Source organism: Streptomyces lancefieldiae, assembly GCF_031845825.1.
GTDB classification, from domain to species: domain Bacteria; phylum Actinomycetota; class Actinomycetes; order Streptomycetales; family Streptomycetaceae; genus Streptomyces; species Streptomyces lancefieldiae.
Map to the genome: position 1 here is coordinate 172,421 of NZ_JAVRFH010000001.1, position 104,621 is coordinate 277,041.

163 protein-coding genes and 3 pseudogenes (2 of these 166 running past the window's edge) are annotated in these 104,621 nt (G+C 69.4%); 139 read left to right on the forward strand and 27 right to left on the reverse strand.

Annotation, left to right across the window (positions count from 1 at the left end; translation table 11 throughout):
• On the reverse strand, nt 1-144 hold the 5' portion of the coding sequence (locus RM812_RS00655) for a hypothetical protein (RefSeq protein WP_311570350.1). The gene continues 51 nt to the left of window position 1, outside the view; the window shows 144 of its 195 coding nt (coding positions 1-144); it begins with the start codon at nt 142-144; its stop codon lies beyond the left edge, outside the window.
• 167 nt (nt 145-311) lie between these two features.
• Here RM812_RS00655 and mmpA point away from each other — a divergent pair, with 167 nt between their 5' ends.
• On the forward strand, nt 312-461 hold the full coding sequence (gene mmpA / locus RM812_RS00660) for a morphogenic membrane protein MmpA (RefSeq protein WP_311570351.1): 150 nt from the start codon (nt 312-314) through the stop codon (nt 459-461).
• An 8-nt stretch (nt 462-469) separates the two neighbouring features.
• On the opposite strand, the gene RM812_RS00665 is transcribed toward mmpA, so the two are convergent.
• Nucleotides 470-1,648 (reverse strand): saccharopine dehydrogenase family protein, encoded by a 1,179-nt coding sequence (locus RM812_RS00665; RefSeq protein WP_311570617.1) that lies wholly within the window; start codon nt 1,646-1,648, stop codon nt 470-472.
• 257 nt (nt 1,649-1,905) lie between these two features.
• On the opposite strand from RM812_RS00665, the gene RM812_RS00670 reads away from it, so the two are divergent.
• The 3 genes from RM812_RS00670 to RM812_RS00680 are packed head-to-tail and all read left to right on the forward strand — an operon-like array spanning nt 1,906 to nt 6,679.
• Nucleotides 1,906-3,213 (forward strand): CoA transferase, encoded by a 1,308-nt coding sequence (locus RM812_RS00670; protein WP_311570352.1) that lies wholly within the window; start codon nt 1,906-1,908, stop codon nt 3,211-3,213.
• Nucleotides 3,214-3,224: 11 nt separating this feature from the next.
• Nucleotides 3,225-4,439 carry an acetyl-CoA C-acetyltransferase gene (locus RM812_RS00675; protein ID WP_311570353.1) on the forward strand — a complete coding sequence of 405 codons (1,215 nt, stop codon included), beginning with the start codon at nt 3,225-3,227 and terminating at the stop codon, nt 4,437-4,439.
• 44 nt (nt 4,440-4,483) lie between these two features.
• Entirely contained in the window at nt 4,484-6,679 is a 2,196-nt protein-coding gene (locus tag RM812_RS00680; protein ID WP_311570354.1) for a 3-hydroxyacyl-CoA dehydrogenase NAD-binding domain-containing protein, read from the forward strand.
• 9 nt (nt 6,680-6,688) lie between these two features.
• Here the strand turns inward: RM812_RS00680 and RM812_RS00685 are convergent, their stop codons facing one another.
• Nucleotides 6,689-7,405, reverse strand: a complete 717-nt coding sequence (locus tag RM812_RS00685; protein WP_311570355.1) for a MerR family transcriptional regulator — start codon at nt 7,403-7,405, stop codon at nt 6,689-6,691.
• A gap of 256 nt (nt 7,406-7,661) precedes the next feature.
• Between RM812_RS00685 and RM812_RS00690 the strand changes: the two genes are divergently transcribed.
• Together RM812_RS00690 and RM812_RS00695 are read left to right on the forward strand one after the other, a co-directional pair.
• Nucleotides 7,662-9,131 carry an amino acid permease gene (locus RM812_RS00690; protein ID WP_311570356.1) on the forward strand — a complete coding sequence of 490 codons (1,470 nt, stop codon included), beginning with the start codon at nt 7,662-7,664 and terminating at the stop codon, nt 9,129-9,131.
• Between the two features lie 132 nt (nt 9,132-9,263).
• Complete coding sequence (locus RM812_RS00695; RefSeq protein WP_311570357.1) at nt 9,264-9,749, forward strand: macro domain-containing protein; 486 nt, start codon at nt 9,264-9,266, stop codon at nt 9,747-9,749.
• Between the two features lie 8 nt (nt 9,750-9,757).
• Here the strand turns inward: RM812_RS00695 and RM812_RS00700 are convergent.
• The 3 genes and pseudogenes from RM812_RS00700 to RM812_RS00710 all read right to left on the reverse strand — a co-directional run.
• Nucleotides 9,758-10,774 (reverse strand): annotated as a pseudogene (locus RM812_RS00700) (M1 family metallopeptidase); the annotation flags it as partial.
• 92 nt (nt 10,775-10,866) lie between these two features.
• On the reverse strand, nt 10,867-12,162 hold the full coding sequence (locus tag RM812_RS00705; RefSeq protein ID WP_311570358.1) for a tyrosine-type recombinase/integrase: 1,296 nt from the start codon (nt 12,160-12,162) through the stop codon (nt 10,867-10,869).
• A gap of 434 nt (nt 12,163-12,596) precedes the next feature.
• Nucleotides 12,597-13,025 carry a hypothetical protein gene (locus tag RM812_RS00710; protein WP_311570359.1) on the reverse strand — a complete coding sequence of 143 codons (429 nt, stop codon included), beginning with the start codon at nt 13,023-13,025 and terminating at the stop codon, nt 12,597-12,599.
• 223 nt (nt 13,026-13,248) lie between these two features.
• Here RM812_RS00710 and RM812_RS00715 point away from each other — a divergent pair, with 223 nt between their 5' ends.
• The 23 genes from RM812_RS00715 (at nt 13,249) to RM812_RS00825 (ending at nt 24,107) form a co-directional block, all read left to right on the forward strand.
• A complete protein-coding gene (locus RM812_RS00715; protein WP_311570360.1) occupies nt 13,249-13,437 on the forward strand; it encodes a helix-turn-helix transcriptional regulator in 189 nt (62 codons plus the stop codon).
• 1 nt (nt 13,438) lies between these two features.
• Nucleotides 13,439-13,705: a helix-turn-helix domain-containing protein gene (locus RM812_RS00720; protein WP_311570361.1), complete on the forward strand. Its 267-nt coding sequence runs from the start codon at nt 13,439-13,441 to the stop codon at nt 13,703-13,705.
• Between the two features lie 95 nt (nt 13,706-13,800).
• On the forward strand, nt 13,801-14,295 hold the full coding sequence (locus RM812_RS00725; RefSeq protein ID WP_311570362.1) for a hypothetical protein: 495 nt from the start codon (nt 13,801-13,803) through the stop codon (nt 14,293-14,295).
• Nucleotides 14,292-14,861, forward strand: coding sequence for a hypothetical protein (locus RM812_RS00730; protein WP_311570363.1), 570 nt, complete (start codon nt 14,292-14,294; stop codon nt 14,859-14,861). The genes RM812_RS00725 and RM812_RS00730 overlap by 4 nt, the downstream gene beginning before the upstream one ends.
• A complete protein-coding gene (locus tag RM812_RS00735; protein ID WP_311570364.1) occupies nt 14,858-15,589 on the forward strand; it encodes a hypothetical protein in 732 nt (243 codons plus the stop codon). Before RM812_RS00730 ends, RM812_RS00735 begins: the two co-directional genes overlap by 4 nt.
• A complete protein-coding gene (locus RM812_RS00740; RefSeq protein WP_311570365.1) occupies nt 15,586-16,152 on the forward strand; it encodes a hypothetical protein in 567 nt (188 codons plus the stop codon). Before RM812_RS00735 ends, RM812_RS00740 begins: the two co-directional genes overlap by 4 nt.
• Nucleotides 16,149-16,439 carry a hypothetical protein gene (locus RM812_RS00745; RefSeq protein WP_311570366.1) on the forward strand — a complete coding sequence of 97 codons (291 nt, stop codon included), beginning with the start codon at nt 16,149-16,151 and terminating at the stop codon, nt 16,437-16,439. The genes RM812_RS00740 and RM812_RS00745 overlap by 4 nt, the downstream gene beginning before the upstream one ends.
• Nucleotides 16,439-16,657 (forward strand): hypothetical protein, encoded by a 219-nt coding sequence (locus RM812_RS00750; protein ID WP_311570367.1) that lies wholly within the window; start codon nt 16,439-16,441, stop codon nt 16,655-16,657. Before RM812_RS00745 ends, RM812_RS00750 begins: the two co-directional genes overlap by 1 nt.
• Nucleotides 16,654-17,067, forward strand: coding sequence for a hypothetical protein (locus RM812_RS00755; protein ID WP_311570368.1), 414 nt, complete (start codon nt 16,654-16,656; stop codon nt 17,065-17,067). The genes RM812_RS00750 and RM812_RS00755 overlap by 4 nt, the downstream gene beginning before the upstream one ends.
• Nucleotides 17,064-17,312 carry a hypothetical protein gene (locus tag RM812_RS00760; protein ID WP_311570369.1) on the forward strand — a complete coding sequence of 83 codons (249 nt, stop codon included), beginning with the start codon at nt 17,064-17,066 and terminating at the stop codon, nt 17,310-17,312. Before RM812_RS00755 ends, RM812_RS00760 begins: the two co-directional genes overlap by 4 nt.
• Before the next feature lie 14 nt (nt 17,313-17,326).
• Nucleotides 17,327-17,617, forward strand: a complete 291-nt coding sequence (locus tag RM812_RS00765) for a DUF6197 family protein (protein ID WP_311570370.1) — start codon at nt 17,327-17,329, stop codon at nt 17,615-17,617.
• On the forward strand, nt 17,614-17,829 hold the full coding sequence (locus RM812_RS00770) for a hypothetical protein (RefSeq protein WP_311570371.1): 216 nt from the start codon (nt 17,614-17,616) through the stop codon (nt 17,827-17,829). The genes RM812_RS00765 and RM812_RS00770 overlap by 4 nt, the downstream gene beginning before the upstream one ends.
• 97 nt (nt 17,830-17,926) lie before the next feature.
• Nucleotides 17,927-18,370 (forward strand): hypothetical protein, encoded by a 444-nt coding sequence (locus RM812_RS00775; protein WP_311570372.1) that lies wholly within the window; start codon nt 17,927-17,929, stop codon nt 18,368-18,370.
• Between the two features lie 76 nt (nt 18,371-18,446).
• Nucleotides 18,447-18,638, forward strand: a complete 192-nt coding sequence (locus RM812_RS00780; protein WP_311570373.1) for a hypothetical protein — start codon at nt 18,447-18,449, stop codon at nt 18,636-18,638.
• 72 nt (nt 18,639-18,710) lie between these two features.
• Nucleotides 18,711-19,763, forward strand: coding sequence for a hypothetical protein (locus RM812_RS00785; RefSeq protein WP_311570374.1), 1,053 nt, complete (start codon nt 18,711-18,713; stop codon nt 19,761-19,763).
• A complete protein-coding gene (locus RM812_RS00790) occupies nt 19,763-19,915 on the forward strand; it encodes a hypothetical protein (protein WP_311570375.1) in 153 nt (50 codons plus the stop codon). Before RM812_RS00785 ends, RM812_RS00790 begins: the two co-directional genes overlap by 1 nt.
• 126 nt (nt 19,916-20,041) lie before the next feature.
• A complete protein-coding gene (locus RM812_RS00795) occupies nt 20,042-20,389 on the forward strand; it encodes a hypothetical protein (RefSeq protein ID WP_311570376.1) in 348 nt (115 codons plus the stop codon).
• The gene (locus RM812_RS00800) at nt 20,386-21,228 is read left to right on the forward strand and encodes a PD-(D/E)XK nuclease-like domain-containing protein (RefSeq protein WP_311570377.1); all 843 of its coding nucleotides are present in this window, start codon (nt 20,386-20,388) and stop codon (nt 21,226-21,228) included. The genes RM812_RS00795 and RM812_RS00800 overlap by 4 nt, the downstream gene beginning before the upstream one ends.
• A gap of 11 nt (nt 21,229-21,239) precedes the next feature.
• Nucleotides 21,240-22,205: an AAA family ATPase gene (locus tag RM812_RS00805; RefSeq protein ID WP_311570378.1), complete on the forward strand. Its 966-nt coding sequence runs from the start codon at nt 21,240-21,242 to the stop codon at nt 22,203-22,205.
• 79 nt (nt 22,206-22,284) lie between these two features.
• Nucleotides 22,285-22,620 carry a hypothetical protein gene (locus tag RM812_RS00810; RefSeq protein ID WP_311570379.1) on the forward strand — a complete coding sequence of 112 codons (336 nt, stop codon included), beginning with the start codon at nt 22,285-22,287 and terminating at the stop codon, nt 22,618-22,620.
• A 106-nt stretch (nt 22,621-22,726) separates the two neighbouring features.
• Nucleotides 22,727-22,963, forward strand: a complete 237-nt coding sequence (locus RM812_RS00815) for a hypothetical protein (RefSeq protein WP_311570380.1) — start codon at nt 22,727-22,729, stop codon at nt 22,961-22,963.
• The gene (locus RM812_RS00820) at nt 22,960-23,808 is read left to right on the forward strand and encodes a hypothetical protein (protein ID WP_311570381.1); all 849 of its coding nucleotides are present in this window, start codon (nt 22,960-22,962) and stop codon (nt 23,806-23,808) included. Before RM812_RS00815 ends, RM812_RS00820 begins: the two co-directional genes overlap by 4 nt.
• On the forward strand, nt 23,805-24,107 hold the full coding sequence (locus RM812_RS00825; protein WP_311570382.1) for a hypothetical protein: 303 nt from the start codon (nt 23,805-23,807) through the stop codon (nt 24,105-24,107). The genes RM812_RS00820 and RM812_RS00825 overlap by 4 nt, the downstream gene beginning before the upstream one ends.
• A gap of 213 nt (nt 24,108-24,320) precedes the next feature.
• On the opposite strand, the gene RM812_RS00830 is transcribed toward RM812_RS00825, so the two are convergent.
• A complete protein-coding gene (locus RM812_RS00830; protein ID WP_311570383.1) occupies nt 24,321-24,521 on the reverse strand; it encodes a hypothetical protein in 201 nt (66 codons plus the stop codon).
• An 85-nt stretch (nt 24,522-24,606) separates the two neighbouring features.
• Here RM812_RS00830 and RM812_RS00835 point away from each other — a divergent pair, with 85 nt between their 5' ends.
• The 28 genes and pseudogenes from RM812_RS00835 (at nt 24,607) to RM812_RS00965 (ending at nt 38,453) form a co-directional block, all read left to right on the forward strand.
• Entirely contained in the window at nt 24,607-24,987 is a 381-nt protein-coding gene (locus RM812_RS00835) for a GIY-YIG nuclease family protein (protein ID WP_311570384.1), read from the forward strand.
• Between the two features lie 78 nt (nt 24,988-25,065).
• On the forward strand, nt 25,066-26,211 hold the full coding sequence (locus tag RM812_RS00840) for a hypothetical protein (protein WP_311570385.1): 1,146 nt from the start codon (nt 25,066-25,068) through the stop codon (nt 26,209-26,211).
• Nucleotides 26,208-26,963 (forward strand): zinc finger domain-containing protein, encoded by a 756-nt coding sequence (locus RM812_RS00845; RefSeq protein WP_311570386.1) that lies wholly within the window; start codon nt 26,208-26,210, stop codon nt 26,961-26,963. The genes RM812_RS00840 and RM812_RS00845 overlap by 4 nt, the downstream gene beginning before the upstream one ends.
• Nucleotides 26,960-27,292, forward strand: a complete 333-nt coding sequence (locus RM812_RS00850) for a hypothetical protein (protein WP_311570387.1) — start codon at nt 26,960-26,962, stop codon at nt 27,290-27,292. Before RM812_RS00845 ends, RM812_RS00850 begins: the two co-directional genes overlap by 4 nt.
• Nucleotides 27,289-27,525 carry a hypothetical protein gene (locus RM812_RS00855; protein WP_311570388.1) on the forward strand — a complete coding sequence of 79 codons (237 nt, stop codon included), beginning with the start codon at nt 27,289-27,291 and terminating at the stop codon, nt 27,523-27,525. The genes RM812_RS00850 and RM812_RS00855 overlap by 4 nt, the downstream gene beginning before the upstream one ends.
• Nucleotides 27,522-27,830 carry a zinc finger domain-containing protein gene (locus RM812_RS00860; protein ID WP_311570389.1) on the forward strand — a complete coding sequence of 103 codons (309 nt, stop codon included), beginning with the start codon at nt 27,522-27,524 and terminating at the stop codon, nt 27,828-27,830. The genes RM812_RS00855 and RM812_RS00860 overlap by 4 nt, the downstream gene beginning before the upstream one ends.
• Nucleotides 27,827-28,105, forward strand: coding sequence for a helix-turn-helix domain-containing protein (locus RM812_RS00865; protein WP_311570390.1), 279 nt, complete (start codon nt 27,827-27,829; stop codon nt 28,103-28,105). Before RM812_RS00860 ends, RM812_RS00865 begins: the two co-directional genes overlap by 4 nt.
• Nucleotides 28,105-29,835 carry a DNA cytosine methyltransferase gene (locus RM812_RS00870; protein WP_311570391.1) on the forward strand — a complete coding sequence of 577 codons (1,731 nt, stop codon included), beginning with the start codon at nt 28,105-28,107 and terminating at the stop codon, nt 29,833-29,835. The genes RM812_RS00865 and RM812_RS00870 overlap by 1 nt, the downstream gene beginning before the upstream one ends.
• Complete coding sequence (locus tag RM812_RS00875) at nt 29,835-30,032, forward strand: hypothetical protein (RefSeq protein WP_311570392.1); 198 nt, start codon at nt 29,835-29,837, stop codon at nt 30,030-30,032. Before RM812_RS00870 ends, RM812_RS00875 begins: the two co-directional genes overlap by 1 nt.
• 26 nt (nt 30,033-30,058) lie before the next feature.
• Nucleotides 30,059-30,508, forward strand: a complete 450-nt coding sequence (locus RM812_RS00880) for a hypothetical protein (RefSeq protein WP_311570393.1) — start codon at nt 30,059-30,061, stop codon at nt 30,506-30,508.
• On the forward strand, nt 30,501-30,740 hold the full coding sequence (locus RM812_RS00885) for a hypothetical protein (protein WP_311570394.1): 240 nt from the start codon (nt 30,501-30,503) through the stop codon (nt 30,738-30,740). The genes RM812_RS00880 and RM812_RS00885 overlap by 8 nt, the downstream gene beginning before the upstream one ends.
• Nucleotides 30,741-30,763: 23 nt before the next feature.
• Nucleotides 30,764-31,042 carry a hypothetical protein gene (locus RM812_RS00890; RefSeq protein ID WP_311570395.1) on the forward strand — a complete coding sequence of 93 codons (279 nt, stop codon included), beginning with the start codon at nt 30,764-30,766 and terminating at the stop codon, nt 31,040-31,042.
• Nucleotides 31,043-31,121: 79 nt separating this feature from the next.
• On the forward strand, nt 31,122-31,424 hold the full coding sequence (locus RM812_RS00895) for a hypothetical protein (protein ID WP_311570396.1): 303 nt from the start codon (nt 31,122-31,124) through the stop codon (nt 31,422-31,424).
• A gap of 55 nt (nt 31,425-31,479) precedes the next feature.
• The gene (locus RM812_RS00900; RefSeq protein ID WP_311570397.1) at nt 31,480-31,872 is read left to right on the forward strand and encodes a hypothetical protein; all 393 of its coding nucleotides are present in this window, start codon (nt 31,480-31,482) and stop codon (nt 31,870-31,872) included.
• Nucleotides 31,873-31,961: 89 nt separating this feature from the next.
• A complete protein-coding gene (locus RM812_RS00905; protein ID WP_311570398.1) occupies nt 31,962-32,498 on the forward strand; it encodes a VUT family protein in 537 nt (178 codons plus the stop codon).
• A complete protein-coding gene (locus RM812_RS00910) occupies nt 32,467-33,093 on the forward strand; it encodes a hypothetical protein (RefSeq protein ID WP_311570399.1) in 627 nt (208 codons plus the stop codon). The genes RM812_RS00905 and RM812_RS00910 overlap by 32 nt, the downstream gene beginning before the upstream one ends.
• Before the next feature lie 85 nt (nt 33,094-33,178).
• Nucleotides 33,179-34,183, forward strand: coding sequence for a hypothetical protein (locus tag RM812_RS00915; RefSeq protein ID WP_311570400.1), 1,005 nt, complete (start codon nt 33,179-33,181; stop codon nt 34,181-34,183).
• The gene (locus tag RM812_RS00920) at nt 34,180-34,413 is read left to right on the forward strand and encodes a hypothetical protein (RefSeq protein ID WP_311570401.1); all 234 of its coding nucleotides are present in this window, start codon (nt 34,180-34,182) and stop codon (nt 34,411-34,413) included. Before RM812_RS00915 ends, RM812_RS00920 begins: the two co-directional genes overlap by 4 nt.
• Nucleotides 34,414-34,539: 126 nt before the next feature.
• Nucleotides 34,540-34,950 carry a hypothetical protein gene (locus RM812_RS00925; RefSeq protein WP_311570402.1) on the forward strand — a complete coding sequence of 137 codons (411 nt, stop codon included), beginning with the start codon at nt 34,540-34,542 and terminating at the stop codon, nt 34,948-34,950.
• Nucleotides 34,947-35,120: a hypothetical protein gene (locus RM812_RS00930; RefSeq protein ID WP_311570403.1), complete on the forward strand. Its 174-nt coding sequence runs from the start codon at nt 34,947-34,949 to the stop codon at nt 35,118-35,120. Before RM812_RS00925 ends, RM812_RS00930 begins: the two co-directional genes overlap by 4 nt.
• 45 nt (nt 35,121-35,165) lie before the next feature.
• Nucleotides 35,166-35,450, forward strand: a complete 285-nt coding sequence (locus RM812_RS00935; protein ID WP_311570404.1) for a hypothetical protein — start codon at nt 35,166-35,168, stop codon at nt 35,448-35,450.
• Nucleotides 35,447-35,863 carry a hypothetical protein gene (locus RM812_RS00940; protein WP_311570405.1) on the forward strand — a complete coding sequence of 139 codons (417 nt, stop codon included), beginning with the start codon at nt 35,447-35,449 and terminating at the stop codon, nt 35,861-35,863. Before RM812_RS00935 ends, RM812_RS00940 begins: the two co-directional genes overlap by 4 nt.
• A 57-nt stretch (nt 35,864-35,920) precedes the next feature.
• Complete coding sequence (locus RM812_RS00945; protein ID WP_311570406.1) at nt 35,921-36,283, forward strand: HIT family protein; 363 nt, start codon at nt 35,921-35,923, stop codon at nt 36,281-36,283.
• 196 nt (nt 36,284-36,479) lie between these two features.
• The gene (locus tag RM812_RS00950) at nt 36,480-36,836 is read left to right on the forward strand and encodes a LuxR C-terminal-related transcriptional regulator (protein WP_311570407.1); all 357 of its coding nucleotides are present in this window, start codon (nt 36,480-36,482) and stop codon (nt 36,834-36,836) included.
• Nucleotides 36,833-37,222 carry an SLOG family protein gene (locus tag RM812_RS00955; RefSeq protein WP_311570408.1) on the forward strand — a complete coding sequence of 130 codons (390 nt, stop codon included), beginning with the start codon at nt 36,833-36,835 and terminating at the stop codon, nt 37,220-37,222. The genes RM812_RS00950 and RM812_RS00955 overlap by 4 nt, the downstream gene beginning before the upstream one ends.
• Nucleotides 37,219-37,395: pseudogene (locus RM812_RS42980) on the forward strand (helix-turn-helix domain-containing protein); the annotation flags it as partial. The gene RM812_RS00955 and the pseudogene RM812_RS42980, both read left to right, overlap by 4 nt.
• A 56-nt stretch (nt 37,396-37,451) precedes the next feature.
• Nucleotides 37,452-37,886, forward strand: coding sequence for a hypothetical protein (locus tag RM812_RS00960; RefSeq protein ID WP_311570409.1), 435 nt, complete (start codon nt 37,452-37,454; stop codon nt 37,884-37,886).
• A 132-nt stretch (nt 37,887-38,018) separates the two neighbouring features.
• Complete coding sequence (locus RM812_RS00965) at nt 38,019-38,453, forward strand: hypothetical protein (protein WP_311570410.1); 435 nt, start codon at nt 38,019-38,021, stop codon at nt 38,451-38,453.
• Between the two features lie 95 nt (nt 38,454-38,548).
• On the opposite strand, the gene RM812_RS00970 is transcribed toward RM812_RS00965, so the two are convergent.
• Entirely contained in the window at nt 38,549-38,875 is a 327-nt protein-coding gene (locus RM812_RS00970; protein WP_311570411.1) for a hypothetical protein, read from the reverse strand.
• 280 nt (nt 38,876-39,155) lie between these two features.
• Here RM812_RS00970 and RM812_RS00975 point away from each other — a divergent pair, with 280 nt between their 5' ends.
• From RM812_RS00975 to RM812_RS00990, 4 genes are all read left to right on the forward strand, one after another.
• Nucleotides 39,156-39,809 carry an HNH endonuclease family protein gene (locus tag RM812_RS00975; protein ID WP_311570412.1) on the forward strand — a complete coding sequence of 218 codons (654 nt, stop codon included), beginning with the start codon at nt 39,156-39,158 and terminating at the stop codon, nt 39,807-39,809.
• 196 nt (nt 39,810-40,005) lie between these two features.
• A complete protein-coding gene (locus tag RM812_RS00980) occupies nt 40,006-40,290 on the forward strand; it encodes a hypothetical protein (RefSeq protein ID WP_311570413.1) in 285 nt (94 codons plus the stop codon).
• A 127-nt stretch (nt 40,291-40,417) separates the two neighbouring features.
• Entirely contained in the window at nt 40,418-40,660 is a 243-nt protein-coding gene (locus RM812_RS00985; protein ID WP_311570414.1) for a hypothetical protein, read from the forward strand.
• Between the two features lie 73 nt (nt 40,661-40,733).
• Nucleotides 40,734-41,213 carry a DUF4429 domain-containing protein gene (locus RM812_RS00990; RefSeq protein ID WP_311570415.1) on the forward strand — a complete coding sequence of 160 codons (480 nt, stop codon included), beginning with the start codon at nt 40,734-40,736 and terminating at the stop codon, nt 41,211-41,213.
• A gap of 52 nt (nt 41,214-41,265) precedes the next feature.
• On the opposite strand, the gene RM812_RS00995 is transcribed toward RM812_RS00990, so the two are convergent.
• From RM812_RS00995 to RM812_RS01010, 4 genes are all read right to left on the reverse strand, one after another.
• Entirely contained in the window at nt 41,266-41,517 is a 252-nt protein-coding gene (locus RM812_RS00995; protein WP_311570416.1) for a hypothetical protein, read from the reverse strand.
• 231 nt (nt 41,518-41,748) lie between these two features.
• Entirely contained in the window at nt 41,749-42,162 is a 414-nt protein-coding gene (locus RM812_RS01000; protein WP_311570417.1) for an NUDIX hydrolase, read from the reverse strand.
• Nucleotides 42,159-42,797 carry an NUDIX domain-containing protein gene (locus tag RM812_RS01005; RefSeq protein WP_311570418.1) on the reverse strand — a complete coding sequence of 213 codons (639 nt, stop codon included), beginning with the start codon at nt 42,795-42,797 and terminating at the stop codon, nt 42,159-42,161. Before RM812_RS01005 ends, RM812_RS01000 begins: the two co-directional genes overlap by 4 nt.
• Before the next feature lie 171 nt (nt 42,798-42,968).
• Nucleotides 42,969-43,175, reverse strand: a complete 207-nt coding sequence (locus RM812_RS01010; RefSeq protein ID WP_311570419.1) for a hypothetical protein — start codon at nt 43,173-43,175, stop codon at nt 42,969-42,971.
• 195 nt (nt 43,176-43,370) lie between these two features.
• Here RM812_RS01010 and RM812_RS01015 point away from each other — a divergent pair, with 195 nt between their 5' ends.
• From RM812_RS01015 to RM812_RS01115, 21 genes are all read left to right on the forward strand, one after another.
• Nucleotides 43,371-43,829, forward strand: coding sequence for a hypothetical protein (locus RM812_RS01015; RefSeq protein ID WP_311570420.1), 459 nt, complete (start codon nt 43,371-43,373; stop codon nt 43,827-43,829).
• Complete coding sequence (locus RM812_RS01020; RefSeq protein ID WP_311570421.1) at nt 43,829-43,993, forward strand: hypothetical protein; 165 nt, start codon at nt 43,829-43,831, stop codon at nt 43,991-43,993. Before RM812_RS01015 ends, RM812_RS01020 begins: the two co-directional genes overlap by 1 nt.
• Entirely contained in the window at nt 43,990-44,121 is a 132-nt protein-coding gene (locus tag RM812_RS01025) for a hypothetical protein (protein ID WP_311570422.1), read from the forward strand. The genes RM812_RS01020 and RM812_RS01025 overlap by 4 nt, the downstream gene beginning before the upstream one ends.
• 85 nt (nt 44,122-44,206) lie before the next feature.
• Nucleotides 44,207-44,644 carry a hypothetical protein gene (locus RM812_RS01030; RefSeq protein WP_311570423.1) on the forward strand — a complete coding sequence of 146 codons (438 nt, stop codon included), beginning with the start codon at nt 44,207-44,209 and terminating at the stop codon, nt 44,642-44,644.
• 66 nt (nt 44,645-44,710) lie between these two features.
• Nucleotides 44,711-45,004, forward strand: a complete 294-nt coding sequence (locus RM812_RS01035) for a hypothetical protein (RefSeq protein WP_311570424.1) — start codon at nt 44,711-44,713, stop codon at nt 45,002-45,004.
• Nucleotides 45,005-45,046: 42 nt separating this feature from the next.
• Nucleotides 45,047-45,286 (forward strand): hypothetical protein, encoded by a 240-nt coding sequence (locus RM812_RS01040; RefSeq protein ID WP_311570425.1) that lies wholly within the window; start codon nt 45,047-45,049, stop codon nt 45,284-45,286.
• A gap of 16 nt (nt 45,287-45,302) precedes the next feature.
• The gene (locus RM812_RS01045; RefSeq protein ID WP_311570426.1) at nt 45,303-45,521 is read left to right on the forward strand and encodes a hypothetical protein; all 219 of its coding nucleotides are present in this window, start codon (nt 45,303-45,305) and stop codon (nt 45,519-45,521) included.
• Nucleotides 45,521-45,901 (forward strand): RapZ C-terminal domain-containing protein, encoded by a 381-nt coding sequence (locus RM812_RS01050; RefSeq protein ID WP_311570427.1) that lies wholly within the window; start codon nt 45,521-45,523, stop codon nt 45,899-45,901. The genes RM812_RS01045 and RM812_RS01050 overlap by 1 nt, the downstream gene beginning before the upstream one ends.
• Nucleotides 45,902-45,934: 33 nt before the next feature.
• The gene (locus RM812_RS01055) at nt 45,935-46,141 is read left to right on the forward strand and encodes a hypothetical protein (protein WP_311570428.1); all 207 of its coding nucleotides are present in this window, start codon (nt 45,935-45,937) and stop codon (nt 46,139-46,141) included.
• Nucleotides 46,142-46,236: 95 nt separating this feature from the next.
• The gene (locus RM812_RS01060; protein WP_311570429.1) at nt 46,237-46,446 is read left to right on the forward strand and encodes a hypothetical protein; all 210 of its coding nucleotides are present in this window, start codon (nt 46,237-46,239) and stop codon (nt 46,444-46,446) included.
• 17 nt (nt 46,447-46,463) lie between these two features.
• The gene (locus RM812_RS01065) at nt 46,464-46,682 is read left to right on the forward strand and encodes a hypothetical protein (protein WP_311570430.1); all 219 of its coding nucleotides are present in this window, start codon (nt 46,464-46,466) and stop codon (nt 46,680-46,682) included.
• Between the two features lie 51 nt (nt 46,683-46,733).
• Nucleotides 46,734-48,107 carry a coiled-coil domain-containing protein gene (locus RM812_RS01070; protein WP_311570431.1) on the forward strand — a complete coding sequence of 458 codons (1,374 nt, stop codon included), beginning with the start codon at nt 46,734-46,736 and terminating at the stop codon, nt 48,105-48,107.
• Nucleotides 48,108-48,130: 23 nt separating this feature from the next.
• Nucleotides 48,131-48,718 carry a hypothetical protein gene (locus RM812_RS01075; protein ID WP_311570432.1) on the forward strand — a complete coding sequence of 196 codons (588 nt, stop codon included), beginning with the start codon at nt 48,131-48,133 and terminating at the stop codon, nt 48,716-48,718.
• 63 nt (nt 48,719-48,781) lie between these two features.
• Nucleotides 48,782-51,025, forward strand: a complete 2,244-nt coding sequence (locus RM812_RS01080; RefSeq protein ID WP_311570433.1) for a hypothetical protein — start codon at nt 48,782-48,784, stop codon at nt 51,023-51,025.
• A 222-nt stretch (nt 51,026-51,247) separates the two neighbouring features.
• Nucleotides 51,248-51,652 carry a hypothetical protein gene (locus RM812_RS01085; protein ID WP_311570434.1) on the forward strand — a complete coding sequence of 135 codons (405 nt, stop codon included), beginning with the start codon at nt 51,248-51,250 and terminating at the stop codon, nt 51,650-51,652.
• A gap of 21 nt (nt 51,653-51,673) precedes the next feature.
• Nucleotides 51,674-51,862 (forward strand): hypothetical protein, encoded by a 189-nt coding sequence (locus RM812_RS01090; protein ID WP_311570435.1) that lies wholly within the window; start codon nt 51,674-51,676, stop codon nt 51,860-51,862.
• A gap of 18 nt (nt 51,863-51,880) precedes the next feature.
• A complete protein-coding gene (locus RM812_RS01095; protein ID WP_311570436.1) occupies nt 51,881-52,060 on the forward strand; it encodes a hypothetical protein in 180 nt (59 codons plus the stop codon).
• Nucleotides 52,061-52,149: 89 nt separating this feature from the next.
• Complete coding sequence (locus RM812_RS01100) at nt 52,150-52,671, forward strand: DUF6197 family protein (protein ID WP_311570437.1); 522 nt, start codon at nt 52,150-52,152, stop codon at nt 52,669-52,671.
• A 10-nt stretch (nt 52,672-52,681) separates the two neighbouring features.
• Nucleotides 52,682-52,885 (forward strand): hypothetical protein, encoded by a 204-nt coding sequence (locus RM812_RS01105; RefSeq protein ID WP_311570438.1) that lies wholly within the window; start codon nt 52,682-52,684, stop codon nt 52,883-52,885.
• On the forward strand, nt 52,882-53,190 hold the full coding sequence (locus RM812_RS01110) for a DUF7739 domain-containing protein (RefSeq protein WP_311570439.1): 309 nt from the start codon (nt 52,882-52,884) through the stop codon (nt 53,188-53,190). Before RM812_RS01105 ends, RM812_RS01110 begins: the two co-directional genes overlap by 4 nt.
• Nucleotides 53,190-53,537: a hypothetical protein gene (locus RM812_RS01115; protein WP_311570440.1), complete on the forward strand. Its 348-nt coding sequence runs from the start codon at nt 53,190-53,192 to the stop codon at nt 53,535-53,537. The genes RM812_RS01110 and RM812_RS01115 overlap by 1 nt, the downstream gene beginning before the upstream one ends.
• A 178-nt stretch (nt 53,538-53,715) precedes the next feature.
• Here RM812_RS01115 and RM812_RS01120 read toward each other — a convergent pair whose 3' ends face one another.
• Genes RM812_RS01120 through RM812_RS01130 form a run of 3 tightly spaced genes read right to left on the reverse strand, consistent with a single transcriptional unit; the run spans nt 53,716 to nt 54,546 of the window.
• Nucleotides 53,716-53,895 (reverse strand): hypothetical protein, encoded by a 180-nt coding sequence (locus RM812_RS01120; protein ID WP_311570441.1) that lies wholly within the window; start codon nt 53,893-53,895, stop codon nt 53,716-53,718.
• The gene (locus tag RM812_RS01125; protein WP_311570442.1) at nt 53,892-54,323 is read right to left on the reverse strand and encodes a DUF6221 family protein; all 432 of its coding nucleotides are present in this window, start codon (nt 54,321-54,323) and stop codon (nt 53,892-53,894) included. Before RM812_RS01125 ends, RM812_RS01120 begins: the two co-directional genes overlap by 4 nt.
• A complete protein-coding gene (locus RM812_RS01130; protein ID WP_311570443.1) occupies nt 54,316-54,546 on the reverse strand; it encodes a hypothetical protein in 231 nt (76 codons plus the stop codon). The genes RM812_RS01125 and RM812_RS01130 overlap by 8 nt, the downstream gene beginning before the upstream one ends.
• 108 nt (nt 54,547-54,654) lie before the next feature.
• Between RM812_RS01130 and RM812_RS01135 the strand changes: the two genes are divergently transcribed.
• The 39 genes from RM812_RS01135 (at nt 54,655) to RM812_RS01325 (ending at nt 85,117) form a co-directional block, all read left to right on the forward strand.
• Nucleotides 54,655-54,882: a hypothetical protein gene (locus tag RM812_RS01135; protein ID WP_311570444.1), complete on the forward strand. Its 228-nt coding sequence runs from the start codon at nt 54,655-54,657 to the stop codon at nt 54,880-54,882.
• Between the two features lie 38 nt (nt 54,883-54,920).
• Entirely contained in the window at nt 54,921-55,151 is a 231-nt protein-coding gene (locus RM812_RS01140; protein ID WP_311570445.1) for a hypothetical protein, read from the forward strand.
• Nucleotides 55,148-55,441 carry a hypothetical protein gene (locus RM812_RS01145; protein WP_311570446.1) on the forward strand — a complete coding sequence of 98 codons (294 nt, stop codon included), beginning with the start codon at nt 55,148-55,150 and terminating at the stop codon, nt 55,439-55,441. Before RM812_RS01140 ends, RM812_RS01145 begins: the two co-directional genes overlap by 4 nt.
• 124 nt (nt 55,442-55,565) lie before the next feature.
• Nucleotides 55,566-55,730, forward strand: coding sequence for a hypothetical protein (locus RM812_RS01150; protein ID WP_311570447.1), 165 nt, complete (start codon nt 55,566-55,568; stop codon nt 55,728-55,730).
• The gene (locus tag RM812_RS01155; RefSeq protein ID WP_311570448.1) at nt 55,727-56,266 is read left to right on the forward strand and encodes a hypothetical protein; all 540 of its coding nucleotides are present in this window, start codon (nt 55,727-55,729) and stop codon (nt 56,264-56,266) included. Before RM812_RS01150 ends, RM812_RS01155 begins: the two co-directional genes overlap by 4 nt.
• 140 nt (nt 56,267-56,406) lie before the next feature.
• The gene (locus RM812_RS01160; protein ID WP_311570449.1) at nt 56,407-57,168 is read left to right on the forward strand and encodes a hypothetical protein; all 762 of its coding nucleotides are present in this window, start codon (nt 56,407-56,409) and stop codon (nt 57,166-57,168) included.
• 125 nt (nt 57,169-57,293) lie between these two features.
• Nucleotides 57,294-57,524, forward strand: coding sequence for a MerR family transcriptional regulator (locus RM812_RS01165; RefSeq protein ID WP_311570450.1), 231 nt, complete (start codon nt 57,294-57,296; stop codon nt 57,522-57,524).
• A gap of 212 nt (nt 57,525-57,736) precedes the next feature.
• Nucleotides 57,737-58,120: a phage tail fiber protein gene (locus tag RM812_RS01170; protein ID WP_311570451.1), complete on the forward strand. Its 384-nt coding sequence runs from the start codon at nt 57,737-57,739 to the stop codon at nt 58,118-58,120.
• A 10-nt stretch (nt 58,121-58,130) separates the two neighbouring features.
• Complete coding sequence (locus RM812_RS01175; protein WP_311570452.1) at nt 58,131-59,243, forward strand: hypothetical protein; 1,113 nt, start codon at nt 58,131-58,133, stop codon at nt 59,241-59,243.
• Complete coding sequence (locus tag RM812_RS01180) at nt 59,240-60,871, forward strand: right-handed parallel beta-helix repeat-containing protein (protein WP_311570453.1); 1,632 nt, start codon at nt 59,240-59,242, stop codon at nt 60,869-60,871. Before RM812_RS01175 ends, RM812_RS01180 begins: the two co-directional genes overlap by 4 nt.
• 11 nt (nt 60,872-60,882) lie before the next feature.
• A complete protein-coding gene (locus tag RM812_RS01185) occupies nt 60,883-61,581 on the forward strand; it encodes a methyltransferase domain-containing protein (protein WP_311570454.1) in 699 nt (232 codons plus the stop codon).
• The gene (locus RM812_RS01190; protein ID WP_311570455.1) at nt 61,581-61,862 is read left to right on the forward strand and encodes a hypothetical protein; all 282 of its coding nucleotides are present in this window, start codon (nt 61,581-61,583) and stop codon (nt 61,860-61,862) included. Before RM812_RS01185 ends, RM812_RS01190 begins: the two co-directional genes overlap by 1 nt.
• Nucleotides 61,862-62,071: a hypothetical protein gene (locus RM812_RS01195; RefSeq protein ID WP_311570456.1), complete on the forward strand. Its 210-nt coding sequence runs from the start codon at nt 61,862-61,864 to the stop codon at nt 62,069-62,071. Before RM812_RS01190 ends, RM812_RS01195 begins: the two co-directional genes overlap by 1 nt.
• On the forward strand, nt 62,071-62,481 hold the full coding sequence (locus tag RM812_RS01200) for a hypothetical protein (protein ID WP_311570457.1): 411 nt from the start codon (nt 62,071-62,073) through the stop codon (nt 62,479-62,481). The genes RM812_RS01195 and RM812_RS01200 overlap by 1 nt, the downstream gene beginning before the upstream one ends.
• A complete protein-coding gene (locus RM812_RS01205; RefSeq protein ID WP_311570458.1) occupies nt 62,478-62,903 on the forward strand; it encodes a hypothetical protein in 426 nt (141 codons plus the stop codon). Before RM812_RS01200 ends, RM812_RS01205 begins: the two co-directional genes overlap by 4 nt.
• Nucleotides 62,904-63,255: 352 nt before the next feature.
• Nucleotides 63,256-63,471, forward strand: coding sequence for a hypothetical protein (locus RM812_RS01210; RefSeq protein ID WP_311570459.1), 216 nt, complete (start codon nt 63,256-63,258; stop codon nt 63,469-63,471).
• A 406-nt stretch (nt 63,472-63,877) separates the two neighbouring features.
• Nucleotides 63,878-64,045: a hypothetical protein gene (locus tag RM812_RS01215; RefSeq protein WP_311570460.1), complete on the forward strand. Its 168-nt coding sequence runs from the start codon at nt 63,878-63,880 to the stop codon at nt 64,043-64,045.
• A 209-nt stretch (nt 64,046-64,254) separates the two neighbouring features.
• Complete coding sequence (locus RM812_RS01220; protein ID WP_449657837.1) at nt 64,255-64,698, forward strand: phage terminase small subunit; 444 nt, start codon at nt 64,255-64,257, stop codon at nt 64,696-64,698.
• A 242-nt stretch (nt 64,699-64,940) separates the two neighbouring features.
• Complete coding sequence (locus RM812_RS01225; protein WP_311570462.1) at nt 64,941-66,686, forward strand: terminase; 1,746 nt, start codon at nt 64,941-64,943, stop codon at nt 66,684-66,686.
• Nucleotides 66,683-68,149 (forward strand): phage portal protein, encoded by a 1,467-nt coding sequence (locus RM812_RS01230; protein ID WP_311570463.1) that lies wholly within the window; start codon nt 66,683-66,685, stop codon nt 68,147-68,149. The genes RM812_RS01225 and RM812_RS01230 overlap by 4 nt, the downstream gene beginning before the upstream one ends.
• Entirely contained in the window at nt 68,130-68,903 is a 774-nt protein-coding gene (locus RM812_RS01235) for a VG15 protein (protein WP_311570464.1), read from the forward strand. Before RM812_RS01230 ends, RM812_RS01235 begins: the two co-directional genes overlap by 20 nt.
• A gap of 60 nt (nt 68,904-68,963) precedes the next feature.
• A complete protein-coding gene (locus RM812_RS01240) occupies nt 68,964-69,599 on the forward strand; it encodes a hypothetical protein (RefSeq protein WP_311570465.1) in 636 nt (211 codons plus the stop codon).
• An 11-nt stretch (nt 69,600-69,610) separates the two neighbouring features.
• On the forward strand, nt 69,611-70,567 hold the full coding sequence (locus RM812_RS01245) for a phage major capsid protein (RefSeq protein ID WP_311570466.1): 957 nt from the start codon (nt 69,611-69,613) through the stop codon (nt 70,565-70,567).
• Nucleotides 70,568-70,620: 53 nt separating this feature from the next.
• Nucleotides 70,621-71,595: a glycosyltransferase family 4 protein gene (locus RM812_RS01250; protein WP_311570467.1), complete on the forward strand. Its 975-nt coding sequence runs from the start codon at nt 70,621-70,623 to the stop codon at nt 71,593-71,595.
• Nucleotides 71,596-71,605: 10 nt separating this feature from the next.
• The gene (locus RM812_RS01255) at nt 71,606-72,019 is read left to right on the forward strand and encodes a hypothetical protein (protein ID WP_311570468.1); all 414 of its coding nucleotides are present in this window, start codon (nt 71,606-71,608) and stop codon (nt 72,017-72,019) included.
• 38 nt (nt 72,020-72,057) lie between these two features.
• Nucleotides 72,058-72,390, forward strand: a complete 333-nt coding sequence (locus tag RM812_RS01260; protein ID WP_311570469.1) for a hypothetical protein — start codon at nt 72,058-72,060, stop codon at nt 72,388-72,390.
• Between the two features lie 15 nt (nt 72,391-72,405).
• Nucleotides 72,406-72,735, forward strand: coding sequence for an HK97 gp10 family phage protein (locus RM812_RS01265; RefSeq protein ID WP_311570470.1), 330 nt, complete (start codon nt 72,406-72,408; stop codon nt 72,733-72,735).
• Entirely contained in the window at nt 72,732-73,124 is a 393-nt protein-coding gene (locus tag RM812_RS01270; RefSeq protein ID WP_311570471.1) for a hypothetical protein, read from the forward strand. Before RM812_RS01265 ends, RM812_RS01270 begins: the two co-directional genes overlap by 4 nt.
• Before the next feature lie 58 nt (nt 73,125-73,182).
• Nucleotides 73,183-73,785 carry a phage tail tube protein gene (locus RM812_RS01275; RefSeq protein ID WP_311570472.1) on the forward strand — a complete coding sequence of 201 codons (603 nt, stop codon included), beginning with the start codon at nt 73,183-73,185 and terminating at the stop codon, nt 73,783-73,785.
• 94 nt (nt 73,786-73,879) lie between these two features.
• Nucleotides 73,880-74,314, forward strand: a complete 435-nt coding sequence (locus RM812_RS01280) for a hypothetical protein (RefSeq protein ID WP_311570473.1) — start codon at nt 73,880-73,882, stop codon at nt 74,312-74,314.
• A complete protein-coding gene (locus tag RM812_RS01285) occupies nt 74,215-74,718 on the forward strand; it encodes a hypothetical protein (RefSeq protein ID WP_311570474.1) in 504 nt (167 codons plus the stop codon). The genes RM812_RS01280 and RM812_RS01285 overlap by 100 nt, the downstream gene beginning before the upstream one ends.
• Nucleotides 74,719-74,739: 21 nt before the next feature.
• A complete protein-coding gene (locus tag RM812_RS01290; protein ID WP_311570475.1) occupies nt 74,740-78,873 on the forward strand; it encodes a hypothetical protein in 4,134 nt (1,377 codons plus the stop codon).
• 10 nt (nt 78,874-78,883) lie between these two features.
• A complete protein-coding gene (locus RM812_RS01295; protein WP_311570476.1) occupies nt 78,884-81,115 on the forward strand; it encodes a hypothetical protein in 2,232 nt (743 codons plus the stop codon).
• Nucleotides 81,116-81,118: 3 nt separating this feature from the next.
• Nucleotides 81,119-82,213 (forward strand): DUF5047 domain-containing protein, encoded by a 1,095-nt coding sequence (locus RM812_RS01300; RefSeq protein ID WP_311570477.1) that lies wholly within the window; start codon nt 81,119-81,121, stop codon nt 82,211-82,213.
• Nucleotides 82,210-82,821, forward strand: a complete 612-nt coding sequence (locus tag RM812_RS01305; protein ID WP_311570478.1) for a hypothetical protein — start codon at nt 82,210-82,212, stop codon at nt 82,819-82,821. Before RM812_RS01300 ends, RM812_RS01305 begins: the two co-directional genes overlap by 4 nt.
• A 9-nt stretch (nt 82,822-82,830) precedes the next feature.
• Nucleotides 82,831-83,451, forward strand: a complete 621-nt coding sequence (locus RM812_RS01310) for a hypothetical protein (RefSeq protein WP_311570479.1) — start codon at nt 82,831-82,833, stop codon at nt 83,449-83,451.
• Between the two features lie 53 nt (nt 83,452-83,504).
• Entirely contained in the window at nt 83,505-84,428 is a 924-nt protein-coding gene (locus RM812_RS01315; protein WP_311570480.1) for a peptidoglycan recognition protein family protein, read from the forward strand.
• 20 nt (nt 84,429-84,448) lie between these two features.
• The gene (locus RM812_RS01320; RefSeq protein ID WP_311570481.1) at nt 84,449-84,811 is read left to right on the forward strand and encodes a hypothetical protein; all 363 of its coding nucleotides are present in this window, start codon (nt 84,449-84,451) and stop codon (nt 84,809-84,811) included.
• A gap of 12 nt (nt 84,812-84,823) precedes the next feature.
• Nucleotides 84,824-85,117 carry a hypothetical protein gene (locus tag RM812_RS01325; RefSeq protein ID WP_311570482.1) on the forward strand — a complete coding sequence of 98 codons (294 nt, stop codon included), beginning with the start codon at nt 84,824-84,826 and terminating at the stop codon, nt 85,115-85,117.
• Nucleotides 85,118-86,014: 897 nt separating this feature from the next.
• Here RM812_RS01325 and RM812_RS01330 read toward each other — a convergent pair.
• The gene (locus RM812_RS01330) at nt 86,015-86,479 is read right to left on the reverse strand and encodes a hypothetical protein (protein ID WP_311570483.1); all 465 of its coding nucleotides are present in this window, start codon (nt 86,477-86,479) and stop codon (nt 86,015-86,017) included.
• Between the two features lie 592 nt (nt 86,480-87,071).
• Here RM812_RS01330 and RM812_RS01335 point away from each other — a divergent pair.
• Nucleotides 87,072-88,694, forward strand: coding sequence for a TROVE domain-containing protein (locus RM812_RS01335; RefSeq protein ID WP_311570484.1), 1,623 nt, complete (start codon nt 87,072-87,074; stop codon nt 88,692-88,694).
• 60 nt (nt 88,695-88,754) lie between these two features.
• Here the strand turns inward: RM812_RS01335 and RM812_RS01340 are convergent, their stop codons facing one another.
• Nucleotides 88,755-89,054 (reverse strand): hypothetical protein, encoded by a 300-nt coding sequence (locus RM812_RS01340; RefSeq protein ID WP_311570485.1) that lies wholly within the window; start codon nt 89,052-89,054, stop codon nt 88,755-88,757.
• Nucleotides 89,055-89,057: 3 nt separating this feature from the next.
• Here RM812_RS01340 and RM812_RS01345 point away from each other — a divergent pair, with 3 nt between their 5' ends.
• Entirely contained in the window at nt 89,058-89,378 is a 321-nt protein-coding gene (locus tag RM812_RS01345; RefSeq protein WP_311570486.1) for a hypothetical protein, read from the forward strand.
• Between the two features lie 46 nt (nt 89,379-89,424).
• On the opposite strand, the gene RM812_RS01350 is transcribed toward RM812_RS01345, so the two are convergent.
• Both RM812_RS01350 and RM812_RS01355 read right to left on the reverse strand, forming a co-directional pair.
• Nucleotides 89,425-89,703 (reverse strand): hypothetical protein, encoded by a 279-nt coding sequence (locus RM812_RS01350; protein WP_311570487.1) that lies wholly within the window; start codon nt 89,701-89,703, stop codon nt 89,425-89,427.
• A gap of 101 nt (nt 89,704-89,804) precedes the next feature.
• The gene (locus RM812_RS01355; protein ID WP_311570488.1) at nt 89,805-90,023 is read right to left on the reverse strand and encodes a hypothetical protein; all 219 of its coding nucleotides are present in this window, start codon (nt 90,021-90,023) and stop codon (nt 89,805-89,807) included.
• Between the two features lie 121 nt (nt 90,024-90,144).
• Here RM812_RS01355 and RM812_RS01360 point away from each other — a divergent pair, with 121 nt between their 5' ends.
• The 5 genes from RM812_RS01360 (at nt 90,145) to RM812_RS01380 (ending at nt 92,628) form a co-directional block, all read left to right on the forward strand.
• Nucleotides 90,145-90,453 (forward strand): hypothetical protein, encoded by a 309-nt coding sequence (locus tag RM812_RS01360; protein WP_311570489.1) that lies wholly within the window; start codon nt 90,145-90,147, stop codon nt 90,451-90,453.
• 89 nt (nt 90,454-90,542) lie between these two features.
• Nucleotides 90,543-90,698, forward strand: a complete 156-nt coding sequence (locus RM812_RS01365; RefSeq protein WP_311570490.1) for a hypothetical protein — start codon at nt 90,543-90,545, stop codon at nt 90,696-90,698.
• Nucleotides 90,695-91,711, forward strand: a complete 1,017-nt coding sequence (locus tag RM812_RS01370; RefSeq protein ID WP_311570491.1) for a tyrosine-type recombinase/integrase — start codon at nt 90,695-90,697, stop codon at nt 91,709-91,711. The genes RM812_RS01365 and RM812_RS01370 overlap by 4 nt, the downstream gene beginning before the upstream one ends.
• Before the next feature lie 45 nt (nt 91,712-91,756).
• A complete protein-coding gene (locus RM812_RS01375; protein WP_311570492.1) occupies nt 91,757-92,092 on the forward strand; it encodes a hypothetical protein in 336 nt (111 codons plus the stop codon).
• A 197-nt stretch (nt 92,093-92,289) separates the two neighbouring features.
• The gene (locus tag RM812_RS01380) at nt 92,290-92,628 is read left to right on the forward strand and encodes a hypothetical protein (protein ID WP_311570493.1); all 339 of its coding nucleotides are present in this window, start codon (nt 92,290-92,292) and stop codon (nt 92,626-92,628) included.
• A 237-nt stretch (nt 92,629-92,865) separates the two neighbouring features.
• Here RM812_RS01380 and RM812_RS01385 read toward each other — a convergent pair whose 3' ends face one another.
• Together RM812_RS01385 and RM812_RS01390 are read right to left on the reverse strand one after the other, a co-directional pair.
• On the reverse strand, nt 92,866-93,051 hold the full coding sequence (locus RM812_RS01385; protein WP_311570494.1) for a hypothetical protein: 186 nt from the start codon (nt 93,049-93,051) through the stop codon (nt 92,866-92,868).
• 96 nt (nt 93,052-93,147) lie between these two features.
• Nucleotides 93,148-93,411, reverse strand: coding sequence for a hypothetical protein (locus tag RM812_RS01390; protein WP_311570495.1), 264 nt, complete (start codon nt 93,409-93,411; stop codon nt 93,148-93,150).
• Between the two features lie 120 nt (nt 93,412-93,531).
• On the opposite strand from RM812_RS01390, the gene ku reads away from it, so the two are divergent.
• Entirely contained in the window at nt 93,532-94,416 is an 885-nt protein-coding gene (gene ku / locus RM812_RS01395) for a non-homologous end joining protein Ku (protein WP_311570496.1), read from the forward strand.
• On the opposite strand, the gene RM812_RS01400 is transcribed toward ku, so the two are convergent.
• Nucleotides 94,413-94,751 (reverse strand): DUF6233 domain-containing protein, encoded by a 339-nt coding sequence (locus tag RM812_RS01400; RefSeq protein ID WP_311570497.1) that lies wholly within the window; start codon nt 94,749-94,751, stop codon nt 94,413-94,415. The genes ku and RM812_RS01400 overlap by 4 nt on opposite strands.
• Nucleotides 94,752-94,796: 45 nt before the next feature.
• Here RM812_RS01400 and RM812_RS01405 point away from each other — a divergent pair, with 45 nt between their 5' ends.
• From RM812_RS01405 to RM812_RS01425, 5 genes are all read left to right on the forward strand, one after another.
• Nucleotides 94,797-95,018: a LexA family protein gene (locus RM812_RS01405; protein ID WP_311570498.1), complete on the forward strand. Its 222-nt coding sequence runs from the start codon at nt 94,797-94,799 to the stop codon at nt 95,016-95,018.
• A complete protein-coding gene (locus RM812_RS01410) occupies nt 95,015-95,212 on the forward strand; it encodes a hypothetical protein (RefSeq protein WP_311570499.1) in 198 nt (65 codons plus the stop codon). The genes RM812_RS01405 and RM812_RS01410 overlap by 4 nt, the downstream gene beginning before the upstream one ends.
• A gap of 20 nt (nt 95,213-95,232) precedes the next feature.
• Nucleotides 95,233-95,511, forward strand: a complete 279-nt coding sequence (locus RM812_RS01415; RefSeq protein WP_311570500.1) for a hypothetical protein — start codon at nt 95,233-95,235, stop codon at nt 95,509-95,511.
• A 106-nt stretch (nt 95,512-95,617) separates the two neighbouring features.
• On the forward strand, nt 95,618-95,827 hold the full coding sequence (locus RM812_RS01420) for a hypothetical protein (RefSeq protein WP_311570501.1): 210 nt from the start codon (nt 95,618-95,620) through the stop codon (nt 95,825-95,827).
• Nucleotides 95,824-96,009, forward strand: a complete 186-nt coding sequence (locus RM812_RS01425; protein ID WP_311570502.1) for a hypothetical protein — start codon at nt 95,824-95,826, stop codon at nt 96,007-96,009. The genes RM812_RS01420 and RM812_RS01425 overlap by 4 nt, the downstream gene beginning before the upstream one ends.
• Here RM812_RS01425 and RM812_RS01430 read toward each other — a convergent pair.
• On the reverse strand, nt 96,006-96,242 hold the full coding sequence (locus RM812_RS01430; protein ID WP_311570503.1) for a hypothetical protein: 237 nt from the start codon (nt 96,240-96,242) through the stop codon (nt 96,006-96,008). The genes RM812_RS01425 and RM812_RS01430 overlap by 4 nt on opposite strands.
• Before the next feature lie 115 nt (nt 96,243-96,357).
• On the opposite strand from RM812_RS01430, the gene RM812_RS01435 reads away from it, so the two are divergent.
• Nucleotides 96,358-96,660, forward strand: a complete 303-nt coding sequence (locus tag RM812_RS01435) for a hypothetical protein (protein WP_311570504.1) — start codon at nt 96,358-96,360, stop codon at nt 96,658-96,660.
• 11 nt (nt 96,661-96,671) lie between these two features.
• On the forward strand, nt 96,672-96,845 hold the full coding sequence (locus RM812_RS01440; protein ID WP_311570505.1) for a hypothetical protein: 174 nt from the start codon (nt 96,672-96,674) through the stop codon (nt 96,843-96,845).
• A 59-nt stretch (nt 96,846-96,904) separates the two neighbouring features.
• Here RM812_RS01440 and RM812_RS01445 read toward each other — a convergent pair whose 3' ends face one another.
• From RM812_RS01445 to RM812_RS01460, 4 genes and pseudogenes are all read right to left on the reverse strand, one after another.
• A complete protein-coding gene (locus RM812_RS01445; RefSeq protein ID WP_311570506.1) occupies nt 96,905-97,084 on the reverse strand; it encodes a hypothetical protein in 180 nt (59 codons plus the stop codon).
• Nucleotides 97,085-97,118: 34 nt separating this feature from the next.
• Nucleotides 97,119-97,382 (reverse strand): GntR family transcriptional regulator, encoded by a 264-nt coding sequence (locus tag RM812_RS01450; protein WP_311570507.1) that lies wholly within the window; start codon nt 97,380-97,382, stop codon nt 97,119-97,121.
• 609 nt (nt 97,383-97,991) lie between these two features.
• A complete protein-coding gene (locus RM812_RS01455) occupies nt 97,992-98,615 on the reverse strand; it encodes a GntR family transcriptional regulator (protein WP_311570508.1) in 624 nt (207 codons plus the stop codon).
• A gap of 455 nt (nt 98,616-99,070) precedes the next feature.
• Nucleotides 99,071-99,643, reverse strand: a pseudogene (locus RM812_RS01460) (M1 family peptidase); the annotation flags it as partial.
• 175 nt (nt 99,644-99,818) lie between these two features.
• On the opposite strand from RM812_RS01460, the gene RM812_RS01465 reads away from it, so the two are divergent.
• The 3 genes from RM812_RS01465 to RM812_RS01475 all read left to right on the forward strand — a co-directional run.
• On the forward strand, nt 99,819-101,777 hold the full coding sequence (locus tag RM812_RS01465) for a Xaa-Pro dipeptidyl-peptidase (RefSeq protein WP_311570509.1): 1,959 nt from the start codon (nt 99,819-99,821) through the stop codon (nt 101,775-101,777).
• 163 nt (nt 101,778-101,940) lie between these two features.
• A complete protein-coding gene (locus tag RM812_RS01470) occupies nt 101,941-103,671 on the forward strand; it encodes a BCCT family transporter (protein ID WP_311570510.1) in 1,731 nt (576 codons plus the stop codon).
• 133 nt (nt 103,672-103,804) lie between these two features.
• Nucleotides 103,805-104,621: the 5' portion of an oxidoreductase gene (locus tag RM812_RS01475; protein WP_311570511.1), read on the forward strand. It continues 215 nt past the right edge of the window; the window shows 817 of its 1,032 coding nt (coding positions 1-817); the start codon lies at nt 103,805-103,807; its stop codon lies off the right edge, out of view.

Sequence of the window (104,621 nt, forward strand, 5' to 3'; positions counted from 1 at the left end):
GTCGTGGATCGCCGAGGCGTCGCCGGCGCGCAGCTCGTAGTGGCGCAGGTTGCCGCCCCAGTACCGCAGGATCCGCTGGAGCTCGCCCACGGGGTCCTCGGCGAGCGCGCCCTCGTCCATGGTGACTTCGAGAAGGAACTTCATGCCTTCAAGGGTTTCATTGAACTCCTTGTTGGCACTTTGCCGTGCTCGATCGCCGCCGGCGGCCTCCCGGGGCGGGGAAACCCCCCAATCGCGGGTGAGGGCCCCTGGTGCGCGTCTGAGTATCCGTACGGATGTGCCCCCGCCGTCGCGGCGGCAGGCTGGTCCGCATGACGACGCACCGTGCACCCCAGCGCCCCGCCCAGCAGCCCGTCCGGCCCGTGGAGCGGGCCGTGGTGGCGGGGCTGCTGCTCGCCGGGGTGGTGGGACTGGCCTGGATCGGTGCCATGGCCTTCACGATCGCCGCCTGGTCCGGGTAGCCGGCGCGTCAGCGGGTCGCGACCACCCGGAAGCGGATCCCGGCCGCCCGCAGGCGCTCGGTCAGCGCGTCGCCCATCGCCGCCGCCGTCGTGACCTGACCGGCGGTGGGCGGCAGGTCGTCGAGGGCGAGGGACAGCGCCGCCTCGGCGAACATCTTCGCCGTCTCGTCGTACCCGGGATCACCGCCCGCGACCTCGGTGAACACCCGGCGGCCGCCGCCCTCGCCCACGAAGCGCACCCGGAACCAGCTCTCGGCACGCTTCTGCGGGCTCGGCCCGGCGCCGGGCTCCAGCAGGGCGGACAGCCGGCGCCGCACCGGTGGGACCTGGGCCGCGGCCACCAGCGCGCCCACGGCCGCCACCCCGCCCACCGCGACGGGCAGGTGCCGGACGGCCGCGTAGTGCCGGTAGCGGAAGTCGGGGCCGTAGCGCTCCAGCGCCGTGGCGGAGCGCCGCACGATCCGCGCATCGATGGTCGGCAGCGGCAGCGCCCAGGCTCCCACCTCCCCGGCGAACCGCGGGGCGCCCGTCGGCGTCACCGCCCGGCGGCCCACCAGCCGCGGTTCGTGGCGCCGCCGGTCCCGCGCCGCCGCCCGCATCTGCCGGCCGCGCGCGAACTGACCCAGGGCGGAGGCGAACGTACCGCCCGAGAAGGACGCGTCGGCCGTCACGAAGCCGTCGACGGTCAGCGGCACGCCCTCCGGCAGTTGCCGCACCGTGAAGTACACGCCCAGGTCGTGCGGTACGGAGTCGAATCCGCAGGCGTGCACCAGCCGCGCACCGGTCTCCCGCGCCCGTGCGTCATGGCGCACGTACATCAGGTCCACGAACTCGGGTTCACCGGTCAGGTCGAGGTAGTCCGTGCCGGTGTCCGCGCAGGCGGCGACCAGGTCCTCGCCGTACCGGACGTACGGACCCACCGTGGTGGCCACCACATGCGCCCGCTCGGCGAGTTCGCGCAGCGAGGCCGGATCGGACACGTCCGCGCGCAGCACGCCGACGTCCGCCGAGCCGGGCAGCCGCTCGCGCAGCCGCCGCAGCCTCTCCTCGTCGCGGCCGGCGATCGCCCAGCGCAGCCCGTCGGGCGTGTGCGCGGCGAGGTACTCGGCGGTGAGCTCGCCGACGAAGCCCGTCGCCCCGAAGAGCACGATGTCGTACGGCCGGTCCGACCTGTTTAGCCTGCTCATGACATCCCGCCTGCTCATGACACCCCTTCGTCATCCGTTGACAACCCGTCGGCCACCCCGCCGGCGAACCCGTCGGCGGGCCGTGGGTCCACAGCGCGCGCCGTTGCCGGTGGCTGAGGCTAGCGTGAGGAGAGCCGAGCCCGACGACGAGCCCGGCCCGATTGGCCAAGCGCTTGCTCGCCGGGTCTTGTGCCCAGTGGAACACGTTCTTAGCATCACGAGTGTTACATCAGTTGTGTCACAGAGCTGGGGGCTCGATGACAGAGGCGAAGACGCCGGGTGACGGCCCGCTCAGCGGCGTGCGCGTGGTCGAACTGGCCGGCATCGGCCCCGGGCCCTTCGCGGCCATGCTCCTCGCCGACCTGGGCGCCGACGTCGTCCGGGTCGACCGCCCCGGCGGACCCGGTCTCGCGGTCGACCCCGCCCACGACGTCACCAACCGCAACAAGCGCTCGGTGATCGTCGACCTCAAGTCACCCGACGGACCGGACCGGGTCCTGGACCTCGCCGCCCGCGCCGACGTCCTGATCGAGGGCTACCGCCCGGGCGTCGCCGAGCGCCTCGGCGTCGGCCCCGCGCCCTGCCACGCCCGCAACCCCCGCCTCGTCTACGGCCGCATGACCGGGTGGGGCCAGGACGGCCCGCTCGCCCGGCGCGCCGGACACGACATCGGGTACATCGCGCTCACCGGAACCCTCGGCATGATCGGCGCCCCCGACGGACCGCCGGTCGTCCCGGCCAACCTGCTCGGCGACTACGCGGGTGGCTCCCTCTACCTGGTCGTCGGCATCCTCGCCGCCCTGCACCACGCGCGTGCGACCGGCACCGGCCAGGTCGTGGACGCCGCCATCGTGGACGGCGCCGCCCACCTCTCCGCGATGATCCACGGCATGCTCGCCGCCCGCGGCTGGCAGGACCGGCGCGGCACCAACCTCCTCGACGGCGGCTGCCCCTTCTACGGCACCTACGAGACCGCCGACGGCCGGTACGTGGCGGTCGGCGCCCTGGAGCCGCAGTTCTACGCCGAGTTCATGAAGCTCCTCGGCATCCCGGACCAGGCACCGGCCCGCGACGACCCGGCCCGCTGGGGCGAGCTGCGCGAGGCGATCGCCGCCCGCTTCAAGGCCCGCACCCGGGACGAGTGGACAGCCGCCTTCGAGGGCTCCGACGCGTGCGTGGCGCCCGTCCTGTCGCTGCGCGAGGCCCCGCACCACCCGCACCTCGCCGCCCGCGGCACCTTCACCGACCACGGCGGCATCACCCAGCCGGCCCCCGCGCCCCGTTTCTCCGCGACACCCACCGCCGTCCGCACCGGACCCGCCCGACCGGGCGCCGACCAGGAGGCCGTGACCCGCGACTGGGACCTGCCCGGCCTCCCGGCCGACGCCTCCGGCCTCCCGGCCGACGCCTCCGGCCTCCCGGCCGACGCCTCCGGCCTCCCGGCCGACGCCTCCGGCCTCCCGGCCGACGCCTCCGGCCTCCCGGCCGACGCCTCCGGCCTCCCGGCCGATGCCCCCGGCCCCCCGGCCGACGCCCTCGAACCCTCAGTGGACAACCCTCAGTGAAAGGCCTGCCAGTGACCACCGAAGCGTACGTGTACGACGCGATCCGCACCCCGCGCGGACGCGGCAAGGCGAACGGCGCCCTGCACGGCACGAAGCCCGTCGACCTGGTCGTCGGCCTCATCCACGAGATCCGCGCCCGCTTCCCGGGACTCGACCCGGCCGCCGTCGACGACATCGTGCTCGGCGTCGTCGGCCCCGTCGGCGACCAGGGCTCCGACATCGCCCGCATCGCCGCCATCGCCGCCGGACTGCCGGACACCGTGGCGGGCGTCCAGGAGAACCGCTTCTGCGCCTCCGGTCTGGAGGCCGTCAACCTGGCCGCCGCCAAGGTGCGCTCCGGCTGGGAGGACCTGGTCCTCGCGGGCGGCGTCGAGTCCATGTCCCGGGTGCCGATGGCCTCGGACGGCGGCGCCTGGTTCAACGACCCGATGACCAACCTCGCCACCAACTTCGTCCCCCAGGGCATCGGCGCCGACCTGATCGCCACCATCGAGGGCTTCTCGCGCCGCGACGTCGACGAGTACGCGGCCCTCTCCCAGGAGCGCGCGGCCACCGCCTGGAAGGAGAACCGCTTCGAGCGGTCCGTCGTGCCGGTCAGGGACCGCGGCGGCCTCACCGTCCTCGACCACGACGAGCACCTGCGCCCCGGCACCACCGCCGACTCCCTCGCGAAGCTCAAGCCCTCGTTCGCCGACATCGGCGAACTCGGCGGCTTCGACGCCGTGGCGCTGCAGAAGTACCACTGGGTCGAGAAGATCGACCACGTCCACCACGCGGGCAACTCCTCCGGCATCGTGGACGGCGCCTCCCTGGTCGCCATCGGCTCCAAGGAGGTCGGCGAACGCCACGGTATGACGCCGCGCGCCCGGATCGTCTCCGCCGCCGTCTCCGGCTCCGAGCCCACCATCATGCTCACCGGCCCCGCCCCGGCCACCCGCAAGGCCCTCGCCAAGGCCGGGCTGACCATCGACGACATCGACCTCGTCGAGATCAACGAGGCGTTCGCCGCGGTCGTCCTGCGCTTCGCCAAGGACATGGGCCTGTCCCTGGACAAGGTCAACGTCAACGGCGGCGCCATCGCCCTCGGCCACCCGCTCGGCGCCACCGGCGCGATGATCCTCGGCACGCTCGTCGACGAACTGGAGCGCCAGGACAAGCGCTACGGCCTCGCCACCCTGTGCGTGGGCGGCGGCATGGGCATCGCCACCGTCGTCGAGCGCATCTGAATCCCCGGCGGAACCCGGACCGAGACTTCTACGGAGACCCTGTCATGACCGAGAGCACCACCATCCGCTGGGAACAGGACGACACCGGCGTCGTCACCCTCGTCCTCGACGACCCCGCCCAGTCCGCGAACACCATGAACCAGGCGTTCCGCGAGTCCCTGGCGGTGATCACCGACCGTCTGGAGGCCGAGAAGGACTCGATCCGCGGCGTCGTCGTCACCTCCGCCAAGAAGACCTTCTTCGCCGGCGGCGACCTGCGCGACCTGATCCGCGTCACCCCCGAGACCGCCCAGGACCTCTTCGACGGCGGCATGGCGATCAAGCGGAACCTGCGCCGCATCGAGACCCTCGGCAAGCCCGTCGTCGCCGCCATGAACGGCGCCGCGCTCGGCGGCGGCTACGAGATCGCCCTCGCCTGCCACCACCGCGTCGCCCTCGACGCCCCCGGCTCCAAGATCGGCTGTCCCGAGGTCACCCTCGGCCTGCTCCCCGGAGGCGGCGGCGTCGTCCGCACCGTCCGGATGCTCGGCATCACCGACGCCCTGCTCAAGGTGCTCCTCCAGGGCACGCAGTACACCCCGCGCCGCGCCCAGGAGAACGGCCTGGTCGACGAGGTCGCCGACACCCGGGAGGACATGCTCGCCAAGGCCCGCGCCTTCATCGACGCCCACCCGGAGTCCGCCCAGCCCTGGGACCGGCCCGGCTACCGCATCCCCGGCGGCACCCCCGCCCACCCGAAGTTCGCGGCCAACCTGCCCGCCTTCCCCGCCAACCTGCGCAAGCAGACCAACGGCGCCCCCTACCCGGCGCCGCGGGGCATCATGGCCGCCGCCGTCGAGGGCTCCCAGGTCGACTTCGAGACCGCCCAGGTCATCGAGGCCCGCTACTTCGTGGAGCTGGCCGCGGGGCAGACCTCGAAGAACATGATCCAGGCGTTCTTCTTCGACCTCCAGGCCGTCAATTCCGGCGCCAACCGCCCGAAGGGCGTCGAGCCGCGCCAGGTCCGCAGGGTCGCCGTCCTCGGTGCCGGCATGATGGGCGCCGGCATCGCCTACTCGTGCGCCCGTGCGGGTATCGACGTCCTCCTCAAGGACGTCTCCCTGGAGGCCGCTGTCAAGGGCAAGGGCTACTCCGAGAAGCTGTGCGCCAAGGCCGTCGCCAAGGGCCGCACGACCCAGGAGAAGGCCGACGCGCTGCTCGCCCGGATCACACCCACCGCCGAGGCCGCCGACCTGGGCGGCTGCGACGCGGTCATCGAGGCCGTCTTCGAGGACACCTCCCTCAAGCACAAGGTGTTCCAGGAGATCCAGGACGTCGTCGCGCCCGACGCGCTGCTCTGCTCCAACACCTCCACGCTCCCCATCACGGCCCTCGCCGAGGGCGTCGAGCGCCAGGCCGACTTCATCGGGCTGCACTTCTTCTCGCCGGTCGACAGGATGCCGCTCGTCGAGATCATCAAGGGCGGGCGGACGGGCGACGAGGCGCTGGCCCGCGCCTTCGACCTGGTCCGGCAGATCAAGAAGACGCCGATCGTCGTCAACGACTCGCGCGGCTTCTTCACCTCCCGGGTCATCGGCCACTTCATCAACGAGGGCGTGGCGATGGTCGGCGAGGGCGTCGAGCCCGCCTCCGTCGAGCAGGCGGCGGCCCAGGCGGGCTACCCGGCCAAGGTGCTGTCCCTGATGGACGAACTGACGCTCACCCTGCCGCGCAAGATCCGGAGCGAGACCAGGCGGGCCGTGGAGGAGGCGGGCGGCACCTGGACCGCGCACCCCGCCGAGGCCGTCATCGACCGCATGGTGGACGAGTTCGAACGCCCCGGCCGCAGCGGGGGCGCCGGCTTCTACGAGTACGGGGACGACGGCAGGCGGACCCGCCTGTGGCCGGGGCTGCGGGAACACTTCACCAAGCCCGGGTACCGGATCCCGTTCCGGGACATGCAGGAGCGGATGCTCTTCTCCGAGGCGCTGGACACCGTCCGGCTGCTGGAGGAGGGCGTGCTGACCTCCGTCGCCGACGCCAACATCGGCTCGATCTTCGGCATCGGCTTCCCCGGCTGGACCGGGGGCGTCCTCCAGTACATCAACGGCTACGAGGCCTACGCCGGGGCAGGCGCCGGCCTGCCCGGCTTCGTGGCCCGCGCGCGTGAGCTCGCCGACCGCTACGGCGACCGCTTCACGCCGCCCGCGCTGCTGGTGGAGAAGGCCGACAAGGGAGAGGTCTTCACCGACGGCCGCTGAGGAGGCGCCTCAGTCCTCGCCGCCACGGTCGAGCCACTCCCGCAGCTCCTCGCGCAACGACCGCTGGAACGTGGTCAGCAGCGCCTGCACCACGAGCGGGTGCATGTGGGCGGACAGGGACCGCACGTCCCGCGCGTCGCGTTCGGCGACCGCGTCGCGCAGCAGCCGCGACAGGTCCCGGGCGGCCGCGCGGGAGTGCTCGAGGAGAGCCGTACGGGCGGCGAGGACCGTGTCGGGGGACAGGGGGACGTCGAGCAGTTCGACGCCGAGGCGCAGCAGCCCGGTGTCGACGCGGTAGGCCTCCGGCGTGTCCCCGTCGCGCGTGACGATGTCCATCGCCGCCAGCCGCTCGACCTCCTCGTCGGTCAGCGGGCGGCCCGCTCGCCGGCCCAGCTCCTCGCGCGTGACGGTCTCCACCGCCTCCGGCGCCCAGGAGGCCACCACCGCGCGGTGCAGCGCGAGGCCGTGGGCGTTCAGGTCGGGCGGCAGCCGCTTCAGGTACCGCTCGATCGCGGCCAGCGTCATGCCCTGGTGCTGCAACTCCTCGATCAGCGCCAGCCGGGCCAGGTGCTCCCCGCCGTAGTGCCCCACCCGGCGCGGGCCGATCGTCGGCGGCGGCAGCAGGCCCTTGGTGCCGTAGAAGCGGACCGTGCGCACCGTGACGCCGGCCCGCGCGGCCAGCTCGTCGATCGTGAGGGTCGGCTCCTCGGCGTCGGTCGTCGTCATGTGCAGCAGTATCGCTGTTCCACCAATGCTGTGACACCCAACGTGACACCTGCCGTGACACCTCTTGTGCATCACGTGGAGACGGCCGAGGGATCCTGTGAGAAGTCACGCTCTGTGACATGAGCCACCGCGTAGGAACGCTGCGTCGTGGGAAGGTGCTGCCTTGGTCTGTGCCGCGAAGGGTGGTGCGGGCCTAGTCACTGTACGGACGACCCGGGCGCACCCTGCCCGGGCGCACCAGAGAGTGGAACCACCCGTGAGCAAGGACGCCGTCGACACGGCACAGGTCGCCGCCCACCCCCAGGCGACCGGGACCATCCCCGCGGACGCGGGCGACGCCGGTTACAGCAAGGACCTCAAGGCCCGCCACGTCAACATGATCGCCATCGGCGGGGCGATCGGCACCGGCCTCTTCCTCGGCGCCGGCGGGCGCCTGCGCGACGCGGGCCCGGCGCTCGCGATCGCCTATCTCGTCTGCGGAGTCTTCGCCTTCTTCGTCGTCAGGGCGCTCGGCGAGCTCGTGCTCTACCGGCCCTCCTCCGGGTCCTTCGTGTCGTACGCGCGCGAGTTCCTCGGCGAGAAGGGCGCCTACGTCGCCGGCTGGATGTACTTCCTGAACTGGTCGACGACCGGAATCGCGGACATCACCGCGATCGCGCTCTACACGCACTACTGGAGCATGTTCACGAGCATCCCGCAGTGGGTGCTCGCCCTGATCGCCCTCGCGGTGGTCCTGGCCGTGAACCTCATCTCGGTCAAGATCTTCGGTGAGATGGAGTTCTGGTTCGCGATCGTCAAGGTCGCCACCCTGGTCGGCTTCATGCTGATCGGCATCTTCCTCCTGGCGACCCAGCACGACGTGGGCGGCCACACACCGGGCGTGGGCATGATCACCGACCACGGCGGCATCCTCCCGCACGGCGTGATGCCCGTCGTCCTCGTGATGCAGGGCGTGATCTTCGCGTACGCCGCCCTGGAGCTGGTGGGCGTCGCCGCCGGGGAGACCGCCGAGCCCGAGAAGGTCGTCCCGCGCGCGGTGAACTCGATCATGTGGCGCGTCGCCCTGTTCTACGTCGGCTCGGTCGTCCTGCTCGCCCTGCTGCTGCCGAGCTCGCTCTACTCCGGTGACCAGAGCCCGTTCGTCACCGTCCTGTCCAAGATCGGCGTCCCCGCGGCCGGCGACGTGATGAACCTCGTGGTCCTGACGGCCGCGATGTCGTCCCTGAACTCCGGCCTCTACTCCACCGGCCGCATCCTGCGCTCCATGGCGATGGCGGGATCCGCGCCCAGGTTCACCCGGGTGATGAGCCGCAGCCAGGTCCCCTACGGCGGCATCCTGCTGACCTGCGGCATCTGCGTCCTCGGCGTCGGTCTGAACTACCTGGTGCCGAGCCAGGCCTTCGAGATCGTGCTGAACGTCGCCTCCCTGGGCATCATCAGCACCTGGGTGATCATCATGATCTGCCACCTGGTCTTCGTCCGCCGGGCGCGCGCGGGCCTGGTCGCCCGGCCGCACTTCCGCCTGCCCGGCAGCCCGGTCACGGAGATCGCCACGATCGCCTTCCTGCTGGCCTGTCTCGGCATGATGTGGAACGACCCCGACGTCGGCCGCAAGACCCTGCTGCTCATCCCGGTGATCGCGGTCATGCTGGTCGCGGGCTGGTTCGGTGTCCGCCGCCGGGTGGCGCAGAACGCCGGGCAGGAGCCGTCCACGCTCACCAAGTAGCCCGGCCGCACCGCGGGTGCCAGGAGAGCACCTGAGGTGCCGGGAGAGCACCTGAGGTGCCGGCAAGCACGGAAGGTGCCGGGACAGCCCCAGGTCAGGCCCACTGTCAGTGGTGAGGCCTAGGGTGGCGTCATGTCGGAGATCAGGTATGTCCGCGGTGACGCCACCGTTCCGTCGGTCAAGGGCGTCAAGATGATCGCCCATGTCTGCAACGACATCGGCGGCTGGGGCAAGGGCTTCGTCCTGGCCCTGTCGCGCCGCTGGCCGGAGCCGGAGGCGGCCTACCGCGCGTGGCACCGCGACCGCGCGTCGAACGACTTCACCCTGGGCGCCGTCCAGTACGTCCGGGTCGAGCCGTACGTGTGGGTGGCCAACATGATCGGCCAGCGCGGTGTCAGAACCGGCAGCAAGGGCGCCCCCGTGCGCTACGAGGCGATCGGCACGGCCCTCGGCCTCCTCGCCGGCAAGGCCGCCGAGCTGAACGCGTCCGTGCACATGCCCCGCATAGGCTGCGGCCTGGCCGGCGGCAAGTGGTCCCGCGTCGAGCCGCTGATCACCGAGCGCCTCGCGCGGCGAGGCGTCCCCGTGACCGTCTACGACCACGGGGACGCCGCCTGACCTGCCGGTCAGTGCCTGTGCTCGTGCTCGTGCACGTTGTTCGTCGCGGCGATCTTCTGCCACGACCGGGGCCGCACGGGCGTGTCCGACACCTTGGCGAGGGACGCCGCGCGCGCCGCCGGCGCGTCCGGCTTCGACGGCTGGAACAGCCAGGTGTCGAACAGCGCGGCCAGCGGCCTGCCGGACACCTCCTCGGCGTAGCGCCGGAAGTCGGCGACCGACGCGTTGCCGTGGGCGTACCGCTGCGGCCAGCCCTTCAGGACCTCGAAGAAGGCCTCGTCGCCGATCTCGTTGCGCAGCGCCTGGACGGCCAGCGCGCCCCGGTCGTAGACCGCGGTGTGGAACTGGTTCTCCGGGCCGGGGTCACCGGGCCGCACCGTCCAGAACGGGTCGTCGGCCGGGTGCGAGGCGTACACGTAGTCGGCCAGCTCCTGCGCCGTGCCCTCGCCCTCGTGCTCGGACCACAGCCACTGGGCGTACCGCGCGAAGCCCTCGTTGATCCAGATGTCCTTCCAGCCGCGCACGGACACCAGGTCGCCGTACCACTGGTGGGCCAGCTCGTGGACGACGACGGAGACGTTCGAGCCGTTCGCGAACTGCCGCGGGCTGTAGAACGGCCGGGTCTGCGTCTCCAGCGCGTACCCGGTGTCCGTGTTCGGCACGTACCCGCCGAGCGCGTTGTAGGGGTAGGGCCCGAAGTACCCGCTCAGCCAGTCGGCGACCTCCCCGGTCCGCTCCACGCTGGCGCGCGCCGCGCCGTCGTGCGCGCCGAGGTCCTTGCTGTAGGCGTTGACGACCGGGATGCCGCTCTCGGTCGTGCCGGTGGTGAGGTCGAACCTCCCGACCGCCAGCGTGGCGAGGTAGGTGGCCTGCGGTTTGTCGGACCGCCAGTTGAACCGGGTCCAGCCGAGCCGCGAGCTCGCCGACTGGAGCGTGCCGTTGGAGACGGCCTGGGTGCCGTCCGGGACCTGCACCGACACGTCGTAGGTGGCCTTGTCGAGCGGGTGGTCGTTGCTGGGGAACCACCGAGATAGGTGCCTGAACGGTACTGGAAGGGACTCTGACCTGCGTCGCAATCGACGCCCACTCGGCGACTGGGAAAGGAGTGGGAAACCGGCTAGCTTTCCGCCCGCCGCACCTGCTCCTGTAGACGCTCCCACCGCTCCTGCAGCGTCTTCATGATGGCACGCTCCATCGCCACCGTCACGGAGCTGTAGGTGCCCTCGACGCCGGGCACCTCGTGTCCCATCCGGGATTCCACTGCGAACCTGGGGTGCCCGTCCTCGTCCAGCCACGCCTTGTGCCCATGCCGGATCAGGTACATGCGCTTACCCGCCCAGTCGGGTACGGGGGCAATCGCCGACCGCTTACCCGCGTTGATTCCGTAGCCCCTCGTCCTCGCCTCGGCACCTTTGGAGATGGGGAACCAGTAGCTCTTGGAGAACGGAGCCGCCTTCAAGTTCCCGCCCCCGACGGCCGGGAACACCCACTGGTTGGTGTGAGAGTCGAGAAGCTTCTCGAGCATGTCGGCGAGGAACGGCGGCACCACCAGGGTCCTGTACGAGTAGTACTTCGGTGGCACCTCCGCCACCGCGTTGCCCTGTTCCTGCTGCACCTGCTGCTGCACGCGGATCGCCGGCATGAGCCCTTCGCCCTTGCCGTAGCGGAGCAGGTCCTCGTCGTACCGCTCTTCATCGTCCGGGTCCGGCCGCGGATCGCTGGCCGGCCAGTTCGGGTAGCAGTACTCGCGCCGCAGCCCGAAGAGTTCTCCCGGGCGCATCCCGGTCATGGCCATCGTCCAGATCATCACGTAGCCGGTGTAGCCGCAGACGATCTCGGCGTTGCGCGCCAACTGGTCGATCGACGCGATGTCCATGTCGCGCTTGCGTTCGCGCTGCGTCTTCTTGACGTACCGGCCGCGCTTCCGCTTCCGCTCCACGGGGGAGACCTTGATGAGCCGCGGGACCGCGTCGTCGAGGATCATCCCCAGCACCGTCATCACGTTGGCGGCGCTGGCGGGGGACGGCAGCTTCCGGTGGATGTGCTTGCGGAACGCCCGGTAGGCGATGACATCGATCTCGCTGACTGCTTTTCCGTGGAAGTACGGCCGGATGTGCCGGTTGATGATCGACTTGTAGCCCTTGCGTGTCGTGTACGTGTGATCGGTCGCAGAGAACCAGTCGTCGATCCAGTCGGACATCAGCGTCGCGCCGTCACGGTTCGAGATGCCCGTGCCGTGACGCAGCTCGTACAGCTTGTCCTGACCGTGCTGGAAGGCCTCGTCCTCGTCGGTGAATCCGCCCTTGGACTCGAAGCGTTTGCGACCGTCGTCGTGATACTCGCCGGACCACCACTTCACGCGGCAAGTCCCGCCGCGCCATTCGGTGTAGACGTCCTGCGCGCGTCTGGCCATGTCGCCCCCTGCTGCTGTCGGTGCGGCGCGGTAGTCCGGCAGGCACCCCTGCCGCCGGACCTCCGCGTCGTCATGATCTCAGCCTTGCTGCCCCAGGGGGCAGTTCGGGCAGTGACCACATTCACCACCGAGGTCCCGCACCATCTCCCGCATCGAGGCCTGGACTTCGGGCCGGTCGCGGATCTGGCGTGGGACTACACAGACGATCCCTGCATCGGTACGGACCGCTGTCCCGTCGAACGTGGGCCCGTAGTCGACTATGAGCGCGTCTCTTTGCTGCATGGCTCCCCCTGTGTGTCGCCTGGAAGGGAAGCCTCCGAGGACGTGCTACGACTGTGCCACGTTTGGGACCAGTTGGGACTGAAGTGGCACGAGAGATGCGTATTACAAGTCGATAAACTCAAATGGTTGTACTTCGATCGAGTGAACTTGAGCTAAATCAGCCCCCGCTCGCGCAAGTCCCGTACTACGCGCTCACTCATCTCGCGGATCTCCTCGGCGGGAGTCCCTTTCGCCGTGGCGATCAGTGCAAGCTGCACGGTGTTGAGAGCCTCCTTGTCGACAACTTCCTGCGGCACAGGCGATTTCTGGACGCCCGGCGCGCCGGACACGTCCTCGACGGGAACGGGCTCGCCGCCCTCAAGGACCCCCAGGCAGCTGCCAGGCGCCCACTTCAGCAGGCCGTCGACTTTGACGTAGTTGGTCTCCCGGATCTCTAGCCCCTTCTCGACGCGCTGCCAGGTCCGGTTGCTCAAGCCGCCGGCCTTGGCGTTTGCGTCGTTCAGGGCGATGCCGAGCTCGGCTCGGCGGCGTCTGGCGATGGTCGCCAGCCTCTCGTAGTCGCGATTGTCGGCGCGTGACATGCGCTCATCTTCGCAGGACTGGCGGGGACCAGCCAGGACTGGCAGGCACTTAGGCCCAATCTATACCCCACGTTTACGCAGGTCACTGGGCATCTGTAGGCAGCTAGTGACCACAAGTGGCGACAGATGCCTAGACACTGTGGGCATCTATGGGTAAGTTCTCTGCATGGCACAAACCCCAACCACCTACGAGGTGGACGGGACGGCTATATGCACCAAGCGCATGTCAGCGGGGATGGAAGTCCAGCAGCTCGCCGACCTGGTCGGCATCACCGCCAACTACCTCCGGAAGGTGGAGCGCGGTGTCCGCACCCGCATGAGACCTGGCCCCTACCAGGCACTCAGAGCCGCCCTGAACGCGAACGAGTCGGAGCTCCTCGCCCCTCACATGGATCCCCCAGAAAGGAAGTGACGTGGCCACGAAGCAGTCCCCTCGAACCCCCATCGAGCCTCGGGACCTCAACGCGCCATTCTTCAACCTCCGCGAAACCGCCTGGCTGCTGCACTGCAGCTACGAGACGGTTCGCCGCGCCATCAAGGCCGGCCTGCTCCCCTGCAGCCAGCGCGTACCCGGCGGCGTGATCGTCGTGACCCGCGAGGACATGGCCGAGTACCACCGCCGCACCCGGACCTCCGCCGTGCGTACTCGCGTCCGCCGCCAGGCCCGCGTCGCCGCCTGACCGGCCAACGCAAAGAGGCCACCGCGTAACCGCCAAGCCCGCGATGACCTCGCGATCCCCATCCAGAACACGCAACGAAGGGACCGCCGAGTCCAATGATCTCACCTCAGTCCGAGACCAGGAAGGTCTCGCTCGCCGCCGAGCTGCGGAATGCCGCGGCGAAGCTCCGGAAGCACGTGAAGCACGCGACCGATGGCCCGTGGGTTACCAGCTCCGTCTGGTCGCCGCGCGCCACGTCGACGTCCGCCGTCTACTCCCACGCCCACCCGACGGGCACGGTCGAGTCCGAGGTCGTCGCCTCCGGCAAGATCCGCTCTGGCTACGGCGGGATCCGCGAGCCGTGGAACGCCGAGTACATCGCCCTCATGCAGCCCGCCGTGGGTGCCGCGCTGGCCGACTGGCTGGAGCAGGCTGCTGAGAACTACGAGACCGAGGTCGATACCCCGGAGTGCCCCAGCTGTGGCGAGGGCTGCGGTGGCCATGCGGCGGAGGACTTCTGCACGACCTGCGGCGACGAAGCGCCGTGCCTCTGCATCGTCAAGGCCCTGACCGTCGCCCGTCTCATCAACGGTGAGGAGGTGGCCCGATGAGCGTCTCCGACCTTGACCCGTTCTGGGTCGAAGCCCGCGCGAACTTCCTCGCCAAGGGCAGCACCAGCGCCGACCCGTCCGCGTGCGGCACCTGCCGCGGCAACGCGGAGGCTGGCGAGCCGGTGGAGCACGAGGGCTGCGCCCAGCGCGCCACGCTCCTCCAGGCCCCCGACCACCCGCACTACGAGATCCTCGCCGGCTTCTCGCTGGAGGAGAACGCGAAGCTCCCGGCCCGCTTCCACGTCCCCGTCTTTGACGACTGCGGCACGCCGAACGCCTGGCTGTGCGCGGTCTGCTGGGAAGAGGGCACCGTCGTGCAGTGGCCGTGCGCCACCGCCACCAAGTACGGCACCCAGGTCTTCACCCCGCAGCACACCGCCGAGACGGTGCAGAAGAAGCGGCAGACGCAGGCCACCGCCATGGCGGACGCGATCGCCAAGGCGGTCACCGCCCTCCGTGAGATGCAGGCCCTGGAGCCGGACCACGTGAAGGCCGCCGCCCTGTACGAGGTCGAGATGGGCCTGCGTCACGCCGCCGGCACCCAGAACGAGGAGGCGGCCCGATGAGCGACTACCCCGAGATCGCCGACCACGTCGCCCGTGACGTGAAGGACGGCAAACTGGTCGAGCTCCGCGAGGACGGACTGTACCGGCACGTCGAGTTCAAGGCCCTGCAGGGCTGGACCCGGATCATCCTCGTCACCTGGCCGTACAACCTGTTGGTGGCTGGCTCGCACGGCTCGTACCACTTCGAGCGGTTCGGCCCTGACACCGAGGACATGTTCAACTGGCTGCGCGGCATCCGCGTCGAGCCGGACCGGTGGGCGTCGAAGCTGGTCAACGGCGCTGACAGTGTCCGCGAGTACGACCAGGAGCGGCTGGTCGCCCAGGTCAAGGCCGAGGTCGCGGAGGCGGTGAAGGACGGTGCCCCGCGCGGCCTGCGCTCTGCGGTCCGTGAGCAGATCCTGGAGAGCGACCGACTGCACTCGCGGGACTGGGCCATGCAGATGGTCTACGACTTCGAGCACGGCGTCACCTACCGCGCCGAGTGCACCTGCGGGTCCTTCAAGGACCACGACGGCCAGGACGACGCCTACCGCTGGGAGTTCTACCGGCACCGTCCGGCAGGCGACCACACGGTCAACGTCCGCGAGATCGGCGGCTTCGCCTTCTCCGACGTCGGCGACTGGAACTTGGACAAGGTGAACTACCACTTCGCCTACCAGTGCCACGCCGCTTCCTGGGCCATCGGCCAGTACGACGCCGCCCGCAAGCATGCGGAGGTGGCCGCGTGAACGCCGACGACTTCAACCGTCAGTACCCGGTCGGCACGCTGGTCTTCGCGTACCCGGGTTTCCGTCCCGAGGATGACGCTACCGCCCGCCGGCTGGTGACCCGGACCCGTACCGCAGCCCAGGTCTCGGCCCCTGGCGACCCCGTCGTCTGGGTCGAGGGGGAGGGCTCCTACATCTGCCTGACGCACGTCGACCCGGTGTCGGAGGACGTGTGGGAGGAGGCCCGGGCGGCTGAAAAGCCGGCCGATACGCCCAAGTCGACGGGTGCACCGAAGACCGTCCGTGAGAAGGTCGCCGGCCTCCTGTGGTGGAGCGTCCCCTCCGGAACCGACGAAGAGGCCAAGGCCCAGACGAGCCAGCTTCTCGACGAGCTGGCTGCTGAGGCCCGTGCCGAGTCGGCTGCCGAGTTGGCCGCGGTCCGCGCCGAACGCGACCGGGCCCGTTCCGCCGCCTTCGCGGAGGCTGCGGATCTGGCGGTCCGGTATGGGGCGGGTGCGGTTGAGCAGGCTGTCCTCCGCGACCTCGCCACCGAACTCCGCAGCAAGGCCCGGGAGGCGTCGTGACCGCGCTGACCCTGATGGTCGAGGTCGACGGCAAGATCCGCCCCCTGTGTAACTGCACGTGGATCACGTGGGCGCCGTGTGGCTGCCCGTGTGGTGCCCTCACCGCCGCGTTCGGTGGCGAGGCGTTCGCCACGGAGGAGCAGGCGTGGCGTGAGCACTACCCGCTGAAGCGCGAGCGCGAGAAGTATCAGCGCCAGGGCTATCGCATGGAGCTCATGAGCTGGGACCGCTACCGCGCCGAGGTCGACCTCGCCGCCCGCTGCCCGCACGTGAAGGCGGCGAGCTGATGGACGCCGAGACCTTCAACCGCCTGTACCCGATCGGTACTCCGGTCCGCGCGTTCCCGGAGACGCGTGCCGAACGCCCGCGGATCACCCGCACCCGCACGTTGGCCCGGGATGTGCGGCACGGCCTGACCGTCGTCCACGTCGACGGCCTCCGCGGCGCCCTCACCCTCGCCGGAATCGACCCCCTGCCCGACAACCAGCCCGTGGAGGCGTCGTGAGCCGACCGAACACGCCAGACCGGATCAACCCGGACGGCTCCAAGACCATCACCACCAAGCGTGCCTGCAACGGCTGCGGTGACCTCATCGGCGACCTCACCGACAACGAGTTCACCGCTGCCCTGATGGGCCGCCCGCTGCCCGACGTCCGCCAGGAATGCCCCGCCTGCGCGCCGACCGCTCCACCGCCCGCCTGCATCCCGATGAAGGTCATGGCCGGAGAGGTCTACTGCCTGCTCCGCGACTGCGACCACAACATCCCGGACGACGCGGACTACTGCCGCGAGGTCCGCGAGGAGATCGTCTGCTCGACCCACTCGGAGTTCCAGGCCAGCCCCGAGGAGGACTACGAGGCGGTCACCCACGCCCAGCCCTGGCCCTGCAAGCAGCAGATGGGAGCCGCAGCATGAGCGCCAACCTGTACGGCCCGATATCTCTGAACCTCGCCGACGGCCCGGTCCGCGTCGACACGTCCCGCGGTGCTGACGGCCGCCAGCAGGCCCGTCTCATCCTCGGCGACTCCGCCGAGTCCGTCGCGATAAGCGTCACCGACTCGCCGGCCAAGACGCTCGCCCAGGTGCAGGAGGTGGTCGCGCAGGCCGTGGCCTGGCAGCAGCGGCAGCAGCTCCTCGCGGGCCTCCCGGAGGTGGCGTGATGGTGACCCTGTCCGTGACCCGCTCTCGCGTCGCCGCAGTGCTCAACGGGACCGCCGACCTGCTGGAGTCGGAAGGCTGGGACCCCGAGCGGAACTCGGTGATGTCCGCCATCGACCGGGCCGCCGGCTACGTCCCCGGTAAGGGCAGCACCGACGCCGAGCAGACCACCATCGACGCCTGGGACGCTCTCGTTACCCACCTCGGCGAGCAGCTGGTCGTGCCGTGGGAGAGGACCCCGGGCCGTACCCGGCTGCAGGTCGTATCCGCCCTCCGGGGCGCCGCAGTCAAGGTGCTGGCCTCGTGACCGCCCCGGTTCCGTCGCGCCTGTCGCCGACCGCTGGCCTGCTGAACGCGCTGGCCCGCCTGTACATCCGCCGGGCCGTCCCGTTCATCGCCATCCAGGAGAAGGCCCGCGAGGAGGCCATCAACCTCAACCACCGACTCCGCACCGCCCGCGACTTCGCCGACACCGAAGCCGCCGGCTACATCGACCGCAGCTACCTGGAGGAGCCGTGATCTGGATCGTCAACGGCCTCCTTGGTGCCGGAACCGTCTTCCTCCTCCTCTTCGGCGAGTACATCGCCGACCGTCTCACCAGCCGCAGGGAGAACCAGTGAGCCTCACGCTGATACCGCTCCGCAAAGGCCACGGCCGGCGCCGCGCCGCCGACAAGGTCACCGAGCTGCGGGACGAGAACCGCGGACTTCGCGCCCAGGTCGTCGGCGCCAGCGACGCCTACCAGCTCCTCCAGCAGCGCCTCAACGAGACCGCGGCCCGACAGGCGGAGGCCGAGGAGATCATCGTCCAGCAGCTCGCCAACCTCGACGAGCTGCGCGACGAGAACGAGCAGCTCCGCGACGAACTCGCCGCCTTGAAGGTTCGCTTCGGGCCCGAGCTGGCCGCCGAAGCCAACGCGAACGCGATCACCGTGCCGCCCGCCGTCCGCGACACCAGCGCCATTGAGGACCAGGCGACCGCGCCGATCCCGGTCATCACCCTGCAGCAGGCGTTCGGCAGCACCGACCCCGCGCACGTGCCCGCCTGCGCGCGCCCCTGACCCGCCGCCCGCCGGCATGACCACCGGGCCGGTCGGGCGGCGCCCAAGAAGGAACCCCAACCACAAGGAGATCCCAATGAGCGAGTCGTACCAGTTCACCGACAAGGACGGCGACGTCGCGGGCGTCGAGTTCATCAACGACGCGGAACAGGGCCCCGTCCTCTGGCTGCAGACCACGCCCAACGGCTGCTACATCCCCACCGCCCGGCTCGCCGAGTTCATCGACGGCCTGAAGAACACCGCCGACCAGACCGCGACCAGCGCCTGACCTCATGCAAGAACCCCGCCCGGGGATAGCGGGCGGGGTCCGGAACCCAGGATCCCACAAGGAGAGACCACCGTGTCCGTCACGATCAACGCCCACCAGTTGAAGCTGCTCCTCGACAAGACCGTCGACCACATGGGCAGCGAGTACGTGGAGCCGCTGCACGGCATCCGCCTCGACGTCGACGCGCAGTACCTGTACGCGGTCGCCTCCGACCGGTACACCATCGCCGCCGCCCGCTACCGCCTCAACCACGGCGACCAGAACCAGGAGCCGTGGGCGGCCACCATCCCCGCCGAGAACCTGCGAGCCCTCCGCGAGTGGATCCACGCCCTTCAGGGCGCTGGTCTGATCACCATCAGCACGGCAAAGGGCCGCGTGTTCTTCGAGGGCCCGCAGACCGGCCTCAGCATCGCCGTCACCGTCGGCATGGAGTTCCCCGACTGGCGTGGCCTGCTCCGGAAGCTGGTCGAGCAGGCCGCGGACAGCAACGTCTTCCCGGCCCTCGACCCCAGGAAGCTGGCCCGCTTCAACCACGGCGGCTTGATCCGGGCCCGCCTGACCGGAGACGAGAAGCCCCTGCTGATCTTCGGTGAGGACTTCCTCGGCGCACAGATGCCCGTCCGTCACGCAGGTATCTACCCGACCAAGGAGGAGACCTTCGACAGCGCCCACCAGTCATGGCTGTGGACACTCTCCGCCGGCTCCAAAAACGCCGGCCTGGACGGCGCCGCCTACGAGGAGGACCGACCCCAGTACGAGGTCACCACCGACATCCGCGAGACCGGCGAGACGCTCCTCCAGCAGACGCTCCAGTCGGGCTGGGAGATGCGCGGCAAGTCGAAGGAGAAGCCCGAGGAGTTCCTCGCCCACTGCCTGGCTGCGGTCAACGGGTGGATGGCGTTCCGCTACCTCGACGCCCTCCACAACGTCGACCCGCGCGCCGCGCAGGCAGTCGTCGCCGAGGTCGCGGACGAACTGGACTCCGGAGAGATCGGCGAGTTCGCGTGGGACGCGGCGGAGAAGGCCGGCTTCGACCCGCAGAAGTGGCACGACGACTACGAGGCCCACCTCAAGAAGCTCGCCGAGGAGCGAGAGCAGGCTGACAGCGCGGCGGACGCCGCGTGATGGCCCGCTTCCTGCTCGGCCTGATCCTCGGCGCGGCCGGCTCCGGCATCACCTGGGCGATCACCGAGAGCCCCGGCTGGACCGCAGCAATCGGCACCACGGTCGCCGTCGTCGTCTGGTTCGGCGAGTTCATCCTCGACGACCTCATCTGACCCACAACCCCATACCAGGCGGTCGCGTCGGGCCCCCGCTTCGCGACCGCCACCCGAGGCCAGCGCCCCGGACCTCCCCCGCTCTGGGGCGCTGGCCACCACCTCGCACACCCGAAAGCAGGATCTATGGCCACCACAAACCCTGGCATTCCCTCCGAAGTCGCCGCCCACGTCCTCTCCCACTTCGGCCGCGGCGGCTACCCGGCCGGCGACTGGACCGAGTCCCTCATCACCCTCATCGACCGCGCCGACATGGTCCACCGGGCCAAACTCACCACCGCGTTCCCCGCCTACGGGGCCGCGATCGCCCTCGCCAAGTACGACGAGAACGGCATCACCACCCTGCAGCGACTCGCCGGACTGACGCCGGTCACCATCCGCTGCGCCCGCTGCAACGACGAGGACGGCCCGTTCACCGACGAGCAGCTGTGCGAGCCCTGCGCTCGCCCGATGCCCCTGGACGGCGTCGCATGAACACCACCGGCGACGTCGAGACGCCGGCCGAGGTGCAGCCCGGCCTGTACGACATCGACGCCGAGCTGTACCACTCCGACCCCATCCCCGGCGGCAGCATCTCCTCTTCCGGCGCCCGCAAGCTCGTCGCGGAGTGCCCCGCCAAGTTCAAGTACTGGCTCGACAACCCACAGCCCCACAACAAGGCCCTCGAACTCGGCACCGCCGCCCACAAGCTCGTCCTCGACGACGGCCCCGAGTTGGTCCTCGTCGACGCCGAGAAGTGGAACACCGACGCCCTCCGCGCCGAGGTCGCCGCCATAAGGGCCGCGGGCGACATCCCTCTCAAGCGCGACGAGCTCGAGCAGGTCCGCGCCATGGCCGCCGCCCTCCGCCAGCACGAGGAGGCTGCAGCCCTGCTGGAGCCCGGCTCCGGCGTCGCCGAACAGTCCGCATTCTGGGAGGACAACGGCGTCTGGCGGCGGGCCCGCTTCGACTGGCTCCGCCACGACGGCCAGATCGTCGACTACAAGACTGCCCGCTCCTGCCGCCGCGAAGACCTCGAGAAGGCGTTCAACGAGCACGGCTACCACCAGCAGCAGGAGTGGTACATCGACGCCGGCGACGCCCTCAACGTGTCCGATCCGGAGAAGCCGTTCCAGTTCGTGCTGCAGGAGAAGGAACCGCCCTACCTGGTCGTCGTCACGACCTGCGACCCGATGGCCCGCGGCATCGGCCGCCACCTCAACGAGGTCGCCCTCAACACCTACGCCATCTGCCGTGAACGCGACGAATGGCCCGGCTACCTGCCCAACCCGATGACCGCTCTCCTCTCGTGGGTCGAGCGCCAGTACGCCTAGGAGCATCCCAAATGTCCCAGCTTCCTCCGCCCGTCCGCACTGGCCGCCAGCAGCCGCAAGCCGACGAGTACGACGACGGCCCGGTCGTCTTCCGTCCGGCCAGCAAGGACGGGCAGAAGGCCCGCCTGTCCATCCAGGGCCCGTCCGGGTGCGGCAAGACCTGGACTGGGCTGTCCATTGCCGGTGGCCTCGCCGAAGGCGAACGGTTCGCCGTCGTCGACACCGAACGCAACGCCGCCACCCTGTATGTCAACGACCTCCCGGTCGAGTTCGACCACTTCCCGATGCGCCGCTACAACCCGCGCGGCCTCATCAAGGCCCTGGCGGCGGCGGCCCAGGCCGGCTACCCGGTCGTCATGATCGACTCCCTCACTCACTTCTGGAAGGGCGCCGAAGGCACCCTGGACCAGGTCTCCCAGGTCGCCGACAGCAAGTACAGCGGCAATAAGTTCGCCGCCTGGAAGGACGGCGGTGAGATCCAGGACGACATGATCGAGGCCCTCATGTCCTACCCCGGGCACATCGTGGCGACGATGCGGGCGTCGGAGAAGTGGGTCTTGGAGAAGGGCAGTAAGACCCCCGTCAGCAAGGGCCTGCTCGCCGAGCAGCGCAAGGGCATCGAGTTCGAGTTCGGCGTAGCCGCCGAGATGGACGAGGCCAACCGGCTCCGCTTCATCAAGTCCCGCTGCCCCTCCTTCCGCGGCCTCGTCCTCAACCAGCCCAACGGCGCGAGCGACATCGCCAAGCCCTACCTGGACTGGCTGCGCGACGGCGGCAAGGAGATCGACGCCACCGCCTGGATCGACGCCGCCAGCGACGACACCGCCACCGCAGACAGCCTCCTCGCCCTGTACCGCGAGGTCGAAGCCGCCAGCGCCCTCGCCACCCCGCTGATGCACCCCCAGACCGGCCAGCCGACCAGCCTCGGCGCCTACATCAAGGAGCGCGGCATCGCGCTCAAGAACGCCCAGCAGTAGCCCGCACACGCCTGAGCCGGCCGCGGGCAATGCGGCCGGCTCGGAACCCCAGAACACCACACCCGGAAGGGAGCACGCCATGCCTCGCCTCACGCTCGCCGAGCAGGTAGCCGCCGAAGCCCGCGACAAGACCCTCTCCCAGCTCGTCCGTCAGGCCTCCAACTGGGACCGCAAGGTCGTCGCCCAGGCCGTCCTCATCTGGATGCGCGACCACGACACCGTGTCCGCCAACGACCTCCGTGACCAGCTGCCCGACGTGGCCAGCGGCGTCCTCCCCGGTGTCCTCCGCGGCATGTCACATAACTACCTGATCCACACCGGCGCCTACGTCCCGTCCACCGCCCCCGCCACCAAGGGCCACCGCATAGCCGTCTACCGGCGCCGCACCGCTGCAGACCAGGAGGTGGCCGCCTGATGGACGCCCTCAACCACGTAAACCTCGCCTGGGCGTACCCGTTCCTGGCCGCCTGCGGAGCCGTCGGCGCTGGTATCGGCTGGCTCCTTAACCGCGGGAGGCGACCGTGACCGTCGACCAACTCGCCACCGTCATCACCGCCTGGATGTGGGTCGACCACACGGTCACCGTCTGCGGGCCCGGGCTCACAGTCGCTGCCGGCCTGTGGGCCACGGGCCGCGCCGCCCACGGGATCGCCGACCGCATCCACCGCCGCCGCGAACTCCGCCGCATCGAGCAGTACGCCAACCACCCCGCCGCACGCCGCCTGCACACCACACCTCGGAAGGAGAACGAGTCGTGACCGCCGCCGACCGTCAGCCGCCGCACCACAAGACCATCACCTGCTATACCGACTACAAGTGCCGGCTCCCCGAGTGCGTCCAGCGCTACCGGGAATGGGGCCGTGCCCGATACCGGGCCAAGGCCAACGGCGAGCCCGGCCGCTACACCGACGCCGAACCCGTTCGCCAGCACCTGCTCAAGCTGTACGCCGCGGACATCGGCATCCACGCCATCGCCGCCTCCACGGGTCTGACCTACCTCGCCGTGCGCAGCTTCACGCACCACGAGTACGGCAACCGCCGTCCCCGCCGCAGGCGTTGCACTCCCGCGACCGCCGCGAAGATCCTCGCCGTCACCGAGGCCAACATCGTCACCGGCCGGATCGACGCCACCGGCACCGTCCGCCGACTGCAGGCACTCGTTGCCATCGGCTGGCCCCTCGAACAGATCGGCCCGCATGCAGGGCTCAGCCCCGAGAACCTGCACCAGCTGACGAAGCGCGAACGAGTGCTCTCCAGTACCGCCCGCCGAGTCGCTGAAGCCTACGAACTGCTGCGCCATAAGAAGCCGACCAGGAACGGAGTCGACAAGCGGAGCGCCACCCGAGCCCGAAACCGCGCTGCCGCCAACCGCTGGCCGACGCCCGCCTACTGGGCTGATCGCATGGACGTCATCGACGACCCCGACTTCGAGCCGCTGTACGGCGTCACCAAGCGGGAGATCGTCGCCCAGGACGCCAACGAGCTGATCCGATTCAGCGGCTTGGACCGGGCCACCGCCGCCGAGCGTCTCGGCGTGTCCAAGGCGTACATCGACCACGCGTTCCGTGACCACCCCCAGTACGCCGTGGAGGTCGCCGCGTGATCGCCAGTCGTGTCGGCCACGACCGCCGCCCCTACCTGTACGCCTCCACCACCAGCACCTACGACGAGACCGGCGATATCGACTTCATCGCCGTCGAACACGCCCTCAACGGGCGGCCGGTGCCGCTCACCGAGGCCGAGAAGATCCACGCCGCCCGGCTCCTCGACGACCGCGGACTCTCTCCCACCGCCATCGGCCGGCACGTCGGCGCCGACCTCGCCGACGTCCGCCGCTGGAAAGCCAACGGCTGGCAACCCGGCAGCCGGCGGGCCGAGAGCCAGAGGACGAACGCGGCATGAACGGAAGCACACCCATCCGCCGCGCGCCCCCGCGTTCACCAGCAGCACGAGACGCCGAGTTTGCGTCCCCGCTCACCGTGCGCAAACCAGCAGGTCAGGCGCCAAGTTGAGGCACTGAAGCCACCCGGAGAACCTGACCGAACCGGCCAGCCGAGCACACGACAAAGGCCCCGCGGAAGCGGGGCCCGGAGGAGAGGAGGGGAGATGCAGGAGCTAGGACTTCGACAGGGGAGCGATCTTCGCGACCCACTCGCGGGTGAAGCCGGTCAGCTTCGCCATGTGCGACGGCCCCTTGTTGGCCGCACGCCCCTCCACCAGCAGCGCGCGCAGCTCGGCGTCGGCGTCGTTGAAGGCCTTCTCGGCGCGGGCCCGCTTCTTAGCGGCGGCCTGAATCCTCTCGTCCAGCTCGTCCATGTTGCACATAGTGACACACCGATCTGTGGTCGCGCTATGCCACCGCGCATTGTGAACGCGGTGCGCGAACGCTATTCTCGTTCTCATGGAGCCCAAGCATTTCAGGGCGCGTCCATTCGATCGACATGCCGACTGGACGCGTTGGCTGACCGACGACGAACGAGCCTTCGGACACAGCGGCCTCTACCGCTTCTACGGAGCGAATTGCCGGCTGCTGTACGTGGGGATCAGCCGCCACATGGAGGTGCGCTGGAGTGCGCACCGCACCACGGCGAAGTGGTGGCCGCTGGCCAGGTTCGTGGCTGTGTCCTTCTTCCCTGCCGGATGCGGAGTCTGGCCGGACCTGGCGGAGAAGGCGTCGATCGCACACGAGGATCCGCCGTTCAACTCGAACCACAAGAACCCACCACGGTCGACAGCCCTGAGGTTGCACCCCTACGTGCCGCCGCCGGGCTTCGGGGACTGAAGCAAGCCGAGCCGCCTTAGAGGCCCTGGTTCCGCGCGCCCAAAACCCCTCAGACACCCATCCGAAGGACAACTACTCATGGCTCGTGGCCACGGCCGGATCCTCACCAGCGTTTGGGAGGACTCCGACTTCCTGGATCTGGACGAGAGGGAGCAGCGGCTCTACCTGTTCCTCATCTCGCAGCCGAACCTCAACCACGCCGGCCTGCTCGACCTCACCCTGCGGCGCTGGGCACGCAAGGCCCGCGGCCTCACCGTCGCCGAGCTTGAGAAGCGCATCGGCCGACTCGAGGAGACCCACTTCGTCGTCGTCGACGACGACACCGAGGAGCTCCTCATTCGGTCGTTCATCCGCAACGACGGCGTCTGGCGGATGCCCAAGGTCATGGGCGCCGCAGTGTCCGGAGCGCTCGAAATTTCCTCCCGCAAGTTGCAGCAGGCCCTCCTCGCCGAGATGGACCGCGTCCCGCTCGACGAGCTGAACGCCGACCCGACGAAGCTCCGCAACGGCACCGAGGGGCCGTCGATCCGGCAGCAGGTTGCCGACCACATCAGCACCCTCAGGAAGGCGTTCGGTACCCCCACGCCGGACCCTTCCGAAGGGGGTAACGGAACCCCTTCCGTAACCCCCTCGGGAACCCCCTCCGATACCCCTGCGCAGCCCCTTGCCGAAGGGGGTCCGAAAGCCTCTACGCGCGGGCGCGCGCCCGCGTCACGCGCGCATTCCCCTGCCCCTGCCCCTACCCCTACCCCTGTCCCCAGCCCCGTAGAAGAGGGGTCGGCTGAGGCGGACGGCCAAGTCGAGCTCGTTGTCGTCCAGGAATCCGACTTCGTCGGAGCGGCAGAAGCCGCCCCCGAGGAGAGCGAGACCGTGGGCGCCAACGTGATCGTCGCCGAGTGGCTTGAGCGGGTGAACAAGCGACCGCCGAGCAACGTCATCGGCCAAACCTCGAAGCAGATCAAGAAGCTCCTCGACGAAGGCATCGCCGCCGACGACATCCGTGCCGGCCTCGCCCGCTGGATGCGGAAGGGTTCCGCCCCCTCGTCGATCCCCAGCTTCGTCAACGAGGCGATGAACGCCGACCCGCTCCCGCAGCGCCTCGCAGCTGCCGCAGGAGCCGAGAACGTCCTTGACTTCCCCACCGGCCGCCAGTCGACCGCAGACCGCCGCGCAGGCGCCGCCTTCGACCTCGCCGCCGAACTCGCCGCAGAGGAGAACCAGTGACCCCGTCCGAAGCCGCCCAGCTACTCGGCCACTGTGCCGCCTTCGACAACCGCACCGTCGGCAAAGTCGATGCGCGCGCCTGGTCCGCCGCATTGCACGACGTGCCCTTCGACGAGGACGCCGTCGCCGCCGTCGCCGCCTTCTACGGCACGCCGCCGAAGGACCCCAGCCAGAAGCTGTGGATCCAGCCGCACAACGTCCGCACCCTCCGCACGAAGATCCGCAACGCCCGGCTGGAGAACTTCCAGTACGAGCCGCTGCCCGACGAGAGCGTCGGTGAGTACCTGGCCCGGTACCGCGGCCAAGTGCAGGCGATCGCCTCCGGCCGCATAGCCGCCCCCACCGGACGGCTGGCGCTCGAGGGCGGTCCGACCCGCCAGTTCGTGGCCGAGCTGGAGGCCCGGGGCTGGGAAGGCAACCGCGAGGTGCCCGACGAGGACGACGAGCCCGCCGCAGAGTTGATCGAAACCGTTCGCCGTACCGGCCCGCTCGGCGTGGTCTGCCCGATGTGCGCGGCCGAGATCGGGTTTCCCTGCAAGTCCAACTACGCCACGAAGAAGCACCCGCTCGGCAAGCCGCTGTCGAAGCCGCACACCGCCCGCATCCGGGCCGCGTCCGGTGAGCCGCAGCAGACGCCGGAGCAGCGGGCCGCCGAAGAAGAGCGGATCCGCGCCGCCTCCGCCCGCGCCCTCGCCCGCATCGAGGCCGACGAGAACATCCCGGACGCCGACATCGTCGAGGAGGCGTCGTGACCGCCGGCTGGGAGCCAGAGATCGACGACATCAAGGCGATGCGTTCCGAGCGCGGAGGGGCAGATCTGCGGGCGTTCATGCGGCAGCAGATCGCCGCCGGGAAGTCCCGGCGTACCGACCCGCCCAAGCCGGCCGCGGTCCCGAGCCCGCCGGGTCACCGACCCGGCGCCTGGCCGGCCGGGTCCAGTCCGCCAGGCCCGCCCCCGGAGTGGTCCCTGCCGAAGGCCGCCTGGGACGCCGCCGTCAAGCACTACCGGAACACAGAGCACTTCCCCGACCAGCCCTGCGACTGCGGCAACTGCCCGCCAAAGACCGAGGAGCCCCGATGACTCATCCGCTGCCCGTCGGAACACGGGTTCGCCACCACGGCCAGCAGTGGCCCGCCGCCCGCTCCGGCACCGCGACTGTGCGCGAGGTCCAGGGCCCGCTGTACGACGGCACCTACGAGTACCGGGTCGATGCAACCGAGGACTTCAGCCGCCGCTCGGGCCCCGACAACCCAGAGACCCAAGACACCTGGTGGTCGTCGACCGCCACGATCCCCGCCGAGGAGACCCGATGACCCCCCGCCAGCCCGCCGCCTCCATGCCCGAGTCGATCCGGCACGTCCTCCGAGCGAAGCAGCACCCGGCCCGCTCGGTCGCCTGCCCGCACTGCGGGGCCGCCGCCCACCTGCCGTGCGTGGTCCGCACCCGGAACACGGTCCTGTCGCAGCCGCATTCGCAGCGGGTCTCCGACTGGGCCCAGGCCACAGCCTGCTGCCCCGACTGCCAGGTCACTCCCGAGGTCCCGTGCCACGAGGACGGCCGCGCCCGTCGTACCGTCCACGCCCGCCGCTACCAGGAAGCCGAGGCCACCGCCGCATGAAGGTCCGTGCCGACATCGCCGCCCTGCTCCGCGAGGGACACAGCAACGCGTCCATCGCCCACCGCCTCGGCTGCCACACCTCGACCGTCGCCCGAGCCCGGCAGGCGCTCCGCATCCCGCCCGCCGACCGTCTCGGCCGTCTGTACCTCGAGGCCGTTCCCACGGGCCGGGTCAAGGAGTACCGGCCAGCTGACGGCCGTATGCCGCTCAGCCCCGCCCAACAGCGCGCCAACCGCGAACGGCTCCTCGCCGCCCTCCGAAAGGACGCCGCCTGATGTCCACCACGTCGAAGAAGCAGAAGGCCCGCACGGCCACGCACCGGCCGGCTGTCCGGCGTCGCCGCTTCCGCCACGACGACCTGGTCGCCGTGGACCTGTTCTCCGGCTTTGGCGGTCTGACCCGCGGGATTGAGATGGCCGGGTTCACGACGATCATGGCGGCGAACCACAACAGCTACAAGGTCGAGGTCCACGAGGCCAACCACCCCGATGCCGAGCACTGGATCGCCGACCTCGTCGACCCCGAAGCGGCGGACTACCACTCCGCCCGGGACCTTCCCGCCGCCGACCTCCTCGTCGCCGGCGTGAGCTGCGTCAACCACTCCCAGGCCAACACGCTCAAGGCGTACCTGACGGGCGGGACTCTGTTCGACCTGGACGACCCCGACTACGAGGCGCGGGTCACCAAGTCCGAACGGGACCGGGCCACCGCCAACTGCGTCCTGCACTACGCGCAGAAGCACCGGCCGCGGATGATCCTCGTGGAGTGCACCACCGAGCTGCAGTCCTGGGGTCCGCTTCTGCCTGGCAGCAAGAAGGTCGGCGACGGATCGACGTACCGGTGGTGGCTGAAGCAGTTCGAGCTGCTCGACTACAACCACAAGGTGCTGTTCCTGAACTCCCAGTTCTTCGACGTGCCGCAGTCCCGGAACCGCGGCTACTGGGCGTTCGTGCACAAGTCCCTGCCGATGCCGGACCTGGAGCACCGACCCGTCTCCCGCTGCCACCACTGCGACAAGGACGTCGAAGCGGTATGGACGTGGCGAACCGGAATCCCGCCGACCGGGAAGGTCGCCTACGGAGAGCAGTACGACTATCGGTGCCCCTCGTGCCGTCGCGAGGTTGTTCCGCCGATGACACCGTCGATCGCCGCCCTGGACCTGAGCGACCTCGGTACCCGCATCGGTGACCGGCCGGTGAAGACGTTCAGCGACGGCCACCGTGGTCCGTTTGCCGCGTCGACGACGGCCCGGATCGAACGGTGCCGACGTAAGTTCGCGGACTTCCCGGCGATCCTCATGCCGGCGAAGGGCGTGCACGGCTCGGAGCGGCTGCTCCTTCAGCCGCTGGCGACGCAGACCAGCCAGCAGGAGGCGGCGATCCTGTCGACCGGGCGGGCCCCGCAGGGCCTCTGGGACGAGGCGGCGATCGCGCTCGCCATCGACAACTACCAGGGCGCCGCACGCGGTGCTGGGGAACCGCTTCCCACTCAGGTCGGTTCCGAGACGCTCGCCGTGGTGTCTTCCGGCGTCATCCCGTACCGGAAGCACACTGTGCCCGCCGTGCACTCGGAACCGATGTCGACGTTCACCTCCGACCAGATTCCCGGGCTGCTGACCGCGGCCGGATGGTTCAAGCAGAACGGCTCCACCGGGACAGAGACTGCGGCTCACCCGGTGACCGATCCGCTGGGCACCATCACCGCCCGCGATACGACGGCACTGGTCACGGCCGACTGGGGGCCAGCGCTGTCGGAGCTGCCGATCGAAGAGTGCTTCTACCGCATGATGGCGGCCCACGAGATCGGTCGCGGTTGCGGCTTCGACGTCAACTTCGGCGCCTACCGCGGCACCTTCAAGGTCTGGGGTACTGCCCGCAACCAGGTTGACGGCTTCGGTAATGCCGTCTCGCCGCAGGTGGGGGCCTGGATTGGGGCGCGACTGCGGGCCGTGATCCACAGTCCGCAGGATTTCGGCACGACCGCGGACCTGGCCGAGGCCGCCTGATGTCCCGCTGCGCGGCGTGTGGCCGGCCTCTGCATCGCCCGTCGCCGTCGGGCCTCTGCCCGGTCTGCGCCCGCCGCCTCCAGCCCACCCCCGCCCGGCCCCGCACCATCCGTGCCGCCGAACCCGCCGTCGAGCACTGCGACGGCCAGACCGCCCTCGACCTGGAGCCCATGCAGCCCAGCCTCTGGGCGCTGTGACCAAGGCCCAACCCGAAGGAGAACCGATGTCCCTGCACGACGACCTGAACCGGCTCGGCTACGAGATGCTCGACCGCCGTGTCCGCGCCGCCGAAGGCTTCACCCGCAACGCCCTGGCGATGACCCCGTTCACCAACGAGACCGCCACCGAGTTCGCCCACCGCATGCGGTTCTGGGCCGAGCGCAACCACCCCGAGCTGATCATCCGGCTGGAAGACCACCAGCGACAGGAGATCCTCCCGCTCGCCGAGAACTGCGGCTGCGACCCGAACAGCGACGGCTACGAAGACGACCACTGCGAGTCTGGTGACGACCTCGAAGACCTGTGCTCCCGGCAGCATCTCGGCTTCGTCTGCGCCAGCTGCGTCAACGAGGACGGCAACGGCCCGTCCTGGCGCCCGGACCGCTATGAGTGGCCCTGCCCTGCGGTCGCCCGCCTCGATGGCATTCAGCGGATGGGGGCCGCCCGTGGCTGACTTCACCGCCGAGACGGTCACCCGCACGATCCACCGCTGGGTAGTCCCCGCCGCAGAACCCTGGGGTGCCGCCGCTGCCGAGATCGGTAAGGCCTGGGCGGTTGCCGAGCGCGCCTACCGGCAGCACCACAGCCTCGCCGACGAGCAGCCACTCCACGACGACGCATTGCGGTTCCACGTCCGCGACGACGAGGTCGTCATCGAGTTCCAGACCGAAGCCTCCACCCCGTGAACCTCAAACCCGGAAGGAACACCATGCCCGACCTGCACCTGATCATCAGCCAGCCCGAGCCCGGCGACTGGCACGGCCGGCTCGACGTCCTCGAAGCCCTGGAAGGCGCGGGCTGGGTCGGCGACGACGAGATGCCGCTCAGCATCCTGCGGCACCCGTCCGGCGCCGTCTGGGCCGTGGCCAACGAGTCCGACGACTCCGGCCTGGGCTGCCCGAACGGATCGGTCATCGAGTTCCCCGGCTCGACCCCGACCGTTGTGATCGTCGCCGCCTGCCTCGCGGCGACCCACCCCACCCCGTGAACGCGGCGACCCCGGCGTGCTCGTAACACGCCGGGGTCTGCCCCGACCCTACCCAGCCCACCCATTCCCGGAGGACTTCGTGAACGACCGACCGACCGTGATGATCGACGGCGAGGAGACACCTGTCGACGACTGCATTTGGCTGGAGCGGCATCCCTGCGGGTGCGTTGCCTCCGCCGCCGTCGCCTTCGTCCCCGACGTCTGGACGCTGGCCACCGCCGATCAGGCCGCCCGGCACTTCAGCCGCACTGAGGGGGAACGCCGCCGCGCTCTCGCCGCCGGCCTCACCGTCGAGCCGATCACCGGCGGCCGGTACCGCGACGAGTTCCAGGCCCGATGGCACTGCGGCACCCACTCCCGCCCCGCCGCCACTCCCGCCTAGAGGACCAGTGGCCCCACAACCCCCGCCGCCACGGCCCAACCTCAGGAGGAATCCGATGACCGACGACGAGCACGTGCAGCACACCTGGAACCTCGCCCACCCCGACGGCGGCGAGATGACCATCGAGCTGTGGACGGACGGCTACAGCGTCCGCGTTCACGGCGGCCCGGACGACGGTCACGACGACGACCGCGGCCTGCACGCGATCGAGGAGGAGCTGCTGCCGAAGTACCGGGCGGCCGGCTACCGGGTCGAGAGCGACTACGCGGTGAACGACCCGGAGTCCCACGACGACGAGCCGGAGGACGTCGAGCCGGACGGCCGGCCCGAGGCCTGCCCGGAGTGCGGCAGCCCCGTCGAGTACGAGGCCAACCACGTTTCGGACTTCCGTGAGGGCGAGGCGTGGCTGTGCACCGACTGCAAGTGGGGCCAGTACGTCACCGCATGACCCGCGGCCCCCGCCGACACCTCACCGCCGTACCCGACCAGACCGCCGCCTGACCGCCGCACCCGCGGCCCGAACCCAGGAGAAACCCGATGAGCACCCCACCGCGAGCCCTCGCCGCGATCACCGCGTTCGTCGCCACGATCGCCGCCGCGAACTGGGCCACCACCCACTACGGCCTCGTGCCCGTCGGCTTCGGCCTCACAGCCACCGCCGGCACCTACGCCGCCGGTGCAGCCCTCCTCCTCCGCGACGTCGTCCAGGACACCGCCGGACCGCGGTGGGTGTTCGCCGGGATCGCGGCGGGCGCAGTCCTGACCACCGTTATGTCCCCGGCCCTGGCCATCGCCTCCACGGTGGCGTTCCTCCTGGCGGAACTCCTCGACATGGCCGTGTACACGCCGCTCCGCTCCCGCGGCTGGGCCCGAGCCGCCCTCGCCTCCGGCCTCGTCGGCGCGATCGTCGACACCTACGCCTTCCTCACCCTCGCCGGCTTCCCCATCACTACGCACACCGTGGCCGGCCAGCTCGTCGGCAAAGCCCTATGGGTCACCGCCCTCCCTGTCGCTGTCGTCCTCGCCACCCGGATGGTGCGCCGTGCTGTACATCGGCACCCCGTCGGGGCCTGACGTGCGCGCCGCGATGGCCGCCGGAGACCTCGCCTGCATGACCACCCCTGCCCAAGGGAACCGCATCCCGGACGGCGCGGAGTACTTCTGCGACAACGGCAAGTTCGGCAAGGGCTGGCCCGGCGCCGACCGCTGGTACGAGTGGCTGTGCAACACCGTCGACCGGTACGGCACCGACCGGTGTCTGGGCGCGGTCGCCCCAGACGTCCCCTTCGACGCCGCCGGCACCCTCGCCGAGTCCCTGCCGTGGCTGGCCCGCATCCGCGAGCTGAGTATCCCCGCAGCGTTCGCTGCACAGGACGGCTGCGATCTGCTGGGCGTGCCGTGGGACGCGTTCGACGTTCTGTTCATCGCCGGCAGCACCGAGTGGAAGACCGGGCCCGTCGCCGAACGCCTGTCCCGGGAGGCGAAAGCCCGCGGCAAGTGGGTGCACATGGGTCGGGTCAACTCCCGGCACCGGCTGCGGATAGCCGAGTGGTTCGGCTGCGACAGCGCGGACGGCACGTACCTGGCGTTCGGCCCGGACAAGAACCTGGGGCTTCTCCGCGGCTGGCTCGACGAACTGCATCACACCCCGTCCCTCTTCGGGACGTGACCCCGGCAAGCCGACCCGGGGCGCGCCGTTACCGCGCCCCGGGCCTGGCCCTGATCATCCCACCCCGACCCGTCTTGGAGACCCGATGACCGACCAGACCACTCCGCTCCGCGACCGCATCACCGAGGCCCTCGCTAAGGCCGACGGTTGGCAGTTCAGGGACGGGAGCGACCTGTACGACCTGCCCAACGGACGGCTTATGCACTACCGGGACGGCGCCGACGCGGTGCTGGCCGTGCTGCCCGCGACCGCTGACCAGACCACCCCGCTCCGTGACCGCATCGCCGCCGCCCTGATGGACCTCGGACACCCGCAGTGGGACGCCGCCGAGGGCGCCGACGCGGTGCTGGCCGTGCTGCCCGCGACCACCAACCACGACACCGACACGAGCGCCGAGAACGCGGACGCCGACACCGTCGCGAACCGGGCCGCCCAGGTGATCAGCGCGATGGGCGCTGACATCCGCGAGCTGAAGCGCGAGCGGGACCGCTCTCGCACGGCGTGGCACAGCGCCCGCCGTCGGGCCAGCGTGCTCTCGGCTGAGATCACCCGCCGGGCCCCGCTCCTCGGTGAGTACGCCGCCCAGATCGCCAACCTCCGCACCATGTACGACGCGTCCGAGGCCCGGGTGAGCGACCTCATCGACGAGCGGGACCAGGTGCTGGAGACGCGCACCGATCGGACCGCCGTCCTCCGTGAAGCCGCCGACGCGGTGTTCGCCCTGGAGTACGACGTCATGGTCGGCGAGGAGGGCGACGAGAACATGGGCAGCATGCGGGAGGCATGGGACGTCGGCACGATCCACGCCACGCAGCTGCTGCGCCGCATGGCCGACCAGGCCGAGGTGGAGCTGCGTCGTATGGCCGACAAGACGGCAGCCACCGAGACGCAGGCCGCCGAGGTGCTGCGAGTCGTCGCCCGATGGGCTGCGAGCAGCGAAGGGCGCGACGTGCTCGTCGAGGAACTGGCCGACGCGGGCTACCGACTCCCGCACGCCTGCGGCAACTGCGAGGGCATCGACCCGGACACCTGTCTGAAGAGCCCGGATCGGCCCGCCGTCGGGGCGCGGCAGGACGGGGCGCGGCCGTGACGGATCACCGTGCGCTCGTCGCCCGCCTGGAGGTGGAGCGGGCTCGTGCTCTCGCCTCGGCCCGGCACGCGACGGCTGTGGAGACGCGGCTCGTTGCTGACGGGATCGCCTCCGGGTTCCTGCACGCTGCCGCGTTGGTGGTGCGGGAGTTCGAGGTTGCGGAGGCGGCGCAGGCCTACGCACAGCGGGCCGTCGACGGGGAGGCGGGGGAGGCGCCTTCCGCCGTGTGACCGTCGCGAGGGGCGCTGCGTGCCCGCCTCAGCGTCCCTCGCCCGTTCGGCGGCTCCGTGTCCGCCGAACCTCTCGCCAAAGCCTTACGCAGGCGCACAGAGCTTTCGATCAACAGGAGTAGCCCAGTGATCCGCGAAGACCGATTCCTCATCAGCCGCAAGCCCTACGCCGTCGACCTCGACACGCTCCACGGCAGCCGGACCGAAACCCCGCAAGGCCGCAACGAGTACTACTTCGACGGTCGTATCGAAGCGGTTTGGTTCCGTCGCCGCCGCGGCGTCACCGTCGCCTGCATCGGCGACCTGTGGGACCTCCAGTACCCCGAGCCGGCCGACGCCCGCCAGTTCCTCGAACAGCACGACGACGGGCGGCACGGCGGCACCTGCCACGGCCGGTGGGACGGCGAGTCCTACTGGGGCACCGGCACCCTCGCCGAACAGGAACGCCGCCTTGCGATCCTCCAGCCGATGCTCGCCAACTACCCGGCCATACCGCCCGGCTTCGACGGGTGGTGGACCTTCCAGGCGCCGCGATGACCGCGGACCCGTTCCCGTTCTGCGACCCGATGTGGCTCGACGAGGAGCTCGACGACACCACCACCGTCGACCCACGGCTCCGCGACCTCCGCGGCCAAGGACTCACCGCCGTGCAACTCCACACCATCACCGACGTGCAGCCCGCCACCGACCACCTCGCTGAACCCTGACCGCCTCGGCGGCCACCGGCGGATCCCGTTCGAAAGGCACTGCCCATGACCCAAGTACCCGTACCTGCGCCCAAGGTCCATGCCCAGCTCACCGACCCCGGACCCGGTGAACACCTCTGGACCATCCTCACCATGCACCGCGTCAGCGACGACATGATCCGTCGCCTCAACCGCGGCGAAACCCCCGGTCCCGAACTCCTCGACCACGAGAACCTGCTCAGCCTCGAAGGACCCGGGTGCTTCAAGTGCGAGCAGCCGTACAGCCGCTACATCGCCCACCGCAAGTGCACCGGATCCATGGATCTATTGCCGATCGGAGAAGACCGATGACCCAGCCCCGCCGCTTCCACCTCCAGCGCAACCACGATGTCACCGGCGTCTCCGGAACCGGCCGCGTCGCCGACGGCATTCTCTGGACCGACGGCACTGTCTCCGTTCGCTGGCTCGGCGACCGCCCCTCCACCGTCTTCTGGGACGACGTCGCCCACGCCGAAGCCGTCCACGGCCACGGCGGCCACACCGTCATCGTCTGGGACGACCCCGAACCCGCCTCGGCCGGAGACTGCGAGCACTGCCCCGACGGCCACACCCCCGCCGACAGAGGCTCCCAGCCCTGGCACGTCCGCGTCGGCCCCGAGCGAGACGGCGACGGCCAGCCGATACGCCTGTACGTCGAACGGTCAGCCGGCGCGCACGTCGCCGAGTCCGACGCCGAATGGATCCGCGCCCGCCTCAAGATCTGACCCTCCCCACCCGCCGCCGCCCCGGTCTGGGGCGGCGGCCATCGAAAGGCCCGCACCATGCCCGAACAGCCCTGCCCGTTCTGCGAGATCGTCGCTGGACGCGCGCCCGCCGAGATCGTCGAAGAGTGGCCCGAGGCGATCGCCCTCGTCCCGCTCAACCCCGTGGTCCGCGGCCACGTGCTCGTCATCCCTCGCACGCACGTCCGCGACTTCGTCGACGACCCGATCGTCTCCGCCGCCACCATGCGCTGCGCCGCCGAACTCGTCGCCGGTCTCGGCTCCTACAACCTGATCACCAGCAAGGGCCGGCCGGCCACCCAGTCCGTGTTCCACCTGCACCTGCACCTCGTGCCCCGCGCGGTCGACGACGGCCTCGCGCTGCCCTGGTACAGCGGGCGAGGGAAGCGGGTGCACTCGTGACCGGCCGGCCGTCGTTGCCGCACGTGCAGCCGACGCTCCGCATGTGGCGGATCCTCCGCCGCTGTTACCCCGGCCAAAGCCCCGTCGCGGTCCTCGAGCGGGCCCTGGTCATGCTCGCCACCGCAGACGGCAACCTCACCCCCGGCGGGCAGTTGAAGGCCGGGCTCGGCGGTCAGCCGGCGGGACGGAGGCAGCCGTGACCCGAGCCCTCCGCCCGACCTGGAAGCTCACCGACCTCGAGGTCGCAGTGCTCAAGCATGCAGCCGACGGCCAGACCACCGAGGCCACCGCCCGCGCCCTCGGCAAGACCGTGCCCGCCGTCCAGGACACCCGACACCGGCTCATGGGCAAGCTCGGCGCCACCTCGCTCGTGAACGCCGTCCACCTCGCCTACCAGGCCGGGATCCTTCGCCGTGAACGCCACGGCGACCACGCCGGCTTCACCGCGCACGTCCGCCGCGGCGAAGACCCCTGGGCCTGCACCCAAGGCTGCCCAGAAGGTGAACGCGCCTACCGGGCCGAACGCCGTCAGCGGAGGAGGGAAGCCGCATGAAGCCGTACCGTGTGCTCGTCACCGGCTCCCGTACCTGGCCCGCACCCGAAGCGGTGTGGTCCGCGCTCAACGACGTCCGCGACGAAGCGCTGCTCGCCGACCGTCGGTTGATCGTTGTCCACGGCGCCTGCCCCCGAGGCGCTGATGCGCAAGCGGCCAGCTGGTGCCGGATCGCCAACAGCTTCATTCACGGCGTCACCGAGGAAGCGCACCCCGCCGACTGGCAGTCCGGGGGCAAGCGGGCGGGGTTCATCCGAAACGCCCGCATGGTCAAACTCGGCGCCGACGTGGTGCTGGCGTTCATCAAGGACGGCAGCCGCGGCGCCACCCACACCGCCGACCTTGCCGACGAGGCTGGCATCCCCGTTCGAAGGTGGACCGCGTGAACGATCAGCCCGCCGAGGATCAGCTGCGCGCCCTCGTCCGCCAGGTTCTCGCCGACGCCGGCGTCCCCCAGGCCGAGGTTGCCCGCCAGCTCGGTCTGTCCACCAAGCACCTCAGCCACATGCTCACCGGCCGCGCCCACCTCACCCTCACCTGGGCGGAAGGCATCCTCGGCCTGTGCGGCATGAACCTCGCGATCAGCATCCAGCCCGATCAGCCCCGGAGTGCCGCATGGCCGACCAGCCCGCACCCCACGCCCAGGATCAAGCGATCGCTGAGGCCATCCTCGCCAGGGAAGCGGCCAGTCTTCCGCAGCAGTTCCGCGCCCGCGCCTTCAACGCCGTCGGGCCAGCCCTCCAAACCCGCGGGGAGTGGCTGCGCCTCACGTCCAGGCGGAGCGTCGCCGACGCGGTCCTCGTCGCGATCAAGCCCGAGCTGGACGCGTACCTGCGGTACGAGAGCACGATCACGTGGATGACGACCTGCACGTCCTGCGCCACCGTCCTCGACAACACCGCCCAGGACACCGAGCGCGCCGATCGTGCGGAAGCAGCCCTCGCCGAAGCCCGCCGCATCCACCACGAGACCTGCCCACTCGCCCGCGGCAACGTCGATGCCGGCTTCACCTGCTCCATGTGCGAGGCCCTCGGAGAAGAGCAGCCGTGAGCCGCTACGACGACCTGCCCCCGCGTGACGGCAGAGTCCTATGGAGACTGTCTGATCCAACTCCCTGACGGACGAACCTCCTCGGCCGTACCGTCACACCACAGACCCGCCCTAACCAGCCCAGGAGGCCGAATGACTGACAACCGCGACCCGGTCCAGGATCACCTGAACGGAATCAGCTACGGTGGCAAGATCCTCTCCCTCATCCCGGCACCTCAAGGATGGTTCGTCGGCACCCAGGTCTCGCGTTACAACCGCAAGACCCGCGAGACCGAGCACGACACCGCCAAGGTCGGCCCTCTGATCGGCTGGGCTCTGGTCGACGCAATGTTCCGGGACGGTGCCCGCTCGACCCAGGTCGAGCCGTTGTTCCTGTCCTCTTCAGGGGACGTCACGCACATGACGGAGTTCCGTTGGCGGGAAGGGGCGGGCGACGTCGACGAGGAGGGCTGGAGCATGTCTGTCGCCGTCGACGTGATCCCGGCGCCCGGAGCTCTCGAGAATGCCCCTGCCTACGGCGAACGCGGAGCGCCGGTTGCTGAACGCACCCCGCCCGCAGAGCAGTAAGTCGGTCGGGGCCCGTCCGTAGCAGGCCCCGACCGACCACAAGCCTCGCAGCCCCCGCCACCTCCGACGAGGAGGGTGGGGGCTTCAGACTGTCGTCAGGGCGTCCACTGTTCGGTGCAGGCGAGGCAGATCCGAGAGTTCTCCCACGCGGCCCGCGCCCGGTCGGCGGCCTCCACCTTCTTGTAGATGACGTAGCCCCAGCCGGCGCCCGCCACGATCGCGGCGACCCCCGGAAGGGCCGCACCCGAGATCAACATCGCGATGCCGAGGATGAACAGGCCGAGCGCAGGCAGCGCGCCCCCGCCCTCCGAGGCTGGCCGGGCGAACCGTGTTCGGTTCGGTGCGCCCGGGGCCAGGCCGTCGACGTAGAGGGACAGCAGTTGGACGTTGGATGATCCGCACTTCGGGGAGGGGCAGTTCACGGCGACCTCGACTGCTCGTGCTGGTGGGGGCAGCAGAGTCGAGGGCTACGCGGCAGTACGGCAAGCCGGTTGTGGGAGGTGTGGCCGGGGCCACAACCCGGCAGCCCCGGGGAGCACAGCCTCCTCAGGCGCGGCGAAAGCGTGACCGGGCAACTACCGAACCGCACCGATCGTCTGACCTTTCGCACCGCCGGGTGAAGTACCGCCGGTAGCCGTCGACCGCCCGCACTCCGCCCCGCTACGAAGATCCCGACCAGTCGGATCTTCGAAAGGGCGCCCCGTGCGTATCCTCGCCACCCTCGCCGCCACCGGCGCGGCACTCGCCACCCTCATCAGCCCCGCCCACGCCGACCCCGGCACCACCCACACCATCCCCGTCCGCAGCCTCCTCAACGCCCTCCCCATCGCAGATGAGACCCGCGCCGGCTACCAGCGGGAAGCGTTCAAGCACTGGGTCGACGCCGACAAAGACGGCTGCTCCACCCGCAACGAAGTGCTCCTCGAGGAAGCCGTTAACGCCCCTCAGGTGACCGGCCGCTGCACCCTGACCGGCGGCACCTGGTACAGCCCCTACGACGACACCTACGTCGACGGGGCTCGCGGACTCGACATCGACCACCTTGTCCCACTTGCCGAAAGCTGGGACTCCGGGGCAGGAGAGTGGACTGCGGCCGAACGCGAGGCCTACGCCAACGACCTCGACGACCATCGTGCGCTCATCGCCGTCACTGCCCGCTCCAACCGGTCTAAGGCCGACCAGGACCCCGCCACCTGGCAGCCTCCGGCCGAGGCCTACCGCTGCCAGTACTTCACCGACTGGGTGACGATCAAGACGCGGTGGGGGCTCGCCATCGACCCTGCCGAGCAGGCCACGCTCAGCGAGCTCGCCGACGAGTGCCCGAACACACCCGTCACCTTCGAAACCGCACGCTAACACCGTCGGACCCTTGAGAGGCGCCCCACCCTGCATGGGTGGGGCGCCTCTGCGTGTCGCAATGTGGCAGGCGCCGAGGCAGGACTGGCGCCGGATATCTGTTCGCGGATAGCCATCGCGGCTGGCGGTTTTCGGCGCGAGGTCTCGTATCAACGCTAGCCTGGAACGTAAGCCCGCTAACGTTTGGAAGGTCGAGATGAGCGAGCAACCCTGGACCATCGAGTCCATCCGGGACGCCCTCGGCAACCCGGCCCTCGCCCAGCGCTTCCTCGGCGAGATCAACAGAGCGCCGGCCCACGAGCTCCTGGCCGTCTTCGCGCGTTGGGAACGCATCGCCAAGGACACCGTCGCCGCTGTTGCTCGCGGCCGGGAGATCACCGAAGCCCAGGCCCGCGGCGAGGACCCGACCGCCGGCTGGACAGACGTCACAGATCGCGTCCTCGACGACGCCAACCGGATCCGTACCCGCGGCGCCGCGTGAGTTGATCTGCGCCACGCAGCGTCACCCATTCGCTACACTCGAGCATGCCAGGGGTGGCACGGAAGACGTGCAGGCAGACGACGTAGTCCGAGCGTCGTAACAACGGATCCGTAGGAGACCCCTGTCCGTGTACCGGCTCAAGTACGACCCCGCAGCCGAGGCCGTCCACGAAGCGATGCCCGCCGTCGCCAGCGAAGCCCTGACCCTCGCCCTCGCCGCCGCCTGCCACGATCCGATCGCCGCCACCGAGCCCTACGGCGAAGACGACGGAATCATGCGGATGCTCGTCACCGAGCACTCCTTCGCCGCGCTCCTCGTCGGCCAGACACTGAAGACAATCACCGTTCTCCAGGTCACCTACCTCGGATAACGATGCGGTAGATCAGTCAATGCTCGCCCGCCCTTGATGCACCGATGCCGCCCTCACGCATCAAGGGGGCAGCATGATCGAAGTGAAAGGCCACAACGGGCAGATCGCCTTCGACGGCCAGTACGTCACCATCACCCGCAAGGGCTTCCTCGCCCGCACCACCGTCGGCAAAGGCGAGAAGCGCATCCACATCTCGCAGATCAGCAGCGTCCAGTGGAAGCCCGCCGGCCCATTCGTCAACGGCTTCATCGCCTTCTCCGCCGCCGGAGGCAACGAACGCCGCTCCAAGTTCGGCAGCCAGACCTACACAGCCGTCAACGACGAAAACTCAGTGCTCTTCACGACCCGGCAGAAGACCGCGTTCGAGGAACTCCGCAAAGCCGTCGAGTCCGCCATCGCCACGCAGCACGTACCAGCCGCGCCCCCGATGCCGTTTGCTCCGCCCCCTGCTTCCGTCGCCGACGAGCTCACCAAACTCGCAGCACTCCGCGACCAAGGCGCCCTCACCGAGGACGAGTTCCAGCAGCAGAAGCAGCGACTCCTCGGAGGATGACAAGGCGAAGCCCCCACCCGGCAGCAGTCCGGGCGGGGGCTTCCTGCTGTGCTCAGGCGCGAGGAGCCGGGACCTCCGTCACCTCGAACGGGGCCGGCAACGGAGGCAACGGCACCCGCAGCGCCCGGCCCAACAGCGCCCGCGCCGCCAACTCCCACTCCGCGGCAGGCCGGCCAGTCGGACGCACGAAGAGCATGGAGCCGTCCGGCCGGCGGAAGGCGCCGCCAGTGAAGCCGGGCTCAGCCTCGATCTCCACCACGTCCACGCCGTGCTCGACGAGCAGCTTGTCGAGCGGGGCGTTCATGAGGCGATCTGTCGACAAAGAGGCGGGCGCTAACAGCGTTGTGCCGCTACTCTGCATGGAGGACTCCATCCTTGTCGGGGTTGAGTTACAGGTCAGCGAGTCGCCACTCGCTGGTCGAACTGGCCGGGCGGTCGCCACCGCCCGGCCGTTCGCGTTCTGGGGCTGTTCTATTCACTCACTCGTGCGAGGCGCACACCAGACGCTCCTTCGGGTGAGATTCAGGCCACATCGTCAGTGCGGCAGGACGGCGTCGAGGTACTCCTGGACGGGTCCGAACAGGCCGTAGGGCACGTACTCCTTGATCTCCGAGTGGGCGACCCAGGCGACCGCGTCCAGCTCCTCCTCGTCCGCGACCCGGGCCTCGCCCTGCACCGGCTCGCACGCCGTGTACGACATCAGCCGGCCCGTCTTCGGGTGAACCCGCTCACCGAGCAGCTTGATCGACGTGACGGCCAGGCCGGTCTCCTCGACCGTCTCCCGCACCGCTGCATCCTCCGCGGCCTCCCCGTCCTCAATTTGGCCCGCCGGGAACTGCCACATCAGCTCCCCCTCCGAGACCCGGCGGCGCACCATGAGAACCGCGCCGTCCCGGACGATGATGGCGGCGGAAATGCCGGGCTTCTCGGTCGTGGTCTCGGTCGTCATACAGTCGCCTCCAAGGCGGTCAAGATCGGCGGGAAGATCTGCTCTGCAGGAATGAAGCGGGTCAGGGCGGCGCGCGGAACCCAGGCGACGTCGACGTTCTCCAACGGGTCGCGGTTCGCCGCCTCGCCGGCCAGGTGATCGGCGAGGAAGTAAGAGGCCACCACCCCGGTCACCGGGTGGACGCGCTCGCCGAGCTGTTCGCGGATCGTGCAGTGGACGCCGGTCTCGCCGTGCGTCTCCTGCACTGCCACCGTCGACGGGTCGGCGCCCGGCTTGACCATGCCCGCGGGGAACTGCCAGCGCAGTTCGCCTTCCCCGCGCCGGCACACCAGCAGGATCTCGTCGCCCCGGGCCACGACCGCTATCGCTACCCGCAGCGCCTGCGCTTCCATGCGCGGGGCTGGCGGGCGGAGCAGGAGCGCGAACCGGTGTCGCACGTCTTCACCCGCCTCCCTGTGCGCGATGTCGAGGATCTGCTGCACCTCGGTCCGGTGAACCATCTCAGGGCTGGCATGCCATCGGCTGATGGTCCGCTCCGAGATCCCGAGGTGTTCAGCGAACGCCTCGTTCGTCATCCGCATCGCCTGCTGCAGGAGGCAGGCGGCACGGCCGGTCCAGGTGTCTACGACGTCCACAATGACGGCTCCCGTGCTCGTGGCGCTCGGGTCTGGCGGGGCGGCGACGGGCTCGTGTCACCGCGGTGTCGGGGCGGGGCTTCTATGGCGTTCCGGTGTCCTCGTCGTGACCTTCTGCCGCGCGCGCGTTGGGCGTTGGCTGGTCGGCATGAAGATGCTCGCAGAAACGGATCACGGCGACTCCGTCTTCCGCTCATCCTTGGCCGGCGGGCGGGCGGGAAGCTCGTCCGTCTCGTGTGCGAGCCAGCGCAGGAAGCCGTTGATGTGGTCGTTCATCGTTGAGCCCACCTCGCCGACGGCAGCCTTCGCCTTCTCGTACAGCTCTGGGCTGTCGGGGCGGAAGGTGCGGGCTGTCTTGAGGTGGATTCCGGCTGGCATGAAGAAAGAGTCCCACAGTGGATTGCCACGGTCCAGAGTTGACGCTACGTTAGTGGAGTGCCACTCGGACCGCTCCACCGGTTCGAAGGGGACACCTGTGCTGCTCCACCAGCACCCACAAACAAAGACGGCCCCAGCTCAGGGACTCCACTCCCTGGCCAGGGCCTAACCACCAGGTTCTGTGAAGGAGACCCTGTGGCTACCCAGATCCTACCGGCGCCCGACAGCGCCGAGAACGCGGGCACCGCCCCTCTGCCGCCGGCCGCCGTCGAGGCGATTGCCCGCCTGGAGAGCGCGTTCCTTCCGGTTCCGCTGGACGTGGTCCGTGCGGTGGCCCGCTACGAGGCGGCGGCGTTCCGCTACGACGAGCTGGCTGCGCGTCCCGCTTCCTCTCTGTCGCCCGCGGAGTTCGACGCCATTCGGCTGTCGCAGGAGACGATGACGCAGGCCTTCGTGATCCTGGCGGATGCTGGGCAGACGGGCATGCTGGCGCCTCTGGAGGTGGCCACCTCGTACCGGTACGCGGCAGCGCACTGCCGGGAGCGGGCGGAGGCCGCCGACTTCGACGGCTGTCTCGCCGCGCAGGACGAGATGCGGATGTGCCGCTGCCAGCTGGAGCAGGCCGGCCGCCTCGATTTGATCGGGGCTGCGTGATGGCCCGCGTGATCCTCGCCGACTTCCCGGCTGGTGGCCCGCGCGGGTCGTGGCCGGCGGAAGCGAAGGCCGCCGAGCTGACCGCGCAGGGCCAGCCCGCCACCGTCCGCATGGACCTCGACAGCGACCGATTCCTGGTTGTGCCGGTGCGGGAGTCGTCGTGAGTCCGGCCGAGCAGGGCGCGAACGCGAAGGCGCTGGCCGAGCAGACCCGGCAGCACATGGCGGCGGCGAAGGCCGCGGCTGCTGCCGCCGAAGCTGCCCGACAGGCCGCCGCCCAGCAGCAGAAGTAGCCCCACAGCCCGCCGCGGGGGCGGTGTCCAACCCCCGTCCCGCCCTCGCGGCGTCCTACCCACCAAGCCCCGGAGAGGAGGCATTGTGTTCGCCGACGACAACCCCCGCCTGAGCCCCCTGTGGACCGGCCGTCGCGCCCCGTTCGTCGCCTTCCAGACCGTGCTCGGCGGCCTGGCCGGCGCCTACGACCTGCGTGACGGTCGCAGCGACGACCCGATGAGTCGAATCTCCCTCTCGGTCGACGACTGGGACGGGCATCCGATCGTCGCTGCCCGCCGTATCCCGGTCGCCGCGTTCGACGACATCCTGTTCGCCGTGCAGCAGCTCCGCGACCGCCAGTTCGAGGAGAACCAGCGCCACGGCTGGACCGGGCAGCTCAACGCGGACCGTCGGGCCGCCGCCCGGGACCGCTGGGCAGCCCGCGGCACCGACATGAACGACTTCCGGGCGCGGCTGCGTGCCGAGTACGAGACGGCCGCCCGCCGGTACGAGGACGCAGCCGGCCTCTTCGACGGGCCCTGACCGGCCGCCGACACCCGCTCCACCACCCCATCCCCATCCCGGCATGACCACCCGAGGAGATCCGCCATGCCTTCTTCCACCCAGACCACCCAGTCTGCCGCTTGGCCCGCGGGTGTCATCGCCCGCTATCTGACTGATGCAGGCAAGGCGATTGGTGACCCGACCGTCACCGTGGACCTGATCGAGAAGGACGACAGGGTCCTCGCCCGCTGCACCGTCTGCCCCGACAGTGAGGCCGACTTCAGCTTCGACCCGATGTGCACCGGAGCGCGGGCAACGGGCTGGGCGACCAACCAGGCCGCCACCTGGGCCCAGGAGCACGCGGAGAAGTGCCGCGCCCTGCCCCGCCCCACCGCCTGACCATCCCCACCCCCATTCAACTGCACCCCGAAAGGCACCTCCATGTCTCCGTTCCTGTTCTCCGCCGACTACGCCCACACCGACCTGGGGCAGCGGTTCCGTGCCGCGGTCACGGTCGCCGAGGCGCTGACCATGTCGATCTCCGCGGTGTTCGCCGAGTACGCCGAGGCCCGCCGCTCCGGCGACCCCGCCCGGATGGCCGCGGTCCGCGAGTACGCGGCCGGACTGGACGCCACCCTGCTCGCCGAGCTCGACGGCTTCGACTACCCGGCCGCCGCCTGACCCGGAAGGACTCGCCATGACCGCAGCTTGGCAAACCATCAACGGCATCACCTGGACGACTACCTCCCCGGGAGACCGATGGGAGACCGACAACGGCTGGCGTCTTGAGCTCGGCGTAGTCGACGGCATCGACGGCTGGTACCTCACTGGCCCCGGCGTCGACCAGAGGTGGATGAGCATCCAGTTCGTCGAGTCGGCCCGCAACGCGAGCCGCGTCATCGAGGCCGCCGCCTGATGGCCACCGTCGAGATCGTCTCGTTCGGCTTCCTGCACGCCGACGCTCCGCAGGCCGACATCGTCCTGGACTTGCGGCGGGCGTTCCGTGACCCGCACGTCGACCCGCGTATGCGGCAGCTCACCGGCCGCGACCGGCTCGTCCGCCACACCGTCCTCCGCACCCGCGGCATCCGGCAGCTCCTCAAAGCCACCACCCGGCAGGCCCAGGCCTACGCGACCGGCCCGTCCGTCGACCGGATCGTCATCGGTTCCGGGTGTGCAGGCGGAAGGCACCGATCGGTTGTCGTCGCCGAAAAACTCGCCCGCCGGCTCCGCCGCCGCGGCCACACCGTCACCGTCACCCACCGCGACATTCGTCGCCCCGTCGTCCAGCGCTGACCAGCTGTCCACCAACAAAAGGAGTCATCCGACATGGCCGTTGCCACCCGCATCCTCACCCGGGCCGCCACCGTCACCGGTAACCCCGAGGCCACCGTCGACATCGACGACGGCTCCAGCCGCTCCACCGCCCGCTGCCGGTGCTGCCGGTGGACCAGGGGCCACGACATCCCCTACCGCAACCAGCTTGTGACGTGGGCGCAGGAGCACGCCGACCAGTGCACCGCCCTTCCCGGCTAGACCGCCTGCCCCCGAGACCGCCGGGCGCGGAGCCCCAGCCCGCGTCCGGCGCCCGCCTCGCACCGCATCCAACCCGCCCCTGAAAGGACCCCGACATGGCCTCCTTCCAGATCGTCACGGTCGACGACCAGGCCCACACCGAAGGGCGTGAGTACCCCCACTTTGCGGACCTCGGCTTCGAGTGGGCCCGCCTGAAGTCCTTCGAGCACGACGGTGACTTCCTCGCCCTCCACTTTGAGCACGACCTGACGCTGTTCATCCCCGAGAGCCGCATCAAGCACATCGCTCAGACGCCCACCGACTGATCCGGAAGGACACCGTCATGCAGAACGCCGACTACCTCCAGAAGATCAGCCGGGCCCTCGCCTCCCGCGACGGCATCTCCAAGCCCGACAGCAAGCAGCTCGCCGAGGCTGACGTGTACGCCCGCATCGCCCAGGCCCACGCCCTCACCCGGATCGCCGGCGCGCTCGAGGCCCTGGCCGCCGACACGGTCCCCGCCGGGATGACCGTCCAGCCCGCCATCCGCCACAGCGCCTGACCGCACAGCCCCGCATCCACCCCACCTCCACCTAGAAGGGACCCCCACGTCATGACTGCCAGTCCGCCGAAGGTGAACGGCCACGCCCGGCCGCCGGCCCCGCCCGTGCTGGGGGACTGGCAGCCCATAGACGCCACCCCCACCGCCCAGGACGACGCCATCACCGAGCCGACCGCCGCGACCGAGCCCGACAACGACCTGATCGCCCAGGCTCAGGCGGAAGCGATCCGCTCGAAAGCGTGGGCGGAGGCCGAGGAGCAGCGACTCGCCGCCGAGGCGAAGAAGGAAGCCGAACTGAAGCTGGCCGAGGCCGAGGCGGAGGCGATCCGGATCAAGGCCGAGGAGGACGCCCGCAAGGCGAAGATCGCCAACGACCGGGCCGAAGCCCGCTTCGAGGAGGAGCAGGCCGCCCGGCAGGCGCGTATCGCCAAGGCCAACAAGGAGCGCGAGGACGCTGAGCGTGCCGCCGCAGACGCCAACCGTCAGGCCGAGGAAGAACAGCGCGCCGAGCTCGACCAGGCCAAGGCCGTCGAGAAGTCCAGCAAGCGGTGGCGTCAGGTGGCGATGGGCTTCTACGGCCTGTGCGCCGCGGTCGCCCTCCCCGTCCAGTCGTCCGCCTTCTACAACCCGAACGCCAAGTACCTGCTCGTCGCCCCCGTGTTCATCGAGGTGATCGCCCTCGTCGCGCTCGTCGGTGCCGCCGCGGCGGTCACCGACGGCCGGCCGCAGTGGCACTACCGTCTCGTCGCCTGGGCTGGCGCCCTCACCGCCGCCACCATCAACGTCGTCCACGGCCTCGACGCCTTCGACGCGGCCACGGCCTTCGGTACGGCCCTCGCCTCCGTCGCCGGCCCCGGCATGTGGGACCTTCACGAGCACGGTCGCATCCGCAAGCGCGACGGCAAGCCGACCTGGCGCGAGCGGCGTGCGCAGCGGAAGGCCGACCGCGCCGCAGTCAAGGAACGGGCCGCCGAAGAGAAGCGGAAAGCCGTCGAGAAGGAGGCCGCCGACAAGGCTGCCGAGGAGACGGCGAAGAAGCTCGCCGAGGCCCGCGCGAGGGACTTCCCGGAGGTGTGGAAGCACGCTCTGCGGCTCGCCGCTGCACTCGGGGAGACGACCGTCACCGAGGCGGTGTGGCGACGCGCGCACCTCGACATCGAGGGCACCGACCCGGGCGAGTCCGCCGAGGTGATTCGGGCTCGCAATGTGGCCGCGAAGCGCGTCGAATCCGCCCGCACCAACACCCCCGTGAACATCCCCAGCAAGACCATGAACGCCCAGCGTGCTGCTCAAATGCCCCCCGGCCCGAACCGGGTGCTGAAGACGCGCGCAACACGTCGCCCCGGCGACACCCCGAAGTACGTCGGAGCTGCCCGCAAACAGGCTGCCATCGCCGCCAAGAACGCCCGCCCGCACGTCGGCTAACCCACCCCTGGAGAGATCAAATTATGAACGCCACCATTCGCCGCTTCGCCGTCTCGGGCAGTGCCGCCGTCGCCGTCCTCGGCGGTGCCGCCACCATCACCCTGGCCTCCCCCTCGCCGGCTTCCGCTACCGCTTCCGAGCCCGTCGTCGAGCGCGCCGTGACCGCCCCCGTCACCCTGCCCGACGGTCGCACGATCCGGATCACCGGCATGGGCGGCTACGGCCACCAGGCCACCGCCAAGCAGATCGCCGTTGTCGCCGGAATCAAGGCCGACGCCGAGCCCGGGAGCGCCGACGGCATCACCAACGGGCTCACCCCTGACAGCGGCAGCGGCGCGCAGCTCGTCAACCCGCAGCAGGTCCCGGCCGGAACCCCGCAGCAGTACCAGACCCAGGCGAGCGGCGGCACGATCGGCGTCACGGTCGCCGTCGGGGTGGGTCTGCTGATCGGCGTGATCGTCATGGTCAGGCGCGGTTCGGTGAAGGTCGTGCAGGCCATCGCGTGCATCGCCCTCGGCGTGTATCTCGCCCCCACGTTCGTCGGCCCGCTCGTCCAGCAGCTCGGCGGATCGATCGGCACCGGCCTCGGCAACGTCTGGTCGGGCTTCTAGGCCACACCCACCCGCGGGGCCTCAACCGGGGCCCCGCCCCCGACTCCGGAAAGGACCGGCCCCGTGGCCACCGAGACCGAACCCGTCGAGCAGCAGATCCCGCCCATGCCCTCCAAGCCGCCCACCGCCCCGCCCGCCGCCCGGATGAAGTCCGCCTTCAAGGAGCAACGCGGCCACGCCTCCGCCCGCACCAAGGACTGGCTCGCCGGCGGCGACCTCGACCACGTCGACATCATCCAGGCCGCCACCGAGCGGAAGAACCGCAAGCACGCCGAGAAGATCGCCCAGCAGCAGCGGATCGTCGCCGAAGCCCACGGCCGCCTCCACCACGCCAAAATGCAGGCGGAGAACGGAGAGAACGTCAGCGCCGCCACCCTGTCCAACCTGGGCGGGCGCGCCGCCCAGGAAGAGGCCAAGCTGGCCGCGCTGCAGGCCACGATCGTGCTGCCGCCCACCGACCGCGAGATCAACGCTGTCCGCAGCGGCAAGAAGATGGCGCGGGCCGCCGCGGTCGCCGGTGGAGGCGTCGCAACCCTGCCCGTCCTCGGCACCGTGCTCGAGCAGGCCGCGACCGGTCAGCCGCTGCTCCTGGCCGCCGTCAGCACCGCGGCCGGCTTCGGTTGGTATCTGATCTCCCGCCCGTTCCTGCCGCGCCAGGCTGGTGACGTCCCTTTCGCACAGACCCCGGCCAGCCTGCCCGCCACGTTCCTGGCGGACCCGACGCAGGCCGGGGGAGCAACGAGCGTCGGATCACACGTCGTCATGAACGTCGAGCAGCTCGCCGACGACGCCAAGCCGTACCCGCTCAGGAACGTGGCCAGGCCGCAGCAACTCGCTGAATGCGTCCTCCTCGCCGCCCGCGCCGAGAACGTGCCGATCGTCGAGGTTGCGGACGTGCAGCGGCAGCCCTGGGGATGGCAGTGCGTCGTCCGCGTCGACGAAGGCACCCCTGAAGCGATCATCTCCAAGTCGGGTGACCTGGAGACCAAGTTCGATCTTCCCACCAACGGTGTCCGACCCCAGCCGCTCCGGGCCCGCCGCGCCTGCGCCATCCTCCGCCTGGTCGACGGCAACCCGTTCGCCACCGCCCCCGGCCTGCCCTACCGGGCGCCCAAGTCCCTGTCGATCACCGACCGGTTCCGGATCGGCACCAGCGTCGGCGGCGACCCGCTCGAGCTGTCCCTGGCAGGCGTCATGGGCCTGTGGGTAGCGGCCTCCGGCGGCGGCAAGACCGGCATCCTCCAGGCCCTCGCCGAAGGCGTGACCGCCTGCTACGACAACATCACCATCGACTGCGACCCGCACGGCGACGGCCTCGAAGACCTCGGCGACGCCGTAAGGATCACCGCGCGGAGCAACGAGCAGATCGAAGCCGTCCTGCTGTTCTTCCTGGTCATGTCGAAGGCACGCGCCCGGCTCCGGGCGAAGCTCGGCATGGGCAAGAAGTGGAAGCCGTCCGCCACGCACCCCGCTGTCACGATCTTCATCGACGAGTTCCCGAAGCTGTCCGACCTCGCCAAGCTCCTCGCGTTCGACCTGCTCCTCGTCGGACGCAAGGAACTCATCGAAGTCCAGTACGCCTCCCAGGGCGGCACCACCCGCTACCTCGGCGAGAACATCGCCCAGATGATGGCGCTCAAGGCCGTCGGCCCGTGCAAGGTCGGCGACACTCGTGCCGTCTTCGGCGACGACTCCGTCCGCGAGGGCTACCTGCCGCACAAGTTGTCCCCGGCCACCGACACAGACCCGAAGGACGCCGGCCACATCTTCATCCAGGGCGTGCCCGGCATGGCCGACGAGCCGATCGAGTACGCCATCCACGAAGCCTCCTCCGACGTGCTGCGGAAGCTCGCCGCCGAACGGGCCGACGCCGGACTCCTCGACCCCGACCAGGACAGCCTCGACGGGATGCGCGGCGTCGACCTCCCCGAGTACGCGGAGGCGGAGTTCGACAAGAACGGGGAGCTCAAGAAGCCGGCGCCCGTCTCGCTCCTCACCTGGGAGCAGCTGCTGCGCCTGTGCAACGCCGAACCGCCCGCCGGGTCGGAGCTGACGGACGGACCGGCGCGGGCCGCGGTCGAGGACTCGGTCGCCGTCATGGAGAAGGCCAGCGTCGATCGGATGAAGACCGAGGTGCTGCTCGTAGCCCTCCAGGAGTTCGACCCCGAGTACGCGGACCTGGATGTCGACGAGTTCAAGGCCCTGATGAAGAAGGCCGGCGCTGGAGCACCGCTGACGCTCGGCCCGATTGGCGACGAGCAGAATCCGCGCGGCTTCAAGCGTGATCGACTCCGCAACCTGCTGTGACCGTTACGCGAAGTATGTACCCCTGATCAGGGCCTGCTCAGCCCTGATCAGGCCGCAAAGCCGCAGGTCACAGCCGCTCAGAGTGCTGCTCACAGCCTGCTCAGCGTCTGCTCTGAGCAGCGCCTGATCAGGCCCCTGAGCAGCCCTGACCTGCACGTTCTCTCACTGAGCAGACCTGAGCGGCAAGAGCAAACCATCACAAATCCGAAACGGAGACTGATCATGTCGAAGACCTGGAGGCCGGGCGACGAGCGGAAGTTCGCCCGCGACATCGTCCTCAACAAGCGCTACTACATCGTCTACAAGATCGCCCAGGACATGGCGCCGTGGGAGGACAAGAACCTCTACTCGGAGGTCGTCTTCACGAAGCGGCTGCCGTTCACCGGCACCCCCTGCACGAGGTACGGCGCAGCCGCCGACCACGTACTCCGCTGCTTCGGCCCGATCCACGACACGCCGCCCCGCGGCATGCGGAACATCGCCGACGCCGCCCGCTCCGTCGGTGCCCCCCTCGGCGACAACTACGAGGGCCTCCTCGACGAAGCCGAGATCCGCGGCATCGAGAAGCTCGCCGCACAGACGTCCAGCCCGCGCAACCGCCGGCCCATCGGGTCCTGGCGGCCGTAACCCCCAACCAGAAGGAGAACCGTGCCCACCACCAGCTACGGCTACGAACTCACCATCGGCGACGACACCGACCGAGACGACGTCCCCATCTGCTGCGGCGAGGACATGACAGGCAAGGACGCAGCCCGCGGCAACCGCGAGTACAGCTGCGGCTGCGGCACCAAGGTCACGATCGCCCCCAGCGGCCTCGTCTTCGACATCACCGACTGAGCTCAGAAGGAGATCACCGTGCAGTACACGCACCAGACCGTCCGTGACTTCGTCGCCGCTATGCAGCGCGGCGATCAGGCCGCCGCCGAACGGATCGCCCACGACATCTCCGAGCGCCACAAGCGTGGCACCGCCGCCAAGGGCGAACTGTCCGAACTCGCCTGGGCGAACGCCGCCACCCCGCTCGGCCGCCAGTAGCTGTGCCGGGGCGCCCCTCGAATGCCTGGAAGCGACCAGGGGCGCCCCTTCCACCCGCCACGCGCGAACGCGCAGAGAGCAGCCCCTACATGACCACGATCACCAGCCCGCCCGCAACCCGCCCGGCGCCGCCCGTTCTCGACCTCGACGCCCGGCTCGCCCTGCTCGACGCCGCGATGACCGTCCGCCTGGAGCAGGCCGCGGTCGCCTTCGAGGTGAACGTCGCGCACTTGCCCGGCGCCGACCCGATTCCGCACATCGCCGAGACCGCGCCCCTGCAGCTCACGCCGGCCGCCGCGCCGTCCCCGTACAGCTCGCCGATTGCCGACCTGCTGCACCAGGCCCGGATCCGCATCGAGACCGACGGCTGGTGCCGCGACGCCCTGTTCGACGAGTCCGGTGCTGTCTGCCCTATCCGCGCCATCCGGTTGGAAGCCGCGGGGGACCGGCGGCTAGCCGACGACGCCTGCGTGTACCTCCTCGACCGCATCCAGGCCGACTTCGCCTGGGCCGAGACCATCCCCAGCTGGAACGCCGCCCAGGCCAGTGCGGCCCCCGTACTACTCGCATTCGACCGTGCCGCCCACCACGCCCACACCCACGGACTGTAAGGAGCCCCTGATGGACTTCACCCGAACCGAACCCGACCGCGGCAGCCAAACCTGCGGCTACCAGATCCAGGTCGGCAGCTGGCACAACGACGGCCAGCGCTTCTGCACCCGCCGCAAAGCCCGCGGCAAGTACTTCTGCGACCAGCACCAGCAGGACGTCCTCGATGCCTACGGCGAGATCCGTATGGCCCCCGGCAACGCGATCGGACGGTGACCGTGGGAATCAGCATCAGCCACGGAGTGCCGTCCACCCGGTCCGCGCTCACCATCGCCAATCTCGGCAAGCATCTGGCCCACGTGCTCAGCGGCAGCGAGTGGCGGGAGGTCGCCCACCTCTTCGACGGCCGGCTGTACACCCCCGTCTACACCCCGCCCCAGCAGGCCGGCCGCATCGCCGCCCTCCTGAGGAAGGCCGCCGCCAGTCGGGCCATGGGCCCTGAGTGGGCGCAGCTCGCCCACCTTCTCGGCGGTGCGGCGGACCGGGCTGCACGGGCAGGGCAGGACTGGGTGTGGGACTGATGGCGATCTGGACAGGCACCATGCCGACAGCGAAGCTCAACGACCGTCAGATTCGGCCGTCCGAGTACCACAAGTGGGAGCACGCCCGCCGGCAGTTCGCCCGCGGGCGGGACCGGGCCACAGTCGACGCCTACAAGGCCGAACTCGTCGCCAACGGTGGCCGACTGAAGACGCCGATCCGGCTCAGCATCGACGACCGCACCCACGAAGTCGCCATCGGTGACGGACACCACCGGTGCATCGCCCTCATGGAACTCGGCATCGCCGACTTCGCCTTCACGTGGGGATGGCGGCGCACCTTCACCAATACCACCGACCACCGCCCGTTCCCGACTGGCGTCCTCTAGCTGGACACACCGAGGCCCCGACCGTCATCCGAGACGGTCGGGGCCTTGGCTGCTGGTACGGCGCGGGCCAGGCCCTCTACGCACTCATCCTCACTGTCCGCCTGGATACTCGCCCGGATTGCCATAGCAGCAGTGTGACGGGCACGGTGGGGGAGCGGGGCGGGAAACGCGGAAGCGGCTAGAGGGGACAGACCTCGTTGATCTCGGTGATCGCCTGGTTCAGCAGTTCTGCCGCCTCGGTGGTCGTGCCCGAACCGAGAGCCTTCTCGGCTTCACCGAGAAGGCGACGGGCGGTTTCGTAGTCGGCGTCATCGCCGATCGCGTCGAGCGCCTCGGCTACCGCTTCGTTGATCCTCACGGCCGCCACTCCTCCCGGTAGCCGGGCCGGTCCACGTAGGGCAGGGCGCGCGCTCGGAGGATCGGGGTCACTGCGTCCAAGGCCTCGCCGAGCGCCGGGAACGGGGCGGGCGACGGGGCGGCGGCCTCCCCAGCGAGTTTGCCGTGCCAGTAGACGCACTCGACGAGGATCTTCCACTTGGTGTCGATCTCGCGCAGTACCCGCGCCGGATCATGCGCGGCGATGTGCAGCGCATCCTCCGTCGACTCGAACACCGACGCCTCGCCGCCCCAGCGCCCGCCCGCGACAACCGTAGTGCGCCGGTCGGCCGCATAGATTGCCTCGGCGTAGGAATTGTCATCGACGGACCAAGGCCCCTCGGTTGCCGCCCGTGCGATCCGCTCGTCCTCGTCGAGCTGCGCGCGCAGCCACTGCGCCAGGTCATCCATCCTGCGCCTCTTGGGTCTTGCTGCTGATGCCGGGACCGCCGATCTGTTCGGGAGCGCGCTCAGGCTGCTTGTTGCCGGGCCAGCGCAGGTGCCAGCGGATGTACTCGCGGATGAGCCTCGCGCGGTTGCGGTCGCCGACTGCTTTGCCGAGGGCTTCCCACTCGTCGTCGGGGATGCGGATCGGGCGCATCGGGGTGTGCCGCTCGGTGTTCTGCTTGGCCATGGGGTCAGCGTAGGGCTGTATATGCATGAGTTCCACCATAGAACTTGCCGTGTATATGCACCATAGGTACGGTGTGCATATACACGAAACGTGGGAGAGGGGAACGCGATGGCCCGACACATGGACCGCATCCGCCGTGAGGCGATGGAGCAGTACGGCGACGAGCCCGCCGACGCACTGGAGGCGCTGGCCCACGTGCTGAAGGTGTACGCCGACGAGCACGACAGCCGCCTGATGGTTGAGGCGACGAACGGCATCTACGGCCAGAGGGTGCGCACCGGCCTCACCATGGGAGACCTCCGCGAGATCGCCAACCGGCTCGGCGTGCACCCGTGATCGCCCGCCCGACGTTGCCGGTCCCGGTGCCGGATGCGGTGGCCAGCCTCGCCGGCCGGCACCTCCCGGCCCGGGGCCAGGCGGCGGTCGCCGACGCTGCGGAGGCGGCCCGCCTGTACGCCGCCTGCCGCGGCCCGCAGTACGCCGAGGCCCGGCAGCTGCTGGAGATCCGACTCCGCCGCGCCAACCGGGTGCTCGCCGCCCGCAATCCGGGGCTCACCGTGCGGTGGGCCGACATCCCCACCCTGATCACGAAGGAGGAGCGATGACCACGCAGATCACCACTCGCGTCCGCTCGCACATGGTCAACCTGGGCATCGAAGGCGCCCCGGTCGTCGACAACCGGTGGGGCAGCGGATCGATCCGCCCCACGCAGGTCCAGATCACCTACTGGTACGACACCGGCACCAGGGAGCCCGACACGGTCGTCCGCCTTTTCGGAATCTGGATCCGCGAGAGCGGCGAGGAGACCGACCACAGCATCGACGTGCTGTTCGACCGAGGACACCGCAACTGGCCGACGTGGCTCGTAGAGCTGGTCAAGGAAGCCAAGCCGTGACCGCCCCGCCCGCCGACGGCCCGCTGGTTGAGCCGGGGCCTCCCGCCGGCTGGTGGGACGAAACCCCCGCCCAAGCCGCAGCCGCCGACCGACGGTACTGGATCAGCCGAGACGAGGAACGCGCATGGCCCTCTGCCGTGAGTGCAGCACCCCGATCCCCTGCCACTGCCACCTGACCCCGCCGGTCGAGACCCGGCCCGGCGTATACCTGGCCACCGAACCCCACGCCCGACAGCCCCACCACGACCAGCCCATCATCAACTGCCCACACCGGGAGGCACGCACGTGAAGCCGATACTCCTGATCGATGTTGACGGCCCCCTCAACCCGTGGGCTGCGAAGCCGTCCCGCCGTCCGGAGGGCTACCAGACCCACCGGATGCGGCCCACCGGCTGGGAGCAGCCGTGGCAGAAGCCGCTGCGGGTCTGGCTCAACCCGAGCCACGGTTCCGCCCTCCAGGCCCTGCCGTTCGATCTCGTCTGGTGCACGACCTGGGCGCACGAAGCCAACGAGTGGATCGGACCGCACATAGGCCTCCCCGACCTGCCCGTCATCGAGTGGCCCGACGGCGCCCAGCAGCCCCGGTCTGGCTGCGTCGGCGGCACGTTCTGGAAGACCCGGCACGTCGTCGACTGGGCCGCGGGGCGCCCGTTCGCGTGGATCGACGACGACTTCGAGGACATCGACCGCGAGTACGTCACCCACGAACATGACGGTCCCGCGCTCCTGCACTGGGTCAGTCCACGAGACGGGCTCCTCGACCGCGACTTCAAGGCCCTCGCCCAGTGGGCAGCCCGACTTGAGACAGACGGCGAAGCAGCCTGACCACCCCACCCTGTGGGCCCGCACCGTGCCAGGTGCGGGCCCACAGGTATGCCCGGGGTGCCATTGGCCCACGTTGTCGGCGTGATGGTGCACCATTGGCCACAGCGTCACCCTGGATCCCGTTCCATGAGGAGCCTGCCGTGCACGACCACCCCACCCAGAAGCCCTGCCCCGGCCCGTGCAACAACGCTTGGCGTCGTGCCGAAACCGTTCGCATCGACACCGGAACCGAACACCACATCAACCCCGCCTGGGGGCAGCCCATCCAATGCGACGCCTGCACCGAACGCGCCCGACAACAGCTCGCTGAACTCCCCGAACTCCTCACAGCAGTCCACCTTGAAGCCCTCTACGGAACTCGCCCCCAGAACACCGCCACCATCCACAGCCGCCCCAACGACACCCCTGCCTGGCCCGGGCAAGCCGCACGACTCCTCATAGACACCCTCCTCGGAGAGATCGAGGAACTCGCCACCGACGTTCTCGCCCTCCGCGGCATCTGGAAGCACGACAACCAGCCAGACCATGACGGCATCCGCGAAGGACACCGCATCACCAGCGCCTGCCGCATCCTCACCGCCCAACTCGACTGGATGATGCAGCACCACCCCGCGGCCGGCGAGCCACACGAGCAGGGCAACGCCAACCCGGCCGGGCAGATCCGCCACTGGCACGCCGCTGTCCAACGCTTCACCAAGCAGCATCCCCAGCGCGACGTCCGTAAGATGGCACCCTGCCCCCGCTGCAAGGGCCCCTACCTCGCCGAGTCCCGCGACCTTCGTCTCGTCGACGACCGCCCGTACATTGAGTGCCGGGACCCCGACTGCCGAAGGATCATGACCGGCGCCGAATACGACACCTACGTCAAGGCGCTGGCGGCAGTTGTCACACAGGCCGCTTGACTTTCGCCCGCATCATGCATGATCCTGAGGCCACGCGCAGCATGCCCGCACATGCTCAAGGCCTCACGGATCATTCCGTTGGGGCCTTTTCTCGTTCTCCGGCACCCTTCAAGGAGGTGGCCGCCGTGGTCGATCTGACCGCTGATCTCCAGACCACCCTCTGGACTGTCGCCGAAGCTGCCGAAGCTGCCCAGGTACGGCCCAACACGGTGAGGAACTGGAAGTACCGAGGAGTCCTCCGCCAGGCCGGCGAGGACCGCAGCGGTCGTCCCCTCTTCCGTGCCATCGACGTGATCAACGCCGAGAAGGCCACCCGCGAGAAGGCGCGCCGGGTCTACCCGGCTCACGCCGCTTGATGCTCCCTGCGTGATGGCTCCCGCAGGGTGGGCCTGGTAGCGCCGCGCGCTCGGCCCCTTGTTGTCCGCCCGGTCCACGTGGGGTGGCCGGGCGGACAACACCACAGACGGGCGGCTCCGGTCACCGCCCTGGTCCCGCCGCCCGACACCCCCCGTCCCGGCGGCGGGACCACCCATCCTTGCGCCGCGCGGCGCCCGACGAAGGAGGCCGCGTGGCCGACGCACTCACCAACACCGCCGAGAACCGGTGCCTCGACTTCATTCTCGGGCTGCCCTCCACCGCCCCCACCACCCCACTGAAGGTGGCTCTCGTCACCGCGAACGGCGACGACACCACCGCAGGCGCCGAAGTCACCGGAGGGTCCTACACGCGGCAGGACCTCACCGTCGCCGCCGCCGTCAACGGCGCCACCAGCAACAGCGCCGATCTTGTGTGGGCTGGTATGCCGGCCGCCACGGTCGTGGGTGTGGAGGTCTGGGATTCGGCCGCGGTGCCGGTCCGGCTCTGGTACGGGCCGCTGACCGAGTCCCGCACCGTCGCCGCCGGGGACGAACTCCGGCTCACCGCTGGAGCCCTGGCCCTGTCGATCACCTAGGGAGGCCCCGATGCCGTCCCTGTCTGTGCTCGTCGACAACTTCAACAGCGGCCTCCTCGGGCCCGAGTGGGGTAACTCCTACGGCGGTACCGCCATCGTCGACGGCCGGGCCCGCGTGCCCTGCACCACCGGGTACGCCGGCTGCCAGACCGCCTACTCGTGGACCATGGCCGGCGCGTCCTGGTACGTCGAGGTGCCTACCGTGCCTGCGGCGAGTACGGCTGCGGAGGCGTACTGCGGTGTGATGGTGCAGTCCCAGACCGCGGGCACCAGGGTCGGTTTCATCATCAACTCGGTCACTGGGCTGCTGCGCTGCAAGAACGAGGTCGGCTACTACGACGCCGAGTCCGTCGACATTCCCTATTCGGCCGTGGATCACCGCTGGCTGCGGATGCGGGAAGACGGCACCAACCTGTACTGGGACACCAGCCCAGACGGCGCCACGTGGACGACCCAACGCACCCTCGCCACCCCGGCCTGGATCCTCACGGAGATCGACACGTGCGCGCTCGACATGAGCGCCCACCGCGACGCCGGCACCGACGACTACGCCGAATACGACCAGTTCAACACCCTCTCCGACGGCGCCGTCTTCGTCGGCGGGGCCACACTGTCCGCGGTCAGTGACCTCACCAGCACTCTGCGGGCCAGCGCACGCGGCACGGCCAGCCTGTCCGCCGAAACAGTGCTCGCCGCGGCCCCGGTCCTCACCGCCCACGCCGCCGCCGCCCTTGCCGCGGACGCCACGCTGGTCGCGGACGCTGCCGATACGGAGATTCCGGAGGTGGCAGGGTTGGCCGCAGGGATCTTCGACCTGTGCATCGAGCAGGGCGCCACCTACATCCAAAACTTCACGGTCATCGACGTGCCCGGTTTCACTTGGGACGGGTGGACGGCGCGGTCGCAGATCCGGTCCGCTGCCGCCTCCGACCACGGTGACCTCCTCCTCGACCTCACCCCGCACCTGACGGTCATCGGGGACACGATCCGCCTCGCCATCCCCGCCGCCGTCACCGAAACCCTCACCCGCAACGGGCTCTGGGACCTCGAAGTCGCCCAGGGCGGCACCGTCGTGCGGCTGCTGCAGGGCCGGGCGAGCGTCTCGCTGGAGGTGACCCGGTGAGAATCCAGGTCACAGGCGAAGCCCTCACCGACGAAATCAACGTCACCACCGGGCAGCAGACCCGGATCGTAGAGGTGTCCGCCGGCCTCGTCTCCTCCGTCAACGGGGAGACCGGCGACATCACCGGCCTCGCCCGGGAGGACGACGTGCCAGTCCTCGCCGGTGAGGCGGCATCGGCAGCGGTCGCCGAGCATGTGGCCGCCGTCGATCCGCACGGGGATCGGGCGGCGGCTGCTGACGACGCCACCGCGAAGGTCGCCGCCCACGTCGCCGCGGCGGATCCGCACGGCGACCGGGCCTACGCCGACAGCCTCGTGCAAGTCGGCGTCACCGACTGGATCAATGTGCGGAAAGCCCCCTACAGTGCGACGGGCGACGGGACCGCTGACGACACCGCGGCGATCCAGGCCGCCATCAACGCGGCCGTGGCCACCGGCAGCGTCGTCTACATTCCGGCCGGAACCTACCGGCTCACCGCCGCTCTCACCCTCAGCGCGGACAACATCCGTATCCAGGGCGCTGGCCCGGGCGCGACGGTCCTGGAGCAGTCCAGTACGACCGCGAACGGCATCACCGGCACCGACCGCATCCGGATCTCCCTGTCCGACCTGACCCTGTCCGGTCCTGGTACCGGTACCGGCACGGGGCTGAAGCTCGGCCTGGCCGCGGCCGAGGCCACACCGTATGTACGGCTCGACAACGTGACCGTGGCCACGTGGGGTCTGGACGGCATAGACATCGACACGCCCATCGTGTCGACGTTCACGAGCGTCATCCCGGTCAGCAACGGCCGGCACGGCTTCAACATCCACTCCACCGGATCATCGACGAGCTGCGCGTTCGTCGCCTGCTACGCCAACAACAACGGGCAGGCCGGCTACAACCTCCTGCGCCTGTTCTACTCGAACCTCTCGGGGTGTGCTGCCGACAGCAACGGCTGCGGCTACCTCCTGACCAACTGCTCCGCCGTCACCCTCACCGGGTGCGGCGCGGAAGCCACCGTCGCGAAGAACGGCCAGGACGGCACCGCATACAAAATCGTGTCGTCGGAGGGGGTCAGCCTGTCCGGCTGCTCCGTCTCCAACAACGCCACCACCGCGATCTGGCTCGCCACTGCTGGCGCCGCACACCTGATCCACGGCTGCATCGAACAATCCACCGCCGGAACCCCAACAGCGTTCGTTCGAGTCGACCCCGGCGTCAGTGCAACGCTCATGTCACACGCCCACACCACCCCCAACGTGCTGCAGGGCACCGTCACCCAGATCGGCCAAGGCGGCGGACAGCTCACCGTGCCCGGCTACCTGTACGTCGACAGCAGCATCGAGACGAGCAGCAACATGCTCGCCAGTGGAGACCTCGTCGCGCTGACAGCCGGCCGAGGCCTCAACATCGCCGAAGGCACCAACGCCCGCATGGGCACCGCGACGCTCGCGGCCGGGACACGGGTCGTGACCACGACGGCCGTCACCGATGGGTCGAGGATCTTCCTCACCTGCCAGACGCCTGCTGGTACCCCCGGCTGGCTGCGCGTGTCTGCCCGCACCGCGGGGACGTCCTTCACCATCACCAGTTCGTCGACCACCGACACCAGCACCGTCGCGTGGTTGATCGTGCAGCCCGCGTAAGGAGACCCGACATGCCCACCAGTGATGCCGAGGGCGTCGACGTGATCGCCGCCTGGAACGATCCCGGCGCGCGTGCGGTCATCCATCCCACGCGCGGCATCTCCGAAGACGCCTACGAGGAGTCCGGACGTATCCAGGCGGAGATGCTCGCTGCGGAGATTCCCGCGGGCGCCAAGGTGATGGACTTCGGCTGCGGTGACGGCCGTGTCGCCATCCCGCTCCGTGACCTCGGCTATGAGGTGACCGGTGTCGACGCGTCCTCGCACACGCCCACGGCATCACGACCGAGATCCTCGCCGGCCTCGACCGGCCCCAGCCGCCCGAACCGAAGCCGTCCACCGGATCGCGCATCGTGCTCGCCGGCATCCTCGTCCCGCGCACCCACACACGCGACGTACCCGCCGCACTCCGCGGCCCCAACTGGAAACCGTGACCCCACAGGAGCCCGCGCCATGGCCCGCTACCGCAAGAAGCCCGTCGAGATCGAAGCCGTGCAGTGGACCGAGGACGTGTCCATGCGCGAGCTGATCGACTTCACCAACGGGCTCGTCAAGCTCAACGACGTCGACCGCGACTTCCACGTCTACGACCGACTCCACGACACCTGGGTCCAGTTCCAGTACGGAGACTGGATCATCAAGGGCGTGCAGGGCGAGTTCTACCCCTGCCGAGACGACGTCTTCGCCGCCACCTACAAGGCGGTGGACTGATGGCCGCCGTCGAACTGCACCTCGCCAACGAGATGCTCGACCACTTCGACGCCATCCGCCCCCACCTCAACGGCCGCGAGACCGGACGCCGGCCCAGCCCCACAGCAATGGGCATCACCATCCTCGACATGGAGATGGACGGCGCACCCGGCCAGGCGAAGACCATGGAAGTCGTCCTGCACCTCATCGACGGCCAGCCCAAGATCAGCGAGATCCACTACTGGGACAAGCACGGCATCTTCCTCGCGCCCGTCGTCCCCTTCCCCAAGGCGGTGGACTGATGGCCGCCGTACCCAGCTACCGGGAACTCGCCCAGCGCACCCTCGGCCAGGCCGCGGCCGACCTCAACGCCATGCCCCAGGGCCAAGTCGCCAGCGCCGAGATCACCGCACGCTCCGCCAAAGCCCAAGCCATCGCCACCGTCGCTGTCGCGCAGGCCCTCCTGGAGATCGGCGACGTCCTCCGCGAGAACCTGCGAGGTGACGCCTGATGGCCCGCCTGCAGATCCTCGAACTCCCCGAATGCAGCGGAGACGACAGGCCGCCGTTCGTCCTCGTCGTGGACCAGTTCGACCCGCCGCCCTACCCGAGCGAGCCCTGGCCGCCAATGTTCGACGGCGTCGCCGAGAAGATCGGCGCCCGCGCTGTCCTCGTCTTCACGGAGACCATCGACATCCCCGCCAACGACACCACGGCTTACCTCGCCCGACCCGCCGCGAAGCAGGAGCTGGTGCTCGACCTCGGCGACTACGACGTGCGCGCTGCCATCGCCGCCGACATGCAGAAGATGCGTGAGGCCAACGAGGGGGAGCCCGCCAAGCCACGCCGCGACTGGTGCTGCAGCCTCGCCTTCCAAACCCTCGGCAAGCAGCACATCGACGACTGCCCCCAGGCGCAATGAGCGGCGGCAGCTACAACTACCTCTGCGCCGCCACGGACCTCGAAGATCTCCTGTCCAAGCGGTACGCCCTCGACGAGATGTCCACCCGTCTCGCTGGCCTCGGCTACGCCCAAGACGCCGCACGAGAGACCGAGGAACTCCTGGTCCTTCTCCGTCAGTGGGAGATCCGCGCCGAGACCCGACTCCGCCGCCTCACCGACGTCTGGAAAGCCGTCGAATGGTGGGACTCCAATGACAGCGGCGAGGACCGAGTCCACCAAGCCCTCGCCAAGTACCGAGGCGACCACGATGACGCCGGAGCACCACCGTCAAAGTCCACGGCAGCGACGACGACCCACTCACCCGCGCCGAAGAAGTCGCCGTGCGCCTCTACGACGCCGCCATCGAAGGCAGCCCCACCGACCGACGCGCCGGCTTCGTAGGCTGGTCACACCCAGCGCACCACCGAACGCAGCCCCGAGGAGTAGGAGGCGGCCGTGGCCGGAGGCTGGCAGAACTCGGACCGGCGCAAGCGCCTCCCGCCCCAGTGGGCGAGGATCCGCGCCGAGATCCTGGCGCGCGACAGTACGTGCGTCCTATGCGGCGTGCGGCCCAGCACCCACTGCGATCACATCAAGGCCAAGACGGATGATCACCGACCTGAGGGACTCCAGGGAGTTTGTGGACCCTGCCATGATCAGAAGTCCAGCCGGGAAGGGAACGACGCCCAGCGCGCCAACCCTCGGCCCGGACGGCAACGTCCGCAAGAACCACACCCCGGACTGAGGTGACGCCGTGCCCCGCTGGCTCATCCAATTCCCCGGTAGCCAAGGCCGCGACGACTTCCGCATCGACGACGACCTCAACCTCACCTTCAGCGGCGACTGGGCCGTCTTCACAGACCAGCACGGCCCCAGCTACGCACTCCCCGCCGGACTTGGCGTCATCATCGAACGGGTAGACGTACCACTGGACCCCGTACACCAGGAGCCCGCGCCGCAGAAGGATTGATCCACTGTGGCCAGCAAAGGACGAGGCGGACGCGGCAACGCCGAAACCCTACGCCGATACTGGGGCCCCTCCGGCGCCGGCGGAGCACGCATCCGCTGGGGCACACCAGGAGACTGGACAAGGTGCAACCGCCTACTCAGCCGCTACATGGGCGGTCGCGCGCGGGGGTACTGCCAGATTCTCCACCGGAGGTACACCGGTTCCTACACCGGCAGCCGAGCCAACGCCGTTCGACGCCGGTGACCACCACACTGCACGTGACCCCGATCGGCGACCTGGTCGACCATGTCACCAGCACCGCTGATGCCGACCGCATGTGCGGACCTCAGGTCAGACCAGTCACTCGGGCCGACGGATCGGTCGGCTCGCTGCTGGTACACCGCTCCCTCGTCGGCAGGGAGCAGGCATGGCAGCGGTCGGTGTGGTCCAGGTCCACTGTCCCGAGTGCGACGTCGCAGTGCCGATCACGATGACCGTGAAGTCGCTGACTCGCGAAGGCGACAAGCTGATCGTCAATCTCGAGCCAGACCTGATCGACGCCATGGTCCACGTCTGGACGCACGGGGCCGGCTGAGTGGATCTCTGACTCAAGATCCAAGCCGAAACGGGCATAGGGGGCATAACCCCCTCCCCGTGATCCTTTCGGATCGGGGCCGTATAGCACCTGACATCGCCCCCGGGTTTCCTAGGCGGCCGGCTGAGCCCTGGAGGCAGGCCAAATCAAGATCACGACCGTGCCCCGGTGGCGCAGTCTCCGCACCGACCGAGACCCTGGAGGTCGACATGGGTGCACGTGGTCCTATCGGAAAGCGCTCCGAGGAGCGCATGGGCCATCGCTCGAAGGAAGAGAAGGACTCGATCACGAAGGCGCCGTCGGGGCCGCCGGAAGGGCTGCCGGATCTGCCGGATCCGAGCCCGGCGTGGGATCCGATCGCAACAGACTGGTACCTCAGCCTGCGGGAGTCGGGGCAGGCCGCGTTCTATCAGCCGTCGGACTGGGCGGTCGCCCGATACGCGGCGGAGCTGATGTCGCGAGTCCTGGACTGCTCGGAGCGCGGCCCGAACGGGCAGCTGGTAGCAGCCCTGAACTCGGTGATGTCGTCACTGCTGACGACGGAGGGAGACCGGCGCCGGGCCCGTATGGAGCTGGAGCGGAAGAAGCCTGACGGGCCGAAGTTGGCGTCGGTGAGCCCTCTGGACTCCTACCGTGACATTGCGGGGGGCTGACGTGGTCAAGTACGTCGTCTGTGCGGGCAGTCAGGCTGAGGCGCAGGCGTGGGCCCGGCTTCATGGCATCCCGCAGCAGCAGTGTTTGTACGCCGGCTCGCTGAGGCGGATCGAGGGCCTCCGGGACTTTGCTGTGGTCCGGCTGCGGGGCTTCTTTGACCGGCCGGACCGGGACGACATTGAGGCCTGCCTACTGCGCAACGAGCTGAAGCGGCGCCCCCCGTTGCACGACCGTCGCGGCGATGGAGGCTGACGAGCAGGTCCCCGATGTCGTCGAACCCTTCACGCTCGGTCCGACGTGGAAGCGTGGCGCGGACGGCAAGTTCGTGCTGCCCGAGTACACGCTGGGCTGGCAGTGCCTCGCCTGGACCAAGACGTACCTGCAGCACTACGTCGGGAAGGCCTGGCAGTACACGCCTGAGCAGGCCCGGCTGACCTTGTGGTGGTACGCCATGGATCCGGAGACGAACCGGTTCCTGTATCGGGACGGCGTGATCCAGAGGTTGAAGGGCCACGGTAAGGATCCGCTGAAGGCGACGTGGTCGGGCTTCGAGTTCGTCGGCCCCTGCCGGTTCAGCGAGGTCGCGGATGAGGGTAACGAGTGGGGCGTGCCAGCGGGGCAGCCGCTGGGGATGCAGCATCCAGCCGCTTGGGTGCAGATCGCCGCGGTGTCACAGGATCAGACACGGAACACGATGACGCTCTTCCCTTCGATCTTCACGAAGCGGGCGATTGAGGAGTACCGCATCGATCTCGGAAAGGAGATCATCTACGCGGACAAGGGGCGGGCCCGGATCGAGGCTGTGACGTCATCCCCTCGCGCTCTGGAGGGCGGCCGTCCGACGTTCACGTCGATGGGGGAGACGCACCACTGGCTGGAGTCGAACTCGGGCCACGATATGGCGGCCGTGATCGAGCGCAACGCCACCAAGTCGGCGGATGGGCAGTCTCGCACGTTGGCGGACACGAACGCGTTCGAGCCGGGCGAGGACTCGGTGGCCGAGCGCACTCGGGATGCCTACGAGGCGGCGGAAGCTGGGCGGGCGGTCGACACAGGGCTCTTCTACGACACGCTGGAAGCTCCGCCAGAGGCGAAGCTGACGGAGGCGTGGATCGAGCCGACCCTGCGAGCAGTGCGCGGGGATTCGACGTGGCTGGACATTGGCCGGCTGAAGGCGTCGATCCTGGACCCGCGGAACCCTCCATCCCGGTCGCGGCGGTTTTGGTACAACCAGATTGTCGCGGCCGAGGATGCGTGGATGGCCCGCTACGAGTGGGACGCCTGCAAGCGGGACGATCTGCACCTCGAGGACGGCGACGAGATCGTCTTGTTCTTCGACGGCTCCAAGTCGGATGACGCGACTGGCCTGTGCGCCTGCCGCATGTCGGACGGCTTCGTTACGGCCCTGGGCGTGTGGCAGAGGCCGGCGAACTGGCCGACGCCGAACACGCCGGGGTTCGTGCCGTATCGGGTGCCTCGGGACGAGGTGCACGGCGTGGTGGAGAACGCGTTCGCCCGGTTCCGGGTGCTGGCGTTCTTCGCTGACCCGGGCTCTGGTCAGGACGACGATGACGGCGAGATGTACTGGGACGCCTTCATCGATCTGTGGGGTCAGACGTGGGGCCGGAAGCTGGCTTTGCGGTCGGTGGTGTCGGGTTCGAAGGCGCACGCGGTGCGCTGGGACATGCGTGATCCCCGTAACCAGGAGACGTTCACGGAGGCCGTGAAGCGCACGCACGCCGACGTGCTGGAGCGGACTCTGACGCACGACGGGCACAAGACGCTCCGCACCCATGTGATCAACGCCCGTCGTCGGACGAACCGGTGGGGTGTGACGATCGGCAAGGAGCACCGTGAATCTGCCCGGAAGATCGACCTCGCGGTGTGCATGGTCGGGGCGCGGATGCTGCGCCGGATGATCCTCAACTCGCCGAAGCGTGCCAAGAAGAAGTCGCCGGGCAAGGGGAGGGTGGTGGTGCTGCGATGACCCTGTCCATTCCCGAGCTGCCGTTGGTGTATCTGTCGGATGAGGAGCAGGCGCTGATCAACCTGCTGCGTGCCGACATGCTGCGGGACCGGTGGGCGCTGCAGTTGCGGGATGCCTACTTCAACGGCGAGCAGTTGATCCGTGACCTAGGTATCTCGATTCCGCCGCAGCTCAAGGGTCTGCATACGGTGATCGGCTGGCCGCGGGTCGGTGTGGAGTCGTTGGAGGAGCGCCTGGATCTGGAGGCGTTCCGGTGGGCGGACGGCCGGGATTCGTCGGAGTTGACGGAGATCGCCGAGGCGAACGACTTGTTCGACGAGTCGAGCCTCGCCCACTTGGACGCTTTCGTGTACGGCCGGGAGTATCTGGCGGTCGGCTCCGGGGGCTGTGGGACGGACGAGTGCCCGCCGCTGATCACCGCAGAGTCGCCGCTGGACATGACGCTGATGTGGGATGCCCGCCTGCGCATGGGTACGGCCGCTCTCCGCGAGTGCGCGGCGGACAGTTTCATCGAGGCGGGGCCCGAGGAGCGGATGCTGGTCCTGTACCTGCCGGATCAGACGGTGATGTGCCTGCCGTCGGAGTCAGGCGGCTGGGAGGTCGTCGACCGGGACATGCACGGTCTCGGCGTCGTGCCGGTGGTGCGGCTGGCGAACCGGCAGCGGACTGCGGACCGAGTCGGCAAGTCGGAGATCACGCCTGACGTCATGTCGATCACGGATGCCGCCTGTCGGCGCCTGATGGGTATCGAGGTCGCGGCGGAGTTCTTTGGAGCGCCGCAGCGCTACATCCTGGGGGCGTCCGAGTCGGCGTTCCAGGACGCGGAGGGCAACGCCAAGTCCGCGTGGGAGACGTACATCGGTCGGATGCTCGCCCTGGAGAGGGACGAGGACGGAAACATCCCGGAGGTCGGCCAGTTCTCTGCGCACGATCCGTCTGGCCAGACGAAGATCATCGATTTGTACGCCAGGATCATGGCGTCGCAGATGTCGGTGGCTCCACATGTTCTCGGATACAGCAGCGACAACCCCGCCAGCGCGGACGCCATCCGTTTCGCCGACAACAGGCAGGTCAAGAAGGCCGAACGGCGCATCCGCCGGTTCAGCGCCGGATGGCAGCAGGCCATGCGGCTCGCCCTGTGGATCCGCGACGGCGAACCCCCGGACAAGACCCGGAAGATCGAAACGGTGTGGCGGAACCCCGCGACACCGACCGTCGCAGCCCAGGTGGACGCCACGGTCAAGCTGGTGCAGGCCGGGGTGCTGCCCGCCGACTCCGATGTCACGCTGGAGATGGCCGGGTTCACGGAGCCGCAGCGGCAGCGGATCGCCGCGGACCGGCGCCGTTCGAGCGCTGCTACCGCCGGCCGGTCGATTCTGGACCGTCTCGCCGCAGTGAACGGGCAGGAGCCGGATGGGCTGCCGGACGCCGTGGAGGTGACTGGTGGCGACGACGGTCTCTGACGGGGGCCGGGACGCCAACCGGTACCGGTCCGCTCAGCTGGGCTTGACCAGGCTACTGGTGCGGGACATCCGAGGCCTGCGACGGCTGATCATTCCGTCGCGGCTGCGTGCGTCGATGCCGGATTGGCTGGCGGCGATGCAGGCGGTCATCGACCAGTACTCGTTCGCTTCCGCAGCTTTGGGTGCCGAGTTCTATGACGCTCAGCGTGACGCAGCTGGGGTGCCGGGTGTGTTCACGACGCCGACCGCGGACCCGCCCCCGGAGGGGAAGACCGAGTCGAGCCTGCGGTGGGCAACAAAGGACGTGTGGGAACGCGACCCTGACGAGGCCACCGACGCCCAGGCCCAGCCTCTCGCCGTGCGCTTGGAGCAGGCAGCGAAGAAGGCTGAAGCTGTAGCCCAGAAGCTGGTCGCTGACACCGGTCGCAGCACCGTGACTGGGGCTGTACGCGAGGATGCGCAGGCCACGGCGTGGGCGCGGACGGCCGCGTTGGGCGCCTGCGCCTTCTGCAAGCTCATCGCCAGCCGGGGCGCCGTGTTCAAGCAGGACACCGCGCGGTTCGAGGCACACGACCGCTGCCACTGCGGCGCCATCCCCATCTTCCGTGGGCAGCGCTTCGAACTGTCCCCGCAGGCGGCCGAGTGGGCGCGGCTGTACCAGGAGTACGCCGCCGGCCACTCCGGCAGCCAGTTGGCTCGCTTCCGGCGGGCGCTGGCCGAGCACGACCCGAACCCGCTCCCCGGAGCGTTCTGACCCTGGTCGCCCTGGTGGCGGCCTTTCTCATTTCGACAGCCCCTGGAGGGCCGATTCGTCATGCCCGAAGAGATCGAGACGACTGAGCAACAGGACACCGGCACCGAGGAGACCGTCGAGGAGACGGGGTCCGCGGGGAGCGGCACCGAGCAGCAGGGCGACGTCCAGGAGACGGAGTCCGGCGACGAGGAGAAGCCGTTCGACCGGAAGCAGGCCGAGGCGAAGATCCGTAAGGTGAACCAGGAGGCCAAGAACCTCCGGCAGCGCCTGAAGGAGCTGGAACCGAAGGCCGAGGAACTGCAGCGCATCAAGGACGCGGAGAAGTCGGAGTCCGAGCGACTCAACGACCAGCTGGCGCGAGCCCAGGAGCAGGTGACTCGGACGCGTCAGCGTCTGGCTCGCACGCAGGTGCAGGCCTTGGCGATGACGTCGTTCGCAGACCCGGAGGATGCGGTCGGCGCGCTGGATCTCGACTCGTACATCGACTCTGACGGCGACATCGACGAGGCGGCCGTCAAGGCGGACCTCGAAGCGCTCTTGGAGCGCAAGCCGCACTGGGCGAAATCCCAGCCCCAGGAGGGTCCGCGGCGTCCCGTGCCGGATCGCACTCAGGCGTCTGGCGCCAACCGAAAGCAGGCCCCCAGCCCGGAGGACGAGTTCGCCGGGTGGCTGAGTTCGCGGCTCCCTAGCCGCTGAGAGAAGGAATCATGGTGGCTACGGCCCCGATCACTACGTCAGGTCTGCCCGAGGAACTCCTCCCGCGGACCATCACCGCGCCGATCTTCGAGAAGTCCGCGGAACAGTCCGCGGTCATGGCGCTTGCCCGCCGTGCGCCGCTGGCCCTGGACGCCACCACGTCGGTGCCGATCCCGCTGGACGTGCCGACCGCCGACTGGGTCGGTCAGGGACAGAAGAAGCCCCTGTCGACCGGCGGCATCGACGTGAAGCACATGACGGCGAAGAAGCTCGCCGTCCTCATTCCGGTCGCCATGGAGGTCGCCCGCACGAATACGGCGGGCCTGTACCAGCAGCTGCAGAACGACCTGCCGACGGCGTTCGCGCGGGCCTTCGACCATGCGGCGATCCACGGTAAGACGATGAAGGGCGCCACCGGCCCGTTCACCGAGTACCTGGCGATGACCTCCCAGAGTGTCGCGCTGGGTACAACGGCGCAGGGCCAGGGCGGCATCTGGGCGGACCTGGTCAAGGGCATGGACCTGGTCATCGACGAGGACTACGACTACACCGGTACGGTCGCTGACCACCGGCTGAAGCCGAAGCTGCTGCTGGCGACGGACACCACCGGGCGGCCGATCCTGGTCGACACGCAGACCCCGGGTACGAACATGGCCAGCGCTGGCACGCTGATCGGCGAGCCGCTCGCGTACTCGCGGTCGGTGTCTGGCAAGCAGCGCCGTCAGTCCGCGTCGGCGGACACGGGACTGCGGGCGCTCGGTGGTGACTGGAGCCAGGCGGCCTACGGAGTGGGCATGGACATCACCGTGCGGATCTCCAACGAGGCCACCTACGTCGACGAGGATGGCGGCGTCCACAGCGCCTTCCAGGAGAACTTGGTGTTGATCTTGGCGGAGGCGTACTACGGCTTCGTCATGGGCGACGCGGACGCGTTCGTCAAGTACACCGGCACTCCCTCGGGTTCCTGATGGGGGCGGTCCCGGCTTCCGCGCCGGGCGGGACCGCCAAGCTCCTGACGATCGTGGCTCGTGTCCACCTCATGCCGCCGGAGCACAATGCGGGTGCCGAGCACATGCTCGTCTCGATGCTCCGGCCGCTGGTGGAGCGCGGGCACGATGTGCAGGTGTGGCTGTCCCGCTACGGCAAGGCCCACAGGGAGTACGAGTACCGAGGCATCAAGGTGGTGCCGTTGGAGGCTCGACTGGACTTTCCGACTGCGGTGCGGCGGGCGGATGTGCTGATGGCGCATCTGGAGACGGTGCCGTCGACGGCGTCGCTGGCCCGCGGGTACGGCAAGCCGCTGGTGGTGGTGTGCCACAACACGCACCGTCCAACGTTCCGGGACGCGGCGGCCGGCGGGACTGCGCTGGCTGTGTACAACTCCCGGTGGATGGAGCGGGAGGCGGAGCTGTTCTTCGCCGAGTACCCGAAGTCTGTCCGGCCCGCTTCGTCACTGATCGTGCGCCCGCCGGTGTTCGCCGACGAGTACGCGACGAAGCCGGGCAAGGCCATCACGCTGATCAACTGCAATGCGGAGAAGGGCGGCAAGGTTCTCGAAGCCTTGGCCGAACGGATGCCGGACCAGCAGTTCCTCGCGGTGAAGGGCGCCTACGGCGAGCAGATCCTCCCAGATCTGCCGAACGTCGAGGTGCTCGAGCACGTCCGCGGAGAGGACATGCGGGAGCGGGTGTACGCCCGAACCCGGGTGCTGCTGATGCCGTCGTCCTACGAGTCGTGGGGCAGGGCCGGCTGCGAGGCCCTGGCGTCGGGCATTCCCGTCGTCGCGCACCCCACCGCAGGGCTGTGCGAGTCGCTGGGTGAGGCCGGGATCTTCGTCGACCGGAACGACATCGACGGCTACGAGGCGGTCCTACGGAAGCTCGCGGCGCCTGCTGAGTACCGGCTGGCGTCAAAGCGGGCAAAGGCCCGGTCTGCCGAGCTCGACCCGGCTGCTGATCTGGCGGCCTGGTGCAGCGTTGTGGAGTCTCTGGCCTGAGGAGGGCGTCATGGCATTCGTCGCTCCGACCGCCGAACAACTCGGCCTATACCTGGGGCTGAGTGAGATCGACGGTGCGCGAGCCGACCTGCTGATCACGTCGGCGACCGCGCTGTGTCAGACGATCGTGAAGCCCCTCCCGGAGGGTGCGGAGGCGGTCGTTCTGTCTGTGGCAGGCCGCGCCTATGTGAATCCGCAGCAGGTGTCTTACGAGACGATCGGCCCGATGTCGGTGCAGCGTCCGCAGGGCAGTGGCGGCCTGTATCTGACGAAGGCCGACAAGTCGGCCCTCAAGTCGCTGGCCGGCCGCGGCGGCGCGTTCACGGTGGATCCGACTCCGGCGTCGGCGGATCCGTCACCGACGTGGCCGATCGACGATGCCTGGTTCGCGGACGAGTTCGAACCGGGCTGGGGGTACAGCTGATGCCAGCCCCGTACCCGTTCGGAGAGACCGTGCGGATCATGCGCACGGGCCCTTCGCCGGGCCGTGACCCGAGGGGGCAACCGCTGCCAGGCCCGGACGAGTCGTTTGACGTGCCGGGCTGCGTGGTCACGCCGCGTGCGGAGACGCCGCAGGTTGGCGGCTCGCAGCAACAGGAGAGGGACACGGTCATCGTCGGCTGGACCGTGTACGCGCCCGCCGACCACCCCGGCATGCCGCTCCGCACTACGGACAAGGCCCGCATCCGTGGCGTTGCCTGCGACATCACCGGCGAACCCGGCGACTGGGGACGCAACCCCTTCACCGGCATCCGCGGCGTCGTCCAGTTCGCCGCCGACCGTGTCACCGGCTGACCGAGGGAGGTCGTCATGGCTGCCAGGTTCAAGGTGAAACGCAAGGGCATCGGGCAGATGCTCCGCATGCCCGGCATGGAAGTGGAGATGAAGCGTCGCGCCGAGGTCATCAAGAGCGTCGCAGTCTCCATCTCCCCGGTCGACCAGAACAGTCCTGACCCGGGCCACTACAAGGAGTCGTGGGAGACGGACAGCACGCGGCGGGGCGGCCGTCGCCGCGACCGGGCCACTGCGACCGTCCGTAACACCGCCTACTACGCCCGCTGGGTGGAGTACGGCACCGAGAAGGTGCCCGCCCACCACGTGCTGTTGCGGGCAGCGCAGAGCGGTGGGCGTAACCAGTGACCGTCGTCGTCGACATCGAAGGTGAGTTGATCCCGCGCGCTCAAGTCCGCTGGCCGGACGCCGTGGTGCGGGACGAGTTGGACAACAACCTGCTCGACGAGCTGCCGACGATCCAGATCACGCAGGTCCCGGCTGGTGAACTAGCCGCCAGCAGGCTGGCGCGCATGCTGGTCGACATCGACGTATACGCGGCCACCCGCCAGGCAGCGTTCGACCTGGCCCGCGAAACCGTCACATGGGTGGAGCGGGAGCTGCGCGGCTCAACGACCAGCACGCTGGTCATCGGTCGGGCTGGTGTCGTCACCCTGCCTGCCATACGCCCATACGAGAACACCGTCCTGCGCCGTGTCGGGGCGACCTTCGAGATCTTCTGTCACCCGGATTCCTGACCGGCTGTTCGGCCCGCGCCAGGCCCCTTCAGTACCCGCCCGTGCGCGGGCTTCACGCATGTCTGGAGACATCATGGTCAACATCACCCGCGCCGCGGACCTCCTCGAAGTGGGGGCCAACGGCGCCGGCTGGACAGCCCCGCTGGGTACGACGTCGCCGGGCGACCCGGCAATCCAGCCGCTGACCCCGTGGGCGCCGCTCGGCGCGATCAGCGACGACGGCCTGGTGCAGGGGTTCGAGGAGGACTCTCAGTCCTTCACTCCGTGGGGTCTGACGGCGCCGATCCGTACCGCGATCACGTCCAGCCTGCGCACGTTCTCGCTGACGGCGTGGGAGACGGGCCGGACGACGGTGCAGGCCCTGCAGTACCGGCTGGACGCCGCGGACCTGACGCCGACGGCCGGCCTCACCACCTTCGCGGAGACGGCCAGCCCGGTGCCGGACCGGCGGGCGTTCTGGTTCGTCGTCCTCGATGGTGACAATTTTCAGCGCGGTTTCTACTGCCCGGAGGCGGAGATCACCGAGCGGTCGGATGTGACGCACAAACAGGACGAAGTCGCCGGCTTCGAGTGGACGATCACCTGCTACCCGGACAGCGCCGGAAATACCGTCTACCACTTCGACCGGGTGCCTGAGACCGAGGCGTACACCGGGTCCTGAGCTGGTGGGCGGGCCGATCACCGTCGGCGCGGGCCCGGCCTGCCCACCTTCACCACCATGTAGCCCGCGCCCTACGAGATGAGGAGCCCGCGCCGTGGCCACCACGAGCAAGAACACCACCAGCAGGAAGCCGCGCACTGCGGCCCGTGCCGCATCCCGCCCCTCGACCAGCCGGCGGGCGGTCGAGCCGGACGTGGAGCCGGACACCGACGACGTCGAGGTGTCGGCCACCGAGGCACAGGAGATCGAAGCCGACGGGTACGTCACCGCCGAGCTGTGCGGGCAGGAGGTTCTGGTCGTACCGCCGTCGATGTGGCGGGCCTCCTGGCAGCGTGCTCTGAACGCCGGGCAGATCGACGTGTTCGCGGAGAAGATCCTGCACCCGGACGACTACGACTACTACCTCGAGGCCGACCCGACGATGGACGAGTGGATCGCGTTCGTCGAGGACGCGAGCGCCAAGTCAGGGGAGCCGCTGGGAAAGTCCAGGGCACGGTCGCGATCTGGCAGGCCCACCCGGAGGCGCTAGAAGCCGACCTCCAGGACCGGCACTACGACATCGCCGACGTCCTCACCGGGCGGCGGTCGTGGCGGTGGCTGCGTGTGCTCATCGAACATCTGCCGCCTGAGTCGCACACGATGACCGCCCTGCGGAACAACCTCACCCCGGAGGAGCTGGCCGCCCAAGCCGACAAGGGCGAGCCGGAGAAGGGCCGTTGGTCGCAGCTGGAGCTGCTGCTGGCTGCCGCCTATGACCGGTTGGGCGTCATCGAGTACGTGCTGCGGTGTGTGAACACCGACAAGAAGTCGAAGCTGCCGGACCCGCCGGAGCCGATGCGCCGCCCGGGTGCAGGCCCGCGGAAGAAGAAGGCGCAGCTCACCGACAAGTCCGCGAACACCCTGTTCCAGCTGCTGCAAGGGGGCGCCGCATAGGGCGCTGGGAGGAGGCTCCTGGTGCCTGCCATCTCCGTTGGCTCCGTCGAAGTCGATGTTCTGCCGAACGCCAGAGGCATCACGCGGCAGATGCAGCGCGCTGTCCTTCCTGCTGCTAACGAGGTCGGCGAGGAAGTCGGCCGCGTGATGGGCCGCTACATCTCGGCCGGGATCGCGGATGCGGTGCGGTCGGGTGTCACCACTGGTGGCAGGCAGGCCCAAGCGCCGGCTGCCCGACAGGGCCAGTCGACCGGCAGCACGTTCGCCCGGTCGTTCCGCGCGCAGCTGCAGGCGGGACTGGCTGCGCTGCCGGAGGTCCGTCTTCGGGCGGACTCCTCGGACGCGCAACGGGAGCTCGCGGACATTCGCACGCGGATGATGGCGCTGCAGGATTTGCGGATCGGTATCGACCTCGACTCGGCTACGGCGTCTGCGGCGATGACGCAGCTGCAGGCCCGTCTTGACCGGCTGTCGGCGTCGGACGCTGACGTGCAGATCCGAGTGGACGCGGCGGCGGCTTCGTCTCAGCTGGCCGCGTTCAATGCCCAGGTTTCGCGGCTGGATGGCCGTACTGCGAACGTCGACGTTGACACTCGGTCGGCGGCGGCGAACTTCAACCTGCTGACGACGGCTGCGCTCACGCTGGGCCCCGCGATTCTGCCGGTGCTTCCGGTGGTGGCCGCGGGCCTGGGTGCTGTCGCGGCTGCGGGTGTGGCGGCGGCTGCTGGTGTCGGCGGTATCGCCCTGGTGGCCGTACCGGCGTTCAAGCAGATCTCGACGGTATTGCAGGCCCAGAAGGCTGCCCAGGATGCGGCGGCGCAGTCGACGGCGAACGCTGGGCAGGCTGCGGCGCAGGCCGCCTCGAGGTCCATGCAGTTGGCGTCGGCGTCGGCCGCGGTGGCGTCGGCGGAGCGGAACGGGGCCCGGCAGGTCGCGCGTGCGCAGGAGCAGGTGTCTCAGGCTCGCCGCCAGGCGGCGCAGGTGGCCGCTCAGGCGTCTCAGAGGGCGCAGCAGGCCGCGCGGGCGGTGGAGGACGCCGAGGAGTCTTTGGCGGACGCTCAGCGGGATGCACGGCGTGCGCAGGAGGATTTGACGGCGGCCCGGAAGGAGGCGGCGCAGGAACTCCTTGACCTGCAGACGCAGCTGACGAATAGCCGGCTGTCGGAGCGGGACGCCGAGATCGCGCTGGCGGAGGCGACCGCGGAACGCGACGCGGTGCTGAAGTCGGCGGCGTCGACGGAACTGGATAAGCAGAAGGCGCTGCTGGCCTACGACCAGGCGGTGCAGCGGCTGAAGGAGCAGCGCGCCGAGACGAGGCAGCTCGAGGCGGACACGGCTTCGGCGAACAAGGCGGGCGTGGAGGGCTCGGACACGGTCCGGCAGGCGCAGGAGCAGCTGGCCGACGCGCAGGACACGGTCGCCGACCGGACGCAGGCTCTGCGGGACGCTCAGGCGGACCAGGCGCGTACCGCGCAGGAGAACGCTCAGCAGCTGGCGGACGCGCAGCAGCGGATCGCGGACGCGCAGCAGGGTGTCGCGGATGCGCAGGTGCAGGCTGCGGAACAGGTGGCGTCGGCGCAACGGTCCCTCGCACAGGCGCAGCAGTCGGGGGCGGCCACGGTCGACCAGGCGGCGCTCGCGCAGCAGAAGTACCGGGATGAGTTGGCGAAGCTGTCGCCAGCGGCGCGGGCCACGATGACGGCTTTCACCAGCCTGAAGTCGGCGTTCAGTGCTTGGTCGGAGAGTCTGCAGCCTGCGGTGATGCCGATCTTCACTCGTGCTCTGGACGGGTTGCGGAGGTTGCTCCCGGGCCTGACGCCAGTCGTCCTCGAAGCGGCGGCAGCGATTCAGTCGCTGATGGATAAGGCGTCGGCCGAGCTGAAGACGCCGTTCTGGCAGGGCTTCAAGGATGACCTGCAGGGTTCGGTGCGTCCCGCGATCGAGGGCCTGGGCGTCGCCTTCGGGAACGTGTTCAAGGGCATGGCGGGCATCATCGGTGCCTTCCTCCCGCACATGGACAGCATTTCCCAGAGGATGCAGGACGTGACCGGCCGGTTCGCGGACTGGGCCGGGAGTCTGAAGGGTTCCCCGGACTTTCAGCGGTTCCTTCAGTACTCGTCCGACATGGCTCCCCGGCTGGGGGAGGCCCTGCGGCAGGTTGCGGGCGCTGCGATTTCGATCTCGGCGGCGATGTCGCCGATCTCGGCGATGGTGCTGGATACGGTGGCGAAGGTTGCGGACGGCGTCGGCTGGCTGGCAGACAAGGCGCCGTGGCTGGTGCAGACGATCTACGGCATCGTCCTCGCGATGACCGCATGGCGCATTGCCATGATCCTGTGGCGCGGCACCATGGTGCTTGCCAGCGCGGCAATGGCGGCATTCAACCTGATCAGCATGGCCGGGCCCTGGGGGTGGATTGCCCTCGCTGTCGCTGGCGTGGTCGCTGTGATCGTCCTCTTGTACACCAAGTGCGAGTGGTTCCGGGACTCGGTCCAGGCTGTGTGGCAGGCGATCCAGTTGGGCGCGCAGGTGGTGGTCGACTGGTTCCGGGGCCCGTTTGCCCGGTTCTGGACTCAGACGCTGCCGCAGTTCTTTTCTGACGGCTGGGACTTGATCAAGAAGTGGGTGTTGTACCCGGTCCGGGACTTCTTCACGGTGCTGATTCCCGGGTGGGCGCAGTCGCTGCGGGACATGGTCGTGTCCCGGTGGAACGCGCTCAGCTCGGGCCTGTCGACTGTCTGGACCGGGATCAAGCAGTACGTGCTGTACCCGATCCGGGACTTCTTCACGAAGACGATCCCGGGCTGGGGCACGACCCTCAAGGACAGGATGGTTGGCGCGTTCGAGGCGGCCCGGGACGGCATCAGGACCGCTTGGGAGGCATTGAAGAAAATCGGGCGGGAGCCCATCCAGTACATCGTCGACATCGTCTACAACAAGGGCATCGTCGGCGTGTGGAACAAGGTAGCGACCGCGTTCGGTGCCGACAAGCTGGAGAAGTTCACGTTTGCCCGCGGTGGCGTCATGCCCGGCTACACCCCGGGCCGGGACGTGCACCGCTTCGTGTCCCCGACGGGCGGCGCGCTGGAACTCAGCGGCGGCGAGGCGATCATGCGGCCCGAGTTCACCCGCGCTGTCGGCTCCGGGTTCGTGCACTCCATGAACTCCATCGCCCGCTCGCAGGGTGCCGGCGGCGTCAAGGCGGCGCTGGCCCCGGTGTTCGGCGGGAACCCGTCGATGCCGACGGACACGACGCTCCGCTACGCGGACGGCGGCATTTTCGGTTGGATCGGCTCGGCCGCGAACAAGGTGGCAGGCGCCGGCTCTGCTGTCTGGAACGAGGTGAAGGAGGGCGCATCCTGGTTGAAGGACGGCCTCGAGGGGTCGGCCCGTGCCGGTGTCGAGCATGTCGTGGATCCGCTGCTGGCCAGCTTCCCGGGCATGGACACGATGTGGGGGAAGGCGGTCCGCCGCATCCCCACGAAGATCGTCGACACGTTGTTCGGGTACTCCAAGGAGTCGGATAAGAAGGGCGGCGGCGGTATCGGCGGCCCGAAGGTGCAGGCCGCGCTGAAGTGGGCGAAGACGCAGGACGGTCTGCCCTACCAGTGGGGCGGCGGCGGAAACCCCAGCTGGGACTGCTCCGGTTTCATGTCGGCGATCGAGTCGGTGCTGCGCGGGCAGAAGCCTCACCGCCGCTGGGCGACGATGGCCTTTCAGGGGAAGACCGCGCCTCCCGGCTGGGTCTACCACGGCAACAGCCCATTCAAGATCGGCATCACGAATGCGGGCGTCGGCCACACCGCTGGCACGCTGGGCAAGACCAACGTCGAGTCCAGGGGCGGTGACGGCGTGGTCGTCGGCTCCAGGGCCCGCGGCTACCGTGACCCGCTGTTCACCGACTGGTACGGGTTCATGCCCGGCAAGTTCGACAACGGCGGCATGCTCCAGCCGGGCTTCAACCTCGCCTACAACGGCACGGGCCGGCCCGAGCCGGTGTTGACGGGGTCCCAGTTCAACGCGCTGGCCCGTGGCGACGCTGACAGCCCCATCACGGTGGAGATCAACACGCTGGACCGGGCGCTCGCCGAGTTCATCGACGTCCGCGTCCACCGCAACAACCAGGAACTGATCTCCGTCATCAACGCGAGCTGAGGAGGTAACTGTGGCGATCCCCGGGAACCTCCTCAGCCCGACCACCGAAAGCGTTGACCCCAACACCTCAGGGTGGACGACCAAGCTGAACTGCACGATCAGCAAGGGAGGAGGCGGTCGAAACGGCGACGGCTGCCTCCTCGTCAAGAGCGTGGCAGCGGGGGAGACGCAGGTCCGTACCGTCTCCTCCTACGTCATCACTGCGGGCGTGGTGTATGAGGCCTTCGCGGACGCGTCGGGCGCGACCGTCCCGGAGCGCATCGGTATCCGCTGGCTCAGTGCTAGCGGGACAGAGATCAGCATCACGTGGTCGCTGGTGACGATGACGGCCTCCGCCACCTGGCACCGGATTTGTGTCGCCGGGGCGGCGCCGGGCGGTGCGACGCAGGCACAGGTGCTGCTGTCGACGATGACGCCAGCCGCACCCAATGTGATCAACTACTTCGAGAACGTCTACCTCGGACTGCCGATCAGGACGACCGGCAACCTATTCGGATTCGGCACTGAGTCGACAGAGATCGACGCCTCCGGCTGGACCTCCGAGGTCAACGCCACGATCAGCCGACAGGTACCGGTGGCGTCCTGGGCAGCAGACTGGTACTGGGCGGGCGGTCACACCCTCGCCGTCACCGCCACTGCCACCGGAAATGCGGCGGCGATCACCGTGGACAGGCCGACCATCACACCTGGCGTCGAGTACTTGGCCTACGCCTACCTGCAGCCGCCGACGCTGTCGTCGGTGGCGTGGATCGAGCTTCGCTTCTACGACAGCAATGGCAACCAGATCCATACCTCCCGGGCGACGTTGGCGCCCCCCGGCACAGGCTTCTACCGGCAGCTCCTGTCCGCTGTCGCTCCGGCGGCTGCGGCTACCTGCGGGATCGCCGCAGGACTGGACGGTGCTGCCGCCGGGCAGGTGCTCCGCCTGGAGACCGTCGTCGTCCGCGCCCTCATCCCGCTCGTCGCTGGCACGGTCATCCCCTATGCCAACAGCAGCTTCGAGCAGAGCACGGGCGGCTGGACAGTCACATCGGGTCCCGCGACTCTGGCCCGGTCCACGCCGTGGGGTGCTGCCGGCTATGCCGGGAATTACGCGCTGGCCGTCACCTCGGCGACTGCGGCGACCTCCACAGTCGGCTCCCCACCTGCCCCGGTCACCGAGGGCGTCAACTGGCGGGCCCAGGTCATCACTCGACAGGGCGCCGGCGCTTGGACGACGGTGACCGTCCGCGTCCACTGGTACGACGCCAGCAGCGCGAGCCTTGGCACGAGCACCGGCACGGCCTACGCGGTACCGGCGGGCAGCTGGTACCTGTTGACCACGGATGCGATCGCACCTGCCGGGTCGGTGCAGGCCGCGGTCGAGGTGGCCGCGGTCGCGTCGGCGGCGGCGTCGGTGATGTACGTGGACGCGGTCGCGCTGTGGCAAGTGCTGCCGCTCACGGCCGTTGAGGCGGTACCGGGTGACGGGTACGTGCGGCTCACGTTGCGGGAGCTGCCCGCCGACTATCTGATCAGCGTGTACAGGGTGACGGCCGACGGGAAGCGCACTGCGGTCCGCGGCTCGAATGGACTGATCGTGCAGCAGCCCCTCACGTCGGACCTGATGGTGCTCGAGGACCATGAGGCGCCGCTCGGTGTACAAGTCACGTACCGCATTGAGCTGTACAGCGCACCCGGTGTTCTCGCCGCCACCCGGTCTTCCGAGGCGGTGACCCTGGTCCTCGATGACATCAACACCGTGTGGCTGAAGGATCCGGGGAACCCGCAGCGGGCGTGCAAGGTGATGGTGGCGAAGGCCCCGGACTGGCAACGCCCGATCGAGCAGGCCCAGTTCGTGGTCCGCGGGCGCCGCAACAAGGTGATCCTGTCGGGGCGCCGGCAGGGGTTGGAGGGCGACCTGGCGATCTGGACACGGTCCGACGCCGAGCGGGAAGCGCTCCATCTGCTGCTCGACTCGGGCAACACTCTGCTCTGGCAGGCGGTGCCCGGTATGGGTGTCGCCGACATGTACGTGTCCGTCGCCCAGGTCACCGAGGCCCGGATCAGCCCGTTGGCGCAGGAGCAGTGGCGGGCTTGGACACTGCCGCTCGTCGAGCAGGACATGCCGGTGACCACTGGTATCAACGGACCGGCGGGCCGGACCTGGCAGGACGTCGTGACCGAGTTCGCGACCTGCGCGGACCTCCTCGACGTGTACGCGACCAGCGAGGATCTTCTGCTCGACCGCCGAACGGGGTGATCGATGTACCCCGTCTCCAGCCGATTCCTTGCCCGGCTCGCCGAGTCCCACCGCGTCGCCACACGCGTGCAGCTGTTCCTGACGACGGGCGACGTCATCGACCTGGAGCACACCGGCGGGTCGGTGACAGTCGACCGCGGGCAAGCCATCCGCCGCACCTGCACCGTCACCGTCGCCGACCCGTCCCTGATCCCGCGAACACCGACGGACCAGCTCGCTACCTACGGGGCCCGGCTGCGGCTGGCCCGCGGCATCGACTACGGCACCGCTGAGCAGCCCGAACTGGTGCCGCTCGGCGTGTTCCGCCTGGACTCCGTCGACGGCGACGTCAACGAGGGCCCCGTCACACTGCAGGGCAAAGACCTGTCTGCAATCGTCGCCGACGACAAGCTCACCGAACCGTGGACGTCGACGGGCACCGTCGTCGGCGCGGTCACTGCTTTGATCCAGCGGAGCATCCCCGACGCCGACATCATCAGCCTCATCGACGACACTCTGATCGGCTCCCGCACATTCGATGTGCAGGCCGATCCGTGGGCCAGCGCCCAGGAGATCGCCGCGGCGGCCGGCGCCGAGGTGTATGCAAACGCGGACGGCGTGTTCGTGATCGCCACCCTGCCCGACCTGCTGACGGCGGAGCCGGTGTGGGCGGTGGAGGCCGTCGAGGGCGGCGTCTACATCAAGGGCAACCGGGCCATGTCCACGGACAAGGTCCACAACGGCATCCTGGCTCGCGGCGAGAACACGTCGGAGAACGTCGCCCCAGTTTCGTGGCTGGCCGTCGACGACGACCAGGGCTCGCCGACGTACTGGGGCGGCCCGTTCGGCCGCCGACCGGACTTCTACAGCTCGTCGACACTGACGACGCTCGCCGCGTGCCAGCAGGCGGCGATCCTCAAACTGCGGCAGGCCAAAACTCCGAACGCGACCGGCGACATCTCGGCGCTGCCGAATGCGGCGCTCGAGCCGGGGGACGTCATCCGCGTCACCCACGAGGACGGCACCCGTGAACTCCACCAGGTCGCCGCATTCACCGTGCCGCTGTCGGAGGACGGAGATCTGCCGATCTCCACGATCTCGGCAAAGGAGGACGCGTGACCGCCCCGCAGCGGCCCGCCCCGGCCGTCCACCGTGACCTCGCCTGGGCACTGAAGCAGCAGGCCACCCGGGCGGGGGAGAGCGCACCGTCCGTGCGGGGATCAGACTGGAGGCTCGCCACCGTCACCGCCGTCAACGAAGACGGCACCGTCGCCGCCGACGGCATCCCCGCCATCCGCTGCATGCCCACCTACGACCTGCCCACCGTCGGCGACGTCATCGTCATCGACCAGAACTCGGCCGGGAACTGGATCACCTGGGGGCGCCTCGCCACCACCACCCAGACGTGGACGGCGCTGACACTCGCTGATGGCATCCAGTATCCGGGGCACGGCTATCCGCCCGCCTACCTGCGGGAAGGCCGCCGGATCTGGCTGCGTGGCCGCTTGGGGCCCACGTCAGGGACGGTCACCGACGGCGCCACTCTCCTCACCATGCCGACAGGCAGCCGGCCTGGCGCGGCCATGTCGTGGGCCGTCGCCCGAGACTCCGCAGTCTTCCCTGCAGTCGTCCGGCTGGAGATCGCCGCGACCGGTGCGGCACGCACCTACCAGCCCACCACTGACCTGTCGTGGGTGTCCCTCGACGGCATCAGCTACACCATCTAGGAGGGGCGCATGCCCGACCCCGACACGTGGGGCCAGGACATTCCGATCTGGCAGATGACCGACGCGCCATCCATCCCCGACGCCATCAAGGGCCTCGCCGACGGCGTCATCCCCCGCGGCACCCTTTTCTACGACTCCGCAGCCGAGCGCGGCTCGACGCTCGTCGGTGCGCAGGCGCCCGTGGACGGCATGACGACCTGGCTGCGGGACGTGAAACGTCTCGAGCTGCGCGTCGACGGCGAATGGGTTGTGGTCGCCGTGGGCGCCCGCGCCTGGACCACGGTCACCCTCACGTCGGGCTGGGCACAGAACGGCAACGCGCAGGGCAACCTGCAATACCGGATCGTGAACCTGGCCGGCGACGACACGATCATGCTGCGCGGTGGCGTCAGCCGCGCAAGCTACCCGTCGACGCTTCCGGGCTACTTCACCCTCAACACTGCAGCGCTGCCTTCCAACGCGCGGCCGTCGTCTCTGCGCACAGTCACCGTGCCCTGCTCTGACCTGTCCAGTAACCGGATCGCCCTGAAGGTGGATATCACCCCCGACGGCTGGATCCGCCTCTACGGCGTCGACTCCGTCAACAAGCCGCCGTGGATTGGCTTCAACGGCGTCTTCACCAGCCTCTAACCAACCCCCGCACGCCCCGCCGCGCCGGGGGCTTTCCCATACCTGGAGACCACATGGCCACACCGATGAGTCACGACCAGTGGCTGAAGGCCCTCCGAGCGGAGGGCGTCACCGTCCAGGAGTATCCGGGCTGGCGTACCCGCGAGCGGGACGACGAGACCGGCCTGACGTTCGGCCCAGTCCACATGTTCCTCAACCACCACACCGCTGGCCGGAACTCCCGCGACATCGTGGCGAAGAACGGCGTGCCCGGCCTCCCCGCACCGCTCGCACACGTCTACCTCGCCAAGTCCGGCGTGGCCACGATGTGCAGCGCCGGCCGCGCGAACCACGCCGGGACGATGGCCCGCAACGCCTACACCTCGTTCCTGAACGAGCAGAGCACGCATCCGGCCCCGTCCCAGGCGTCGGGCACCATCGACGGCAACGACGTCTCCTACGGCTGCGAGACCGAGAACCTCGGCGACGGTAAGGACGTGTACCCGCGCACCCAGTACGACGCCTGGGTGCGGATCAACGCCGCCGTCTGCCGGTATCACGGCTGGTCAGCCGAGTCGGTCGGCTGCCACAAGGAGACGTCGGTCGAGGGGAAGGTCGACCCCCGTGGTCCGGTGGAGGGCTACGGCTCTCGTGGCCGGTTCGAGTTCACCCCTCGCCAGTTCCGTGCGGACGTGGCCGAACGCCTGCGTCACCCCGCCTCTTGGAGCCCCAGTTCTGTCTCGAAGCCCAGCATCCCCCAGTCGAACCCTGAGGAGGACGGCATGCCCACCGTGCAGGAGATCGCCGAGGCGGTCATGCACTTCCCGATGGACGACCCCCGCACCAGCGGCACCAAGTACGTGCGCGTCAAGGACGTCCTGTGGTGGATCGGGGCCGACGCCGCCCACGCCAACGCCCGCACCGAGGCCCTCGAAGCGCAGGTCGCCGCCCTCACCGCCAAGGTCGACCGGCTCATCGCCGCCAACACCCAGGGCTGACAGCCCAGAACGGAACTCTCATGAGAATCTTCGGCCGCGAGCCCGCCCTCATCATCGCCACCATCTCCGCCGGGCTCAGCCTCCTCGTCACCTTCGGGTTCGGTCTCTCCACCGAGCAGGCCGGTGCGATCGTCGCTGTCATCTCCGCGGTGTTCGCCGTGGCTACCGCCGTCGTCACCCGACCTATCGCGCCGTCGGCGTTCACTGGCTTGACCGCCGCGGTTGCCGCACTCCTCGCCGCCTACGGCCTCGAGCTGTCCACCGAGAAGATCGGCGCCCTCAACGCGGTCGTCCTCGCTGGACTCGCCCTCCTCACCCGCGGCCAGGTCGCCCCCGCCGACCCGAGCGCTCCGGCCACCACCGAACCGCCCCGCGCCATCTGATCGGAGCCACCCGTGGACGAGCCGACCCTCGGGGAAGTCGTGCGCCGCTTCGAGGACCGGTTCGTCGACCTCCGCGACGACATCCAGCAAATCGGGCGCCGTCTCGACGAGAAAGTCGACCAGCGGATCTACGACCTACGGCACGAAGCCCTCGGAGCCCGCGTCACCACCCTGGAGACGCTGCGGGAGAAGGACACGGAGAAGCTGGTTACCACTCGTCGCTGGCTGATCGGCGCTGTCATCGTCCCGCTGATCGGCATCCTGCTGCCCGTCGTCATCCTTCTGGTGCGGGGGTCGGGATCGTGACACGCTCTGAACTCCGCAAAGAGGAAAGACGCTGGCGACGCGGCGACGTCCTCGCTATCGCTGTCGCTGTCGCCCTCGGTTCCGCCTTCGCCTGGATCGTCCTCACCATCCAGGACCTCACCCACGAGCTCCGCACAGCCAACCAGGCGCGCGACGCCCTCGCCACCCAGGTGCAGGAACTCGGCGGGAAGCCCGTCACCGGTCCCCCGGGCAGCCGTGGCGAACCCGGAGACAGCGTCGTCGGCCCACCCGGCCCCAAGGGGGACCGTGGCGAACCGGGCCCAGCTGGACCGTCAGGGCCCCCAGGACGAGCGGGCAGCGACGGAACCGACGGCACGGACGGTGAACCCGGAGCCCGCGGCGAACCTGGAGCCGCTGGCGAACCCGGCTCGGCAGGGTCCAATGGACCAGCAGGGCCCGCTGGACCCCCCGGACCACAGGGCGAACCCGGTCCGCAAGGCCCCCAAGGTGTACCCGGACAGCAAGGCGAACGCGGCCCCGCCGGCCCAGCATGCCCGGATGGCTACAGTCTGCAGGCCCCAGCTGGTGACCCGGACGCCCTGGTCTGCCGCAGGAGTGGTGCACCGCCGCCTGAAGAGCCCGGTACTGTCCCACAGGCCCTGGCCCTTGATCCCAACCGCCGCGAGTACATGTAGGAGACCCGATGCCCGACCCGATACCTCTCCGTCCGCGCACTGACGACGGTGCCGCGGACGCCCGATCGCTTGAGGAGATGGGCCGGCTCGAACCCCAGCCCATCCCGGAGCCCGCCGCCAACCCGTTCCAGGAGCCCATCTACCCGGGTCTCCCTGGCGGGTACGTGCCCGACGAACCTGCGTGAACGCCAGTGCCCCCCGCCGCCTGCATCAGCGGGCGGCGGGGGGCACTTCGTGGTGGTTAGGACTCGAGCTGCTTCTTCACCTCGGCCAAGTTCGGGCCGGCGTCCGTGGACGGCATCTCCCAGCGGAAGGCCTTCTCCTCGCCGTCGATGTATATCAGCGTGCCACCCTTCGCTTGGGCCGGCGTCAGGTCGAAGACTTGGGACCGCCACTGGTAGGCGCCCGGCTGCACCGCATCAGCGTTGTCGTACTTGCCCATGGTGACCATGGTCGAGTTTCCGCTGTCCCAGCCGATCATCTCGCCGTCGGGGGCCATCCACTTCCAGCCCCCGCCCGTGATCGGGGCAGGCTCGTCGGCGGCGACCGCAGTCATCGCCTTGTCCTTCATTGTGATGACGGCGAAGACTCCGTTGGCCGCTGTCTCACCGGATCCCTCCTTGGCGAACACGATCGTGTCCGGGGTGATCTCCAGGACGCCCGTGCCACCGTCGCCCGTGGTCCTGGCCGGCGTACCGAGTTTCATCCCCTTCTCCACCTGGCCCGTGGGCTGCTCGCTCGGCGCTGCCTCGGCAGATGAGGCAGAGGGCGGCTTCGACGCCGAGTTTGTGCTGTCACTGTTGTCTCCACTGCCGCACGCGGTGAGAGCGGCCAGGAGTAGAGCGGCAGTAGCCGCAGTCGCGTGTGCGCGCATGATTCCCCTCAAGGTTGAACGCTGGAACACCGTAGGCCACAAGTGATGGAACTGTGCGCACGGGTTACCGGGCTGTGACACAGCGAAGTCAATGAGGCGAATCTCGCAATTTGCTGGACAAGCAACCCAATTTGCTGCCTAGAGTGGTGCCACAACTTCATGCACCTCCCGGTGCGCAGGCCGCGGCTACTTCTTTGGAAAAGTGCCGCTGCGGCCATCCTTGATCTCGGGAGGCACAGCATCGGGGGTGCCCGGTGCGCAGGCAGCGGATACTTCACAGTTAATCCGACGGTCGCGGGTTCGAGTCCCGCCCGGCGCTTGGGCGTTGGTAGCTCAGTTGGTAGAGCATCGGCACAAGGACCGCAGCCGACCTTGATCTCGGGCACCCCACTGCTGGACCTCCCCTCCACGTGAGGGGCTTTTCATGGCCAGGTTCAACACCCGCGCTGCCCGTCCCGCTGTCCACTCGCCCGTGAAGACAACCGGGGAGAAGACCGTCACCCACGAAGGCGCCGCCGGACACCTCCGCGACTCGAAGTCCGAGCTGTTCCTCCTCGCCGTGTCCAACATGGTCGGCACGGACACGTTCTACGAGAAGGGTGGCCAGCGTGACGACCGCTACACCCGGCTCGTCCGGCAGCTCGCTATCGAAGACCCCGAATGGACTGCCGGCCTGCTCGGCTGGCTGCGGGGCGAAGGCAACATGCGGACCGCGGCCCTCGTCGGCGCCGCCGAGTTCGCCGCCGAACGCCTCCTCCACGGGACGCCCGGCTACTCCCGCCAGGTCATCGCATCCGTCATCCAGCGCGCCGACGAACCGGGCGAGATGCTCGGCTACTGGACGAGCCGCTACGGACGCCGCCTCCCGAAGCCCCTCAAGCGGGGCATCGCTGACGCCGTCCAGCGCCTCTACACCGAGCGGTCCCTCCTCAAGTACGACACCGACTCCAAGGGCTACCGGTTCGGCGACGTCCTCAACCTCGTCCACGCCAGCCCCAACGCAGCTAAGCCGTGGCAGGGAGACCTGTTCAAGCACGCCCTCGACCGACGCCACGGCGGGGACGACGCGATCCCTGAGCAGCTCGCCGTGCTCCGTAAGCGCGCCAACCTGATGAGCATGCCCGTTGAGCACCGCCGTCTCTTCATCGAAGGCAACGCGGAGCGCCTTGCCCAGGCAGGCATGACGTGGGAGGCGCTGGCCGGCTGGCTCCAGGGCCCGATGGACAAGGCGGCCTGGGAGGCGATCATTCCCAGCATGGGTCTGATGGCTCTGGCGAGGAACCTCCGCAACTTCGACGAGGCTGGCGTCTCCGACGAGGTCGCCGCACAGATCTGCGCCCGCTTCACCGACCCGGAGCAGGTCGCCAAGTCCCGCATGTTCCCGTTCCGCTGGTGGGCCGCCTACAAGCACGCCCCCTCCCTGCGGTGGGCCCACGCCCTCGAACAGGCCCTCGGCCACTCCCTCACCAACGTGCCGCGCCTGAAGGGCAGCACGCTCATCCTCGTCGACCGGTCGCCGTCGATGTTCCCCGGCTACCACTTCTCCACCCCGCACCAGTCGGACATCACGCTCGCCGAGCAGGCCGCCGTCTTCGGCGCCGCCCTCGCCCTCCGCGCCGAGAAGCCCACCCTCGTCGAGTTCGGCGGCGGCTCCAAAAAGATCGACGTGACCAAGGGCGGCAGCGTCCTCAAGCACATCGAGGCCTTCGGACGAATCAACGGCACCGACATCCCCGCCGCGGTCAAGGCCCACTGGTTCGCCCACGACCGCATCGTCATCGTCACCGACGAACAGACCCGGCCCGGCTGGCTCCCCTCCAACATGTGGGGCCACGGCGGCATGCGGGAAACAGCCATCGACAACCTCGTCCCCAAGGCGACGCCGGTCTACATGTGGAACATGGCCGGCTACAAGCCCGGCGCCATGCCGTCTGGGAAGACCGGCCGCCACACCTTCGGAGGGCTCACCGACCACGCCTTCCGCGTGATCCCGCTGTTGGAGTCGGCCCGCGACGCCGCCTGGCCGTGGGAACGGCCGGCTGCCTGACCTCGTCGGACACCGCCCCCGCCCCTCTGCCGTGGCAGAGGGGCGGGGGCGTCGCTGTGTCTACTTGCCTTCGCGGATCGCGTCAGCCACGTCGCGGAGAGCTGCCCCGACGGCAAGCAACGCCTGGATCTGCGCGACAGCAAGGAGGCGGGCCTCCGCTGCATGCTGGTCCGCGCCTGCTGCGTTCCAGGACTGTTGTGCGTTGTCGAGTGCCCGCGTCTGCAGTTGCTCGTAGTTCAGCTCTGCCATCTCCACCCCTTCGTTGCTTGCCAGCGTCGCGAGTCTGCCGAAGGCGCGGCCCGCTGTCAGCAGGGCCTCACCGCCGTGCGGGGTGGGCGGCAGAGAGACGTAGGCTCGCACGCCATGAACGACTCTTGCGATGCAGGCCCCATCCTCGACCGCATGCTCGCCGCGGCCCGCGAAGGACTGAGTAGGTCCACCTGGCGGATCGGTGACCCGGACGAGAAGCTCCTCCTTCCCGTCATCGGCGCACTGACCGTCCACCTGGGGAAAGAGCTGGGCATCGCGGACGAAGGCTGGGACGCCGCTCAGACCCGAAGCAAGGTGGCGGACGAGCTGCGGACGGCGGCTCGCCGGCATCCGGTAGGGACGGCACGCCACCAAGCCTTCCTGGAAGCAGCGCGGATGGCCGAGGATGGGGCGGGCTCCTCAGCGGAGCGGTAGCGCCCTGCTGCCCCAATACCGGGAGGCGGCAGGGCGCGGCGCTTGGTCAGAACGGTGCTTCGCCGCTTCCCAGGATGCGCATCACGCGCGGGCTGGCGGGGTTGGCGGTCCAGTCGGAGGTATGCGGCCGGATGAACTCTGCTGTCTTCTGGTCGATGAGGAGGTGCCCGTCGCTGACGTTCAGCAGAGCCCGGAAGAGCGTTGCGTCGTGGAAGGTGAGGGTTCCGCGCCAGCTGCCGGACGCGTCCTTGGTGAGGTCGGCGTCGGTGTCGAACTTGGTGCCGTCCTCGGTGAGGAGGATGGCCTTGCCCGTGTACGTGGTCATGCGTCGAAGGTAGCGACGACGTCAAGCGGGTCCGCTCAACGGGGCGCTGTCTGCTGGGGCTTGGGCCGTCCAACTCTCGATAACATGCCATATCGCGGGTGTTATTTGGGGTGATTGTCCGACTCTTCGGAGAGCTGCGACTCGCCGTCGAGAGCGCCCCGCTCGCGCCGCCTTCGGTTCACGTACCGGTGAAGGTCGCTCACAATGACGTCGGTCAGCGAGCGACCCTCCGCCTTCGCCTCCGTCATGGCGGCGTTCCAGAGTTCGTCGGGTACGCGGACGTTCCGCAGTGGCGTCTTGCCGGTGGCTGGCCTAGCCATCTCTCCCCCTCGGGTCTGTAGGTACAGAAACTAGCATCCATCTGGCGGGATCGCTTGACAAGGGTTTCGCTCAGGCGCATTGTGTAGGTACACAAACCGCATCCGAGCAGGGGAGATAAATATGGCCGCCAATGAGCCCGTAGCCACCTTTACCATCGAGGGTCGCGACTACGAGGTGATCCGCATCGGCAGGGACCCGAGGAGCTCGTCCTGGAACGTCTTCGGCGCGTTCCCTCGCCGCACTGCCGAGGAGCTGGCCATGCCGGACTCCAAGCGGCCGCCGCTGTCGCCCGTCTACGGGGCGCCCGCCGAAGGTGTCGAGGGGTGGCTCGTGCACGACGAGATGAACCGCCGTGAGCTTGGCGTCGCAACCACCTACGAGGACATCGCGCGCATCGCCGCCAAGGACCCGCACCGTCCCCTCGTCTGAGCGGCAGTAGGCATGACGGCGCCCCGGCTGAAGGAAGCAGCCGGGGCGCCGCCCGTACCGTACCTGACCCAACACCCATGGAGGACATCGTGAACCAGCCCGAAAACGACTTCCCCGATTGTGACCGCTGCGACGACACCCAGCTGGCTCCCGACGCCTACATCCCCCACGAGACCGAGCACGGAACCGCCTACCGGCATGCGCCCTGCCGCAGCTGCCAGCCTGAGGCGTGGGAGAACCCGTGACCGACCTCATCTCGCGTCAGCCGGACGCCACCCCTGCCGTCTACGACGCTGCGACGCTCGCCGTCCTGCATGCGATGGAAGAGGCGGCCGAGAAACACCTCGACGCCATCCGCCCCCACAACACCAAACGCGGCTACGCCAACGACTGGGCACTCTGGGAGGAGTTCCACGACTGGCTCGCCGAACGCACCGGCCACCGCATGCCGTCGACCGCAGTCACTAGAGGCAACCTCGTCGGGTTCGTCGTCTGGCTCGACACGATCAAGCTCGCCACGCCCACGTCGATCGACCGGCGGATCACCGGGGTCACCGTCACCGCGCGTGGGCTCGGCGTCGAAGTCCCCAAGCTCGCCACCGTCTCCGCACGCAAGGCGCTCAAGCCACTCAAGAACGACCCCGAGCGCATGGCGCGTGGCCGAGGCAAGGCCGCCGCCGTCACCCCCGAACAACTCCGCCAGATGAACGCCGCCGTCGCCGACGGACTCACCGGACTCCGCGACCGCGCCCTCTGGCTCATGGCCTTCGCCATCGCCGGACGCTCCGCCGAAGTCGCCGCCCTCCGCGCCGACACCATCGTCCACGTCAGCCAAGGCCTCGAAGTCCACGTCCCCGCCGTCAAAGGCCGCCCACCCCGGGACGTCGTCGTCCACGAGGGCAAGAACCCCGACACCTGCCCCGTCCGGGCCTGGCTCACCTGGCGCGCCGCCGCAGGCATCACCACCGGACCCGCCTTCCTGCCCATCACCGTCCACGGCCGCCTCGGCGACCGCGCCCTGTCGCCCGAAGCCGTCCGCGAGATCATCGCCCGCAACGCCGAACGCGCCGGGATCGCCGTCCGCCTCACCGGCCACTCCATGCGAGCCGGCTTCATCACCACCTCTCGACGCGCAGGCAAGCGAGAAGAGAAGATCCGGGAGCAGTCCGGGCACGCCGAAAACAGCCCCGCCTTCTGGGGCTACATTCGGGAGGCCGACAAGTGGACTGATGCCGCTTCAGAAGACATCGGCTTGTGATCACCTGGCCCCGCGCTGGGCGAGTATCGACGAAAGCAGCTCTTGATGGCAGATGACGACCGCTTCGAGAACGAGATCCTTTCCATGACAACCGCCCCGCCGGGCTGGACAGTCCGCGCACAGGTCAAGGCTCACAAGCGGGGGACCAGTGAGCGCTGGGTGGAGGAGGAACACGTCTTCCCCGTGGTGGGATGGGCTGTTGTCGCCTGCCGCTACCGGGATGGCAGCGTCAAGAATCAGGTCGAGCCCGTCTTCCTGACGGACGCTGGCCGGCTGGAGCACGAGTCGTTGTACAGGTGGCAGTACTCCGAGCTGGAACCCAAGGCCGGCCAGCCGAGAATCACGGTCTCCTTTGAGATTCGCGCACCCACACCTGCCTAGCGCACTGATGTCACGGTAGGTGGAAGGCGACCGTCCTGCCAGGCGTGCCAGACTGGCCGCGGCGCCCGCCTCGTATCCCCCGTCGAGGCGGGCGCCGTTGTGCTGGAGCGCCTGTCAGTCCGCTGCTGTACCGTCTTTCGTAGGCGCGGGGCCTAACGCGGTCGGGGTTGCGACCGCTTGAGAGTTCGGGAGAACTCATGGTCTTCGGCCGCGTTAACGCCGCCAAGTTCATCGCCCGTCTGCTGCCGGAACCGCACGAGACGGATCTCGGCGGCGAGACCGCCCACCACCTGCTGGCCACCGCCCACGCGGACATCGTCTGCTCGCCGTCGGGCCACCGGATCGGCTGGTCGGACTGCTACGCCGGCGCAGACATGCTGCCGCTCACCTACAAGGCTGATCTGTTCCTGGAGCCGGGCGGCGAACCCAGGCCGCTGCCGGACCACCTGACCGGCGAGTCCCGGGAGCGTGCGGTGGAGGCCGGCCAGAAGGCAGCGTGGATCCGCCGCGAGGCTCGTCGCCGCGGGCTCCGTTGAGGTTGTGGATCTGCCAGAACCACAACCTCGGCTTGTTGCAGTTCTGGCATCCTGGTGTTGGCCACTCTCGTCTGACGGCGGATACGTCGTCCCCGGGGAGGTCCGGTATAGCCGGGCGGCCCACTGGCAGTGCGGCGCCCCCGCCGGTGTCGTCCGATCCCTGCCTGGAGCCGGGGTAGCTACCCGGCGCACCGCCGTCCGCCCCGATCCTCCGCGTGAGGACGGGGCGGTCGTGCGTCACGTCCGCGGCGTGGGCAGCTCCCCAGGCTTCACATCGACCCTGTCTATGTCCGTGACGCCGGCCCTCTCCAGTTCGTCTCGGCGTCTCTCGGCGGAGATCTCGTCGTAGGCGACGGCGGAGGCGCGCGCCGTTCCGTCGGGGTCGGTCCAGGTGAAGCTGTAGCTCTGCATCGTGATCGTCATACGGGCATTCTGGCTGGTGGCACTGACAGCCAGGGCATTCGAACGCGGCAGCGCCCGCCTGCTGCGGATGCTGCCGCGGTACTGCCGCCCGGCTTGTCAGACTTCGTGGCTGTGGACGCCGCTGTCGGTGAGGGTGCCGTCGTGCTGTTCGTAGTGGGAGAGGGCGAGGCCGAGGCCGAAGAAGGTGGGCGCCCATTCGCCGACGAAGAGGCCCCAGCGGTCGGCGCGGTCGACGTTGACGCCGGGCTCGACTTTGAGGCTGGTGGCCCAGGCGGCGACGGTGAGGCCGATGGAGGCGAAGGCGGCCAGGTAGGCGTGTTCGCTCTTGACGCCCATGTCGTGCATCTTCTTGACGATCATCGGTGGCTCCGTTCCTGTGGGGTCGGGGGACGGAGTTCCACATCCGCTTCATACCATTCGCTCGCTTTGCGGCTCTTCGCCTAGGCTGACAGGGCTCGGGGCTGTCACGGAGGTACCCCCATGCCCCGCACCATCTGGTCCGGCGCCATCAGCTTCGGCCTGGTCACCGTTCCAATCCACGTCGTGTCCGCGACGGAGGACCACTCCATCCACTTCCACCGGGTGCACCTGGAGGACATGGCACGAGTACGGACCCGGAAGGTGTGCGAGCTGGAGGACCGCGAAGTGGCCACCAGCGAGATCGGCAAAGGGTACGAGGTAACCCGGGACTACATCGTCCCCGTCACGGATCAAGAGTTGCGGGAACTGCCTCTCCCGACGGTGAAGGCCATCGAGATCGTCGCCTTCATGCCGTGGGAGTCGATCGATCCGATCCGGATCGCCGACGGCTACTATCTGCAGCCCGACGGGCAGGTCGCGGCAAAGCCGTACAAGCTGCTCCGGCAGGCCCTGGAGCGCTCAAGCCGGGTTGCTGTCGCGAAATATGCCTGGTCGGGTCGCGAACGTCTGGGGCTGCTCCGGGTCCGCGAGGACGCGATCGTCCTGCACGCTATGCGCTGGCCCGACGAGATCCGAGACCCGTCCTCGCTGCTCCCGCCGCCAGTGGAACTGTCCAACGAGGAGATCGACGGCGCGCTGGCGTTGATGGACACCATGACCCGCGACGACCTGGAGGGCGACGAGTTCCGCGATACGTACACCGAGGCGGTCGCCGAATTGATCGAGGCCAAGCGGGAGCACCGGGAGCCGCCGGCCGTACCCGAGCCTGCGGAGACAGGCCAGCTCGTCGACCTCATGGCCGCACTGAACGAGTCCGTGGCCAAGGCCAAGGCGGGACGAGGCGACGGCGGGCATGCCGACGTGCACGAGATGCCGACCAAGCGGGCCACGAAGAAGGCGCCGGCTAGGAAGACGGCCTCGCGGAAGCCGAGGAAGAGCGCCTAGCCCTCGAGGAAGCCCAGCTCCGAGTCGGGCCTGCACGCCCCGCAGGCCCTCACTCCGTCGGCGAGTGCCTGTAGCGCCTCGCTCCGGCTGATGCCGCGCCTACGTTTCCCCGCGTTCCAGCAGTCGCCGACGTGCACCTGCACGGGTGGGCTGTCCCGGTTCAGGCCCTGCTCGAGGAGCCAGTCGGGCGGCGCCGGCCGCGCTTCGATGCCGCGCTGCCGTTCCTGCTCCCGCTGCTCGGCCGCGGCGATGGCGGCCCGTACCTCGTCCAAGGTGAGGACGAGCCATGTCTCCAGGGTGCGGAGTCGCGGCAGGTCAGGCGGCAGGTCGGTCACGCCTCCAGTTTGCGCCAAAATTCGAACAAGGTTTCTACTGGGGGCATGGCCAACCACCGCGTCGAGTACCTCACCAGCAGGCAGGAGGAGATCCTCCGCCACATCCGGCTGGCCATCACCAACGAGGGTGACGCCCCGACCGTCGCCGAGATCGCCACCGCCGTCGGTCTCCGCCCGTCATCCGTGCACTACCAGCTGCGCGAGCTGGAGGCCAAGGGTGCCATCGTCCGCGAGCCCGGCACCGCGCGCGGAATCCGGCTCGCATGAACGCCGGCCGCTACCTCGTCACCGTGACCGTCGACGGCCAACCGATGCTCCGCGGCTGGTGGCAGAGCGAGACGACCGCCCGCCGGAAGCACGCCCGGTGGATCGGCGAGCACGGCGACCGACCCGGCGCCTGGATCACCCTCACGGACGAGGAGACCGGCACCGTGCTGACGGAGTGGCCGGAGAAGCCGTGAGGCTCTGCCATCCTGGCGGCATGGACGCGCTACCGGCCTTCGATCCAGAACTGCACGACGAAGTGGCCCGCTCGCAGGGCCTGATCCCTGCGTCGATGGATGGGCTCACCCACTACTGCTCCAGCCGTGGCGACAAGACGCACCCCAAGTGCGGGGCAGCCCAGGGAACGCAGCTCTCGCGGAACTGGGCGCTGGTGGACTGCCTGGATTGCCGGGATGAGGAGCGCCCGGATCCGTTCGCCCCCAACCAATACGTCCTGTCGACGCGACGCCCCGGTACTGTCGGCGGCCCCTCGTAGACTGGTCGGACTATCCGGCTGACAGCATCGAGACCAGTCGGGTTTGTTGTTGCTGAAGCCCCGCCGAGCGTGGAACCCCGGCGGGGCCGCAACCCGGGAGGGTCGGATGGCTGGACGCCCAGGCGACGGGTGCAACGACTCGCGCGAGACTCACCCGCACTGGTGCGGTACCTGCGGCGCGCAGCGCCTGTTCAGCACCGAAGAGTGCAGGCTGCTGGTGATCGTGCCGCCGTGCCCCCGCTGCCAGAGCGCGGCTTGGAAGGACGTAGTCGACGAGCTCACCGCCCCGGACTACCGCGAGGCGGTGCGGCGGTGATCCGTCGCCTGCTGCGCCGTCTGTTCCCCGGCCGCGCCCAGGGCGGCAACCTGCCCGCGTACCGTCCGCGCCTTGGCGAGCAGCTGGTGATGCTCAGCCCCGGCCGGCGGATCGACGACCCCGACGAGGCGGAGGTGCTGGGGGTGACCGCGACCGCCAGCAGGCTGCGGCGAGGCCGCTAGTCCCCGTCCGCCCCCGGGTGTCGGACGGTCTTCTTCACGGCCATCTCCACGTCGTACCGCGACGTGCCCTCCGCCTTCGCGTGCTCGGTGATGGCGGCCTGCACGGCTGTCGCGGCCTCGACCCAGGCCCGTCGTGCGGCGTCCAGGTCGTCGACGCCGGGGGCCGTGTACCGCGCGTGCGCCTCCTCGGCCAGACGTTCCAGGTTCACCAGGTCTTCGAAGGTGTGTGCCACCCGGGGATCTTATGTCGATCGCCTGTGCTGGCTGGGCGTGGGCTCGTCTACGTGTCGGTGCGTATTTTCCCTACGTACATCTTGATTGACGTTCTTGATTGGCTACCTTGGTTGCATGACCGAAGAGACACCCAAGCGCCTCCTCCCCACCGGCGCCTGCTGGTGCGGCTGCGGCAATGAGACCGGCATCGGCAGCTTCTTCAGCCGCGGCCACGACAAGACCGCCGAAGCCGCCCTGCTCGCTGTGCGCTACGAGGCCTCCGTCGCTCGACTCCTCGACCACCACGGCTTCGGGCCCAGCAACTCCGTCCTCGAAGCGGCGGTTGCCGAGGGCGGCTGGGAGGTCTGCCCCACCTGCGAGTACGCCGGGGCGCCGCTCAGCGTCCGCAATCACACCCGCAAGTACCACGAGAAGTGAGGACACCGACCATGGCCACCTACCGGGTCGACGGAACCGTGCGCAGCCAGCCCGGCCCCGACGACTGGGAACTGATCCTGGTCACCGAGGGCCCCGTCGAAGCCACCCGAGTCGTCCACGAGTCCGAGGGGACGTTCTGGCGGCGACTGACCGAGGACGGCAGCATCGTGCTCCCCCGGGTCTGAGCCACAAGTGCAAAAGCGCCCCCGCCTGAGGCAAGCAGGCGGGGCGCTCGCACTTCAGCCTACGCCGCGGTGGTCATCTCCTCGCGGACGGCCGCGATCCACTCGTCCCGCAGCTGCTCGTAGCGTTCCCGGGTTGGCCCCCACAGCCAGCCGCCTGTCGACTGCAGCAGGGCGTGGATCTCCGCCTGCACGACCGCAGCAGACCGCGCGGACCCCGGAACCGGGGGAGTGGAGGACATGCCGCTGATCGTATCGGCGGGGTCTGACAGGCGCCTAGGATTCGGCGGGTGGCTGACCGACGTAGGTGCCGCGGCCCTGCACCTTCCACACGACGCGCTCCTCGACGAGCACGTCCAAGGCCCGCCGCACAGTCGTCCGCGCGATCCCGTACTCCTGCACCAAGCGGGTCTCCGACGCGATCGGCCGGCCTTCCGCCCAGTCGCCGCGCGCGATCCGCGCCTTCAGGATCTCGGCGAGCTGCCGATATGGGGTGACAGGACCCTCGTGGTCGATCTCGGCATCCGGATTGCTGGCCATGATCCGAAGCTAGGCGTGCTCCTACAAGCCAGCACCTCGGGCTACGTCTCGCTACGTGTCGAGACAGGGCGATACAAGTCCCGCTAGCCTGCAATTGCACGCAGAGACCCCCGCGACCGCGCGACCGGCCCGGGGGCATGGCCGACGAAGGAGCCGTCGACGTGGACGAGCGTAGAGACCCCCAGCCCCCTGACGACAGTAGGGCGCCGCTAGTCGCCGCTCACACCGGCCTACCGCCAGTCCAGGAAGCCTATGGAGCCTGGGCCCGGCACCGGCTGCGCTGCCTGGTCTGCCGCGACATCGACGCTGGCCCCTGCGCTACGGCCGGCCAGCTGTACCGGGTCTGGGAGGCGCTGGCGAAGGACGCGATCCGCCAGATCGCCAGAGGGAGCGCGTAAAAACCGTCGACTGAGCGACCGAACAGTAGATGTGAGTGGAATCGATTACCTGCCGAAACGTTTGGCCAAGGCCTGACCTGCGATTACAGAGACGCACCCCGTGCGAACGCATGGTCGAAGAAGATGTGCCGGGCACGCTTCCTTATTCAACAAACTTGAGATTTACTCTGGGTTCCGGCATATGCACAGCCGGGCAGAACGGGGCCCCCAGCTAACCGCTGGGCGCTAGACGGATCAACCACCGATCCATCGGCAGAACGAGATCAGCAGTCTCCAGGGGGCGACCATCATGGTCGAAGCGAGTGCGCACCACGCGAAACGCGAGGGTGTCCACCAGCAGGCCCAGAGCATGTGCCTGGTCCTCGGTGAGCGCAACCGACCCGACCTCCGCAACGCACGAAGCGTGCGGCCGGCGTCGGCCGCGCCACCAGGACGACACCAGCATCGCCGACCTGCCACCTGGATCCAGGCACTCAACAGTCTCGTGCTTCAAAAATGTGCCGACACGAACGTCAAGTCGCTGTGCGAGCTCTTCCGTGGCGGGGCGCGGCCGGGTGTCGGTGGTCTCGGTGGCGAAGGGCCACTCGGCGTCCGCGTCGGTGAGAGTGCGCATGGCAGGAGGATGCGCCACGTACACCGCCCGGCGCTCCTCGCCCGCCAGGACTCCGGCACGGCGCAGATGCACGTAGGCGAGGCGCACGGTTTGAGGGTTCACGCCGAGTTCGGCAGCTAGCTCGGCGCGAGAGGGTAGATCCTGGCCTGGCTGCCATTCCCCGGCGGCGATACGACGCTGGATGTCAGCAGCGATACGCCGGAAGCGCGCATCCTCTGCCATCCGGACCCCTGTCGATCATGACTAGAGGTCAGACGCTATGAGGCGGACGACACCCTGGATATATCCAGGGCCCCACTAGGTCGAACGGCACCCGAGGTAACTGAAGAGAGAACTCGGCACGGCAGGGTATAGGTCCCTGCGGTGTCGATAGGCCCGCTGCCTGGTCGCCGCACCCCTTTTGGTAGCCGCGCAGCGGAATCGGGTACCCGGCAACATCCGTTGCGTACCCACCCGAACGAGTGAACCCTGCCCGTGATTCTTGTAGGGCGCACTCGTTGAAGAGAGAAGCCGGGCCCGGCTCCCATCCATCGCCTCCGAGGGCGTCCCAGGGAGCCGGGCCCGGCGCTTTGTGTGCATCGCCTGTCGCTCAAGTCTGCCACTGGGAAAGAACTGGGAAACAATCATGCGCACACCTGCCCACACATGGGTACAGATGCTCACGCAGCGAGGACGTAACTGCAGGTCAGAGCGCCATCCTGGGCCAAAGCCTCAGCTCCCAACCTCGCCGAAACGAGCGGGTGGTCGTTGCTGGGGAACCACCACCAGGCGGCCTCGGGCTCGTTCGCGGCGACGCCGCCGTCCGTGGTGCGGTGCCAGCTGGTGAGGCCGTACGCCTCCTTCGAGGACGGCACCCCGCTGTAGCGCACCACGACGGTGACGGGCGTGCCCTTGCGCAGCGGGCTCCGCGGGGTGATCTCCAGCTCGTGTTCGCCCGAGGTCGTGAACGACGCCCCGGCGCCGTTCACCCGCACCTCGCCGACGTCCAGCAGGAAGTCCAGATTGAACCGCGACAGGTCCTGGGTGGTGCGGGCCAGGATCGTCGCCGTCCCCTCCAGCCGGTCGGTCGCCGGCTGGTACTTCAGGCGCAGGTCGTAGTGGGAGACGTCGTAGCCGCCGTTGCCGTAGGCCGGGTAGTAGGGGTCGCCGATGCCCGGCGCGCCGGGGGAGTGGGCCGCCGCCGAAGCCGGGATCGCCAGCATGAGCGAAGCGGCGCCCAGCGCGCCCGGCACGATGAATCTGCGGTGCACGAAAGCTCCAAGTCGTAGGGGCACGGAGTCTGTTCGAAGCCTATGCAGCCCCTGTGCGCACAGTCATGTCCACGGCCACGCGTGTCACACGATCGCCATGCGGCCGCCATGACACACCCGAACACACCCGACGCCCTCTTCTGCACGGCACTTGACCCGATGTACCGTCCCGCGCATGCCGACACGCATGCGCTTCACGATCTGGAGACCGCTCGCGACGGCGGCCACGGCCGCTCTCATGGCGACCTTCCTCACGCCCGTCGCGACGGCCCACCCCGCACCGCGGCAGAGCGAACCCGTCCACTCCTACGACGACGCCGTCCGTGAGGCCGTCTGGGTGGACACCGGATACGACGGCGACGGCGACGGCGGGCACGACCGCGTCGCCGTCGACATCGTCCGCCCCCGCGAACCCGCGCGGCAGGGCCGGAAGGTTCCCGTCATCATGGACGCCAGCCCTTACTACTCCTGCTGCGGGCGCGGCAACGAGAGCCAGAAGAAGACGTACGACGCGGACGGCGACGTCGTCGGAATGCCGCTGTACTACGACAACTACTTCGTGCCGCGCGGCTACGCCTTCGTCGGCGTCGACCTGGCCGGCACCAACCGCTCCGACGGCTGCGTCGACGTCGGCGGACGCTCCGACATCCAGTCCGCGAAGGCCGTCGTCGACTGGCTGAACGGCCGTGCGAAGGCGTACACCACCCGCACCGGCACCGAGCGCGCCACGGCGGGCTGGACCAACGGGAAGACCGGCATGATCGGCAAGAGCTGGGACGGCACCATCGCGAACGGTGTGGCCGCCACCGGCGTCGAGGGCCTGGAGACCATCGTCCCGATCGCCGCCATCTCCTCCTGGTACGACTACTACTTCAGCCAGGGCGCCCCGCTCTACGGCTCCGGCCCCGACTGGCTGTCCGACCACGTCAACAGCCCCGACGCCCGCGCCCACTGCGACGCCGTCCAGCAGCGGCTCGTCGACGGTGCCCCGCGCACCGGCGACTGGACGCGGCTGTGGACCGAGCGCGACTACGTGAAGGCCGCGAGCAAGGTGAAGGCGAGCGTCTTCCTCGTCCACGGCATGCAGGACCTCAACGTCCGCATGCAGCACGTCGGCCCGTGGTGGAACGCCCTCGCGAAGAACGGCGTCGACCGCAAGATCTGGCTCTCCCAGACCGGCCACGTCGACCCCTTCGACTTCCGCCGCGCCGAGTGGGTCGAGACCCTGCACCGCTGGTTCGACCACGAACTCCTCGGCTACGACAACGGCATCGACCGCGAGCCCATGGCCGACATCGAACGCAGTCCCGACCAGTGGGAGACGTCGAGGACCTGGCCGCCGCGCGCCACGGCCACCACGACCCTGCACCCCGGCCAGGGCGATCGGCCGGGCGTCGGCACCCTCGGCCTGCGCCGCGACCACGGCGCCGAGACCCTCACCGACGACCCGGCGCTGAGCGAGACCGACTGGGCCGCGCACATCGACAGCCCGACACCGGAGAAGGCCGGATTCGTCACCGGCCCGCTCACCCGCGACCTGCGCCTGTCCGGCGCGTCCGAGGTCACCGTCACCGCGCGGTCCAGCACCCCGACGGCCCACCTCTCCGCCGTACTCGTCGACCTCGGCCCCGACACCGTCCGCGACTACACGGCCGCGGGCGAGGGCATCACCACCCTCGCGAACCGCACCTGCTGGGGCCCGAGCACCGCGGGGGACAGCTCCTGCTACAAGGAGACCGCGGCGGAGACCGCCGACGTGGACTACACGGTCGTCAGCCGCGGTTGGGCCGACCTCGGCAACCACGCGTCCCAGTGGCAGGGCCGCCCGCTCACCCCGGGCCGGGCGTACACCCTCACCCTGGACCTCGCGGCCACCGACCACGTCGTCCCGGCCGGCCACCGGCTCGCGCTCGTCGTCGCGGGCACCGACAAGGACCTCATCGACCCGCCCGCCGACACGCCCACGCTCACCGTGGACCTCTCCCGCACCTCGGCACGCGTACCGTTCGTCGGCGGCACCGCCGCGTTCGCCGCGGCCACCGCCGGTACGGCGAGCGCCGCTCCCGCCCCCGCGCCGCTCGCCGGCGTCTCCGCGCCGGACACCGCTCACCGCGTCCCGAAGGGAGCCCGATGAACGCGCACGGGGCACCGGCGCGCCGCACCGGGAAAGACGCCTGCGCACCACATGACGGGGGCGCTCCCGACACCCGCTGCTGAGGAGGTGAGTTCAGCGTCACACGTGGTAAGCGGGTGACGTAGGACTCTTCTCGGCCTCACCGACTGGAAAGGTGCCGCCTGTGACGCAGGACCGACCGAGCGACGAGGACCACCACGAAAGAGGCACGCTGCCGGGTTCGGAAGCGGGCCTGCCGGGGCAGGAGTCCAAGCCCCGGACCGACCGCGTCGTCTTCGGCGTCACGGCCGCACTGACCGTCGCCTTCGTCGTCTGGGGCGCCGCCGCCACCGACTCGCTGGAGGACGCCTCCAGCAGCATGCTGGGCGGCCTGATGCACAACGGCGGCTGGGCGTTCATGCTGGCCGCCTCGGGATTCGTCGTCTTCGCCCTCTGGCTCGCGGTCAGCCGCTACGGCCGCATCCACCTCGGTGCCGAGGGCGAGGAACCCGAGTTCCGCACGGTGTCCTGGGTCGCCATGATGTTCAGCGCGGGCATGGGCATCGGTCTGATGTTCTACGGCGTGAGCGAGCCGCTGGCCCACTACACGACGGCCCCGCCGGGAACCACCCCGGCCGACTCCGGCGAACGCATGGAGACGGCCATGGCCACCACCCTGTTCCACTGGACGCTCCACCCGTGGGCGATCTACGCGGTGGTCGGCCTCGGGATCGCCTACAGCACCTTCCGCAGGCGCCGCCGTCAGACCATCAGCGCCGTCTTCACCCCGCTCATCGGAGAGAAGAACGCGGGCGGCGTCGGCGGCCGGGTCATCGACATACTGGCCATCATCGCGACGGTCTTCGGCTCCGCGGCCTCGCTGGGCCTCGGCGCGCTCCAGATCGGCTCGGGCGTGCAGGAGCTGGACTGGATGGACAAGGTCAGCACCGGGCTGCTGGTCGGCATCATCGCGGTCCTCACCGTGGCCTTCGTGGCCTCCGCGATCTCCGGCGTCGAGAAGGGCATCCAGTGGCTGTCCAACACCAACATGGTGCTGGCCCTGGTCCTCGCCCTGTTCGTGTTCGTCGCGGGGCCGACCATCATCGTCCTCGACCTGCTGCCCACCTCGGTCTTCGCCTACCTGGGCGACCTGCCCCAGCTGGCCGGCCGCACCGAGGCCAGCGGCGGTGAGGGCGTCGCGGACTGGCTGGGCAGCTGGACCGTCTTCTACTGGGCGTGGTGGATCTCCTGGACGCCCTTCGTCGGCATGTTCATCGCCCGCATCAGCCGGGGCCGGACCATCCGTCAGTTCATCGGCGGAGTCATCCTCGTCCCCAGCACGGTCAGCCTGCTCTGGTTCGCGATCTTCGGCGGCTCGGCCATGAAGCTCCAGGAGCAGGGGCGGCTGGGCGAGGAGTCGACCCCCGAGGGGCAGCTCTTCGCCGTGCTGCAGGAGTTCCCGATCGCCACCGCCACCAGCCTGCTGGTGATGGTGCTCGTCGGCATCTTCTTCGTCTCCGGCGCCGACGCCGCCTCCATCGTGATGGGCACCCTCTCGCAGAAGGGCGCGCTGGAGCCCAGCCGCTGGGTGGTGGTCTTCTGGGGCGTGGTGACCGGCGCGGTCGCCGCCATCATGCTCCTCGTCGGCAGCGGCCAGGGCGACGCGCTGACCGGCCTGCAGAACCTCACGATCCTCGCGGCGGCGCCGTTCGTCATCGTGATGATCTTCATGTGCGTCGCCCTCATGCGCGACCTGCGCCGCGACCCGCTCATCGTGCGCGGCGAGATGGCCTCCGAAGCCGTCGGCCTGGCCGTCATCGAGGGACACAGGCGGTACGAGGGCGAGTTCGAGATCCGCATCGGACCCGGCGCCGGCACCGAAGTGGAGGGCGACCCGATCGGCAAGCACGACTGACCGGCCGCCGTCGGCCCGGTCACCCCGCCCCCGCCCAGGACGACCTCGTCACCCGGTTCGGCCTCCACACGGGGACGCCGGCCGACACGCCGGACCGTGCGCAGACCGGTCCCGGCGCGGGAATACTCCCCGCATGGCTGCCGAGTACACGACCTTCGGCCTGGCACCGGCGATGCGGGCCGGGGGCGTCCTTCCCGACGGTGACTACCGGGTCCACCGCGACTTCGTGGACTTCATCGTGGACGGACGTCCCCTGCTGTTCCGCCTCTCGGACCTGGACGCCGTCTCCCCGCTCGCCTCCGACGTTCCGCCGGCGATCTTCACCGCGCAGGTCCGCAGCCTGCTCCTGGAGACCGAGGCCCCCCTGCCCGGCGGCCGGTACGTCATCTACGGCTGTCCCGAGTGCGAGGACCTGGCCTGCGGCGCCGTGACCGCCGTGATCCGGCGCGACGGCGAGGACTTCGTCTGGCGGGACTTCGCCTGGCAGACCGGCGAACACGCCGACCTGGACCTCAACGGCTACCACGGCATCGGCCCGTTCCGCTTCCCCGGCGCCGAGTACCGCGCGGCGCTGGCGGCCCTGCTCGACGGCTCCGCGCACACCCGCCGCCGGGTCCTGCTGATCGGCGACCGCGTGGCCCTGCTCGCCAAGCTCGCCGCCGCGCTGCGCACCATCGGCATCGGCGCCGACATCACCCGCGACGCCGGCGACGTGCCGGCCGACGAACTGCGGGACTACGGCGCCGTCGCCTTCGGCAACGCGGTCACCGAGGAGGAACGGACCGCCGTACGCCGTGCCTTCGCCGACGCCGGGACCGACGTGGCCCACGTCGACGGTCTCGCCCCGATCGTCCCGCTGCTCGTCGCGCAGATCGAACACGCCCTGGACCGCGGCCCGGCCGAACGGCGCCGCCTGACCCGGCTGACCGCGGACGCCACCGCCGCGGACG

Coding starts and splice junctions, on each gene's coding strand:
- mmpA (WP_311570351.1), top strand. CDS start 312: ATGACGACGCACCGTGCACCCCAGCGCCCCGCCCAGCAGCCCGTCCGG.
- RM812_RS00665 (WP_311570617.1), bottom strand. CDS start 1,648: ATGAGCAGGCTAAACAGGTCGGACCGGCCGTACGACATCGTGCTCTTC.
- RM812_RS00670 (WP_311570352.1), top strand. CDS start 1,906: ATGACAGAGGCGAAGACGCCGGGTGACGGCCCGCTCAGCGGCGTGCGC.
- RM812_RS00680 (WP_311570354.1), top strand. CDS start 4,484: ATGACCGAGAGCACCACCATCCGCTGGGAACAGGACGACACCGGCGTC.
- RM812_RS00685 (WP_311570355.1), bottom strand. CDS start 7,405: ATGACGACGACCGACGCCGAGGAGCCGACCCTCACGATCGACGAGCTG.
- RM812_RS00695 (WP_311570357.1), top strand. CDS start 9,264: ATGTCGGAGATCAGGTATGTCCGCGGTGACGCCACCGTTCCGTCGGTC.
- RM812_RS00705 (WP_311570358.1), bottom strand. CDS start 12,162: ATGGCCAGACGCGCGCAGGACGTCTACACCGAATGGCGCGGCGGGACT.
- RM812_RS00710 (WP_311570359.1), bottom strand. CDS start 13,025: ATGTCACGCGCCGACAATCGCGACTACGAGAGGCTGGCGACCATCGCC.
- RM812_RS00715 (WP_311570360.1), top strand. CDS start 13,249: ATGTCAGCGGGGATGGAAGTCCAGCAGCTCGCCGACCTGGTCGGCATC.
- RM812_RS00725 (WP_311570362.1), top strand. CDS start 13,801: ATGATCTCACCTCAGTCCGAGACCAGGAAGGTCTCGCTCGCCGCCGAG.
- RM812_RS00730 (WP_311570363.1), top strand. CDS start 14,292: ATGAGCGTCTCCGACCTTGACCCGTTCTGGGTCGAAGCCCGCGCGAAC.
- RM812_RS00735 (WP_311570364.1), top strand. CDS start 14,858: ATGAGCGACTACCCCGAGATCGCCGACCACGTCGCCCGTGACGTGAAG.
- RM812_RS00750 (WP_311570367.1), top strand. CDS start 16,439: ATGGACGCCGAGACCTTCAACCGCCTGTACCCGATCGGTACTCCGGTC.
- RM812_RS00760 (WP_311570369.1), top strand. CDS start 17,064: ATGAGCGCCAACCTGTACGGCCCGATATCTCTGAACCTCGCCGACGGC.
- RM812_RS00780 (WP_311570373.1), top strand. CDS start 18,447: ATGAGCGAGTCGTACCAGTTCACCGACAAGGACGGCGACGTCGCGGGC.
- RM812_RS00790 (WP_311570375.1), top strand. CDS start 19,763: ATGGCCCGCTTCCTGCTCGGCCTGATCCTCGGCGCGGCCGGCTCCGGC.
- RM812_RS00795 (WP_311570376.1), top strand. CDS start 20,042: ATGGCCACCACAAACCCTGGCATTCCCTCCGAAGTCGCCGCCCACGTC.
- RM812_RS00800 (WP_311570377.1), top strand. CDS start 20,386: ATGAACACCACCGGCGACGTCGAGACGCCGGCCGAGGTGCAGCCCGGC.
- RM812_RS00805 (WP_311570378.1), top strand. CDS start 21,240: ATGTCCCAGCTTCCTCCGCCCGTCCGCACTGGCCGCCAGCAGCCGCAA.
- RM812_RS00810 (WP_311570379.1), top strand. CDS start 22,285: ATGCCTCGCCTCACGCTCGCCGAGCAGGTAGCCGCCGAAGCCCGCGAC.
- RM812_RS00830 (WP_311570383.1), bottom strand. CDS start 24,521: ATGGACGAGCTGGACGAGAGGATTCAGGCCGCCGCTAAGAAGCGGGCC.
- RM812_RS00835 (WP_311570384.1), top strand. CDS start 24,607: ATGGAGCCCAAGCATTTCAGGGCGCGTCCATTCGATCGACATGCCGAC.
- RM812_RS00840 (WP_311570385.1), top strand. CDS start 25,066: ATGGCTCGTGGCCACGGCCGGATCCTCACCAGCGTTTGGGAGGACTCC.
- RM812_RS00855 (WP_311570388.1), top strand. CDS start 27,289: ATGACTCATCCGCTGCCCGTCGGAACACGGGTTCGCCACCACGGCCAG.
- RM812_RS00860 (WP_311570389.1), top strand. CDS start 27,522: ATGACCCCCCGCCAGCCCGCCGCCTCCATGCCCGAGTCGATCCGGCAC.
- RM812_RS00865 (WP_311570390.1), top strand. CDS start 27,827: ATGAAGGTCCGTGCCGACATCGCCGCCCTGCTCCGCGAGGGACACAGC.
- RM812_RS00870 (WP_311570391.1), top strand. CDS start 28,105: ATGTCCACCACGTCGAAGAAGCAGAAGGCCCGCACGGCCACGCACCGG.
- RM812_RS00875 (WP_311570392.1), top strand. CDS start 29,835: ATGTCCCGCTGCGCGGCGTGTGGCCGGCCTCTGCATCGCCCGTCGCCG.
- RM812_RS00880 (WP_311570393.1), top strand. CDS start 30,059: ATGTCCCTGCACGACGACCTGAACCGGCTCGGCTACGAGATGCTCGAC.
- RM812_RS00890 (WP_311570395.1), top strand. CDS start 30,764: ATGCCCGACCTGCACCTGATCATCAGCCAGCCCGAGCCCGGCGACTGG.
- RM812_RS00900 (WP_311570397.1), top strand. CDS start 31,480: ATGACCGACGACGAGCACGTGCAGCACACCTGGAACCTCGCCCACCCC.
- RM812_RS00905 (WP_311570398.1), top strand. CDS start 31,962: ATGAGCACCCCACCGCGAGCCCTCGCCGCGATCACCGCGTTCGTCGCC.
- RM812_RS00915 (WP_311570400.1), top strand. CDS start 33,179: ATGACCGACCAGACCACTCCGCTCCGCGACCGCATCACCGAGGCCCTC.
- RM812_RS00930 (WP_311570403.1), top strand. CDS start 34,947: ATGACCGCGGACCCGTTCCCGTTCTGCGACCCGATGTGGCTCGACGAG.
- RM812_RS00935 (WP_311570404.1), top strand. CDS start 35,166: ATGACCCAAGTACCCGTACCTGCGCCCAAGGTCCATGCCCAGCTCACC.
- RM812_RS00940 (WP_311570405.1), top strand. CDS start 35,447: ATGACCCAGCCCCGCCGCTTCCACCTCCAGCGCAACCACGATGTCACC.
- RM812_RS00945 (WP_311570406.1), top strand. CDS start 35,921: ATGCCCGAACAGCCCTGCCCGTTCTGCGAGATCGTCGCTGGACGCGCG.
- RM812_RS00955 (WP_311570408.1), top strand. CDS start 36,833: ATGAAGCCGTACCGTGTGCTCGTCACCGGCTCCCGTACCTGGCCCGCA.
- RM812_RS00960 (WP_311570409.1), top strand. CDS start 37,452: ATGGCCGACCAGCCCGCACCCCACGCCCAGGATCAAGCGATCGCTGAG.
- RM812_RS00965 (WP_311570410.1), top strand. CDS start 38,019: ATGACTGACAACCGCGACCCGGTCCAGGATCACCTGAACGGAATCAGC.
- RM812_RS00980 (WP_311570413.1), top strand. CDS start 40,006: ATGAGCGAGCAACCCTGGACCATCGAGTCCATCCGGGACGCCCTCGGC.
- RM812_RS00990 (WP_311570415.1), top strand. CDS start 40,734: ATGATCGAAGTGAAAGGCCACAACGGGCAGATCGCCTTCGACGGCCAG.
- RM812_RS00995 (WP_311570416.1), bottom strand. CDS start 41,517: ATGAACGCCCCGCTCGACAAGCTGCTCGTCGAGCACGGCGTGGACGTG.
- RM812_RS01000 (WP_311570417.1), bottom strand. CDS start 42,162: ATGACGACCGAGACCACGACCGAGAAGCCCGGCATTTCCGCCGCCATC.
- RM812_RS01010 (WP_311570419.1), bottom strand. CDS start 43,175: ATGCCAGCCGGAATCCACCTCAAGACAGCCCGCACCTTCCGCCCCGAC.
- RM812_RS01020 (WP_311570421.1), top strand. CDS start 43,829: ATGGCCCGCGTGATCCTCGCCGACTTCCCGGCTGGTGGCCCGCGCGGG.
- RM812_RS01035 (WP_311570424.1), top strand. CDS start 44,711: ATGCCTTCTTCCACCCAGACCACCCAGTCTGCCGCTTGGCCCGCGGGT.
- RM812_RS01040 (WP_311570425.1), top strand. CDS start 45,047: ATGTCTCCGTTCCTGTTCTCCGCCGACTACGCCCACACCGACCTGGGG.
- RM812_RS01045 (WP_311570426.1), top strand. CDS start 45,303: ATGACCGCAGCTTGGCAAACCATCAACGGCATCACCTGGACGACTACC.
- RM812_RS01050 (WP_311570427.1), top strand. CDS start 45,521: ATGGCCACCGTCGAGATCGTCTCGTTCGGCTTCCTGCACGCCGACGCT.
- RM812_RS01055 (WP_311570428.1), top strand. CDS start 45,935: ATGGCCGTTGCCACCCGCATCCTCACCCGGGCCGCCACCGTCACCGGT.
- RM812_RS01060 (WP_311570429.1), top strand. CDS start 46,237: ATGGCCTCCTTCCAGATCGTCACGGTCGACGACCAGGCCCACACCGAA.
- RM812_RS01065 (WP_311570430.1), top strand. CDS start 46,464: ATGCAGAACGCCGACTACCTCCAGAAGATCAGCCGGGCCCTCGCCTCC.
- RM812_RS01070 (WP_311570431.1), top strand. CDS start 46,734: ATGACTGCCAGTCCGCCGAAGGTGAACGGCCACGCCCGGCCGCCGGCC.
- RM812_RS01075 (WP_311570432.1), top strand. CDS start 48,131: ATGAACGCCACCATTCGCCGCTTCGCCGTCTCGGGCAGTGCCGCCGTC.
- RM812_RS01085 (WP_311570434.1), top strand. CDS start 51,248: ATGTCGAAGACCTGGAGGCCGGGCGACGAGCGGAAGTTCGCCCGCGAC.
- RM812_RS01100 (WP_311570437.1), top strand. CDS start 52,150: ATGACCACGATCACCAGCCCGCCCGCAACCCGCCCGGCGCCGCCCGTT.
- RM812_RS01105 (WP_311570438.1), top strand. CDS start 52,682: ATGGACTTCACCCGAACCGAACCCGACCGCGGCAGCCAAACCTGCGGC.
- RM812_RS01115 (WP_311570440.1), top strand. CDS start 53,190: ATGGCGATCTGGACAGGCACCATGCCGACAGCGAAGCTCAACGACCGT.
- RM812_RS01125 (WP_311570442.1), bottom strand. CDS start 54,323: ATGGATGACCTGGCGCAGTGGCTGCGCGCGCAGCTCGACGAGGACGAG.
- RM812_RS01130 (WP_311570443.1), bottom strand. CDS start 54,546: ATGGCCAAGCAGAACACCGAGCGGCACACCCCGATGCGCCCGATCCGC.
- RM812_RS01135 (WP_311570444.1), top strand. CDS start 54,655: ATGGCCCGACACATGGACCGCATCCGCCGTGAGGCGATGGAGCAGTAC.
- RM812_RS01145 (WP_311570446.1), top strand. CDS start 55,148: ATGACCACGCAGATCACCACTCGCGTCCGCTCGCACATGGTCAACCTG.
- RM812_RS01150 (WP_311570447.1), top strand. CDS start 55,566: ATGGCCCTCTGCCGTGAGTGCAGCACCCCGATCCCCTGCCACTGCCAC.
- RM812_RS01175 (WP_311570452.1), top strand. CDS start 58,131: ATGCCGTCCCTGTCTGTGCTCGTCGACAACTTCAACAGCGGCCTCCTC.
- RM812_RS01185 (WP_311570454.1), top strand. CDS start 60,883: ATGCCCACCAGTGATGCCGAGGGCGTCGACGTGATCGCCGCCTGGAAC.
- RM812_RS01190 (WP_311570455.1), top strand. CDS start 61,581: ATGGCCGCCGTCGAACTGCACCTCGCCAACGAGATGCTCGACCACTTC.
- RM812_RS01195 (WP_311570456.1), top strand. CDS start 61,862: ATGGCCGCCGTACCCAGCTACCGGGAACTCGCCCAGCGCACCCTCGGC.
- RM812_RS01200 (WP_311570457.1), top strand. CDS start 62,071: ATGGCCCGCCTGCAGATCCTCGAACTCCCCGAATGCAGCGGAGACGAC.
- RM812_RS01205 (WP_311570458.1), top strand. CDS start 62,478: ATGAGCGGCGGCAGCTACAACTACCTCTGCGCCGCCACGGACCTCGAA.
- RM812_RS01215 (WP_311570460.1), top strand. CDS start 63,878: ATGGCAGCGGTCGGTGTGGTCCAGGTCCACTGTCCCGAGTGCGACGTC.
- RM812_RS01220 (WP_449657837.1), top strand. CDS start 64,255: ATGGGTGCACGTGGTCCTATCGGAAAGCGCTCCGAGGAGCGCATGGGC.
- RM812_RS01225 (WP_311570462.1), top strand. CDS start 64,941: ATGGAGGCTGACGAGCAGGTCCCCGATGTCGTCGAACCCTTCACGCTC.
- RM812_RS01230 (WP_311570463.1), top strand. CDS start 66,683: ATGACCCTGTCCATTCCCGAGCTGCCGTTGGTGTATCTGTCGGATGAG.
- RM812_RS01240 (WP_311570465.1), top strand. CDS start 68,964: ATGCCCGAAGAGATCGAGACGACTGAGCAACAGGACACCGGCACCGAG.
- RM812_RS01245 (WP_311570466.1), top strand. CDS start 69,611: ATGGTGGCTACGGCCCCGATCACTACGTCAGGTCTGCCCGAGGAACTC.
- RM812_RS01255 (WP_311570468.1), top strand. CDS start 71,606: ATGGCATTCGTCGCTCCGACCGCCGAACAACTCGGCCTATACCTGGGG.
- RM812_RS01260 (WP_311570469.1), top strand. CDS start 72,058: ATGCGCACGGGCCCTTCGCCGGGCCGTGACCCGAGGGGGCAACCGCTG.
- RM812_RS01265 (WP_311570470.1), top strand. CDS start 72,406: ATGGCTGCCAGGTTCAAGGTGAAACGCAAGGGCATCGGGCAGATGCTC.
- RM812_RS01275 (WP_311570472.1), top strand. CDS start 73,183: ATGTCTGGAGACATCATGGTCAACATCACCCGCGCCGCGGACCTCCTC.
- RM812_RS01300 (WP_311570477.1), top strand. CDS start 81,119: ATGTACCCCGTCTCCAGCCGATTCCTTGCCCGGCTCGCCGAGTCCCAC.
- RM812_RS01310 (WP_311570479.1), top strand. CDS start 82,831: ATGCCCGACCCCGACACGTGGGGCCAGGACATTCCGATCTGGCAGATG.
- RM812_RS01315 (WP_311570480.1), top strand. CDS start 83,505: ATGGCCACACCGATGAGTCACGACCAGTGGCTGAAGGCCCTCCGAGCG.
- RM812_RS01320 (WP_311570481.1), top strand. CDS start 84,449: ATGAGAATCTTCGGCCGCGAGCCCGCCCTCATCATCGCCACCATCTCC.
- RM812_RS01330 (WP_311570483.1), bottom strand. CDS start 86,479: ATGAAACTCGGTACGCCGGCCAGGACCACGGGCGACGGTGGCACGGGC.
- RM812_RS01335 (WP_311570484.1), top strand. CDS start 87,072: ATGGCCAGGTTCAACACCCGCGCTGCCCGTCCCGCTGTCCACTCGCCC.
- RM812_RS01345 (WP_311570486.1), top strand. CDS start 89,058: ATGAACGACTCTTGCGATGCAGGCCCCATCCTCGACCGCATGCTCGCC.
- RM812_RS01350 (WP_311570487.1), bottom strand. CDS start 89,703: ATGACCACGTACACGGGCAAGGCCATCCTCCTCACCGAGGACGGCACC.
- RM812_RS01355 (WP_311570488.1), bottom strand. CDS start 90,023: ATGGCTAGGCCAGCCACCGGCAAGACGCCACTGCGGAACGTCCGCGTA.
- RM812_RS01360 (WP_311570489.1), top strand. CDS start 90,145: ATGGCCGCCAATGAGCCCGTAGCCACCTTTACCATCGAGGGTCGCGAC.
- RM812_RS01375 (WP_311570492.1), top strand. CDS start 91,757: ATGGCAGATGACGACCGCTTCGAGAACGAGATCCTTTCCATGACAACC.
- RM812_RS01380 (WP_311570493.1), top strand. CDS start 92,290: ATGGTCTTCGGCCGCGTTAACGCCGCCAAGTTCATCGCCCGTCTGCTG.
- RM812_RS01385 (WP_311570494.1), bottom strand. CDS start 93,051: ATGACGATCACGATGCAGAGCTACAGCTTCACCTGGACCGACCCCGAC.
- RM812_RS01390 (WP_311570495.1), bottom strand. CDS start 93,411: ATGATCGTCAAGAAGATGCACGACATGGGCGTCAAGAGCGAACACGCC.
- ku (WP_311570496.1), top strand. CDS start 93,532: ATGCCCCGCACCATCTGGTCCGGCGCCATCAGCTTCGGCCTGGTCACC.
- RM812_RS01405 (WP_311570498.1), top strand. CDS start 94,797: ATGGCCAACCACCGCGTCGAGTACCTCACCAGCAGGCAGGAGGAGATC.
- RM812_RS01410 (WP_311570499.1), top strand. CDS start 95,015: ATGAACGCCGGCCGCTACCTCGTCACCGTGACCGTCGACGGCCAACCG.
- RM812_RS01415 (WP_311570500.1), top strand. CDS start 95,233: ATGGACGCGCTACCGGCCTTCGATCCAGAACTGCACGACGAAGTGGCC.
- RM812_RS01420 (WP_311570501.1), top strand. CDS start 95,618: ATGGCTGGACGCCCAGGCGACGGGTGCAACGACTCGCGCGAGACTCAC.
- RM812_RS01435 (WP_311570504.1), top strand. CDS start 96,358: ATGACCGAAGAGACACCCAAGCGCCTCCTCCCCACCGGCGCCTGCTGG.
- RM812_RS01440 (WP_311570505.1), top strand. CDS start 96,672: ATGGCCACCTACCGGGTCGACGGAACCGTGCGCAGCCAGCCCGGCCCC.
- RM812_RS01445 (WP_311570506.1), bottom strand. CDS start 97,084: ATGTCCTCCACTCCCCCGGTTCCGGGGTCCGCGCGGTCTGCTGCGGTC.
- RM812_RS01450 (WP_311570507.1), bottom strand. CDS start 97,382: ATGGCCAGCAATCCGGATGCCGAGATCGACCACGAGGGTCCTGTCACC.
- RM812_RS01455 (WP_311570508.1), bottom strand. CDS start 98,615: ATGGCAGAGGATGCGCGCTTCCGGCGTATCGCTGCTGACATCCAGCGT.
- RM812_RS01465 (WP_311570509.1), top strand. CDS start 99,819: ATGCCGACACGCATGCGCTTCACGATCTGGAGACCGCTCGCGACGGCG.